Origin of the sequence: Burkholderia latens (genome assembly GCF_001718795.1) — a bacterium.
GTDB lineage: Bacteria > Pseudomonadota > Gammaproteobacteria > Burkholderiales > Burkholderiaceae > Burkholderia > Burkholderia latens_A.
Genome location: NZ_CP013435.1, coordinates 3126768 through 3242110, shown reverse-complemented (window position 1 = coordinate 3242110; position 115343 = coordinate 3126768). Strand labels below are relative to the sequence as shown.

106 protein-coding genes and 4 pseudogenes (1 of these 110 only partly in view) are annotated in these 115343 nt (G+C 67.0%); 56 read left to right on the top strand and 54 right to left on the bottom strand.

Annotated features, from left to right (window positions below):
• The first annotated feature begins 165 nt into the window (after positions 1-165).
• The 3 genes from WK25_RS15025 to WK25_RS15015 all read left to right on the top strand — a co-directional run bounded on the left by WK25_RS15025 (position 166) and on the right by WK25_RS15015 (position 2468).
• Complete coding sequence (locus WK25_RS15025) at positions 166-390, top strand: cysteine-rich CWC family protein (protein WP_040142499.1); 225 nt, start codon at positions 166-168, stop codon at positions 388-390.
• Positions 391-502: 112 nt separating this feature from the next.
• Positions 503-1912: an ATP-binding protein gene (locus WK25_RS15020; RefSeq protein WP_069241865.1), complete on the top strand. Its 1410-nt coding sequence runs from the start codon at positions 503-505 to the stop codon at positions 1910-1912.
• 13 nt (positions 1913-1925) lie between these two features.
• Complete coding sequence (locus WK25_RS15015) at positions 1926-2468, top strand: response regulator transcription factor (protein WP_006755258.1); 543 nt, start codon at positions 1926-1928, stop codon at positions 2466-2468.
• Positions 2469-2554: 86 nt separating this feature from the next.
• On the opposite strand, the gene hslU is transcribed toward WK25_RS15015, so the two are convergent.
• From hslU to dapF, 8 genes are all read right to left on the bottom strand, one after another.
• On the bottom strand, positions 2555-3898 hold the full coding sequence (gene hslU, locus WK25_RS15010; RefSeq protein ID WP_040142497.1) for an ATP-dependent protease ATPase subunit HslU: 1344 nt from the start codon (positions 3896-3898) through the stop codon (positions 2555-2557).
• Positions 3899-3908: 10 nt separating this feature from the next.
• Positions 3909-4445, bottom strand: a complete 537-nt coding sequence (hslV, locus tag WK25_RS15005; protein ID WP_006760749.1) for an ATP-dependent protease subunit HslV — start codon at positions 4443-4445, stop codon at positions 3909-3911.
• Positions 4446-4683: 238 nt separating this feature from the next.
• On the bottom strand, positions 4684-5100 hold the full coding sequence (gene dksA / locus WK25_RS15000) for an RNA polymerase-binding protein DksA (protein WP_009690247.1): 417 nt from the start codon (positions 5098-5100) through the stop codon (positions 4684-4686).
• A gap of 493 nt (positions 5101-5593) precedes the next feature.
• Positions 5594-6670 carry a CobW family GTP-binding protein gene (locus WK25_RS14995; protein WP_040142496.1) on the bottom strand — a complete coding sequence of 359 codons (1077 nt, stop codon included), beginning with the start codon at positions 6668-6670 and terminating at the stop codon, positions 5594-5596.
• Between the two features lie 211 nt (positions 6671-6881).
• Positions 6882-8096 (bottom strand): class I SAM-dependent rRNA methyltransferase, encoded by a 1215-nt coding sequence (locus WK25_RS14990; RefSeq protein ID WP_069241864.1) that lies wholly within the window; start codon positions 8094-8096, stop codon positions 6882-6884.
• A 75-nt stretch (positions 8097-8171) separates the two neighbouring features.
• Positions 8172-9092 (bottom strand): tyrosine recombinase XerC, encoded by a 921-nt coding sequence (gene xerC, locus WK25_RS14985; RefSeq protein ID WP_069241863.1) that lies wholly within the window; start codon positions 9090-9092, stop codon positions 8172-8174.
• A gap of 10 nt (positions 9093-9102) precedes the next feature.
• Complete coding sequence (locus WK25_RS14980) at positions 9103-9828, bottom strand: DUF484 family protein (RefSeq protein WP_040142493.1); 726 nt, start codon at positions 9826-9828, stop codon at positions 9103-9105.
• Positions 9829-9867: 39 nt separating this feature from the next.
• Positions 9868-10737, bottom strand: coding sequence for a diaminopimelate epimerase (gene dapF / locus WK25_RS14975; RefSeq protein WP_069241862.1), 870 nt, complete (start codon positions 10735-10737; stop codon positions 9868-9870).
• A 202-nt stretch (positions 10738-10939) separates the two neighbouring features.
• Between dapF and WK25_RS32420 the strand changes: the two are divergent.
• Positions 10940-11096: pseudogene (locus tag WK25_RS32420) on the top strand (addiction module antidote protein, HigA family); the annotation flags it as partial.
• A 21-nt stretch (positions 11097-11117) separates the two neighbouring features.
• Here WK25_RS32420 and lpxL read toward each other — a convergent pair.
• Positions 11118-12002: a lauroyl acyltransferase LpxL gene (lpxL, locus tag WK25_RS14970; RefSeq protein WP_069241861.1), complete on the bottom strand. Its 885-nt coding sequence runs from the start codon at positions 12000-12002 to the stop codon at positions 11118-11120.
• A 265-nt stretch (positions 12003-12267) separates the two neighbouring features.
• Between lpxL and metK the strand changes: the two genes are divergently transcribed.
• The gene (gene metK / locus WK25_RS14965) at positions 12268-13455 is read left to right on the top strand and encodes a methionine adenosyltransferase (RefSeq protein ID WP_011546455.1); all 1188 of its coding nucleotides are present in this window, start codon (positions 12268-12270) and stop codon (positions 13453-13455) included.
• 117 nt (positions 13456-13572) lie between these two features.
• Here metK and WK25_RS14960 read toward each other — a convergent pair whose 3' ends face one another.
• Complete coding sequence (locus WK25_RS14960; protein ID WP_069241860.1) at positions 13573-13914, bottom strand: hypothetical protein; 342 nt, start codon at positions 13912-13914, stop codon at positions 13573-13575.
• A gap of 356 nt (positions 13915-14270) precedes the next feature.
• Between WK25_RS14960 and WK25_RS14955 the strand changes: the two genes are divergently transcribed.
• Positions 14271-15044 carry a phytanoyl-CoA dioxygenase family protein gene (locus tag WK25_RS14955; RefSeq protein WP_040142488.1) on the top strand — a complete coding sequence of 258 codons (774 nt, stop codon included), beginning with the start codon at positions 14271-14273 and terminating at the stop codon, positions 15042-15044.
• Between the two features lie 124 nt (positions 15045-15168).
• Here the strand turns inward: WK25_RS14955 and WK25_RS14950 are convergent, their stop codons facing one another.
• Positions 15169-15375: a DUF3185 family protein gene (locus tag WK25_RS14950; protein WP_040142487.1), complete on the bottom strand. Its 207-nt coding sequence runs from the start codon at positions 15373-15375 to the stop codon at positions 15169-15171.
• Positions 15376-15557: 182 nt separating this feature from the next.
• On the opposite strand from WK25_RS14950, the gene mgrA reads away from it, so the two are divergent.
• The gene (mgrA, locus tag WK25_RS14945; protein ID WP_059545690.1) at positions 15558-16601 is read left to right on the top strand and encodes an L-glyceraldehyde 3-phosphate reductase; all 1044 of its coding nucleotides are present in this window, start codon (positions 15558-15560) and stop codon (positions 16599-16601) included.
• Between the two features lie 129 nt (positions 16602-16730).
• Here the strand turns inward: mgrA and WK25_RS14940 are convergent, their stop codons facing one another.
• The gene (locus tag WK25_RS14940) at positions 16731-16916 is read right to left on the bottom strand and encodes a hypothetical protein (protein WP_006482800.1); all 186 of its coding nucleotides are present in this window, start codon (positions 16914-16916) and stop codon (positions 16731-16733) included.
• A gap of 300 nt (positions 16917-17216) precedes the next feature.
• Entirely contained in the window at positions 17217-18098 is an 882-nt protein-coding gene (locus WK25_RS14935) for a DMT family transporter (protein ID WP_069242011.1), read from the bottom strand.
• A gap of 828 nt (positions 18099-18926) precedes the next feature.
• On the opposite strand from WK25_RS14935, the gene WK25_RS14930 reads away from it, so the two are divergent.
• Both WK25_RS14930 and WK25_RS14925 read left to right on the top strand, forming a co-directional pair.
• Positions 18927-19139 carry a hypothetical protein gene (locus WK25_RS14930; protein ID WP_040142485.1) on the top strand — a complete coding sequence of 71 codons (213 nt, stop codon included), beginning with the start codon at positions 18927-18929 and terminating at the stop codon, positions 19137-19139.
• Between the two features lie 49 nt (positions 19140-19188).
• Positions 19189-20220, top strand: coding sequence for a serine/threonine protein kinase (locus WK25_RS14925; protein ID WP_069241859.1), 1032 nt, complete (start codon positions 19189-19191; stop codon positions 20218-20220).
• 75 nt (positions 20221-20295) lie between these two features.
• On the opposite strand, the gene WK25_RS14920 is transcribed toward WK25_RS14925, so the two are convergent.
• Entirely contained in the window at positions 20296-21738 is a 1443-nt protein-coding gene (locus WK25_RS14920; RefSeq protein WP_040142481.1) for a coniferyl aldehyde dehydrogenase, read from the bottom strand.
• A gap of 719 nt (positions 21739-22457) precedes the next feature.
• Between WK25_RS14920 and WK25_RS14910 the strand changes: the two genes are divergently transcribed.
• Positions 22458-24098, top strand: a complete 1641-nt coding sequence (locus WK25_RS14910) for a GMC family oxidoreductase (protein ID WP_040142478.1) — start codon at positions 22458-22460, stop codon at positions 24096-24098.
• Between the two features lie 33 nt (positions 24099-24131).
• On the opposite strand, the gene WK25_RS14905 is transcribed toward WK25_RS14910, so the two are convergent.
• The 6 genes from WK25_RS14905 to fliF are packed head-to-tail and all read right to left on the bottom strand — an operon-like array spanning position 24132 to position 30975.
• Positions 24132-25517 (bottom strand): flagellar hook-length control protein FliK, encoded by a 1386-nt coding sequence (locus WK25_RS14905; protein WP_069241857.1) that lies wholly within the window; start codon positions 25515-25517, stop codon positions 24132-24134.
• Between the two features lie 31 nt (positions 25518-25548).
• Positions 25549-26007 carry a flagellar export protein FliJ gene (fliJ, locus tag WK25_RS14900; RefSeq protein ID WP_040142474.1) on the bottom strand — a complete coding sequence of 153 codons (459 nt, stop codon included), beginning with the start codon at positions 26005-26007 and terminating at the stop codon, positions 25549-25551.
• A gap of 5 nt (positions 26008-26012) precedes the next feature.
• Entirely contained in the window at positions 26013-27557 is a 1545-nt protein-coding gene (fliI, locus tag WK25_RS14895; protein WP_040142473.1) for a flagellar protein export ATPase FliI, read from the bottom strand.
• On the bottom strand, positions 27551-28234 hold the full coding sequence (gene fliH / locus WK25_RS14890; protein WP_040142471.1) for a flagellar assembly protein FliH: 684 nt from the start codon (positions 28232-28234) through the stop codon (positions 27551-27553). The genes fliI and fliH overlap by 7 nt, the downstream gene beginning before the upstream one ends.
• On the bottom strand, positions 28227-29222 hold the full coding sequence (gene fliG, locus WK25_RS14885) for a flagellar motor switch protein FliG (RefSeq protein WP_040142469.1): 996 nt from the start codon (positions 29220-29222) through the stop codon (positions 28227-28229). Before fliG ends, fliH begins: the two co-directional genes overlap by 8 nt.
• Positions 29212-30975, bottom strand: coding sequence for a flagellar basal-body MS-ring/collar protein FliF (fliF, locus tag WK25_RS14880; protein WP_040142467.1), 1764 nt, complete (start codon positions 30973-30975; stop codon positions 29212-29214). Before fliF ends, fliG begins: the two co-directional genes overlap by 11 nt.
• A 248-nt stretch (positions 30976-31223) precedes the next feature.
• On the opposite strand from fliF, the gene fliE reads away from it, so the two are divergent.
• The 6 genes from fliE to WK25_RS14850 all read left to right on the top strand — a co-directional run bounded on the left by fliE (position 31224) and on the right by WK25_RS14850 (position 35410).
• Positions 31224-31568, top strand: a complete 345-nt coding sequence (gene fliE, locus WK25_RS14875; RefSeq protein ID WP_069241856.1) for a flagellar hook-basal body complex protein FliE — start codon at positions 31224-31226, stop codon at positions 31566-31568.
• Positions 31569-31868: 300 nt separating this feature from the next.
• On the top strand, positions 31869-32303 hold the full coding sequence (gene fliS / locus WK25_RS14870) for a flagellar export chaperone FliS (RefSeq protein WP_040142464.1): 435 nt from the start codon (positions 31869-31871) through the stop codon (positions 32301-32303).
• Positions 32300-32632 carry a flagellar protein FliT gene (locus tag WK25_RS14865; protein WP_040142463.1) on the top strand — a complete coding sequence of 111 codons (333 nt, stop codon included), beginning with the start codon at positions 32300-32302 and terminating at the stop codon, positions 32630-32632. Before fliS ends, WK25_RS14865 begins: the two co-directional genes overlap by 4 nt.
• 75 nt (positions 32633-32707) lie before the next feature.
• Entirely contained in the window at positions 32708-34090 is a 1383-nt protein-coding gene (locus tag WK25_RS14860) for a flagellar hook-length control protein FliK (protein WP_069241855.1), read from the top strand.
• Positions 34087-34407 carry an EscU/YscU/HrcU family type III secretion system export apparatus switch protein gene (locus WK25_RS14855; RefSeq protein WP_040142461.1) on the top strand — a complete coding sequence of 107 codons (321 nt, stop codon included), beginning with the start codon at positions 34087-34089 and terminating at the stop codon, positions 34405-34407. The genes WK25_RS14860 and WK25_RS14855 overlap by 4 nt, the downstream gene beginning before the upstream one ends.
• Before the next feature lie 268 nt (positions 34408-34675).
• A complete protein-coding gene (locus WK25_RS14850) occupies positions 34676-35410 on the top strand; it encodes a PepSY-associated TM helix domain-containing protein (protein WP_040142460.1) in 735 nt (244 codons plus the stop codon).
• Between the two features lie 70 nt (positions 35411-35480).
• Here WK25_RS14850 and WK25_RS14845 read toward each other — a convergent pair whose 3' ends face one another.
• From WK25_RS14845 to WK25_RS32415, 8 genes and pseudogenes are all read right to left on the bottom strand, one after another.
• Positions 35481-36506, bottom strand: coding sequence for an XdhC family protein (locus WK25_RS14845; RefSeq protein WP_040142459.1), 1026 nt, complete (start codon positions 36504-36506; stop codon positions 35481-35483).
• 285 nt (positions 36507-36791) lie between these two features.
• Complete coding sequence (locus tag WK25_RS14840; RefSeq protein WP_069241854.1) at positions 36792-38198, bottom strand: amino acid permease; 1407 nt, start codon at positions 38196-38198, stop codon at positions 36792-36794.
• A gap of 220 nt (positions 38199-38418) precedes the next feature.
• Entirely contained in the window at positions 38419-39075 is a 657-nt protein-coding gene (gene rqpR, locus WK25_RS14835; RefSeq protein ID WP_040144827.1) for a response regulator transcription factor RqpR, read from the bottom strand.
• A gap of 8 nt (positions 39076-39083) precedes the next feature.
• Positions 39084-39905, bottom strand: a complete 822-nt coding sequence (rqpS, locus tag WK25_RS14830) for a quorum system sensor histidine kinase RqpS (protein ID WP_059545699.1) — start codon at positions 39903-39905, stop codon at positions 39084-39086.
• Between the two features lie 415 nt (positions 39906-40320).
• The gene (locus WK25_RS14825; RefSeq protein WP_040142456.1) at positions 40321-41091 is read right to left on the bottom strand and encodes a ferredoxin--NADP reductase; all 771 of its coding nucleotides are present in this window, start codon (positions 41089-41091) and stop codon (positions 40321-40323) included.
• A 276-nt stretch (positions 41092-41367) separates the two neighbouring features.
• Positions 41368-42198 carry an endonuclease/exonuclease/phosphatase family protein gene (locus tag WK25_RS14820; RefSeq protein ID WP_040142455.1) on the bottom strand — a complete coding sequence of 277 codons (831 nt, stop codon included), beginning with the start codon at positions 42196-42198 and terminating at the stop codon, positions 41368-41370.
• A gap of 5 nt (positions 42199-42203) precedes the next feature.
• Positions 42204-42692: a hypothetical protein gene (locus WK25_RS14815; protein WP_040142454.1), complete on the bottom strand. Its 489-nt coding sequence runs from the start codon at positions 42690-42692 to the stop codon at positions 42204-42206.
• 146 nt (positions 42693-42838) lie between these two features.
• Positions 42839-43048, bottom strand: a pseudogene (locus WK25_RS32415) (nitroreductase); the annotation flags it as partial.
• 344 nt (positions 43049-43392) lie between these two features.
• Between WK25_RS32415 and WK25_RS14805 the strand changes: the two are divergent.
• From WK25_RS14805 to WK25_RS30430, 11 genes are all read left to right on the top strand, one after another.
• Positions 43393-44373, top strand: a complete 981-nt coding sequence (locus WK25_RS14805; protein ID WP_040142452.1) for an AAA family ATPase — start codon at positions 43393-43395, stop codon at positions 44371-44373.
• Positions 44374-44476: 103 nt separating this feature from the next.
• Complete coding sequence (locus tag WK25_RS14800) at positions 44477-45586, top strand: NAD(P)/FAD-dependent oxidoreductase (protein ID WP_069241852.1); 1110 nt, start codon at positions 44477-44479, stop codon at positions 45584-45586.
• Positions 45587-45731: 145 nt separating this feature from the next.
• A complete protein-coding gene (locus WK25_RS14795) occupies positions 45732-46043 on the top strand; it encodes a high-potential iron-sulfur protein (protein WP_040142448.1) in 312 nt (103 codons plus the stop codon).
• Positions 46044-46234: 191 nt separating this feature from the next.
• Positions 46235-47542 (top strand): MFS transporter, encoded by a 1308-nt coding sequence (locus WK25_RS14790; RefSeq protein ID WP_040142446.1) that lies wholly within the window; start codon positions 46235-46237, stop codon positions 47540-47542.
• A gap of 333 nt (positions 47543-47875) precedes the next feature.
• Complete coding sequence (locus tag WK25_RS14785; RefSeq protein ID WP_040142444.1) at positions 47876-49504, top strand: ABC transporter substrate-binding protein; 1629 nt, start codon at positions 47876-47878, stop codon at positions 49502-49504.
• Between the two features lie 118 nt (positions 49505-49622).
• Positions 49623-50633: an ABC transporter permease subunit gene (locus WK25_RS14780; protein ID WP_040142442.1), complete on the top strand. Its 1011-nt coding sequence runs from the start codon at positions 49623-49625 to the stop codon at positions 50631-50633.
• A 4-nt stretch (positions 50634-50637) separates the two neighbouring features.
• Complete coding sequence (locus tag WK25_RS14775; RefSeq protein WP_040142440.1) at positions 50638-51555, top strand: ABC transporter permease subunit; 918 nt, start codon at positions 50638-50640, stop codon at positions 51553-51555.
• A gap of 2 nt (positions 51556-51557) precedes the next feature.
• Positions 51558-52556, top strand: a complete 999-nt coding sequence (locus tag WK25_RS14770) for an ABC transporter ATP-binding protein (protein WP_040142438.1) — start codon at positions 51558-51560, stop codon at positions 52554-52556.
• The gene (locus WK25_RS14765) at positions 52553-53569 is read left to right on the top strand and encodes a peptide ABC transporter ATP-binding protein (RefSeq protein WP_069241851.1); all 1017 of its coding nucleotides are present in this window, start codon (positions 52553-52555) and stop codon (positions 53567-53569) included. The genes WK25_RS14770 and WK25_RS14765 overlap by 4 nt, the downstream gene beginning before the upstream one ends.
• Positions 53562-54707, top strand: coding sequence for a TraB/GumN family protein (locus tag WK25_RS14760; RefSeq protein ID WP_069241850.1), 1146 nt, complete (start codon positions 53562-53564; stop codon positions 54705-54707). Before WK25_RS14765 ends, WK25_RS14760 begins: the two co-directional genes overlap by 8 nt.
• Positions 54708-55859: 1152 nt before the next feature.
• A complete protein-coding gene (locus tag WK25_RS30430; protein WP_083253018.1) occupies positions 55860-56567 on the top strand; it encodes a response regulator transcription factor in 708 nt (235 codons plus the stop codon).
• A 47-nt stretch (positions 56568-56614) separates the two neighbouring features.
• Here WK25_RS30430 and WK25_RS14755 read toward each other — a convergent pair.
• A pseudogene (locus WK25_RS14755) lies at positions 56615-57013 on the bottom strand (TolC family protein); the annotation flags it as partial.
• A 122-nt stretch (positions 57014-57135) separates the two neighbouring features.
• On the opposite strand from WK25_RS14755, the gene WK25_RS14745 reads away from it, so the two are divergent.
• A protein-coding gene (locus WK25_RS14745; protein ID WP_135801118.1) for an IS3 family transposase occupies positions 57136-58346 on the top strand; the annotation gives its coding sequence in 2 pieces (ribosomal slippage) (positions 57136-57451 and positions 57451-58346; 1212 coding nt in all).
• Positions 58347-58360: 14 nt separating this feature from the next.
• On the opposite strand, the gene WK25_RS30425 is transcribed toward WK25_RS14745, so the two are convergent.
• The 7 genes from WK25_RS30425 to pxpB all read right to left on the bottom strand — a co-directional run bounded on the left by WK25_RS30425 (position 58361) and on the right by pxpB (position 66697).
• Positions 58361-59392, bottom strand: a complete 1032-nt coding sequence (locus WK25_RS30425; protein WP_083252989.1) for a TolC family protein — start codon at positions 59390-59392, stop codon at positions 58361-58363.
• A 5-nt stretch (positions 59393-59397) separates the two neighbouring features.
• Positions 59398-61566 (bottom strand): peptidase domain-containing ABC transporter, encoded by a 2169-nt coding sequence (locus WK25_RS14735; RefSeq protein WP_069241847.1) that lies wholly within the window; start codon positions 61564-61566, stop codon positions 59398-59400.
• Positions 61567-61578: 12 nt separating this feature from the next.
• A complete protein-coding gene (locus tag WK25_RS14730; RefSeq protein WP_069241846.1) occupies positions 61579-62847 on the bottom strand; it encodes an HlyD family secretion protein in 1269 nt (422 codons plus the stop codon).
• Between the two features lie 113 nt (positions 62848-62960).
• Positions 62961-63254, bottom strand: coding sequence for an ABC transporter permease (locus tag WK25_RS30420; RefSeq protein WP_226209451.1), 294 nt, complete (start codon positions 63252-63254; stop codon positions 62961-62963).
• Positions 63255-64156: 902 nt separating this feature from the next.
• Entirely contained in the window at positions 64157-64921 is a 765-nt protein-coding gene (gene pxpA / locus WK25_RS14725) for a 5-oxoprolinase subunit PxpA (RefSeq protein WP_040142429.1), read from the bottom strand.
• Positions 64922-64976: 55 nt separating this feature from the next.
• Complete coding sequence (locus WK25_RS14720) at positions 64977-66044, bottom strand: biotin-dependent carboxyltransferase family protein (protein ID WP_069241845.1); 1068 nt, start codon at positions 66042-66044, stop codon at positions 64977-64979.
• Entirely contained in the window at positions 66041-66697 is a 657-nt protein-coding gene (gene pxpB, locus WK25_RS14715; protein WP_040142424.1) for a 5-oxoprolinase subunit PxpB, read from the bottom strand. The genes WK25_RS14720 and pxpB overlap by 4 nt, the downstream gene beginning before the upstream one ends.
• A gap of 148 nt (positions 66698-66845) precedes the next feature.
• Here pxpB and WK25_RS14710 point away from each other — a divergent pair, with 148 nt between their 5' ends.
• A complete protein-coding gene (locus WK25_RS14710) occupies positions 66846-67358 on the top strand; it encodes a winged helix DNA-binding protein (protein ID WP_035971582.1) in 513 nt (170 codons plus the stop codon).
• A 71-nt stretch (positions 67359-67429) separates the two neighbouring features.
• Here the strand turns inward: WK25_RS14710 and WK25_RS14705 are convergent, their stop codons facing one another.
• Complete coding sequence (locus WK25_RS14705; protein WP_069241844.1) at positions 67430-68038, bottom strand: 5-formyltetrahydrofolate cyclo-ligase; 609 nt, start codon at positions 68036-68038, stop codon at positions 67430-67432.
• Positions 68039-68046: 8 nt separating this feature from the next.
• Between WK25_RS14705 and WK25_RS14700 the strand changes: the two genes are divergently transcribed.
• From WK25_RS14700 to WK25_RS14685, 4 genes are all read left to right on the top strand, one after another.
• A complete protein-coding gene (locus tag WK25_RS14700; RefSeq protein WP_040142421.1) occupies positions 68047-69999 on the top strand; it encodes a lytic transglycosylase domain-containing protein in 1953 nt (650 codons plus the stop codon).
• 140 nt (positions 70000-70139) lie between these two features.
• A complete protein-coding gene (locus WK25_RS14695) occupies positions 70140-71099 on the top strand; it encodes a complex I NDUFA9 subunit family protein (RefSeq protein ID WP_069241843.1) in 960 nt (319 codons plus the stop codon).
• Between the two features lie 53 nt (positions 71100-71152).
• A complete protein-coding gene (locus tag WK25_RS14690; RefSeq protein WP_069241842.1) occupies positions 71153-71800 on the top strand; it encodes a glutathione S-transferase family protein in 648 nt (215 codons plus the stop codon).
• Entirely contained in the window at positions 71797-73038 is a 1242-nt protein-coding gene (locus WK25_RS14685) for a multifunctional CCA addition/repair protein (RefSeq protein ID WP_040142415.1), read from the top strand. The genes WK25_RS14690 and WK25_RS14685 overlap by 4 nt, the downstream gene beginning before the upstream one ends.
• Before the next feature lie 120 nt (positions 73039-73158).
• On the opposite strand, the gene WK25_RS14680 is transcribed toward WK25_RS14685, so the two are convergent.
• Complete coding sequence (locus tag WK25_RS14680) at positions 73159-74010, bottom strand: helix-turn-helix domain-containing protein (protein ID WP_069241841.1); 852 nt, start codon at positions 74008-74010, stop codon at positions 73159-73161.
• A 431-nt stretch (positions 74011-74441) separates the two neighbouring features.
• Here WK25_RS14680 and WK25_RS14675 point away from each other — a divergent pair, with 431 nt between their 5' ends.
• Positions 74442-76292, top strand: a complete 1851-nt coding sequence (locus tag WK25_RS14675; RefSeq protein ID WP_069242010.1) for a M24 family metallopeptidase — start codon at positions 74442-74444, stop codon at positions 76290-76292.
• Between the two features lie 95 nt (positions 76293-76387).
• Here the strand turns inward: WK25_RS14675 and WK25_RS14670 are convergent, their stop codons facing one another.
• From WK25_RS14670 to flgA, 3 genes are all read right to left on the bottom strand, one after another.
• Positions 76388-76828, bottom strand: coding sequence for a flagella synthesis protein FlgN (locus WK25_RS14670; protein ID WP_040144824.1), 441 nt, complete (start codon positions 76826-76828; stop codon positions 76388-76390).
• Positions 76829-76913: 85 nt separating this feature from the next.
• Entirely contained in the window at positions 76914-77246 is a 333-nt protein-coding gene (gene flgM / locus WK25_RS14665) for a flagellar biosynthesis anti-sigma factor FlgM (RefSeq protein ID WP_040142408.1), read from the bottom strand.
• Positions 77247-77364: 118 nt separating this feature from the next.
• Positions 77365-78669 (bottom strand): flagellar basal body P-ring formation chaperone FlgA, encoded by a 1305-nt coding sequence (flgA, locus tag WK25_RS14660; RefSeq protein WP_069241840.1) that lies wholly within the window; start codon positions 78667-78669, stop codon positions 77365-77367.
• 205 nt (positions 78670-78874) lie between these two features.
• Here flgA and flgB point away from each other — a divergent pair, with 205 nt between their 5' ends.
• The 13 genes from flgB (at position 78875) to WK25_RS14595 (ending at position 92370) form a co-directional block, all read left to right on the top strand.
• Positions 78875-79363 carry a flagellar basal body rod protein FlgB gene (flgB, locus tag WK25_RS14655; RefSeq protein WP_040142406.1) on the top strand — a complete coding sequence of 163 codons (489 nt, stop codon included), beginning with the start codon at positions 78875-78877 and terminating at the stop codon, positions 79361-79363.
• A gap of 36 nt (positions 79364-79399) precedes the next feature.
• Positions 79400-79825 (top strand): flagellar basal body rod protein FlgC, encoded by a 426-nt coding sequence (gene flgC / locus WK25_RS14650; RefSeq protein WP_040142404.1) that lies wholly within the window; start codon positions 79400-79402, stop codon positions 79823-79825.
• A gap of 61 nt (positions 79826-79886) precedes the next feature.
• Positions 79887-80630, top strand: coding sequence for a flagellar hook assembly protein FlgD (flgD, locus tag WK25_RS14645; RefSeq protein WP_040142403.1), 744 nt, complete (start codon positions 79887-79889; stop codon positions 80628-80630).
• Positions 80631-80658: 28 nt separating this feature from the next.
• The gene (gene flgE / locus WK25_RS14640) at positions 80659-81900 is read left to right on the top strand and encodes a flagellar hook protein FlgE (protein ID WP_040142401.1); all 1242 of its coding nucleotides are present in this window, start codon (positions 80659-80661) and stop codon (positions 81898-81900) included.
• Between the two features lie 20 nt (positions 81901-81920).
• Entirely contained in the window at positions 81921-82679 is a 759-nt protein-coding gene (flgF, locus tag WK25_RS14635) for a flagellar basal-body rod protein FlgF (RefSeq protein ID WP_040142399.1), read from the top strand.
• Between the two features lie 35 nt (positions 82680-82714).
• Complete coding sequence (flgG, locus tag WK25_RS14630) at positions 82715-83503, top strand: flagellar basal-body rod protein FlgG (protein ID WP_006485706.1); 789 nt, start codon at positions 82715-82717, stop codon at positions 83501-83503.
• Between the two features lie 20 nt (positions 83504-83523).
• Positions 83524-84213, top strand: coding sequence for a flagellar basal body L-ring protein FlgH (gene flgH, locus WK25_RS14625; protein WP_040142395.1), 690 nt, complete (start codon positions 83524-83526; stop codon positions 84211-84213).
• A gap of 5 nt (positions 84214-84218) precedes the next feature.
• On the top strand, positions 84219-85391 hold the full coding sequence (locus WK25_RS14620) for a flagellar basal body P-ring protein FlgI (RefSeq protein ID WP_069242009.1): 1173 nt from the start codon (positions 84219-84221) through the stop codon (positions 85389-85391).
• Positions 85392-86375, top strand: a complete 984-nt coding sequence (gene flgJ / locus WK25_RS14615) for a flagellar assembly peptidoglycan hydrolase FlgJ (protein WP_040142393.1) — start codon at positions 85392-85394, stop codon at positions 86373-86375. It abuts the gene before it with no gap.
• Between the two features lie 234 nt (positions 86376-86609).
• Positions 86610-87365: a flagellar brake protein gene (locus tag WK25_RS14610; protein ID WP_040142391.1), complete on the top strand. Its 756-nt coding sequence runs from the start codon at positions 86610-86612 to the stop codon at positions 87363-87365.
• 190 nt (positions 87366-87555) lie between these two features.
• Positions 87556-89556, top strand: coding sequence for a flagellar hook-associated protein FlgK (flgK, locus tag WK25_RS14605; protein WP_059545724.1), 2001 nt, complete (start codon positions 87556-87558; stop codon positions 89554-89556).
• A 22-nt stretch (positions 89557-89578) separates the two neighbouring features.
• Positions 89579-90820, top strand: a complete 1242-nt coding sequence (gene flgL, locus WK25_RS14600) for a flagellar hook-associated protein FlgL (protein ID WP_059545726.1) — start codon at positions 89579-89581, stop codon at positions 90818-90820.
• Between the two features lie 245 nt (positions 90821-91065).
• Positions 91066-92370, top strand: coding sequence for a solute carrier family 23 protein (locus WK25_RS14595; protein ID WP_059545728.1), 1305 nt, complete (start codon positions 91066-91068; stop codon positions 92368-92370).
• Positions 92371-92527: 157 nt separating this feature from the next.
• Here WK25_RS14595 and WK25_RS14590 read toward each other — a convergent pair whose 3' ends face one another.
• Positions 92528-93412, bottom strand: coding sequence for a transcriptional regulator GcvA (locus WK25_RS14590; RefSeq protein ID WP_040142383.1), 885 nt, complete (start codon positions 93410-93412; stop codon positions 92528-92530).
• Between the two features lie 96 nt (positions 93413-93508).
• Between WK25_RS14590 and WK25_RS14585 the strand changes: the two genes are divergently transcribed.
• Both WK25_RS14585 and WK25_RS14580 read left to right on the top strand, forming a co-directional pair.
• The gene (locus tag WK25_RS14585; RefSeq protein WP_040142380.1) at positions 93509-94120 is read left to right on the top strand and encodes a chromate transporter; all 612 of its coding nucleotides are present in this window, start codon (positions 93509-93511) and stop codon (positions 94118-94120) included.
• On the top strand, positions 94120-94647 hold the full coding sequence (locus tag WK25_RS14580) for a chromate transporter (protein WP_069241839.1): 528 nt from the start codon (positions 94120-94122) through the stop codon (positions 94645-94647). Before WK25_RS14585 ends, WK25_RS14580 begins: the two co-directional genes overlap by 1 nt.
• A 52-nt stretch (positions 94648-94699) precedes the next feature.
• On the opposite strand, the gene WK25_RS14575 is transcribed toward WK25_RS14580, so the two are convergent.
• Positions 94700-95041: a hypothetical protein gene (locus WK25_RS14575; RefSeq protein WP_069241838.1), complete on the bottom strand. Its 342-nt coding sequence runs from the start codon at positions 95039-95041 to the stop codon at positions 94700-94702.
• A 343-nt stretch (positions 95042-95384) separates the two neighbouring features.
• On the opposite strand from WK25_RS14575, the pseudogene WK25_RS31975 reads away from it, so the two are divergent.
• The 7 genes and pseudogenes from WK25_RS31975 to WK25_RS14540 form a co-directional block, all read left to right on the top strand.
• Positions 95385-96125, top strand: a pseudogene (locus WK25_RS31975) (YoaK family protein); the annotation flags it as partial.
• A 637-nt stretch (positions 96126-96762) separates the two neighbouring features.
• A complete protein-coding gene (locus tag WK25_RS14565; protein ID WP_040144820.1) occupies positions 96763-97884 on the top strand; it encodes a porin in 1122 nt (373 codons plus the stop codon).
• A gap of 373 nt (positions 97885-98257) precedes the next feature.
• Positions 98258-98482, top strand: a complete 225-nt coding sequence (locus WK25_RS14560; RefSeq protein ID WP_014895816.1) for a hypothetical protein — start codon at positions 98258-98260, stop codon at positions 98480-98482.
• Between the two features lie 244 nt (positions 98483-98726).
• Positions 98727-100082, top strand: coding sequence for a glutathione-disulfide reductase (gene gor / locus WK25_RS14555; protein ID WP_040142374.1), 1356 nt, complete (start codon positions 98727-98729; stop codon positions 100080-100082).
• Between the two features lie 459 nt (positions 100083-100541).
• Positions 100542-101213, top strand: coding sequence for a CsgG/HfaB family protein (locus WK25_RS14550; RefSeq protein WP_197416306.1), 672 nt, complete (start codon positions 100542-100544; stop codon positions 101211-101213).
• A 98-nt stretch (positions 101214-101311) separates the two neighbouring features.
• Positions 101312-101737, top strand: a complete 426-nt coding sequence (locus WK25_RS14545; protein WP_040142370.1) for a DUF4810 domain-containing protein — start codon at positions 101312-101314, stop codon at positions 101735-101737.
• 10 nt (positions 101738-101747) lie between these two features.
• A complete protein-coding gene (locus WK25_RS14540) occupies positions 101748-102413 on the top strand; it encodes a DUF799 domain-containing protein (protein WP_040142367.1) in 666 nt (221 codons plus the stop codon).
• A 167-nt stretch (positions 102414-102580) separates the two neighbouring features.
• Here WK25_RS14540 and WK25_RS14535 read toward each other — a convergent pair whose 3' ends face one another.
• From WK25_RS14535 to WK25_RS32070, 11 genes are all read right to left on the bottom strand, one after another.
• Entirely contained in the window at positions 102581-103882 is a 1302-nt protein-coding gene (locus tag WK25_RS14535; RefSeq protein WP_069241837.1) for an NAD(P)/FAD-dependent oxidoreductase, read from the bottom strand.
• 25 nt (positions 103883-103907) lie between these two features.
• Positions 103908-105212 (bottom strand): NAD(P)/FAD-dependent oxidoreductase, encoded by a 1305-nt coding sequence (locus WK25_RS14530; RefSeq protein ID WP_040142363.1) that lies wholly within the window; start codon positions 105210-105212, stop codon positions 103908-103910.
• A 112-nt stretch (positions 105213-105324) separates the two neighbouring features.
• Entirely contained in the window at positions 105325-106899 is a 1575-nt protein-coding gene (locus WK25_RS14525) for a DUF3138 family protein (RefSeq protein ID WP_040142361.1), read from the bottom strand.
• Positions 106900-107006: 107 nt separating this feature from the next.
• Positions 107007-107846 (bottom strand): ABC transporter permease subunit, encoded by an 840-nt coding sequence (locus WK25_RS14520; protein ID WP_040142359.1) that lies wholly within the window; start codon positions 107844-107846, stop codon positions 107007-107009.
• Positions 107843-108829: an ABC transporter permease subunit gene (locus tag WK25_RS14515; RefSeq protein ID WP_069242008.1), complete on the bottom strand. Its 987-nt coding sequence runs from the start codon at positions 108827-108829 to the stop codon at positions 107843-107845. Before WK25_RS14515 ends, WK25_RS14520 begins: the two co-directional genes overlap by 4 nt.
• A gap of 10 nt (positions 108830-108839) precedes the next feature.
• A complete protein-coding gene (locus WK25_RS14510; RefSeq protein WP_040144818.1) occupies positions 108840-109994 on the bottom strand; it encodes an ABC transporter ATP-binding protein in 1155 nt (384 codons plus the stop codon).
• A gap of 199 nt (positions 109995-110193) precedes the next feature.
• The gene (locus WK25_RS14505) at positions 110194-111309 is read right to left on the bottom strand and encodes a polyamine ABC transporter substrate-binding protein (protein WP_040142357.1); all 1116 of its coding nucleotides are present in this window, start codon (positions 111307-111309) and stop codon (positions 110194-110196) included.
• A gap of 62 nt (positions 111310-111371) precedes the next feature.
• Positions 111372-112799 carry an aspartate aminotransferase family protein gene (locus tag WK25_RS14500; protein WP_040142356.1) on the bottom strand — a complete coding sequence of 476 codons (1428 nt, stop codon included), beginning with the start codon at positions 112797-112799 and terminating at the stop codon, positions 111372-111374.
• A 38-nt stretch (positions 112800-112837) separates the two neighbouring features.
• Entirely contained in the window at positions 112838-114175 is a 1338-nt protein-coding gene (locus tag WK25_RS14495) for a glutamine synthetase family protein (RefSeq protein WP_069241836.1), read from the bottom strand.
• A 27-nt stretch (positions 114176-114202) separates the two neighbouring features.
• Entirely contained in the window at positions 114203-114988 is a 786-nt protein-coding gene (locus tag WK25_RS14490) for a gamma-glutamyl-gamma-aminobutyrate hydrolase family protein (protein WP_069241835.1), read from the bottom strand.
• Between the two features lie 287 nt (positions 114989-115275).
• Positions 115276-115343 carry the final stretch of a hypothetical protein gene (locus tag WK25_RS32070; protein WP_080294539.1) on the bottom strand. 157 nt of this gene lie beyond the right edge of the window, so the window shows 68 of its 225 coding nt (coding positions 158-225); its start codon lies beyond the right edge, outside the window; the stop codon is at positions 115276-115278.

Genomic DNA, 115343 nt, shown 5'->3' with positions numbered 1-115343 from the left:
CCGCGCGGGCGCTGCGCGTCGCTGCGACGGTGCGGGCGGAGCGCGCGCCGTGCGCAGGGGCACGTGTTCGCGGCAGCCATCGGCCGGACGGCCGGCGTGCAAAATCCGCGCGCCGCGCTATGCTAGTCGCGTAGGGCGATGTCCACGCCCGCTTCCGCCCGAGCCATGACCGATTCCGCCGCCGAAGCCCGTTCGACCCCGCACCGCGCGCGGTGCCCGCACTGCGGGCGCGGCTTCGACTGCGGCGCCGGCACGCAGCCGTTCGAGTGCTGGTGCGCGTCGATGCCGGCGCTGCCCGGCGAAGCGCCGCCGGCCGCCGGCGCGCGCTGCCGCTGCCCCGAATGCCTGGCCGACGAGCTCGCACGGCGCATGGCCGGCGCGGCCGGCTGACGGTGCAGATCCGTGCCGCCCGCCGCGGCGCAGCCTCACCCGGTTGCCGGTTCGTCCGGTGCGATCCGGCCCCCGGTGGAGTTGCCGGACGCTAAACGGGTAAACTGCTCGGATGCAACGAATCACCACCACCGGGCGCGTCAACCTCAGTCATCTGTTCTGGCTGCGCAATCTCGCGATCATCGGCCAGCTCGTGACGATCGGCGTCGTGCAGACCTATTTCGGCGTGCATCTGCCGTTGCCGGCGATGCTGATGGTCATCGCGCTCGAAATCGTCTTCAATGCACTGACCTGGGTGCGCGTGCTGCGCGCGCGCCCCGAGACCAATTTCGAGCTGCTCGGCCAGCTGTGGGTCGATCTCGGCGCGCTGTCGGCGCTGCTGTTCCTGTCGGGTGGCACGACTAATCCGTTCGTGTCGCTTTACCTGCCGTCGCTCGCGATCGCGGCGGCCGTGCTGCCGTGGCACCTGATGATCTGGCTCGCGGCGTTCGCGGTCGCGTGCTACGCGGCGCTCGGCTTCGATTCGGTGCCGCTCAACATGGACAACCCGGCAAACCTGTTCGACTACTACCGCACCGGGATGTGGGTGAACTTCATGGTCAGCGTCGGGCTGATCGCGTGGTTCGTCGCGCGCATGTCGAACGCGCTGCGCCAGCGCGATGCGGCGCTCGGCGAGGCGCAGGCGCATCTGCTGCGCGACGAGCGGGCGGTCGCGCTCGGCGTGCAGGCTGCGACGGTCGCACACGAGATGGGCACGCCGCTGTCGACGATCGCGATGCTCGCGGAAGAACTGCGCGACGCGGCCCGCGCCGATCCGGGCCTCGCGCGCTACGAGGCCGACCTGAAGGTGCTGGAAGAGCAGATGACGCTCTGCACGTCGGCGCTTGCGCGCCTGCGCAGCCGCGCGAGCGCACCGGCCAGCCGCCAGCCGGTGGACGACTGGCTCGACACGTTCGTCGAGCACTGGCGGCTGCGGCATCCGCACGTGGAGTTCGATCTGCTCGGCGCGCGCCCGTCGGGCGTCGCGCTCGACGACACGGTCGCGGCGGGCCAGATCCTGACGATCCTGCTCGACAACGCCGCGCGTGCAAGCCCGCACCGCGTGACGCTGGCCGCGAAGCTCGCGCACAGCGAGCGCGCGAGCGGGGGCGACCAGATCGAATTCGAAGTATGCGACGACGGCCCGGGCATTCCGGCCGCGTTGCGCGAATCGCTCGGGGCGATGCCGGTCGACAGCACGCAGGGCGGCCACGGGGTCGGCCTGTACCTTGCATTCAGCGCGGCCGTGCGCTTGGGCGGCGAGATCGAACTGTCCGATGTCGCGCCGCGCTCGGCCGCCGGCAACGGACGCACCGGCGGCGGCGCACACGGTCACGCCGCTTCGGGAGCGGCGCAGCGCACGGCCGAGCGGGCGGCAGCGCCGGACACCCGCGTGGCGACCGCGCCCGGCCGCGGCACGCGCGCGGTCCTGCGCCTGCCGGTGGCGCGCATGACGGCGCCGGCCGCCTCAACCAACACGTAGACGGAGAAACCACATGAGCGAGAACAATTTCCTGGTGATCGACGACAACGAGGTGTTCGCGGGCACGCTCGCGCGCGGCCTCGAGCGCCGCGGCTACGCGGTCCAGCAGGCGCACGACAAGGAGGCGGCACTGCGGCTCGCGGCAGGCGGCAAGTTCCAGTTCATTACCGTCGACCTGCATCTCGGCGAGGATTCGGGACTGAGCCTGATCGCGCCGTTGTGCGACCTGCAACCCGATGCGCGGATTCTGGTGCTGACCGGCTACGCAAGCATCGCGACCGCGGTGCAGGCGGTGAAGGAGGGCGCGGACAACTATCTCGCGAAGCCCGCAAACGTCGAGTCTATCCTTGCCGCGCTGCAGACCAACGCGAGCGAAGTCCAGGCCGACGAGGCGCTCGAGAATCCGGTCGTGCTGTCGGTCGACCGGCTCGAATGGGAGCACATCCAGCGCGTGCTCGCGGAGAACAACAACAACATCTCGGCCACGGCGCGCGCCCTGAACATGCACCGCCGCACGCTGCAGCGCAAGCTCGCGAAGAAGCCGGTGCGCCAGTAAGCGGCGCGGCGCCTGCCGCGCCCGCCAACGAAAACGGGCGGCCCCCGACAAAGGGGCCGCCCGTCCATGATCCGGCGCCGCGCGCGTTACAGCACGTAGCGCGACAGGTCTTCGTCCTGCGACACTTCGCCGAGCGCCCGGTCGACGTATTGCGCGTCGATCGTCACGCGCTCGCCGGCGTGGTTGCCGGCCGAGAACGACACTTCCTCCAGCAGCTTTTCGATCACCGTGTACAGGCGGCGCGCGCCGATGTTCTCGGTCTTCTCGTTGACCGCATAGGCGATCTCGGCGAGGCGGCGGATGCCGTCTTCGGCGAACTCGAGCTCCACGTCTTCGGTGGCGAGCAGCGCCTGGTACTGCTTGACGAGGCTCGCATCGGTCGCGACGAGGATCGCTTCGAAGTCGTTGACCGACAGCGAGTCGAGCTCGACGCGAATCGGGAAGCGGCCCTGCAGTTCGGGAATCAGGTCGCTCGGCTTCGCGAGGTGGAACGCGCCGCTCGCGATGAACAGGATGTGATCAGTTTTCACCATCCCGTATTTCGTGTTGACGGTCGTACCCTCGACGAGCGGCAGCAAATCGCGCTGCACGCCCTGGCGCGACACTTCGCCGCCGCTGCCTTCGTTGTTGCGCGACGTGATCTTGTCGATCTCGTCGAGGAACACGATGCCGTTCTGCTCGACGTTCTGCACGGCCTTCGTCTTCACTTCCTCTTCGTTCAGCATCTTCGCCGCTTCCTCGTCGGTCAGCAGCTTCAGCGCTTCCTTGATCTTCACCTTGCGGCGCTGCTTCTTGCCGCTGCCGAGGTTCGAGAACATCGAGCGGATCTGCTCGGTCATCTCCTCCATTCCCGGCGGCGCCATGATGTCCATGCCGACCGACGGCTGCTCGAGGTCGAGCTCGACTTCCTTGTCGTCGAGCTGGCCTTCGCGCAGGCGCTTGCGGAACGTCTGGCGCGTCGCGTTGTTGTCGTCGTTCGCGTGCTCGGCGTTGCCGCCGAAGCCCACCGCGCGCGGTTGCGGCAGCAGGATGTCGAGGATGCGGTCTTCGGCCTGGTCGGTCGCCTTGCTGCGGACCTTGCGCATCTCCGATTCGCGCGTCTGCTTGACCGAGATCTCGATCAGGTCGCGCACGATGCTGTCGACGTCGCGGCCGACGTAGCCGACTTCGGTGAACTTGGTCGCTTCGATCTTGATGAACGGCGCATCGGCGAGCTTCGCGAGGCGGCGCGCGATTTCGGTCTTGCCGACGCCCGTCGGCCCGATCATCAGGATGTTCTTCGGCGTGATTTCCTGGCGCAGCGGGTCGGCGACCTGCTGGCGGCGCCAGCGGTTGCGCAGCGCGACCGCGACCGCCTTCTTCGCCTTGGCCTGGCCGATGATGTGCTTGTCGAGTTCCGAGACGATCTCGGCAGGGGTCATGGTGCTCATGGTGCGGTCCTTACTCGATCGTTTCGATGATGCGGTTGTGGTTCGTGTAGATGCACATGTCGCCGGCGATCTCGAGCGATTTCTCGACGATCTCGCGCGGGGACAGCTCGGTGTTCTCCGCGAGCGCGCGGGCCGCGGCCTGCGCGTACGCGCCGCCCGAGCCGATTGCGCAGATGCCGCCTTCCGGATCGAGCACGTCGCCGTTGCCGGTGATCACGAGCGTGGTGGTGGCATCGGCCGTGATCAGCATCGCCTCGAGGCGGCGCAGCATCCGGTCGGTGCGCCAGTCCTTCGCGAGCTCGACGGCCGCGCGGGTCAGGTTGCCCTGGTGCTTCTCGAGCTTCGCCTCGAAGCGATCGAGCAGCGAGAACGCATCGGCGGTGCCGCCCGCGAATCCGACCAGTACCTGGTTGTTGTAGATCCGCCGCACTTTCCGCGCGCCACCCTTCATGACGATGTTGCCGAGGGTTACCTGGCCGTCGCCGCCGAGCGCGACCTTGTCGCCGCGCCGGACCGAAACGATGGTCGTGCCGTGAAATTGCTCCATCTGCGTTCCTTGAGAAAAACGGGGAAGAGTCGGGCGGCGCGACGCGCCGCCGCGTGAATCCGCAGTGCGCCGGGAAGCGGCCCGGCGCGCGTCCGTTTCATTTTAGGGCGGGCGCCGGGATATCAAGAGGAGGATGCAAATCGGCCGGCGGGCCGGGAGCCGGCGCCGGAAAAACAAAAAGCGCGCGGCAGGCCGCGCGCTTTCGGGAAGCAGCGTGTAGGAGCGGAACGCCGCTCGATCAGTCGCCGAACAGCTTCTGGCGCAGCTCGCGGCGCTCCTGCGCCTCGAGCGACAGCGTGGCCGTCGGACGCGCGAGCAGGCGCGGGATGCCGATCGGTTCGCCGGTTTCCTCGCACCAGCCGTAGTCGCCCGACTCGATGCGGGCGAGCGACTGCTGAACCTTCTTGAGGAGCTTGCGTTCGCGGTCGCGCGTGCGCAGCTCGAGCGCGTGCTCTTCCTCGATCGTCGCGCGATCGGCGGGATCGGGCACGATCACCGTCTCGCGCAGGTTCTCGGTCGTCTGGCCTGCATTCTTGAGGATGTCCGCCTGCAACTGTTCGAGCCGATTTTTGAAGAAGGCGAGCTGATCCTCATTCATGTAATCCTTGTCGCTCATCTTCAGGATTTCGGCTTCGGTCAAGAGTTTCTTCGTCATCTGCTTGCTTCTTCAATGTGCGGCAAATCAGTAGATATTGCCTGCACTTTGGGATTACCCGCAACTGCACTTGCAATCACTTGCGACTTGCCGCTGCGGGGCCGAAAGCCTCTGGAAAACCGGTTCTCAAATACCAGGATAGGCCTGGCGCGGATTTGCGCGCGCGGCGAACCGGTGCTGCGCGGCAGATCGCATCGGCCGCGGCCGGGTGGCGGATGGGCGATCCGGCGCGGTTGCGATGCCCGGGTAATGGTTCAGCAAGAACCGGGCCTGTTATTGCCGTACTCCAGCGGGCACGTATTGTAACTGAATCGCAAGCGGGCGCCGTATCGGGTCGATCCCCGTCGGCTGCGCCAATATCTAGAAAATATAACGCGCAAATCGCGAAAAAGCGATGACGGCGAAACCCTGCCCGGAAACGGCGCCGCGCCGCCGTCGGCGGCCGCCGGCGAAGGCGGCCGCGCGGCTCCCGCATGCGCGGGGGCCCGAACGCTCAGGCGAGGCAGGCGTCGAGGCCGTCGGTGATCAGATCCTGCGGCAGGTCGACGCCGATGAACACCATCTTGTTGGTCTTCTTTTCGGCCGGCAGCCATTTCGCTGCCAGGTCGCTGCCCATCATCTGGTGCACGCCCTGGAACACGACCTTGCGGTCGACGCCCTTCATGTAAAGCACGCCCTTGTAGCGCAGCATCCGTTCGCCGTAGATCTGCAGAATCCCGCCGAGGAAGTCTTCCAGCTTGTTGGGATCGAACGGGCGGTCGTTCCGGTACACGAACGACTTGATCTTGTCGTCGTGGTGCGCATGATGGTGATGATGGCCGTGCTCGTGATCGTGCGCGCATTGACCATGATCGTGGTCGCAATTCGCGTGATCGTGATCATGGTCGTGATCGTGGTGATGATGCGCGTGGTCGTCCTCGGCGAGGAAGTCCGGATCGATCTCGAGCTTCGCGTTCAGATTGAAGCCGCGCAGGTCGAAGATTTCCTTGATGTCCGCTTCCCCGAAGTTCACGACCCTGATCGTCGCCTTCGGATTCATGTGCATCAGGCGATGCTTGAGTGCCGCGACGGCCTGGTCGTCGACCAGGTCCGACTTCGTGATGAACAGGCGATCGGCGAAGCCGACCTGGCGCTGCACCACTTCGTGTTCGTCAAGCTGTGCGTTCGCGTGCTTCGCGTCGACCAGCGTGATGATCGCGTCGAGCAGGAAGTCGTCGGCGATCTCGCTGTCGATGAAGAAGGTTTGCGCGACGGGGCCCGGGTTCGCGAGGCCGGTCGTTTCGATCACGATCCGGTCGAAGTCGAGCTTGCCTTCGCGCTTCTTCGCGGCCAGATCGCCGAGGGCGCGCGCGAGGTCGCCGCGGATCGTGCAGCAGATGCAGCCGTTGCTCATCTGGATGATCTGCTCGTTCGTGTCCTGGACGAGGATCTCGTTGTCGATGTTCTCTTCGCCGAATTCGTTCTCGATCACGGCGATCTTCATGCCGTGCTGTTCGTTCAGGATGCGCTTGAGCAGCGTCGTCTTGCCGCTGCCGAGGAAGCCGGTGAGGATGGTGACGGGAGTGGCCATGTCGGTCGCCTGTGGTTCGTGAATCGGGGTCAAAACCAGGATGTGTGCGTCGCGCCGTCGGCTCGCGAGCCGGGGCGCACAACCATCCATTGAAACATACCTGTCAAGCCCGCGCCCGTCGTCCGGACGACAGGGGCGAGCGGAGGTCCGCCACGCGCGGCGCGCTTCAATGGCCGCCGGCGGACTCGGGTGTGCGTCTAGATCGGGGCGGTCAGACGATTTGCAACAGCAGACCCTTCAGATATTCGCCTTCGGGGAACGCCGCCAGCAGCGGATGGTCGACGCCCGCGCCGAGGCGCTTCAGAATCCGCGCGTCGACCTTCGCGTCGGCGGCTGCGCCGGCGACGATCTTCTGGAACAGGTCCATGTCGATCGCGCCCGAGCACGAGTACGTGAACAGCAGGCCGCCCGGGCGCAGCAGCCGGAAGCCGCTCAGGTTGATGTCCTTGTATGCGCGCGCTGCGCGGTCGACGCTGTCGCGCGTCGGCGCGAACTTCGGCGGATCGAGCACGATCAGGTCGAAACGCTCGCCTTCGTCGACGAGGCGGCGCAGCGTCTTGAACGCGTCCGCGTCGAGCCAGGTTGCACGGTCGGCGTCGAAGCCGTTCGCGACGACGTTCTGTTGCGCGAGCGCGAGCGCATCGCCCGACGAGTCGATCGACACCACGCGTTTCGCGCCGCCCTTGAGCGCCGCGAGCGAGAAGCCGCCCGTGTAGCAGAAGCAGTTGAGCACGTCGCGGCCGTCAGCGTATTGCGCGACCAGCGCGCGGTTGTCGCGCTGGTCGACGTAGAAGCCCGTCTTGTGGCCGTTCGGCACGTCGACGTGATAACGCACGCCGTTTTCGTTCGCGATCAGCGTCGCGGGCGGTGCGTCGCCGGCGAGCACGCCGGTCGTCTGCTCGAGCCCTTCCTTGTCGCGGATCGACACGTCCGAGCGTTCGTACACGTTCGGGCAGCCGGTCGCGCCGGTCAAGGCCGAGACGATCGCCTCCTTCCACGCTTCGACGCCCGCGGCCATGAACTGGCATACGAGCTGGCCGCGCGGCGCCGCACCCGGCTCCGCCGTATCCGCGACGTAGTAGTCGACGATCAACCCCGGCAGCCCGTCCGCTTCGCCGAACACGAGCCGCACCGCGCCGGTGCCCGACACCATCGTCGTCCGGTGGGCGACCGCGCGCTGCACGCGGCGCTTGAAGAATGCGTGGTCGATCGGCTCGTTCTCGTCGAAACTCCACACGCGCACGCGGATCTGCGATTGCGGACTGTACGCGCCGCGCGCGAGGAAGCGGCCGTCGTGCGCGCGTACGACCACGGTTGCGCCGGGCGCGGGCTTGCCGTCGACGCGGTCGATCGCATTCGCGTAGACCCACGGATGCCGGCGCAGCAGCGATTTGTCCTTGGACGGTTTGAGTGTGACGGTTTGCATGATCGGATCGGGTGAGCCGCGGGCGTTGCCGGCCGTGGCCGGCCGCCGCGCGCGGCGGGGAATGCGGGATGCGCGTCAGTCGCGCTTCTTCGCGCGCGGATGCGCGCTGTCGTAAATCTTCGCGAGATGCTGGAAATCGAGCGACGTGTAGATCTGCGTCGCGGCAATGCTCGCGTGGCCCAGCAGTTCCTGCACCGCGCGCAGGTCGCCGCTCGACTGCAACACGTGCGTCGCGAACGAATGGCGCAGCACGTGCGGGTGCACGTTCGCAGGGATGCCCGCGGCGAGCGCGGCGCGCTTTACGCGCTCGCGCACGACGCCCGGTGCCATCCGGTTGCCGCGCACCGACACGAACAGCGGATGCGGATCGTGCTTCACGAACTCGTTGCGCACCGCGAGCCACGCGTTCAGCGCGTCGATCGCCTTGCGCCCGACCGGCACCTTGCGTTCCTTGTTGCCCTTGCCGCGCACCGTGACTTCGGCTTCGGCGAGGTCGAGCCAGCCGGCCGAGCGGTAGCCGTCGGCCTGCGTGTACGCGACGTCGAGCCCGACCAGTTCGGCGAGGCGCAGCCCCGACGAATAGAACAGCTCGAGGATCGCGCGATCCCTGATCCCTTCGGTCGTATCGGGCAGCGGCGTATCCATCAGTGCGACCGCATCGTCGACCGACAGCGCTTTGGGCAGCGATTTCTCGCGTTTGGGCGCGCGTACCCCGGCGACGGGATTCGCGGGCATCTCGATGTGCTGTGCGAACCAGCGATAGAACGCGCGCCATGCGGAAAGCCGGTGCGAGATCGAGCGCGCGGACAGCCCGCCCGCGTGTGCGCGCACGACCGCGCCGCGCATGTCGGCGGCCGTCAGCGCTTCGAGCGGGCGGCCGGCGGCGAGCTTTTTCAGTTCGTCGAGCTCGTGCGTGTACGCGCGCAGCGTGTGTTCCGACAACTGCCTGACATGCTTCAGGTTCGACAGGTAAGCGGCGATCGGATCGTCGGTCATCGGTGCGACGTCAGTGCGGCAGCAGGCGTGTGAGCGCGGCGCTCGCGAGCGTCGCGATCTGCGCAAGGAAATCGGTCGCCATTCCGTCGTGGAAGCGGCGCGGATCGGGCGAGCCGAGCACGAGCAGCCCGAACGCGGGCGCGTCGTTGCCGGCAAGCGGCGGGCGCAGCGCAAGCAGCGCCACGGACGCGGCCGCGCCGTCGCCGGCCGGCGCGGCTTCGGCGCCTTCCGCGGCCGTCGCGGCCGACGACGCGATCGCCGGCGCGAGCCACTGGGCGGCTTCGAAACCGGTGTTCGCGCCGCAGTACGGCGTCGACAGCCCGTTCGTGAACAGCCGCACCTCCTCGCCGACCTGGCGCGCGAAATCGGCCTGCGAATAGGTGTCGGCGACATCCCAGACGCGCAGTGCCGTCTGCGGCACGTCGAACACGTCGGCGATGCCTTCGGCGATCGTGCGCGGCAGCGCGTACGGGTCGCGTTCCGCGATCACGCGCGCGGTCCAGCGGCTGAACTTCGCGGACAGGCTGTCGTTCTCGTGGCCGTACCGCACGAGCTCGGCGAGCCGGCGTTCGAGATGCTTGTTCTTGTCGCGCAGCATTTCCATCTGCCGCTCCTGCAGCGAGATCGCGGCCTTGCCGTGCGGATTCGCGAGACGGATCGTCGCGAGCAGTTCCGCGTGTTGCGCGAAGAATTCGGGATTGGCGAGCAGGTAGTCGGCGACTTCGCGATCGTTCATGAGGCTGGAGCGTTGTTCGGTTATCGGAGCGTTGAAGGGTCAGACGTTCAGGTCGATTACGCCTTCGAATACGGTCGTGGCCGGCCCGGCCATCGTCAGCGCGGCGGTTTCGTCTTGCGCGCCGTCCCAGGCGATCGTCAGCGTGCCGCCGTGCGTGTGCACGGTCACCGGCGAATCGAGCAGGCCGCGCCGGATGCCGGCGGCCACGGCCGCACACGCGCCGGTGCCGCACGCGAGGGTTTCGCCCGCGCCGCGTTCATACACGCGCAGCTTCACCTCGTTGCGCGAGACGATTTGCATGAACCCGGCGTTCACGCGCTGCGGGAAGCGCTCGTGGCGTTCGATCAGCGGGCCTTCGGCGAGCACCGGGTACGCTTCGGCGTCGTCGACTGCCTGCACCGCGTGCGGATTGCCCATCGATACCGTCGAGATCCAGCGCGTCCGGCCGCCGACGTCGAGCGGCCACAGCGTGTCGCGGCCTTCCGTGCGGCCTTCGAGCCCCGCTGCATCAAACGGCACCTGCGCCGGCGTGAACACGGGCGCGCCCATGTCGACGACGACTTCGCCGTTGTCCTGCATCGTCAGCGTGATCAGGCCCTTCATCACCTGCACGCGCACGCTGCGCTTGTCGGTCAGGCCGCGGTCGCTGACGAACTTCACGAAGCAGCGTGCGCCGTTGCCGCAGTGTTCGACCTCGCCGCCGTCGCAATTGAAGATCCGGTATTTGAAGTCGGCGCCGTCGACGGTCGGCTTCTCGACGAGCAGCAGCTGGTCGGCGCCGATCCCGAAGTGTCGGTTGGCGAGCGCGCGCACTTGCGCGTCGGTGAGCGGCGGCAACGCGCGCGAATAGCCGTCGAGCACGACGAAGTCGTTGCCCGCGCCGTGCATCTTGGTGAACGAGAGTTTCACTGGATCCGGAATTCCATGACGAACGAGGCGATCGGCACGGCGGACGCAGCGTACCGCCATTACGGGCGGCGTCGTTCGTCGTGCTGATCTCAACCGCAAATGATACATGCAGCCGACAGGGGCGTCCCGCGCGGGCGGGGCGGTGTGGCCGCGATGTGGCCGTCAAGGGCGGCGGAACGCGATGTGCATCTGTCCGGGGCGCGGCATCTCGCCGGAAATGGCGCTGCGTCTCGAAGCGTGGCCCGGTGAGGAAAACGGCGGGAACGCTGATCCGTGGCTCGCGCAGCAGTCGGCCTGCGATCTCTGGCAGGCGCGCGAAAGGCGCGAAGAAAGTGGCGAGAGCGCAGGCGCGCGCGTGACGGCGCGCCCGCGCGTTCGACTCAGTAGAGGCTCGGCTCGCCGGGCGGCCGCGTCTTGAAGCGCTTGTGGACCCAGTAATACTGCTCGGGCATCAACGGAATCTGTTCCTCAAGGAATTCGTTCATCCGCCGCGCGTCGAGATCGTCGTCGCCGGTCGGGTAGTTGTTCCACGGCTTGAACACCTTCAGCCGATAACCCTTGTAGTTCGGCAGCACCTCGCCGATGAACGGCACGACCTGCGCGCGGCCCGTTTTTGCGAGCCGGCCGACGGCCGTCAGCGTGCACGCGGGCACGCCGAAGAACGGCACGAACGTCGAATTGCGCAAACCGTAGTCCATGTCCGCGCCGAGCATCACCGGCTTGCGATCCCGCAGCCAGCGCAGCACGACTCGCGCGCTGTCCGCGCGCCCGACCATCTCGGCATCGAAACGTCCGCGCGCCTGCTTCGCCGCTTCCTCGAGCACCGCGTTCGAGAACGGCTGGTACAGCGACCCGCAGCGCCGTTGCAGCGACCGGTTCAGCCAGATCGAGCCGGCTTCGATGCCGACGAAATGCAGGCCGAGAAACAGCGTCGGGGGCAGATCGGGATCGGTGAGATCGACGGCGCTGTCGACCTGGATCAACTTCGCGAGCTTGCGCTCGGAGCCGAACCACTGAACGCTGCGTTCCACATAGCTGCGGATCGCGTGGCGGAAATGCTGGCCCGCCACTTCCTCGCGCCGGTCGTCGCTCCAGTCGGGGAAGCAGAGTTTCAGATTGATATGTACGATGCGCTTGCGCCGGCTGGGAATCTGATACAGCAGCCAGCCGAGGCCATCGCCGAACCGCGCGGTCAAACCGTACGGCAGCAGGGCGAGCAGCTTCAGCAAGCCGATGGCGAGGTGCGTGCCGAGGCGGCCTAGCATGCGGAATCTCCGTGGGGCCGGCTGGCCGGCACGTTGCGAACAGGGGGGTGGAACAGCGGACGATGCAGCACGGGCGGCGCTCTGTGACAATTCACGAAAGCCGCTATAATACGGGCTTCGCCGAGTTAACTGACAACTTGCGGGGCGAAGCCGGCTGGCGCGAAGCGCGCTGCCCGGTCCTGGTAATCCGCTAAAGCGTCGCCGCTTCAGGCCCAACGAAGCTGGCTACGTGAAACCAACCGTAACCACACAGGAGCCTGAAAAAGTGGCAAACGATTATCTCTTCACGTCCGAATCCGTCTCCGAAGGCCATCCGGACAAGGTCGCGGACCAGATCTCGGACGCGATTCTCGACGCCATCCTCGAGCAAGACAAATACTCCCGCGTTGCGGCCGAAACGCTGTGCAACACGGGTCTCGTCGTGCTGGCCGGTGAAATCACCACGACGGCCAACATCGACTACATCCAGATCGCGCGCGACACCATCAAGCGCATCGGCTACGACAACACCGACTACGGCATCGACTACAAGGGCTGCGCGGTGCTCGTCGCGTACGACAAGCAGTCGCCGGACATCGCGCAAGGCGTCGACCGTGCGCACGACGACAATCTCGATCAAGGCGCGGGCGACCAGGGCCTGATGTTCGGTTATGCGTGCGACGAAACGCCGGAACTGATGCCGCTGCCGATCTACCTGTCGCATCGTCTCGTCGAGCGCCAGGCCAGCTTGCGCCGCGACGGCCGCCTGCAGTGGCTGCGCCCGGACGCGAAGTCGCAGGTCACGGTCCGCTACGTCGACGGCAAGCCCGACTCGATCGACACCGTCGTGCTGTCCACGCAGCACGCACCGGACATCGAGCTGCCGGCGCTGCGCGAAGCCGTGATCGAAGAAATCATCAAGCCGACGCTGCCGGCCGAACTGATCAAGGGCGACATCAAGTTCCTGGTGAACCCGACCGGCCGGTTCGTGATCGGCGGCCCGCAGGGCGACTGCGGCCTGACCGGCCGCAAGATCATCGTCGATACGTACGGCGGCGCAGCACCGCACGGCGGCGGCGCGTTCTCGGGCAAGGATCCGTCGAAGGTCGACCGTTCGGCAGCGTATGCCGGCCGCTACGTCGCGAAGAACATCGTCGCCGCAGGGCTCGCGTCGCGCGCGCTGATCCAGGTGTCGTACGCGATCGGCGTCGCGGAGCCGACCTCGGTGATGGTCAACACGTTCGGCACGGGCCGCGTGTCGGATGCGGTAATCACGAAGCTCGTGCGCGAGCATTTCGACCTGCGTCCGAAGGGCATCATCAAGATGCTCGACCTGCTGCGCCCGATCTACGAGAAGACGGCCGCCTATGGCCACTTCGGCCGCGAAGAGCCGGAATTCTCGTGGGAAGCGACCGACAAGGCACTCGCGCTGGCCGAAGCGGCGGGCGTGGAGCCGACGGCGCGCGTCGCGTAAGCGCCTATCCGCTTGAAACAAAAAACCCCGGCATGCCGGGGTTTTTTCATTTCCGCCGCGCGTCGCGAGAGGACGACGGTCACGACGGCCATGGCGGGAGGGGCCGCCGGTGCGGCCTCAGCGTGCGCTGAACCCGAACCACCCGTTGCTCGCCGCGAGGCGGCGCGGGCGATTGACGCGGCGCTGCGGGCCGAGCGTTCGGCGCACCGCGAGCGCGCGCAGCGACGACGGCTTCTGCAGCAGCGAGCGCAGCCCGGCGCGGCGGGCGAATGCCTGCGCGCTCATCATCGAGAAAAACGCATGGAACCACGCGCGGATGCCGTCCAGCCGGCTGTGTGCCTGCGTGTGCTCGGCGAGCGCCCGCGTGCGTGCGCGGTGATGGCGCAGCGAGCGGGCGGGAGCGGACGGCACGACGCGCTTGGCTGCGCGGCTGAGACGGGAAGTCAGACGGAATGGCATGTGAACGATGCTTCGCTTGTATGGATGGCGCCCTTGAAGAACGCACTGGTATGAATAACGGCCTCGGATGGCGCAACGCATCTTATCGAAAGTCGTTGCGCGCCGCGCCCGCCAGAATTGACAGGCCGCGTCAGGCTACAGGGGATTCATGACGCGCAAAAGTCGCGATAAACCCTCGTGCCGCAAGCGCGTGGCCGCATACCGCCTGTCGCTGAGGCTCGCGCGGCGCCGCACAGTTCCCTTGCGCCAGATCAAATCCGCGATTGGCATGCCCCTGCGCACGACAATGGCGCTGTTCGCGGTATCGGACGCCGATTTACAATCGTCACATTCACACAATAAACGCCTGGCATCCCATGTCGTCTCCATTGCAGTTGGAATCGATCCGCGCGCAAGTCGCGGAATTGCGCGAACGCGGCTTCGTCGTCGCGCGCGGCCTTGTCGGCGAAGCGCAGTGCGCGACGCTCAAGCAGATCGCGGAGCGCCAGTTGCAGGAAGCGGCGGAGCCGATCGAATTCGAGGCGGATTTGCGCTATCCGGGCGCGCCCGAATCGAAGCATGCGCCCGGCGGGCATACGGTGCGGCGGCTGCTTGATGCGTACACACGCGATCCGGCGTTCGCCGAGCGCGCGGTCGCACCCGAAATCGGCGCGTGGATGCGTGAATACTTCGGCGAGCAGCCGGTGCTGTCGCGCGCGCATCACAACTGCATGATGACGAAACACCCGGCGTACGGGAGCCTGACCGGCTGGCATCGCGATTTTCGCTACTGGTCGTTCGAACGCGCGGACATGGTGTCGGTGTGGCTGGCGCTCGGGCCGGAAACGAACGAGAACGGCGCACTGTGGCTGGTGCCGGGCTCGCACACGGCTGAATTCGGGCCCGAAGCGTTCGACGATGCGAAGTTCTTCCGCAGCGATCTGCCGGAGAACCGGAAGCTGATCGATGCGGCGACCTGCCCGCCGCTGCAGACGGGCGACGTCGTGTTCTTTCACTGCAACACGCTGCATTCGGCCGGGCAGAACCGCTCGGACCACGTGAAGTTCTCGCTCGTCTACACGTATCACGGCGTAAGCAACCGGCCGGTGCCGGGCACGCGCTCCGCATCCAAGCCGGAAGTGCAGTTCTAGCAACGGCTGCGCGGCGTGGCATTGCCGCCGGGCGTGCGGATGAAGAAACGGGCGGCATCGGCCGCCTGTTGCGTTTTGTGCGGCCTGCGTCGCGCGATGTACGCCGCGTCGCGCGGCCGCGCGATCAGCGCTTGTTGGCCGGCATCGCGAGGCCGATCAGGCCGATCAGCAACGCGACGGCGCCGCCGGCGATCAGCAGGATCGTCTTCGTGGCGGGCGAGCCGGTGAAAAAGCGCGCCACGTTGTCGTTGATCGAATGGAACGACTGGCCGCCGAAATACAGCAGCACGACGCCGCCGACGAGCAGTGCAACCGAGATGACGCGGGACATACCAACCTCGCTGTAACGGTAATTCGAGACGCCGCAGTGTAGGCGACGCGCGCGGCCGCGTCCATGTCCGTGCGCGGTTGCGCGGCGTTCGTTACCATAGCCGTCGTACGTTTCCTTCGCCGCCGGCGCGCGATGTTCGTGCGCGGCGCGCCCCTTCCCCCACGTCCTGACGGAACCGATCCATGGCCTACGAAGCAGCTACCGAACGTTATGCCGACATGCAATACCGTACCTGCGGCAAATCCGGGCTCAAACTACCCGCCCTGTCGCTAGGCCTGTGGCACAACTTCGGCGACTCGACGCCGATCGACACGCAGCGCGACATCCTGCGCACCGCGTTCGATCTCGGCATCAATCACTTCGACCTCGCGAACAACTACGGGCCGCCGTACGGCAGCGCGGAAACCAACTTCGGCCGGCTGCTGAAGGAAGACTTCCGGCCGTACCGCGACGAGCTGCTGATCTCGACGAAGGCAGGCTGGGACATGTGGCCGGGGCCTTACGGCAGCGGCGGCGGCTCGCGCAAGTACGTGCTCGCAAGCCTCGACCAGAGCCTGCAGCGAATGGGCGTCGACTACGTCGACATCTTCTATTCGCACCGCTTCGACGCGCACACGCCGCTCGAGGAGACGGCCGGCGCGCTCGCATCGGCCGTGCAGCAGGGCAAGGCGCTGTATATCGGCATCTCGTCGTACTCGGCCGCGAAGACGCGTGAGATGGCCGCGTTGCTCGCGCAATACAAGGTGCCGCTGCTGATTCACCAGCCGTCGTACAACATGCTGAACCGCTGGATCGAGCACGAGTTGCTCGATACGCTCGACGAGATCGGCACCGGCAGCATCGCATTCACGCCGCTCGCGCAGGGGCTGCTGACGTCGAAATACCTGAACGGCGTGCCGGCCGACGCTCGCGTGAACAAGCCGGGCGGCGGCTCGCTGAAACAGGATCACCTGAGCGCGGACAACCTCGAGCACGTTCGCAAGCTCAACGGTATCGCCGAGCGGCGCGGGCAGAGCCTCGCGCAAATGGCGCTCGCGTGGGTGCTGCGCGGTGGCCGTGTGACCTCCGCACTCATCGGCGCAAGTCGCGCGGAGCAGGTGCGCGAAAACGTCGGCGCGCTGAAAAACCTCGAATTCTCGGCGGACGAAGTCGCGGAGATCGATCGCTACGCGACCGAAGGCGGCATCAATCTGTGGGAAAAGCCGTCCACCGATCAGGCGATCTGATCGGCAGCCATGACGGTCGATACGGCATGCGAACCATCGGATGCCGTATCGCGATGCGTGCATGCGAACCGTCACGCCGCTGCGGTGCAGCGACGTGGCGGACACCCGCCGGCACGCGTCGGCGCTGCGCTAGATCAGCGCGGGCAGCCCTTCTACCAGCAGCACCGCGACACCGACGCCAAGAATGACACCGAGCACGCGCAGCAGGTTGTGACGGAACTGGGTTGCGCACGGCACCGCGCCGAGGAATAGCGCTCCGGCAAGCGCCATCGGAATCAACAGGATGAAATCGCCGATCGTGAAGTAGGTCGTCATGCGTGTCTCCGTAGTCGGCCGGCGCACGCGCGTGCTCCAGCCCCATGCCGGGCATTTCTAGTATCGTGCCGACCCGTTTGCGAGCGGGAGCGGACAATTCGAGTATAGGCAACCTCGCGGCGTTTTTCGCTATCCGAACCATTAAAAGGCTGCAGGAAACCGGCGGGAAACCGCGTCGTTCGCGCAAACAAGACGAATGCCTTTCGCAAGTCTTTCCCGTTCCTTTCGTTCTGCGCGCAGACGTCGTATGCGTCCGATACAAGCCGCCGCACCCGCGCGGGCGCGGCGGCTTCCGTCCGGTTACGCGCGGTCGGGCCGCGTGCGAGCGGCCGGCGTGCGGAACACCAGCGCGAGCCCGGCCACGATCGCCGCCATGCCGGCGAGTGCGAGCGGCTCGGGCCGGTTGCCGAGCCACACGGCGTCCATCAGCGTGGTAACGACGGGCACGAGATAGAACAGGCTCGTGACGTTCACGAGATCGCCGCGCTGCATCAATCGGTAGAACAGCAGTTGCGCGATCACGGAAATCACGATGCCGAGCCACAGCAGCGGCACGACGAACGCCCAGCCGGCGTCGAGCGAAATCGGCCGGAACGGCAGGATCGCTACGCACAGCGCGAGGCCGATCGCATTCTGCAGCGGCAGCACGTCGGCCGGCGCCGTACGCACCCGTTTTTGCAGCATCGAGCCGACGGTCAGCGCCGCGAGCGCGGTGAGCGCGCACGCGGCGCCGGCGATCGACAGTCCCGTACCGCCCACGCCGCGGCACACGACGACTGCGAGGCCGGCGAGCGACAGGCCGAGGCCAGCGAGGCGCATCGGCTGCCAGCGCCGCTCGACGATCGCGAGCGTGAGGATCGGTTGCACGCCGAGGATCGTCGCGAGCACGCCCGGCGCGATTCCGCGCTCAAGGGCGAGCAGGTAGAAGATCGAATAGCCGCCCATCAGCAGCAGTCCGGTCAGCACGGCCATGCGCCGCTCGCCGCGCGGCGGCAGCCAGCGGCCGCGCACGACCGCCAGCGCGACCAGCACCAGCGATGCGAGCGCGAAACGGGCGGTGAGAAAGACGAACGCCGATGCGTGACGCAGCCCGAGTTCGGCGAAGATTGCGCCGCTGCTCCATAGCAGAACGAAGAGCGACGTGATGCCATGCGCGGCGAGCGCGCGTTTGAACGAAACCATGTGAATCCACCTGTCGTACGGATCGAAACGTTCCATGTCGCGCGCGCAGCGATATACCGCGCGTGATCACGCGCGAGCGACTGCAAACTGGCGACTGGAATGCGGAAAGCGAAGCCGGCTGATTAGCCGACGCGTGCCGCCGGCGGGGGCGGCGCGGCGCCGACGACCGGCGGTGCGACAGGAGGAGGGAGGACCGATGGATGCGCGCACGCCTGCGGCCGCGTGTCGAACTGCGGCCGGGATTTTGCGAGAGCGGACGTGAGCGGATGCATCGTGTGTCGAAATGCGCTTGAACGCGGATGAACGTTAAAGGTACAGCACGGCGGCGCTCCCGCGCAACTGCGGCGGTACGCAAGAAAGTCGGGAGAAGTCTGTATAGCCGGCGGGCGAACCGCAATGTGATGCTCGCGCGCCAGTCGCCACGCGAGCTGCATTCGAACCAGGAAGAGAGGCGTTGCGGCGCGCAGCGGGGCGCGGTTTCCGTCGCGTGCGGTCACGCGAAGTGTCCCGGCTGCCGGAGCAAAGGCCAGACGATACGCGCATTGCGCGATTCGGATGCGCATCGCGCGGCCCGCCGGATTCGGCGGTCAGTCACATTCGACAGGGTATGATGGGGGTAACCGCGCGTGCAAGCGCACGTGCGACGCAGTGGTTGATTGGAGACATTCGACGAATTCGCGGCACTTCGCCCGCTTCTTCTTCTTTTCGCGCTTCGATAAACCGTGAACAATGGGATTACGCGCCACAGCCCGGCAACGGCGGCGCGGATCGTGCATTTGCCGGCTCGCCACCGAGCCGGGTTTCAAGTTTCAAGAGTGGGGAACCATCATGCATGTCGGGTCGATCGTTTGTACTACCCATATCGCAGTGCCGAAGGGCGCGCGCGGCATCGTTCAGCGCGTTCTGGGCGACATGGCCATGGTGACCTGGTACGCGGGCGTGCCGGGCGCGTCGAAGGAACTCAACACCGAGCCGTTCTTTCTCGAGGACCTGATCGATACCGGCGAATCCGTGCTGCCCGCCGGCGCTGCGATCCACTGAGCGAGCGCGCCGCACCCGGCGCTCGTGTTTCGGCTCGGGTGACGGCACAATGCGGGGCATGAAAGACGACACTTCCGCCCCCGCCACACCCGCCGGCCCGCCGTTCGCCGGCCTCACGCCCGAGTGCGTGCTCGACGCGCTCGACAGCGTGTTGATGCCGGCCGGCCTGCGCACCGACGGGCGCCTGCTCGCGCTCAACAGTTACGAAAACCGCGTGTACCAGGTGGGCATCGAGGACGGCCCGCCCATCGTCGCGAAATTCTACCGGCCGGCGCGCTGGACGGACGACGCGATCCTCGAAGAACACGCGTTCGTCGCCGAACTCGCCGCGCGCGAGATTCCGGCGGTTCCCGCGCGCGTCATCGACGGCCGCACGCTGCACGCGTTCGAAGGCTTCCGCTTCTCGGTGTTCGAGCGGCGCGGCGGCCGCGCGCCCGATCTCGACCGCAGCGAAACGCTCGAATGGCTCGGCCGCTTCATCGGCCGCATTCATGCGGTCGGCGCGACGCAGCCGTACATGGCACGGCCGGTGCTCGATATCCGCACGTTCGGCCACGAGCCGCGCGACTACCTGCTCGCGCACGATTTCATTCCCGACGATGTACGGCCGGCTTACGCGACGGCGGTCGCGCTCGCGCTCGAAGGCGTCGAGGCCGCGTTCGAGCGCGCAGGGGACATCCGGCTGCTGCGCACGCACGGCGACTGCCATCCGAGCAACGTGCTGTGGACCGACGCGGGCCCGCATTTCGTCGATTTCGACGACAGCCGGATGGCGCCCGCGGTCCAGGATCTGTGGCTGCTGCTGCCCGGCGATCGCGACGGCGCATCGCGCGCGCTCGCGGACCTGCTCGCCGGTTATGAGGACTTCTGCGAATTCGAGCCGCGCGAGCTGCATCTGGTCGAAGCGCTGCGCACGCTGCGCTTGATCCACTACGCGGCGTGGCTCGCGCGCCGCTGGGACGATCCGGCGTTTCCGGCCGCGTTCCCGTGGTTCAACACACATCGCTATTGGGAAGCCCGCGTGCTCGAACTGCGCGAGCAGATCGGCGCAATGCAGGAAGGGCCGCTCTGGCCCGTGTAACGCGCGAACGTGCGCGGCAGCGTGGCCGCGCGGCGTCGGCGGGCGGACCGACGCGCGCGGCGCGGGCCGCGTCGCTCAGAATTTCAGCATCATCCTGATCACGGCCGCAAAGCGCTTGCCGTACGGCGGCGCGATCAGCCCGCGCGTGTTCAGGCGCGCCTGCGTGAGCACGGGCTTCATCTTCGAGAACGTCACGAAGCCGTCGTAGCCGTGATACGCGCCCATCCCGCTCGCGCCGACGCCGCCGAACGGCAGGCTGCCGCATGCAATGTGCAGAAGCGCATCGTTGACCGTCACGCCGCCCGAAATCGTTTCGCGCATCACGCGATCGATCGTGCCGGCATCCTCGTCGAACAGGTACAGCGCGAGCGGCCGCGGGCGCGCGTTCACGTAGGCGATCGCCTCGTCGAGCCGCTCGTACGGCACGAGCGGCAACAGCGGTCCGAAGATTTCCTCCTGCATCAGCTGAGAAGCGGCCGGCACGTGCGTGACCGCGCACGGCACGAACCGGCGCGATGCGGGGTCGGACTGCGCGTCCGACAGAGGATGCAATTGGGCGCCGGCCGCCTGCGCGTCCGTCGCGAGCTGCTGGAGCCGCGCGTAGTGGCGCGGCGATACGATCGTCGTGTAGTCGCCGTTGGTCGACAGATTCGGATAAAGCTTCGCGAAGCGCGCCCGCGCGCGCTCGATGAATGCGCCTTCCATTCCGCGCGGCAGCAGCACGTAGTCGGGCGCGATGCAGGTCTGCCCGGCGTTCAGCGTCTTGCCGCCGACGATCGCGTCGACGGCCGCGTCGAAGCGCGCGTTCGGGCCGATGATCGCCGGCGACTTGCCGCCGAGCTCGAGCGTAACCGGCGTGAGGTTGTCGGCCGCGGCGCGCATCACGTGTCTGCCGACCTGCGTCGAGCCGGTGAACAGCAGGTGATCGAACGGCAACGCGCTGAACGCTGCGCCGACGTCCGCATCGCCGTTGACGACTGCGACGTGGTCGCGCGAGAACGTCTTCGCGATCAGCTGCTCGAACAGCGCAGACGTGCGCGGCGTCAGTTCGGACATCTTGATGATTGCGCGATTGCCCGCGGCGAGCGCGCAGATCAGCGGGCCGGCGGCGAGCAGGACCGGATAGTTCCACGGCACGACGATCCCGACTACGCCGAGCGGTTGCGGCAGCACTTTCGCGCGCGCCGGCCGCAGCCATTTGTTCATCGGCTTGCGCATCGGCTTCATCCAGCGCTTGCCGTGCTTGAGCGCGTCGTCGATCTCTTCCTTCGCCATCCATATTTCCGACAGCAGCACTTCCTGCTTCGCGCGATGGCCGAAGTCGGCGCTGATTGCATCGGCGAGCGCATCCGCGTGATCGATCAGCATCGTGCGCAGCGCACGCAGGTGCTTCGCGCGGGTGTCCCATTCGGGGTAGGGCGCGCGAAGGTAGGCCGCGCGCTGGTCGCGCAGCAGCGAAGTCAGCGCATCGACCGACGGCAGCGCTTGCGGGGCCAGTTCGGGCAGGTCGTTTTTCATGTCGTGTCCTCCAGTTGGGCGTGGCGCGGCGGCCGGCAGTCAGGTCGCGCGTGCGCGCTCGGCGAGCGTGGCAAGTCGGTTCGGGATGGCGCGCATCGCGCGGCGCGGGGCCGGATCCGATGCGCGGTCGAAAAGCGGGTGAAGCATCCGGCGAGCGTCGCGTGCGCGCGACGGTGTCCGGATGTCGAAACGGGATCGTACGGGAGGCGGCCGCGTCTCGAAGCCGCGTGGGAACGGTGCGCGATCGCGTGCCGCGCTCCGTCGACGACGCTCCGACGCGGGCCAACCGACAGCACGCGGCGACGGCCGCTCACGCGCGATGCGCGGCGCATGCGGCACACCGTCCAAACGGCCGGCGGTGTCGTGCGCCGTTCGATTTCGGCCGATCGCGCGCATCCTGCCGCACGTGCGCGCCGGCGTTCGCGTTTGAAATGAAATGCGGGCCGTGCGCAGTGCGTCCGGACTAGCCGGTCGACACACGGCCTGCAGAACGTCGCGCTGCATCGTCGTCTCCCTGGTTGCGCGACGGCGCGGCTTCTGACGGCCGATGAATCGCGTCGCATCGATCGATACATCTTAAATTTAGTTCACGCGGCCGTTTAGAGGAATCGCTCTTGAATCGGCGTGCCGCGCACGCGACGGCCATTCCTACAATGCCCGAACATTACAAGCGGAGCCGGCCGCGCCAGGCACCGTCCATGACACGAAGGAGACGTGACATGCAATACGACTACATCATCGTCGGCGCTGGCTCGGGCGGATCGAGCGTCGCCAGCCGCCTCGCCGATGCGTGCCCCGACGCGACGATCGCGCTGATCGAAGCCGGTTCGCATACGGAGCGCAACCTGCTCGTCAACATGCCGGTCGGGATCGCGGCGCTGGTGCCGTTCAAGCTCGGCACGAACTACGGTTACGAGACGGTGCCGCAGCCGGGCCTCGGCGGCCGTCGCGGCTACCAGCCGCGCGGGCGTGGAATGGGCGGCTCGAGCGCGATCAACGCGATGATCTATACGCGCGGCCATCCGGGCGATTACGACGAGTGGGCGCAACTTGGCGCCACGGGCTGGGGCTGGCAGGACGTGCTGCCGTATTTCCGCCGCGCGGAAGGCAACGAGCGCGGCGCCGATGCCTGGCACGGCGCGGACGGTCCGCTGACGGTGTCCGATCTGCGCTTTCGCAATCCGTTCTCCGAACGATTCATCCAGGCCGCGCATGCCGCCGGCTATCCGCTGAACGACGACTTCAACGGCGCGACGCAGGAAGGCGTTGGCTTCTATCAGGTCACGCATCGTGACGGCTCGCGCTGCAGCGTCGCGCGCGCCTACATCTACGGTCGCAACCGGCCGAACCTGCACGTGATCACCGATGCGACGGTGCTGCGCGTGGGCTTCGACGGCAAGCGCGCGATCGGTGTCGTGGTGTCGCGCGACGGCCGCGTCGAGACGCTCGGCGCGCGTGCCGAAGTGATCCTGTCGGCGGGTGCGTTCAATTCGCCGCAACTGCTGATGTGCTCGGGGATAGGTCCGGCCGAACAACTGCGCCGGCACGGCATCGCGGTTGTGCACGACGCGCCGGACGTCGGCTCGAACCTGATCGACCACATCGACTTCATCATCAACACGCGCGTGAATTCGTCGGAGCTGGTCGGCATTTGCCTGCGGGGAATCGCGAAGATGGCGCCGGCGCTCGCGCGTTATTTCTCGAGCCGCACGGGAATGATGACGAGCAACGTCGCGGAAGCCGGCGGCTTCATCAAGAGCGATCCGTCACTCGATCGTCCGGACCTGCAGCTGCATTTCTGCACGGCGCTGGTCGACGACCACAACCGGAAGATGCACTGGGGTTTCGGCTATTCGCTGCACGTGTGTGCACTGCGGCCATTCAGCCGCGGCACGGTCGCGCTTGCGAGCGGCGACGCGCGCGACGCGCCGCTGATCGACCCGCGCTTCTTCAGCGACACGCGCGATCTCGACCTGCTCGTGCGCGGCGCGCACGCGATGCGCCGGATCCTGTCGCAGCCGCCGCTCGCGTCGCGGGGCGGCCGCGAACTCTATACGCGGCCGGACCAGAGCGAAGCGGAACTGCGCGCGACGATCGTCGAGCATGCGGACACGATCTATCACCCGGTCGGCACCTGCCGGATGGGCTCGGATGCGCGCGCGGTCGTCGACCCGCAACTGCGCGTGCGGGGCGTCGAAGGGCTGCGCGTGGTGGACGCGTCGGTGATGCCGACGCTGATCGGCGGGAACACGAATGCGCCGTCGGTGATGATCGGCGAACGGGCCGCAGACTTCATCACCGCGGCACGCCGCGGCGGCGTGCCGCGCGGCGAGGCCGCGGCGGCGGCGCACGGCCGCTGAGCGGCGCGCACCGGCACGCGGCGCGCGCGATGCTCAGGCGAACGTATCGACGAGGCCCGCGCGGCTCGCGGTCGCGCCGGCCGCTGCGGATTGCGCAACGTCGGCCGGTGCGTCGACGGTTGACGATCCGGCGCGCGCGCGCCGCGACGACTGGCCGCCGGCGAAACCCTGTTGCGCGTTCTGCTGTTGCGACGCGAAGCCGCCGTCGCTGACGGTCGCGCTGCCGAGCCCGAGCCCGCCCGCTTCCATCGCTTCGCGCAGCTTCGGCAGCGCGGCTTCCACCGCGTCGCGCACCTGCGCGTGCTGCGACACGAACAGCGCATGCGCGTGATTGTCCGCGACGCGCAGCACGACCTGCAGCGGACCGAGATCCGGCGGGTTCAGCGTGAGCTCGGCGCTCTGCTGGTGCGCATTCGACAGGAACACGACCTTCTGGCTCAGCGCGTCCGTCCAGTCGGCGGTGCCGACATGCGGCGTCAGCACGTGTGCGTTGGCTGCGGCGATCGAGCCGGCGGCGGGCGATGCCTGCAGGTTCGCCTGCGCGGCTGCCGCGGCCGCCGCCGTTGCAGCGGCCGAGACGGATGCGTCGGCGGCCGGGCTGGCGGCTTCTTCGGCGGCCGCGAATGCATGCTGCGCGGCCGGCTGGCCGGAAGCACCGGCCTGCGGCGCCTGAGCGGCCGCCTGCGTGGGCGACTGCTGCGTCGCGAGCGCGTCTTTCGCGTCCGCGAGCGTGCGGTCGAACGCCCCGGCCTTCGGCGTCGGCGGTGCGGCTGCACTCGATGCCGACGTGGCCGTTGCCGGTGCTGCTGCAGCGCCGGCTGCGCCGGTCGCGGGCATCGCGATCGCGCCTGAACCCCCGGTCAGCTTCGCCAGGGCCGCTTGCAGCGCATCCCGGCTCGATGCGGGCGCGCCCCGTTCGGCGGCGGCATCGTTGCCCGGCCGATTCGTCAGCGCGGCGGTCGCGTCCGGCTGGCCGGACACGGCCGTCGTTTCCGCAGCCTTGGCGGCCGTGGCGGTATTTGCGTCCGCCGGCGGCGCGTCGGTCGCGCGTGCCTGCAACTGCGCCTGCACGGCAGCTGCGGCCGCAAGCGCGGCGGCATCGGGATTGGGCGTCGCGTTCGCTTCGTCGGACGATTTGTCGTCGTCGCCCGTGCTGCCGATGCCGGACGGTTTCGCGCCGGCCGTCTGCGTCGACGCTAGCTGCTTCGATGCGGCGTCCGGCGTGTCGTCGTTCGCCGTCTCGTGCCGGGTGGCGACGCTTTGCTTCAACGTCTGTGCGAACGGCGCGGCAGCGGGCCCGTTCGCGGCATCGCTGCCGGCGGACGGGGCGGAGGCGGCCGATCCCGCGCTACGGGTGGCGGCCTTGAGTGCTGTGCCGGCGGTGTCGAGCAGTGCGCCGAGCAGGGGCAGGGGAGGCATGACGATTCTCTCGTTCGAAAGCGGTGAGCGGCTACGCCGAGCGGGCCGCGTCGGCCCTCATGCGCAGGATTTTCGCGGCGTGTTCGTCGGCGTCGCGCTGTTCGCGCTTCGCGGCGCGCTGCGCTTCCTGCGCGACGCCGCGCGCCTGCAGGATTTCGTATGAGCCGACGGTGCGTTTCTTTTGCTGCCAGTTCGGGCGCGCCTCGTCGATGCGGACTTCGGCCGCGGCCAGCACGTTGCGCTGCTGCGCGATCGCCGCGTCGAGCGTGTCGATGAACGCCTGGAAATTGCGCCAGTTGCCGGCCGGCATCCCGTGCTGCGCGGACTGCGCGAAGCGTGCGTGGTATTCGTCGCGATATCGCAGCAGCGCATCGAGCTGTTCTGCGGCCGCGGTGCGGTCGCGCTGCGCGGTGCCGAGCTGCTTCGCCGCGGTGTCGAGATCTTCCTGCGCGCGGTCGAGCAGCAGTTGAAGGGGAAAGCCGTGTGCCATCGGAATCAGCCTCCGTTTCCGTCGAACAGCGCATCGAGTGCGGCAAGGCTCGACGCGAACGGCGCGCATTCGCGAAAGCCTTGCTGCAGGAACGATTCGATGCGCGGGTAGAGCGCGATCGCGCGGTCGAGCTGCGCGTCGCGGCCCGGCGCGTACGCGCCGACCGCGATCAGGTCGCGGTTGCGCTGGTAGCGCGACAGCATCTGCTTGAACTGCCGCACGCGGTCGAGGTGCGGTTCGTCGATCAGCGCGGTCATCGCGCGGCTGATCGACGCCTCGATGTCGATCGCCGGATAGTGACCGGCCTCGGCGAGTGCGCGCGACAGCACGATGTGGCCATCGAGAATCGCCCGCGCCGAATCGGCGATCGGATCCTGCTGGTCGTCGCCTTCGGTCAGCACCGTGTAGAACGCGGTGATCGAGCCGCCGCCTTCGGGCCCGTTTCCGGTGCGTTCGACGAGCGCGGGCAGCTTCGCGAACACCGACGGCGGATAACCCTTCGTCGCGGGCGGCTCGCCGATCGCGAGCGCGATCTCGCGCTGCGCCATCGCGTAGCGCGTCAACGAATCCATCAGCAGCAGCACGTGCTTGCCCTGGTCGCGGAAATACTCGGCGAGCGACGTCGCGTACGCGGCGCCTTGCATCCGCAGCAGCGGCGACACGTCGGCCGGCGCCGCGACGACGACCGAGCGCGCGAGGCCGTCCTCGCCGAGGATCTGCTCGATGAATTCCTTCACTTCGCGGCCGCGTTCGCCGATCAACCCGATCACGATCACTTCCGCGCTGGTGTAGCGCGCCATCGTGCCAAGCAGCACCGATTTGCCGACGCCGGAACCGGCGAACAGGCCCATCCGCTGCCCGCGGCCGACGGTGAGCAGCCCGTTGATCGCGCGTACGCCGACGTCGAGCACGTGGTGGATCGGCTCGCGATCGAGCGGGTTGATCGACGGCGCCGACAGCGGCGCGTCGACCTTTGATGCGAGCGGCCCGAGCCCGTCCAGCGGGCGGCCCGACGCATCGACGACGCGCCCGAGCATCTCCCAGCCGACCGGCAGCCGCTTTGCGCCGGAGATCGCGCCGGCGAGCGGATCGGCGACCGGCGCGCTCTCCAGCGGCCACACGCGCGCGCCGGGCAACACGCCCGCGACGTCGGTGGTCGGCATCAGGAACAGGCGGTCGCCGGAGAACCCGACGACTTCCGCTTCCGCGTGCGGCAGCGTGCTGCCGGGCGGCAGTTCGATCGTGCATTCGGCGCCGACCGACAGCCGCAGCCCGATCGCTTCGAGCACGAGCCCGGCAGCGCGCGTGAGCCGCCCGCACGGGCGCAGCGGCATGGCGCGATGGCTGCGCGCGGCCAGCGCGTTCAGGTGCGTGCGCCAGTGCGCGAGATGGGGGTTGTGCGGCGCGCGCGGCGTATCGGCCGGCGCACCGGCCGGATCCGGCGCGGCGGCGTGCGCGCGTTGTTCGGGCCCGAACGATGCAAGCGCGAGTTCGCGCTCGAGCGGCGTCATGCCGTCGTGCGCAAGCGACTCGGGTGCGCGCGTCACCACGTGCTCACCTTGCCGATCGCGGCGGCGACGCGTTGCCAGCGGGTCGGCAGCGTCGCATCGACCTCACCCGTCGCGGCGTGCGCGCGGCAGCCGCCGCGCTCGATCGACGCGTCGGTGCGTACGGTCCAGCCGAGCGTGTCGAGATCGTCCTGCAAATACGCTTCGACGACGGGCAGGTCGGCCGGGTTTACCGCGAGATGCGGCGCGCCGGACAACGCCGGCTCGGCGGCGAGCACGTCGCGCACGGCGGCGACGAGCGCGGCGGGATCGTGCTTCACGTGCTGGCGCACGACCTGCTGCGCGATGTCGAGCGCGAGTTGCGCGAGCTCGGACGCGAGATCGTGCTCGGCGCTCGCCACCGCTTCGCGAAACGATGCGGCGAGCGCGGCAAGCTGCGCGGCTTGTTCGCGGGCCTCGGCCTGGCCGGCCTCGAAGCCTTGCTCGCGGCCCTGCTCGAAACCGGCCTGGTAACCGAGCGCCTGGCCTTCAACGTGCCCGGCTGCATGGCCTTCGGCATGCGCGGCGTCGCGCACGCGCTGCAATTCCTCGGCGAGCGCGGCGGCGGCCGCTGCCGCGTCGTCGGGCGGCGGCGGCGGCGGAGGCGGATCGAACGACGCCATCTCCCACCGTTGATACGCGGTGAGGGTGCCGGCGCGGTCGCGCGCGGAATCAGACATACGCATCTTCCGCCTTGCCGCCGATCACGATCTGACCGCTCTCGGCGAGGTTGCGCACGATCTGCAGGATCCGGCGCTGCTGCGTCTCGACTTCGGACACGCGCACCGGGCCGCGCGCGTCGAGATCCTCGGCGAGCAGCTCGGCCGCGCGCTGCGACATGTTCGCGAGGAACTTCTGGCGCAGCGCGGGCGGTGCGCCCTTCAGCGCGATGATCAGCGTTTCCGATTCGACTTCCTTCAGCACCATCTGGATCGCGCGATCCTCGAGGTCGAGCAGGTTCTCGAACACGAACATCTGGTCGATGATCTTCTGCGCGAGGTCGGCGTCGTACTGGCGCACGCTCTCGAGCACGCCTTCTTCATGATTGCTCGTCATGAAGTTCAGGATTTCGGCGGCGGTGCGGATGCCGCCCATCGGGCTGCGCTTCAGGTTGTCGCTGCCGGACAGCAGGCCGGTCAGCACGTCGTCGAGCTCGCGCAGCGCGGCCGGCTGGATGCCGTCGAGCGTCGCGATGCGCAGCAGCACGTCGTTGCGCAGCCGCTCGGTAAAGCACGACGCGATCTCGGACGCCTGGTCGCGGTCGAGGTGCACGAGGATCGTCGCGATGATCTGCGGATGCTCGTTCTTGATCAGTTCGGCCACCGCGCCCGAATCCATCCACTTCAGGCCCTCGATGCCGCTCGTGTCGCTGCCCTGCAGGATCCGGTCGATCAGCACGCCGGCCTTGTCCTCGCCGAGCGCCTTGGTCAGCACGGAGCGGATGTAGTCGCTGGAATCGAGCGACAGCGCGGTGTGCTGCTCGGCTTCCTTCGCGAACTCCTGCAGCACGCCCTCGACCTGCTCGCGCGTGACGTTCTTCAGCGCGGCCATCGCCGCGCCGATCTTCTGCACCTCGCGCGGTGCGAGGAACTTGAATACTTCAGCGGCCTCTTCCTCGCCGATTGACATCAGCAGCAGCGCGCTCTTGGTCAGGCCTTCAGCGTTCATCGGACACCCAGTTCTTCACGACGGTGGCGACGATCTTCGGATCCTGGCGGGCGATCGTGCGCGCATAGTCGAGGTTGCGTTCGTAACGGTTCTTTTCGTTCTCGAAGCCGAGCAGCAGCGAATCCGGCTCGTCGGCCTGCTCGGGCGCGGGCAGGCCGTCGAGCGCGATGGTTTCCTCCGGCGCCGCGAGGGATGGCGCGGCAGGCTCGGGCGGCGGGAACGCGCGGCGCATCGCCGGGCGCACGAACATGAAATAGAGCGCCGCCGCGGCCGCCGCGATGCCGAGCCACTTCGCCGCTTCCTTCGCCATCGCGATCATGTCGGGCTGACGCCACCACGGCAGGTCCGCGTACGGATCGTTCGCGGTCGAGAATGCGCTGTTCACGACATTGACCGAGTCGCCGCGCTTCTCGTCGTAGCCCATCGCGTCCTTCACGAGCTGCTCGATCTGCGCGAGCTTCGCGGGCGGCAGCGGCTGCATCGTCACGTGACCCTTCGCGTCGGCGACCGGCTGGTAGTTGACGACGACCGCGACCGACAGCCGCTTCACGTTGCCCATCGGCTGCTCGACGTGGCGGATCGTCTTGTCGAGCTCGTAGTTCGTCGTCTGGTCCTTGCGGTCGCTGACCGGCGTCGACTGCGGCCCGCTCTGGCCGTTGCCGGCGACGATCGGCGCGGAGGCCGGCTGCGGCGGCGTGTTCGACAGCGCACCCGGCACGCCCGACGCGCCGCCCTGGGCGAGCTCGGTCGCGGTGCTGGTCTGCTGGCTGCGGATCGCGGCCTGCTGCGGCGTGCCGTTCGGGCCGTAGCTTTCCGACGTCTGTTCGAGCTTCGAGAAATCGATGTCCGCGCTGACCTGCGAGCGCGCGTTGCCGGCGCCGAAGATCGGCGCGAGGATCGCGTCGATGCGCTTCTGCGTGTTGCGCTCGACCTGCTGCACGTACTTGAGCTGGCTCGCGTCGAGGCCGGATGCCGATGCGGTCTGCGTCAGCAGGTTGCCGTCCTGGTCGACGATCGTCACGTTCTTCGCCGGCATGTCGGGCACGCCGGACGACACCATCCGCGTGATGGCCTGCACCTGGCCCTCGTCGAGCACGCGGCCCGGGTAGAGGTCGACGAACACCGAGGCGCTCGGCGCTTCCTTGTCACGCACGAACACCGACGGTTTCGGGATCGCGAGATGTACGCGCGCGCCGCGCACCGCGTTGATCGACTCGATCGTGCGCTGCAGCTCACCTTCGAGCGCGCGCTGGTAGTTCACCTGTTCGGCGAACTGGCTGATGCCGAATTTCTGGTTGTCCATCAGCTCGAAGCCGACCGAGCCGCCCTTCGGCAGCCCCATCGCGGCGAGCTTCAGGCGCGTCTCGTGCACCTGGTTCGACGGCACGAGGATCGCGCCGCCGGCGTCGGCGAACTTGTAGGGAACGTTTGCCTGCTGGAGCGCGGCGATAATCGCGCCGCCGTCGCGGTCCGACAGGTTGCTGTACAGCACGCGGTAATCGGGCGTGCGGCTCCACAGCACGAGCGCGGTGATCGCGGCGATCGCGAACGCGACGGCGATCACGAACGGCAGCTTCGGGTTGCCCTTCATCCGCGAGATGCCGGGAATCCGTTCCGCGAAGCCGCCGAACCCGAAGTCCGCGCCGGCGCCGCCTGCGCCCGGCATCGCGGCGGCCGCGGTGGCGCCTGGCACCGGACTGGCGAGGCCCGTGCGAGCGTCGGGGTTGATCAGCGAGTTGGCCTGCGAATCCATGCGTGGAGTTTCTCCGGAGCGGGACGACTGAACCGCTCGGACGAGCGGACGGACAATGACACGATGCGATTATCGGGACCCGCGCGCGACTCCGATCGACCGAAAAGAGCGGGGTTTCACCCGTACTTTCACGGCTTTGGCGGGCGCCGCGCTGCTATCCTTTTTTGCGATCCGGCATGGTGCGCATCGTGCGGCGCCGGCCAGACGCCCGGCACGCCGGGTCACTTCTCTTGTGTATTGGGGACAGCATGGCTGCCAACGTCAGCGGAATCGGTTTGGTGTTGCAACAGATGCAGGCGATGGCCGCGCAGGCGAGCGGCGGCGTCGCAAGCCCGACGGCCGCGCTCGCGGGTTCGGGGGCCGCGACCGCCGGCACGTTCGCGAGCGCGATGAAGGCGTCGCTCGACAAGATCAGCGGCGACCAGCAGCACGCGCTCGGCGAAGCGCAGGCGTTCGAGGTCGGCGCGGCGAACGTGTCGCTCAACGACGTGATGGTGGACATGCAGAAGGCCAACATCGGTTTCCAGTTCGGCTTGCAGGTTCGCAACAAGTTGGTGAGCGCTTACAACGACATCATGCAGATGTCGGTTTGATGCAACGGGCATCCGGCGACGGGCATCCGGCGACGGGCATCCGGCGACGGGCATCCGGCGATGGCCGCCCGACGCGCGATCGCCCGGCGTCCGACCACCCGCCCGGCCGATCGAAGAGGGGCGGCCCGGACGCCACGGCCCTCGGCTGACGACTACCCGGCAGCCGCTGCTGCGACACGCGACCGGTAGTCCGCCCGACTAAAGCTTTTCAATTCCCTTCCGATAACTCTGGAACAAGGCCGCGCCATGCGATGCAGGGCGGCCGCCACCGCATAGCAAACGCATCACAAGGAGAAGCGCATGTTTTCCCCAGGACACGCTGGAGCCAGTGCGTACGCGCGTGTCGGCGTCGAGACCGGGGTCATGGGCGCGTCGCCGCACCGGCTGATCGCGATGCTGTACCAGGGCGCACGGCAGGCGATCGCGCTCGCGCGCATGCACTTGCAGCAGGGCAACGTGGCCGCGCGCGGCGAGGCGATCGGCAAGGCGATCGGGATCGTCGAGAGCGGGCTGCAGGCGTCGCTGAACCGCGACGCGGGCGGCGAGATCGCCGGGCGGCTCGACGCGCTGTACGCGTACATCGGCCGGCGCCTGCTGGAAGCCAACCTGCATGCGAGCGACGCAATGCTGGTCGAGGTCGACGGACTGCTCGCGACGCTCGAGGAAGCGTGGACAGGCATTGCGCCGGAAGTCGCCCGGATGGCCGCACAACAGGCGGCGGACGCGGTGCGATGAATCTGAAGGCCGAATACTTCGCTCGCTACGAGGCGCTCGCGGCCGTGTCGAGCCGGATGCTGTGCGCCGCGCGCGGGGCCGACTGGAGTGCATTGCCGGAGTTGCAGGCCGAGTTCCTGCGGCTCGTCGACGGGTTGAAGGAGGCCGATCCGGGTGTGACGCTCGACGAATCGGATCTCGGCCGCAAGCTCGCGCTGATCCGCCGGATCCTCGCCGACGACGCGGCGATCCGCGATCTGGCGAGCCCGGAAGTCGCGCGGCTGTCCGCGCTGTTCGAGGCGCGGCGCTCGACGAAGGTGTTGACCGATCTGTACCGCGCGCGCGGGTAGTGCCCGTTTGCCGGGGCGGCGGCCGCCGCGTGCCCGGATTCGCAACGAAGTGGCTGAGGTGAGCAGGCTCCGATCATGACCGGTATCGACTCCGTTGCGGCTGCCGTGCTGGCGAGCCGCCTTGACAGCCTGCTGAGCGGCACCGTGGCCGCGCCCGCCGGCGGCGGTGCGACCGCGCAGGTCGGCACGCCCGGCGCCGGCGCGTCGCCGTCGTCGTCCGCGAGCGCACCGCCGGCCGCGGCGCCGGCGTCCGCCCAGACCGCACTGTCCGACGTCGCGCTCGTGCTCGATGCGATTTCCCGCTCGGGCGGCGTCGCGACGCCGGCGGTCGCCGGACGCGCGCCGTTGCTCGCCGATCCGTCGGTGCTGCTCAGTCCGGCACCGGCCGTGGCGCCGGACCCGGCGCAGGCATCCGGGTCAGCCGTCTCGTCCTCCGCCGCTTCCGCCGCCTCACCGGCCGCAGACGTCGCCGCCGCTCGGGCCGCAGCGGCCGCGGCACCCGTCGCGGCGTTGCGCGCTGCGCTCGCGCAGGCCGTCAGCGAAAGCGGCCTCTTCTACGAATCTCATCTCGCGCAGTGGCTGGCCGGCCAGCGCCCGCTTGCCGCGCTGATGCGCGAACCGCAGGCTCAGCTTGCGACCGTGCCGGTGCAGGCTGCACCGGATGCCGCGCAACACCCTTCGGCCGACGAACTGGACGAACTGCTCGCGCAACGCCTGCCGTTGCCGGCGGCAACGGCGTCGCGAGCCGCCGTGCCACCCGGCGTACCGGAGACGCCCGGCGCGGCCCCGCATCCGTTTGCGCCGGCCCCGCAGAGCGCACCGGCTTCAGCGCGACCGGCGTCGGCTGCGGGCCTAGCCGAGCTGCCCGATCCGCTCGGCGAACATCCTGGCGCGCACTGGACGCCCGCGCGCGCCGAATTGGCCGCCGCGTCGCTGGACCCGCAGGCGCAGGCGCAGGCGCAGGCGTCGAACCCGGTGCATCCGGCCGCCGTGCCGCTCGTGCGCCAGCAGCTCGACGCGCTCGCGACCGACCAGTTCCGCTGGGCGGGCGAAGCGTGGCCCGGCGCGCGCCTCGACTGGACGATCGAGCCCGACGATTCGGGCGGCCACGCGTCGCGCGGCGGCGACGATACGGGCGACGGCATTGCGTGGCGCACGCGGCTCACGTTGACACTGCCGTCGCTCGGCACGGTCGACGCTGAACTGGTATTGAACGGCCGGCAGCTCGTCGCACGGCTGCGCGCGAATTCGGCCGGCGCCGATCGCCTCACACGCCACGAAGCCGCGCTCCGGCAGCGATTCGAGGGGGCCGGTCTGCAGCTCGGCGGGCTGTCGATCCGCGCGGTCGGCGACGAACCGGACGGCTTCGACCTGCTCGTCGCGCAGGCCGCGGCGGCCGCGTATGCGCGCAGCGCGGCCGGCGGCACGCCGGGCGCCGACGACGAGACTGCGCGATGAGCATGACCTCCCGCAAGCGCGCGGCCGCGCTCGTGTACGACCCGAAAGGCGGCGACAGCGCGCCGCGCGTGGTCGCGAAGGGCTACGGCGTGCTCGCGGAAATGATCGTCGCCCGCGCGCGCGATGCGGGGCTGTACGTGCATACGGCGCCGGAGATGGTGTCGCTGCTGATGCAGGTCGACCTCGACGACCGGATTCCGCCGCAGCTGTACCAGGCGGTCGCCGACCTGCTCGCGTGGCTGTACGCGCTCGATCGCACCGAGCCGGCGGCGGGCGACCCCGCACCGCACTTCCCGCTGCCGCCGCTGCGCCGCTGACCGGCCGCTTCGCATCGCCTTCTTGCGAATCGCTATCGCGTGCTTTCGACGCGATTTCGCAGTCATCTGCGCTCATCCGCTTGCCATTCGCACGCACGGCGCGCACATCGCCGCTTCATTCGCCGCCCTTTGTTCCGTGCCCGACGTATGCGGACCGATTGAGACCTCGCGCAGTTTATGTAATGATATTCATTCTCATCTTATGACACGGCGGGCGGTGCACGTTTCGGTGCACCGCCCGTTGCTTTGAACGAATGGAATCTTTCGCGTGAACGCACCCGAAACGATCGCCCCGCCGCCGGCGGGCACGCCTGCCGCGGGCGTCATCGTGCTGCATCCCGCCGCACGTCCGCTGAGCGATGCCGAGCGCGCCGCGCGCCGCCAGCGCTCGCGCCGTGCGACCTTCATCAAGTGGCTGCGCAAGGTGCACGGCTGGGTCGGGCTATGGGGCGCGGTGCTCGGATTGCTGTTCGGCGTGACGGGCGTGGTGCTGAATCACCGCGCACCGCCGCTGAAGATCCCGACCGGCGAGCCGCAGGTCGAGGAGCTGCAGATCGGGTTGCCGGATCCGGCGCCGAAGTCGCCGGCCGCGATGACGAAATGGTTGCAGCAGGAGCTGCACTTCGACGGCCGGCCGGGGCGCGTGCGCAAGGAACCCGCGCAGCCGGTCGCGTGGGGCGACCGGCGCGTGATGCAGCCCGAGCATTGGCAGATGGGCGTGTTCGGGCCGCACCAGAACCTGCAGGCCGAATACTGGGTCGGCAACGGCTATGTGTCGGTGAAGCGTACCGGCAACACGTTCCTGACGACGTTGAACAACCTGCATCGCGGTGTCGGCATGAATGTCGGCTGGGTGCTGCTGATGGACACGATCGCGGGGTCGCTGATCCTGCTGTCGCTGACGGGCGTGTTGTTGTGGACCGAGCTGAACAAGCGCCGCACGGTCGGCGTCGTGCTGGTGGTCGGGTCCGTGGCCGCGGCGCTCGCCGCGGGCCTGGCCTGACGGTCGACACGCGCCGGCCGGCGGCCGGCGCCCCGCGCGCCGCGGCGGCGCCCATGCGCCGCCGACGGCCTCACAGCCCGCAGGTCGCGCCGTTGTTTGCCGCGATTTCACGCGCGGCCTTCGCGCCCTCGACCTGCAGGATCGTCGGCAGCGACACGTTGTTCTTCGCCGCGGTGACTTCCGCGAGGATCGAGATGGCGATCTCGGGCGGCGTGCGGCTGCCGATATAGATGCCGGCAGGCCCGTGCAGCCGCGCGAGCTCCGCGGCGCTCAAATCGAATTCGAGCAGCCGTTCGCGCCGCGCCGCATTGTTGCGCCGCGAACCCAGCGCGCCCACGTAGAACGCGGGCGTTTTCAGCGCCTCCATCAGTGCGAGATCGTCGAGCTTCGGATCATGCGTGAGCGCGATTACCGCCGACCGTGCGTCGAGCTTCATGTCGAGCACCGTGTCGTCCGGCATCGTGTGCACGACGCGCGTGCCCGCGACGTCCCACGCATCCGTGTACTCGTCGCGCGGATCGCAGACGGTGACCTGATAGTCGAGCCCGACCGCGATCTGGCACAGATAGCGCGACAACTGCCCGGCCCCGATCACCAGCATCCGGTAGCGCGGCCCGTGGATCGTCACGAGCCGCTCGCCGTCGAACGCGAGCCCGTCGGTCGCCTGCGCCGGCGACAGCGACGCGCGACCGGTCGCGAGCGTCATCGTGCGGGTCACGAGCCGGCCGGCTTCGACTTCCGCGCACAATGCGGCGATCCCGCTGTCGCGGGTGAGCGGTTCCAGCACGAGCTGGATCGTCCCGCCGCAGGGCAGGCCGAAACGGTGCGCTTCCTCGGCCGTCACGCCGTACTTGACGGCTTCGGGGCGCGCATCGGCTGCGATCCCGCTTGCATGCACGCGGGCGATCAGGTCGTCCTCGATGCATCCGCCGGACACGGAGCCGACCACGAGCCCGTCCTCGCGCACCGCGAGCATCGCGCCCTCGGGGCGCGGCGACGAGCCCCACGTCTTCACGACCGTCACGAGCAGCACGCGACGCCCTTCGTCGAGCCAGCGCGCGCTTGATTTCAGTACATCGAGATCGACGCTTTCCATCATGTATTCCTGTTGCCGGAGGCCCGCCGGCGCGGACCGTCGTTCGATGGCGCGATTATGAACCGCCCGGCGCGCGCGTGCAGGCAGCGTGCGCGTCTGCGGCGCAAATGCGGACGATCGGGCAAGATTCCGCGACGATCGGGCAACCGGCGCGCGCGGGCGCAGCGCGCTGGCGCACGCGTTGCGGCCGGAGGTTCGACAACGAGAGGGGGGCGTGCCGCACGGGGCCGGTCGCGGCCCCGTGCGGCGGCACACCGCCGCGCGGCATGCGCGCGGCGGCGCGGGTCAGTGCGCGTCGTGCTGACCGCGCGCGAGTTTCGAGTGGTGGCGCGAGTACAGGAAGTAAATCACGAGGCCGATCACGAGCCAGATGCCGAACGCGGCCCACGTGACGGGCTGCAGGTTGAGCATCAGGAACAGGCATGCGCCGACCGCGAGGATCGGCACCACCGGCACGCCAGGGCAGCGGAATGCGCGCGGCAGTTCCGGGTGCGTGCGACGCAGCACCAGCACGGCGATCGACACCATCGAGAATGCGGCGAGCGTGCCGATGTTGATCAGTTCGGCGAGCACGTTGAGCGGCACGAGCGCGGCGATCAGCCCGAAGAACAGGCCGACGAGCCAGGTAGTCAGGAACGGCGTCGCATAGCGCGGATGCACGCGCGACAGCGTGGCCGGCAGCAGCCCGTCGCGCGACATCGCGAAGATGATCCGCGTCTGGCCGTAGCTCATCACGAGGATCACGGTCAGCATCCCGAGCACCGCGCCGAGGTCGATGAAGCCCGCAACCCACGTCTCGCCGGCGATCTGCAGCGCATACGAGATCGGGTGCGACACGTTCGCGTACTGCGCAGACGGGACGATGCCGGTCGCGACTGCCGCAACCGTCACGTACAGCACCGCGCACACCGCGAGCGACGCGATGATGCCGATCGGCAGGTCGCGCTTCGGGTTCTTCACTTCTTCGGCCGCCGACGACACCGCGTCGAAGCCGATGAACGCGAAGAACATCACGGCCGCGGCGCCGAACACGCCGTTCCAGCCGTGCGGCATGAACGGCTTCCAGTTCGCGGGCGTCACGTGAAACAGGCCGACCGCGATCACGAGCAGCACCACCGAGACCTTGATGAACACCATTACGTTGTTGATGCGGGTCGACTCGCGGATGCCGAGCGCCAGCAGCGTCGTGATCACCAGCATCACGAGGAACGCAGGCAGGTTGAACCACGTGACGACGCCGGGAATCGCGCCGGGCGCGGCCGTCAGCACGGTCGGCAGCGTGAGCCCGAAGCCCTGCAGCAGCGACTGCAGGTAGCCGGACCACCCGACCGACACGGCCGATGCCGCGAGCCCGTATTCGAGCATCAGATCCCAGCCGATGATCCACGCGACCAGCTCGCCGAGCGTCGCGTACGAGTACGTGTAGATCGACCCTGCGACCGGAATCGTCGACGCGAACTCGGCATACGACAGCGCCGCGAGGCCGCAGGCGATCGCGGCGATCACGAACGACAACATCAGCGCCGGGCCCGCCTGCACGGCGCCCGTGCCGGTCAGCACGAAGATGCCGGTGCCGATGATCGCGCCGATGCCGAGGAAGGTGAGATCGATTGCGCCGAGTGCTTTCTTGAGCCCGGCGCCGTGCGCGCCGGCGATCATGCGATCGACGTTTTTCTTGCGGAAGAGGGACATTGCGGATGTTTCTCCAGCGCGCGCGAACGCGGCGGCGCCGACTGAGTGAAAACCCGGAATTTTAGCCGATTTGGCGTGAAAGCCTCGCTGCGGCGCAGCGGTGCGTGCGGGAATCGTTCGACAAAACAAACGCTTGCACGCGATTGGGCGGCCGCGCCGGCGCCGGGCGCGGCGAATCGGGCGATGCAGGTCCGGTCCCGGCGCGATGACGCCGGGCGGATCACGCGCCCGATGCGGGCGCCATGTCGACGAGGCGGTTGCTCATCACGTAGAACGTCAGCTCGGCGTTGTTCGACAGCCGCATCTTCTCGAGCAGCCGCGAACGGTACACGCTGACCGTCTTCACCGACAGCGACAGCGTGTTCGCGATGTCGGTGAGACGCTTGCCGGACGCGAGCATGCAGAGCGTCTGGTACTCGCGGTCGGACAGCTTCTCGTGCGGCAGCGGCTCGTTCTCGAACGACACGTATTCGGCAAGCGCTTCGGCCATCGCCGGGCTCACGTACTTGCGGCCCGCCGCGACCTGCTGAATCGCGCCGATCATCTGCGCGGCATTCACCGTCTTCGACAGATAGCCGGCCGCGCCGGCCTTCAGCGCGCGCACCGCGTACTGGTCCTCGCGGTACATCGAGAACATCAGCACCGGCGTCGCGGGCAGCTTGCGCTTGATGCGCTTGAGCAACTCGATGCCGTTCGTGTCCGGCAGCGAGATGTCGAGCAGGATCACATCGAAGGTGTCGCGATCGATCGCGGCTACCGCATCGGCGCCGGTCTCCGCTTCGGTCACTTCCCGGGCCACGCCGCGGTCGATGAGCAGATGGCGGATCCCTTGCCGGACGATCGCGTGATCGTCCACGAGCAGGATGTTCAGACTCATGGCGACCCTCAGCGCGACGTGCGGCGCGCGGCGGCCGGCACCGCGAACAGCGAATTCCACGCGAAACGCGCGGTGACGCGCGTGCCCTGGCCCGAAGCCGGCGCGCGGGTGTCGAAGCTGCCGCCGAATGCCTCGCAGCGGGCGCGCATGCCCGCAAGGCCGTAGCCGGCACGCCGGCCGCGCGGGAAACCGGTCCCATCATCGGTAACGATGAGGGACAGATGTGTGCCGTTGGTGTCGATCCGTACGTCGGCGGACGCCGCGCGCGCATGCTTCGCGACATTCGACAGCGCTTCCTGCGCGACGCGGAAGATCGCGAGCGCGCCGGCGCCGCCGAGCTGCGTGAGCCGCGCATCCGCCGCGCACACGAAGCTCGTGCGCAGGCCGGTGCGCGCCGCGTGCGTGTCGACCCACGTCGACAGCGCGCCGACGAGGCCGCCGTCGAGTGCCGGCGTATCGCGCTCGTCGATCAGCCGGCGGTTCGCGTCGGTCGCGGCGTCGAGCGCCCGTTGCGCGAGTTCGAGCGCGCGCAGGCAGCCCTCCGGCGCATCGGCCGGCAGCCAGGTTTGAACGTTTGCGAGCGCGAAGCGCGCGGCGGTGAGTTCGGCGCCCAGCCCGTCATGCAGCTCGCCGGCGAGATGGCGGCGGGCCGCTTCGTCGGCGACCATCAGTTCGGTGGACAGCGCCGCGATCCGCGCCGCGGATGCGTCGCGCGTGTCGCGTTCGGGGAGGGCGCCGACCATGACGGCAGTAGCGGTGCAGCTGTGTGCGAGCTGCCTCGACGGGAACGGGGCGTGAGCGCCGGGGGGCGCGTTGAGCGACGTATCCATGACTCTCCCTGCTGTCAGAAAGCGGTTCAGACACCGGCTGGCTGCGTGAATCGACGGTCGCTTCGATGACGGCCGTCGCCAGAGAATCGCCTCATGCCGAGGTAACAAAAGTTACATTTAGTAACGTTCGAGTCCGACCCTCCGCGGCTCGTCCGATCGGCGAGCACGCGGGGCGAATAATATCCCAAAAAAACGGAAAACGTCATGCTGGGCGGCCATTTAAGGGTAAATGTGAATAATCGGAATGAAGGTGTTGTAGGAAAAACACCGACATGAAAGCACCTGCGGGGCGCCCATCAAAATGTAACTATTTGAGATGGAATGGTCGCAGTTTGTTACGAATTCGCCAAGCCCGGACGAAAAAAAACCGGAGCTTTCGCTCCGGTTCTTGATGCGGCACAAATTTGGGGATCGATCAGTCCACGAATGCGCGCTCGATCACGTAGTGACCGGGTGCGCTGTTCTTGCCTTCGACGAGACCGGCCTGCTTCAGCAGCTCGGTCGTGTCCTTCAGCATCGCGGTGCTGCCGCACAGCATCACGCGGTCGTTTTCCGGCGAGAACGGCGGCACGCCGAGATCCGTAAACAGCTTGCCCGTCGCGATCAGGTCGGTGATCCGGCCCTCGTTGTCGAACGCTTCGCGCGTGACCGTCGGGTAGTAGACGAGCTTTTCCTTGATCACGTCGCCGAGGTATTCGTGGCCCGGCAGGTCGTGCTTGATGTAGTCCATGTACGCCAGTTCGCCCTTCAGGCGGCACGTGTGCGTCAGGATCACCTTGTCGAAGCGTTCGTAGATGTCCGGGTCGCGGATGATCGACATGAACGGCGCGAGGCCCGTGCCCGTCGACAGCATCCACAGCGTCTTGCCGGGCAGCAGGTTGTCGGCGACGAGCGTGCCGGTCGGCTTCTTGCCGATCAGCACGGTGTCGCCGACTTTCAGGTGTTGCAGGCGCGACGTCAGCGGGCCGTTCTGGACCTTGATGCTGAAGAATTCGAGGTGCTCTTCGTAGTTCGGGCTGACGATCGAGTACGCGCGCGCGAGCGGCTTGCCGTCGACCTCGAGGCCGACCATCGTGAATTCGCCGTTGTTGAAGCGCAGGCTCGGCTCACGGGTGCAGGTGAAGCTGAAAAGCGTGTCGGTCCAGTGGTGGACGGATTGGACGGTGGCGGTGTCGTATTTGCTCATGGCTTTGAAAACGGACGCGCGTAGCGGACGCGTGTAACGGGCCCAAAAACGGGCAAAAAACCGAGTGCGTCGGCCCGATCGCGGATCGGCCGGCCGGCGCGTCGGACACGCGCCCTCTCGATGACAGACGATTGAATAACTCGCTATTTTACCCTGCTTGGGGCAGATGCGGGCTTGACCCGCGCGGCTGCGCGGATTTGGCACAACGCATCGTTTCAACGAGCTTTCAGCGCTCGCTCGCGCCCGGGCCGGCGAGTGCGCGCCGCACGGCCGCGGTCATGGCGCGGCGGATGGTGCGGGATCGAGGCGCAGCCGCGCGATATACGGCAGGTGGTCCGACAGCCACGCGGTTTCGCCGGACGGCGCCTGCCATTCGAGCGGCGTCAGTCCGCGCACGAACATCTTGTCGAGCGCGAGCGCCGGCGAGAATGCGGGGAACGTGCGACCCGACTGGCCGAGCAGTGTCGCGACCTCGGACAGCCCGATTTCGCCGAACAGCGCGACCGAATCGTTGCGCCAGTCGTTGAAGTCGCCGGCGAGCACGAGCGGATCGTCGCCCGCGTTGCGCACGATCCAGTGCGCGATCCAGTGCATCTGGCGCAGCCGCGCGGCGCGCGTGAGCGCGAGGTGCGCGCACAGCAGCGTGACGGGGCGCGAGCCGGCGAGCGTCGCGCGCGCGACCAGCAGCCCGCGCCGCTCGAAGCGGTGCGCGGAGATGTCCCAGCGGCCGCCGAGATCGAGCGGATGCGGCGACAGGATTGCATTGCCGTGCCGCCACGACGGCTTGAACACGTTCGGCCCGAGCGCGATCTGCCAGTCGAGCGCTTGCGCGATCTCGGTGGCCTGGCAGTGCCATACGTCATCGACCGCGTCGTCCATCGGCGCGCCGAATCCGGCGGCGAGCATCGGACGGGGCATGCGGCGCGCCATCGCTTCCTGCAGAAAATACACGTCGGCGTGCGTCGACTGCATCCAGTTGCGCATCGCGTTCCACGCGGTGAAGCCGAGCGGCGAGCGGCCCTTGTGCAGGTTCCAGCTGACCGCGGTGATTTCGTCGGGGGCGGCGTGCGGTTCGGCGAACGGCAAGGACAGGGCGTCTGCGGACATGGCGCTCAGTCCTTTGCGACGTGCGCACGCACGCGGTACACGAGATGCGGATGCTGCTCGACGAGCGTCCAGTCGGTCCACGCGTCGGCGCCGACCGCGAGGCCCGGATGGCTCGCGACGATCTGTCGCGGCGACGCGGGCACGCATGGATCGCTGCGCGTTGCGGTTTCGTCGTCGAGGGTTTCCTGCACGTCGAGCGCGAGCGACACGGTGTGTGCTGCGTCGTCGACAGCGAGCGGCGCGACAGTCACGGAGCGCGAGCGTTCGGTCGGCACGACGCGCGCGGCATTGCCGCAGCCGACGGGCACGGCGGACGGATAGCGGTGAGTGTCGGTGCGGGTCTGACCGACGGTGGTGCGCTGCTGGAACGTGTCGATCGTCTGACCGTCGCGCACCACCTGGATCTCCCACGCGACGGCCGCCGGTGCGGGGCTTTGCGCATGGGCGGCGAGCGCGACGCTCGCGAGCAGGACGGCCAGGCCGTGTTTCAGCATCGAACTTCTCCGGAAACGCGGGATAGCGGGGAACGGACGCACATCTTACGCCCGATCGATCTGGGCGGTGGTGTGACCGGAATCGTCGCGGCAGGTTCGCAGCACGATCCGGTCCTGATCGGAAGGTAGGTGCACGCCGCGCGTTTTCAAGCATAAAGGCGCGCGAACCCGGCCACGCCGGCGCGCTCGGTGACGAGGCGGTTCTCGATCGCGTCGCGGTCCGCATGGACGAGCGACATTCCGCAAACGCGCTGTTCGTTCGCGGGGATGTCGACATGCTTGGCGACGATCCGGTGAAACGGCACGAACGCGGCTCGCGGGCAGGTGTCGAGGCCGCGTGCGCGCGCGGCTTGCAGCTTCGAGGATCGCCTCGAGCGTGTCGCGCGGCACCGCGTTCGGCCGGAACGCGCGAGTCGCGCGGTGCGACCCGAGTGCGGCGTCGACGGCTGCGCCAGCGCGGGCGGCGCCGGTACCGTCGCGCGGTTCGGCAGCGGCAGCGGACATCGGCAATCCATCGAAACGAAGCGCGCCGCACCGGCCGGTGAACCGTCGATCATACGCCGCGCGGCCCGACGCTGCAGGCACGCGTTGTGTTAGCAGCAGACGCGTGCGGCTGCTTGCTTGCACGCGCGTGCGGGATCGCTACACTGAAATCGTAAGGGTCTGATGAGTGTGCAACGGCAGCAGCAGCGAGGTTGGTATGACGACGGCGATGGTGAAACAGGAACTGGCGGTGGCGTCCTTCAGCACGGTGTACGACCTGGAGCAGGTCGAAACCGCATTGAACGACCTGAACGAGAGCGCGAGCGATGCACTGCGCGCCACTTACGAGCGGATGCTCAAGACCGGCAATCTGCGCTTTTGCGTGAAGCCGAACCGGATGCCGTCGTTCGACGAACTCGACGACGCGCTGCCCAATTTCACCGAGCCGCTCGGCGACGTGCGCAAGCAGGTCGCGCTGTGCCTCGAGACGGAGGACCGGCTCGAACTGATGCCGATCCTGCTGCTCGGGCCGCCCGGGATCGGCAAGACGCATTTCGCGAAGGCGCTTGCGCAGTTGCTCGGCACCGCCTATCACTACGTGCCGATGAGTTCGCTGACGGCCGGCTGGATCCTGTCGGGTGCGTCGTCGCAGTGGAAGAACGCGAAGCCCGGCAAGGTGTTCGATGCGCTTGTCAACGGCAGCTATGCGAATCCCGTGATCGCAGTCGACGAGATCGACAAGGCCGGCAGCGACGCGCAATACGATCCGCTCGGCGCGCTGTACGCGTTGCTCGAGCATGACACCGCGCGCGCGTTCGTCGACGAATTCGCCGAAGTGCCGATCGACGCGGGCAACGTGATCTGGATCGCGACCGCGAACGATGCGCATGCGATTCCGGAGCCGCTGCTGAACCGGATGAACGTGTACGAGATCGCGCCGCCGGATGCCGCGGGCGCGCGGCGGATCGCGCGGACGATCTACGACGAGATTCGCTCGTCGCATGCGTGGGGGCGGCGCTTCCCGGACACGCTCGACGACGACGTGCTCGACGTGCTGGCCGCGACGCCGCCGCGCACGATGCGCCGCGCGTTGCTGCACGCGTTCGGCGCCGCGCGGCTCGCCGGCCGCGACGTAATCGCTCCGTCCGACATTCGCGCGGACGAGGGCGCGGCGAAACGCCGGCCGATCGGATTCTGAGCCGCGGCGCGCGTATACATGGATGCGCGTGCATCGGCAGGCGGGCGAACCGGGACGTACAATTCCAATCTCTCCCCTCGATGCGTGAGCGATACGTAACGCTATGGAGCAGACGGATTGTGTGGTGATCGGCGCGGGCGTCGTCGGTCTGGCGATCGCACGCGAACTCTCGCTGCGCGGGCGCGAGACGATCGTGCTCGATGCGGCCGACGCGATCGGCACGGGCACGAGCTCGCGCAACAGCGAGGTGATTCACGCGGGGTTGTACTATCCGCGCGGCTCGCTGAAGGCGACGTCGTGCGTGCACGGGCGCGATCTTCTGTACGAATTCTGCGACACGCACCACGTGCCGCATCGGCGCGTGGGCAAGCTGCTCGTCGCGACGAGCGCCGCGCAGGTGAAGCAGTTGAAGGCGATCGCCGCGCGCGCGGCGGAAAACGGCGTGCTGGACCTGATGCCGCTCACGCGCACCGAGGCGCAGACGCTCGAGCCGGCGCTCGAATGCGTCGAGGCTCTGTTCTCGCCGAGCACCGGCATCGTCGACAGCCACCAGTTGATGCTCGCGCTGCTCGGCGAAGCCGAGCGCCACGGCGCGATGTGTGCGCTGAAGTCCCCGGTCGAATCGATCGACGTGCTGCGCGGCGGCCGCTTCGTCGTGCGCACGGGCGGCGATGCGCCGACCGAGATCGAAGCCGCCTGCGTGATCAACAGCGCGGGTCTCGGTGCGCAGGCGCTCGCCCGCCGCACGCGCGGCCTCGACTCGCGCTGGGTACCCCCGCTCTATCTCGCGCGCGGCAACTATTTCAGTCTGTCGGGACGTGCGCCGTTCTCGCATCTGGTCTATCCGATGCCCGACCGGGCCGGGCTCGGCGTGCACCTGACGTTCGATCTCGGCGGGCAGGCGCGCTTCGGGCCGGACGTCGAATGGGTCGATGCGCTGCGTTACGAAGTCGATCCGGCGCGCGCGCCGGCGTTCTATGCATCGATCCGCGCGTATTGGCCTGCGTTGCCCGACGGCGCGCTGCAGCCGGCGTACGCCGGCATCCGGCCGAAGCTCGCAGGGCCCGGCGAGCCGCCGGCCGACTTCATCGTGCAAGGCGCCGCGCAGCACGGCGTGCGCGGGCTCGTGAACCTGTTCGGGATCGAGTCGCCGGGGCTGACCGCATCGCTCGCGCTCGCGCAGCGCGTCGGCGACATGACGTCCCGCGCGTGACGGCGTCGGCCCGCGCGTGCGGGCCCGCCGTGTGAATTCCCTTATCTCCGGCATTTCGGCGCGCACATTCGTGCGCTTGGCGGTTATTCTGTTGAGCGCCGTCGCCAGAACGGCTTTCAAACCGATAACGTTGGAGCGAGTCCCCATGAAAGCAACCCGTCGGAGTTTCCTGATCACGAGCATTGGCGCGGTGTCCGCGCTGGCGTTGTCGCGCGAAGCGCTGGCCGATGCGCCGATGCTGTCGGAAACCGATCCGACCGCCGTGGCGCTCGGCTACAAGGCCGATGCGACGAAGGTCGACAAGACGAAGTATCCGAAATACGCAGCGGGCCAGGATTGCGCGGCCTGCATGCTGTACCAGGGCAAGAAGGGCTCGGCTTCGGGCCCGTGCGGCGCGTTCCCCGGCAAGCAGGTGTCGGCGAAGGGCTGGTGCAGCGCGTTCTCGAAAATGGGCTGATGCCCGTCGCGGCATCGTGCAATGCCGCAATGTGGCGAAAACCGCACAACGCCCGCCATCGGACGATGGCGGGCGTTTTTTATGCTTGAAATCGGTTCCGTCGCTTTCTACACTCGCTGCACACCAGCGCGCCGCGGCCACTTTGCGCGCCGCACCGGCCGACACGGCGAACTTACGAGGACGAGGCACGCATGGCGACGATTGCGAACTCAACGAAAACGGTGCGGCCCGAGCGTGCGCTGAACCGGCGCGCGGTGGCGGCGGCCGTGATCGGCAACGCGCTCGAGTGGTACGACTTCACGGTGTTCGGCTTCATGACGGTCGTGATCGCCGAGCTGTTCTTTCCGACGTCCAGCGAATACTCGTCGCTGCTGCTCACCACCGCGACGTTTGGCGTCGCGTTCTTCATGCGCCCGATCGGCGGCATCGTGTTCGGCCTCTATGCGGACCGCGCGGGCCGCAAGGCCGCGCTTTCGCTCGTGATCCTGCTGATGACGGCCGGCATCTTCCTGCTCGCGATCGCACCGCCGTACGCGGCGATCGGCATCGGCGGTCCGCTGCTGATCGTGCTCGGACGCCTGCTGCAAGGCTTCTCCGCCGGCGGTGAATTCGGCAGCGCGACCGCGTTGTTGATCGAAGCCGCGCCGTTCTCGAAACGCGGCTTTTACGGCAGCTGGCAGATGGCGAGCCAGGCCGCCGCGCTGCTGATCGGCGCGCTGGTCGGCGCAGCCGTCACGCGCGGGCTGTCGCCCGACGCACTGCGCAGCTGGGGCTGGCGCGTGCCGTTCATCCTCGGGCTCGTGATCGGCCCGATCGGGTTCTACATCCGCCGTCATCTCGCGGATTCCGAAGCATTTCTCCATGCGCAGCAAAGCGGGCGGCGTGCGACGCTCGGCGAAGTGTTCACGCGCCACCCGCGCGAGGTGCTGTGCGGACTCGGCTCGGTGATTGCGTTGACGGTGACCATCTACGTGCTGATCAGCTATCTGCCGACCTTCGCGGTGAAGCAGCTGAAGCTGCCGTATGCGGAGTCGTTCTATGCGGTGATCGTCGGCAACCTGCTGCTGATGGTGCTGTCGCCGGTCGCGGGCGCATGGTCGGACCGCATCGGCCGCAAGGGGCTGTCGCTGTGGTCGCTCGTGCTGACGCTCGCGCTGATGTATCCGCTGTTCGCATGGCTCGACGCGGCGCCGAGCATCGGCCGGCTGATCGCGGTGCAGGCCATCCTGTCGGTGACGCTCGCCGGCTATTACGGGCCGTTCGGCGCGATGATCGCCGAGCTGTTTCCGGCCAACGTGCGCTCGACCGGGCTGTCGATCGCGTACAACGTCGCGGTGATGCTGTTCGGCGGCTTCGGCCAGTTCATCGTCACGTGGCTGATCAAGGCGACGGGCACGCCGCTCGCGCCGACCTATTACGTGATGGCGGGGCTCGCGCTGTCGATCGTCGCGGTCGCGTTCGTGCCGGCGCGCAGCGCGGATCTCGACGCGCCGGCCTGACCGACTGCGCTCGGTATTGCATGCGATGCATCGTTTCAGAAAACGTAACGATGCACGCGAATCCCCGGAAAATCCGCGGTCAACCCGCGTGACGCGCGTTCGCGTGCGCGCGGAAATTGTTTAGTTGTCGAAGGAAACATGCGCGGGATGAACGGAATGGCTGCGCCCGCGTCCACCCGCACCTTTTGCGTGCGCGAGACATCGGCAGAAACCCGCGTGAATGCATGTAGAAGAGTTTTTTCTCCAGCTTGTTGCAAAATCGCTAGCTCAAGTAATATCCGCGTACCCCGGCCCCCTGCGGGACCGGTTCCGATCTGGAGACCTGGAGGAAACATGGAATACAACCGTCTGTTGCACACCCTGCGTGTTACCGCCATTGCAGGCGTGGCAGCGGCATCGCTCGGCGTCGCGGGCTCTGCATTCGCACAGATTCCGAACAAAACGCTCGTCTACTGCTCAGAAGGCAGCCCGGCGGGTTTCGATTCCGCGCAATTCACGACCGGCGTCGATTTCACCGCCGCCACGTTCACCGTCTATAACCGCCTCGTCGAATTCGAGCGCGGCGGCACCAAGGTCGAACCGGGCCTCGCCGAGAAATGGGACGTATCGTCCGACGGCAAGGAGTACACGTTCCACCTGCGCCACGGCGTCAAGTTCCACACGACCGATTTCTTCAAGCCGACGCGCGAATTCAACGCGGACGACGTCGTGTTCTCGTTCGAGCGCATGCTCGACCCGAACCAGCCGTTCCGCAAGGCATACCCGGTATCGTTCCCGTACTTCACCGACATGGGCCTCGACAAGCTGATCACGAAGGTCGAGAAGGTCGATCCGTACACCGTGAAGTTCACGCTGTCCCAGCCGAACGCGCCGTTCATCCAGAACATGGCGATGGAATTCGCGTCGATCCTGTCGGCCGAATACGCGGATCAGCTGATGAAGGCCGGCAAGGCCGCCGACATCAATCAGAAGCCGGTCGGCACGGGCCCGTTCATCTTCCGCAGCTACACGAAGGACGCGACGATCCGGTTCGACGGGAATCCTGATTACTGGAAGAAGGGCGCAGTGAAGATCTCGAAGCTGATCTTCTCGATCACGCCGGATCCGGGCGTGCGCGTGCAGAAGATCAAGCGCAACGAATGCCAGGTGATGAGCTATCCGCGTCCGGCCGACATCGCGACGCTGAAGGCCGATTCGAACATCGACATGCCGTCGCAGCCGGGCTTCAACCTCGGCTACCTCGCGTACAACGTCGAGCACAAGCCGGTCGACAAGCTCGAAGTGCGCCAGGCGCTCGACATGGCGATCAACAAGAAGGCGATCCTCGAATCCGTGTATCAGGGCGCGGGCCAGGCTGCGAGCGCGCCGATGCCGCCGACCCAATGGTCGTACGACAAGAACCTGAAGATGGCCGCGTACGACACCGCGAAGGCGAAGGCGCTGCTCGCGAAGGCCGGTTATCCGAACGGTTTCGACATCACGCTGTGGGCGATGCCGGTGCAGCGCGCATACAACCCGAACGCGCGCCTGATGGCGGAGATGATCCAGGCGGACTGGGCGAAGATCGGCGTGAAGGCGAAGATCGTCACGTATGAATGGGGCGAGTACATCAAGCGCGCGCACACGGGCGAGCAGGACACGATGCTGATCGGCTGGACGGGCGACAACGGCGACCCGGACAACTGGCTCGGTACGCTGCTCGGCTGCGAGGCGATCAAGGGCAACAACTTCTCGCACTGGTGCTACAAGCCGTTCGACGATCTGGTCCAGAAGGGCCGCACGACGACGGGCCAGGACGCACGCACGAAGATCTACACGCAGGCGCAGCAGATCTTCGCGCAGCAGCTGCCGTTCTCGCCGATCGCGAACTCGACGGTCTACCAGCCGGTACGCAAGAACGTGGTCGACATGCGGATCGAACCGCTCGGCTACGCGCGTTTCGACGGTGTCAGCGTGAAGTAACCGGCCTGACCTAAGCTGTCGTCATCGAGAAGACCGGCTTGAACTCATCCGGCGGCGAGGGGCCAAAAGCTCCTCGTCGCCGGTCGCACATTTCCCACAAGAAAATACGAGACGCATCATGTTTACATTCGTGTTGCGCCGCGTGGGCATGGTGATTCCGACTTTCATCGGCATCACCATCCTGGCGTTTGCGCTGATTCACCTGATACCGGGCGATCCCATCGAAGTGATGATGGGCGAGCGCGGCGTCGATCCGGCGATGCATGCTGAGGCCATGAAACGCCTCGGGCTCGACCAGCCGCTGCCCGTGCAGTATCTGCACTACATCGGCCGGGCGCTGCATGGCGACCTCGGCATGTCGATCATCACCAACACCAGCGTCGCGGGCGAGTTCTTCGCGCGCTTCCCGGCGACCGTCGAACTGTCGCTGTGCGCACTCGTGTTCGCGCTCGTCGTAGGCCTGCCGGCCGGCGTGATCGCCGCGTTGCGGCGCGGCTCGGTCGTCGATCACGGCGTGATGGGCACCGCGCTCACCGGCTATTCGATGCCGATCTTCTGGTGGGGGCTCATTCTCATCATGGTGTTTTCGTCGTATCTCGGCTGGACGCCCGTGTCGGGCCGCATCGCCGTCGAATACGACTTCCCGCATCCGACCGGCTTCATGCTGATCGACGCGCTGCTTGCGCCGGACGAAGGCTCGTTCAAGTCCGCGGTCAGCCACCTGATCCTGCCATCGATCGTGCTCGGCACGATCCCGCTCGCGGTGATCGCGCGGATGACGCGCTCGTCGATGCTCGAAGTGCTGCGCGAGGATTACATCCGCACAGCCCGCGCGAAGGGGCTGTCGCCCGCGCGCGTGGTCGTCGTGCATGCGCTGCGCAACGCGCTGATTCCGGTCGTCACCGTGATCGGCCTGCAGATCGGCACGCTGCTTGCTGGCGCCGTGCTGACCGAGACGCTCTTTTCGTGGCCCGGCGTCGGCAAGTGGCTGATCGATGCGATCGGCCGCCGCGACTATCCGGTCGTCCAGGGCGGCATCCTGCTGATCGCGACGCTCGTGATCGTCGTGAACCTGGTCGTCGACCTGCTGTACGGCGTGCTGAATCCGCGCATCCGCCACACGAGGTAATGCCATGAGCAATCTGCAAAATACTCTGCCGACCGAATCCGCGCCGGCCGGCGGCCGTGCGCTCGCGCTGCGCGAGTTCTGGGCCAACTTCTCGCGCAACCGCGGCGCCGTCGGCGCCGGCATCGTCGTGCTGCTGCTGATCCTGGTCGCGATCTTCGCGCCGCTGATCGCGCCGCACAGCCCGGTCGAGCAGTACCGCGACTACGTGAAAATCCCGCCCGCGTGGCTCGCCGGCGGCAACTGGCAGTTCATCCTCGGCACCGACGAAGCGGGTCGCGACATCCTGTCGCGGCTGATGTTCGGCGCGCGGATGTCGTTCTGGATCGGCTTCGTGTCGGTCGTGCTCGCGCTGATCCCCGGCATCGTGCTCGGGCTGATCGCCGCGTTCTTCCAGAAGTGGGCCGACACGCCGGTGATGCGCATCATGGACGTGCTGCTCGCGCTGCCGTCGCTGCTGCTCGCAGTCGCGGTCGTCGCGATCATCGGGCCGGGCCTCACCAACACGATGTTCGCGATCGCGATCGTCGCGCTGCCGGCCTATGTGCGTCTCACGCGCGCGTCGGCGCTCGGCGAGCTGCAAAAGGAGTACGTGACGGCGTCGCGCGTGGCCGGCGCCGGCACGCTGCGCCTGATGTTCTCGCAAGTGCTGCCGAACTGCACGGCGCCGCTGATCGTGCAGGCGACGCTCGGCTTCTCGTCGGCCATTCTCGATGCGGCCGCGCTCGGCTTCCTCGGCCTCGGCGTGCAGCCGCCGACCGCCGAGTGGGGCGCGATGCTCGCGTCCGCGCGCGACTACATCGACAACGCGTGGTGGATCGTGACGATGCCCGGCCTGTCGATCCTGATTTCGGTGCTCGCGATCAACCTGCTCGGCGACGGGCTGCGCGACGCGCTGGATCCCAAACTGAAGCGGATGGCATGACCATGAGCCAAGATCTACTGACTATCCGCAATCTCGCGGTGAACTTCAACGGCCTGCCCGCAGTCGACCGGATCAACCTGTCGATCGCGCCGGGCGAGGTGGTGGGCGTCGTCGGCGAATCGGGCTCGGGCAAGAGCGTGACGATGATGGCGCTGATGGGCCTGATCGACGCACCGGGCAAGGTGACCGCCGACGAGATCACGTTCAACGGCGTGGATTTGCTGAAGGCGTCGCCGAAGGCGCGCCGCGCGATCGTCGGCAAGGACATCGCGATGGTGTTCCAGGACGCGCTGACGAGCCTGAACCCGAGCTACACGGTCGGCTACCAGATCAAGGAGGTGCTGAAGCTGCACGAAGGCCTGCGCGGCGACGCGCTGCACCGGCGCGCGCTCGAACTGCTCGACCAGGTCGGCATTCCGGATGCGAAGAATCGCATCGCGGCGTTCCCGCACCAGATGTCGGGCGGCATGAACCAGCGCGTGATGATCGCGATGGCGGTCGCATGCAATCCGAAGCTGTTGATCGCGGACGAGCCGACCACCGCGCTCGACGTGACGATCCAGGCGCAGATCATGGATCTGCTGGTAAAACTCCAGAAGGAGCGCGGGATGGCGCTCGTGCTGATCTCGCACGACCTGGCCGTGGTGTCGGAAGTCGCGCAGCGCGTCGCGGTGATGTACGCGGGCGAGGTCATCGAGACCAATCGCGTGCCGGACATCTTCCGCGAACCACATCATCCGTACACCGAAGCGCTGCTTGCCGCAATTCCCGAGCACAATAAGGGTGCGCGGCGCCTTGCCGCATTGCCGGGCATGGTGCCGGGCCGCGATGATCGCCCGTCCGGCTGCCTGTTCGCGCCGCGCTGCAAGTACGTCGTCGACGATTGCCGCAAGGCGCGTCCGGCGCTCGACACGCTGGTTGCCGGCAACGATGCGATGCGCGCGCGCTGCATCAAGCCGCTCAATGTTTCCAACCTCGACCTGACTGGAGGCGCACGATGAATGCTGTCCACGAAACGCGTGCTGCTTCGCACGACGAGGAAGCGGTGCTGGTGGCCGACCAGCTCGCGAAGCACTACACGGTCAAGCGCGGAATGTTCGGGCAGGGCACGGTGAAGGCGCTGAACGGCGTGTCGTTTACGCTCAGGCGCGGCAAGACGCTCGCCGTGGTCGGCGAGTCGGGCTGCGGGAAATCGACGCTCGCGCGCCAGCTCACGATGATCGAGACGCCGACGTCGGGGCATCTGACGATCGACGGCAAGGACGTCGCCGGCGCGAACCGCGAGACGGTCGCCGATCTGCGCCGACGCGTACAGATGGTGTTCCAGAATCCGTTCGCGTCGCTGAATCCGCGCAAGACCGTCGAGCAGACGCTGTCGGAGCCGCTCGAGATCAACGCGAACCTGAGCGCCGCGGAGCGTGCCGCGCGCATCGCGCAGATCATGCGCACGGTCGGCCTGCGGCCCGAGCATGCGAAGCGCTATCCGCACATGTTCTCGGGCGGGCAGCGCCAGCGTGTCGCGATCGCGCGCGCAATGATCCTCGATCCGCGGATCGTCGTCGCCGACGAGCCGGTGTCCGCGCTCGACGTGTCGATCCAGGCGCAGATCCTGAATCTGTTCATGGATCTGCAGGAGCAGTTCAAGACGAGCTACGTGTTCATCTCGCACAACCTGGCGGTGGTCGAGCACGTCGCGGACGACGTGATGGTGATGTATTTCGGCAGCGTCGCCGAGCTCGGCGACAAGGCGACGATTTACGCGCGGCCGCGGCATCCGTACACGCGCGCGCTGATGTCGGCGACGCCGGCGATCTTCGAGGAAGACCGCCGCGTACAGATCAAGCTGCAGGGCGAGCTGCCGTCGCCGCTCAATCCGCCGCCGGGCTGCGCGTTTCACCAGCGCTGCCCGTATGCGGTCGAGCGCTGCCGTGTCGAGGAACCGCAGCTGCGCGACGTCGACGGACGCCGCGTGGCCTGCCATCGCGCCGAGGAGGTGGGGGAGGCGAATGCCTGATGGTGTGGCGGCGCGCGCGCCTCGCGCGCGCCGCTCGGAGGCCGGCCGCGCGCACGTGATGCGCGCGTGCCGCAACGCACGTCGCTGGAGCGTGCGCACGGTCACGGGCGCGGCGCTGGCCGGCGCATGCGTGGCCGCCAGCGTGCTGGTCCCGGTCGACGCCGCGCGTGCCGAAGGGCGCGCGCCGGCGAGTTCGCCGATCCATCCGTCGCAGGTCCCGCCGCCCGGCGTGAGCCTGCCGGGGTTTCACGCGCCGTCCGGGCCGAACGGCACGGTCGCGCGCGGCACGGTGCGCGTGCAGCCTGCGCGCATGCCGTTCTATGTCGCGACGAAGGGCAAGGTCACGCTGTACGTGCTCGGCACACTGCATACGGGCGACCCGTCCGACTATCCGCCTGCCCAGCCGTTCCGGCCGCCGATTCTCGCGGCGCTCGCCGCGTCGCCGACGCTCGCGCTGGAGCTGTCGCCGGACGACCTGCTCGAATCGCAGGACGACGTGTCGAAGTACGGCGTGTGCCGGTACCCGTGCCTGCAGCGTCTGCTGCCTGAGCCGCTGTGGCAGCGGCTCGCCGCGCGGCTGCGCGGCAATCCGGCTGCGCTGACGGAGATCCGCCGGATGCGCCCGTGGCTCGCCGCGCTGGTCGTCGAGACCTACGATTCGCTGTCGGCTGGCCTGCAGACGGAGTTCGGCACCGAGGCGCAACTGCAGAACGTGTTCCTGAAGAAGAAGGGCGGCCGCGTGATCGGGCTCGAGACGCTCGCCGAGCAGATGCGCGCGTTCACGGGGCTCACGCTTGCCGAGCAGCGCGAGATGCTCGCGCAGGACATGGTGCAAACCCCTGCGCAGAACGCCGACGACATCAAGGCGCTGCACCGGCTGTGGCAAATTGGCGACGCCGACGCGATCTCCGCGTGGGCGGTTGCGAAGAGCGAGCGGCTTGCCCGTTCGAAGGCGCTGTCGGCGTCGATCGACAACAAGATCCTGCACGAGCGCAACCGGCGCTTCGTTGCACGGATGACGGCAATCGCCGCGCCGAACCGGCCGGTATTCGTGGCGATCGGCGCGCTGCATTTGGGCGGCCAGCGCGGCGTGCTCGAATTGTTGCGCCAGCAAGGATACCGCGTCGACGCGAACTGATCGCGCGCCGCCGCGCGCATCGATCCTGCCCTGTTTGACCGGCGACCTCGACGCAATGCGCCGCGCATGCGCGGCGTCGCGGGGCGATAAGGAAAACCCTTGAATCGTCAGAAAATAGCGTTTAAAACGATTGACATCCGGTTCTGGCAATCTCTATTCTTCACCCCACAAGTTGAAAAAATGAAAAGAATAGATAAGTTCTACGGGGTAGCAGAAAACAAAGCGCGGGGTTGGCGTAGCCGGCACGTATCATCGTGCCGGCCGCGGAGTGTCTGCATGCACGGCGGGGCCAAACATCGTCGGTACAACAAATGCATGCGACAGACTTGCGGCATAAGCAACGTTCCGTCGTCCGACCGGGGGAAGCAGTAATCGGGCGGCGGCGGACGTTTTTTAATCCGGAGCATCTTTCCGGTCACCGTCGACGGACGGTTTCGGGGGGCGAGAATCGACAGACGGCGAAGCCGCAGCGATCGCGCCAACGGAAAAGCGCCACGAGGGCGCTTTTTTCTTTTGTGCCTTGGGGTTACTTCGGTCGCTCACTGGTGACGACCGGCGTCGCCATGGATTCTGTTGCGCATGCGGGCGGTCACCCTGGTCAGCGCGAGCGGGTATCCGGTCCCCTGGATCATGGTCGTGGCGATGGGCAGCGCCCAGTTGACATGCTTATGACGCGCCCAGCGCATCCGTCGCTCATAGTGCGATGTCAATGTCAGTGCGGCTAGCGTTCGGTTTGCGTTCGCTGGCACCTACAATTGGGGTAATGACGATAGCGGGGGTATCTGGCTCTCCTTATGCTTCGATCGGAGCATTAAGACCTCCCGAGCGCGGTTAGACTCGCATGGTCCCACGCGTTATGGCATGAAGTAACGCGCACACTGGTGAGTTTGCCATTCGCAACAGTCCTGGACGTAGTATCCGACCACTCCTGTCCGGCTCCGCTTCAAATTCGCGTCGGCTCCTTTTTCCATGTCATCGCCAGTCCTCGCGCGGCTTCGAGTCGTTCAGCATAGGCGCATGTTCGATGATCGGGCACGTCTTTCACATTTCGATCGCAGCGACACATAGTGACTTCCCGTTGTTTTGAGATGGGTGACGTGTCACGGTTGGATCAATGTGCCGAGCCAGCCATCCTATGAGGACGCGAGAACCATGGACAACGAAACGATATGCGATCAGACACTCCCGGTTCTGCTGGTCAAATTTCAACCTATCGTCGCTCATGCAATGCAAATTAAACTGGCGATGATTGACGACCGTGTGAGATCAACCGTTTGCAATTGCGCTGAAAGTGCCACGAAGGAGCTTCGCCATAGCTGCGGATGGTTTCGGATTTTTATCGATCTCGATGGTCAAGGTGAACAAGGCATGGCGCTCGTGCGGCAATTTTGCGAGCGAGGCGCTGCAAATCGATGCGTGGCCGTGACGTCGCTCCATCGCTCTTTTTGGCTTAGCGAAGCAAAGCGACTGGGGATGGTCGGTTACATCGACAAGCTGGCGCCGATCGACGATTTCACCGCGGCGTTGCAGTCCGTGTTCGAGGGTCGACCGAGTTTTCCCGACATTCAATTGGGACCAAATGCGTTGGAGCGTTTGACAAATCGTCAGCGCGAAGTGCTATCGCTACTGTGCATCGGCTATCCAACTAAAGTCATCGCGTCTACGTTGAGGCTTGCCGAGGGAACAGTCGACAACCATATCGGCAATATCCTTCGCACGTTGAATGCGCACAATCGCGCGCATGCGATCTACAAAGCTGTCGCGCAGGGTTATCTTCCTGCAGTCGCACGGGAACGTGCTTCATCAGAGTGTGAGCAAGGGGGTGCTGACGTATCGGTTCGGAGACGTTGGATTAGCTAACCGATCGCGAACACTGAAATTCCGATGCGAAGCGTTGCTAATCTCGTTCAGTCCGACGGCCATAGTCTCAGATTGCCGAGACCGGCCGCGAGCCGGAGACGCGAAATCCTCCATTTCGACACGGCGATCACCCGTTGTTTCTCTGCATCGAAGAATGCCGTCTGCGCATTCAGCAGTTCGGTAAATGTGCCGACGCCCTCTTTGTAGCGTCCACGAGCGATGTCGAGTGAGCGAGAGGCATCGTCAACGAGTTCTCGTGCGTTCGTCAAATTGGCCGACGCAGCTTGCAGTTCGTGATAGCTCCTCCAGACTTCCGACGATACCAGTAATTCGGTGTTCCGCAAGTCGGCTTCCCGTTCGTCGGCGCGGGCCAATGCATATGCGACGCGCTGGCCGGAGTAGAGCTTTTCAAATAGCGGGATTGTCAGCTGGAGACCGACCACGCTGCTACTGAGACGAGAAACGGATGCGTATTGGAGCAGCCCCCTGAAACACCGGACATAGCCTCTCACTTAAACTAGCGGGTAGGCATAAGACTGTGTTTTTGACTAACACCAGGCAGGAAGTGATGGAAGTGTTGACGGGCCCGGAGCGTCGGCGGCGCTGGACGGCGGAGCAGAAGCTGGCGATGGTTCGCGAGAGTTTCGAACCGGGGAAGTCGGTTTCGATGGTTGCGCGCCAGCACGGCGTGAACCCGAACCAGCTGTTCCACTGGCGCAAGCTGTACCAGGACGGGAGTCTGTCGGCGGTCAAGGCTGGAGAGGAAGTGGTCCCTGCATCAGAGCTGGCCGATGCCCTCAAGCAGATTCGTGAGCTGCAGCGGATGCTCGGCAAGAAGACCATGGAGAACGAGATTCTCCGCGAAGCAGTCGAGTATGGCCGAGCAAAAAAATGGATAGCGCACTCGCCCTCGCTGCCGGAGGACGACCAGTGAAACTGGTTTGTGAAGTTCTCGGCGTGTCGCGCTCGAACGTATCGGCACGACTGTCGCGTCCGGTGACGTGGCGCGATGGCCGTCAATCGCGGCAGACGGACGATGCGAGCGTGGTCGAGGAAATCCGCCGAGTCGTCGGCGATTTGCCCAGCTATGGCTATCGCCGGGTGTGGGGCTCGCTGCGCAATGAACGCATTGCTGCCGGACAGGTGCCGTTCAATGCGAAGCGCATCTATCGCATCATGCGCACTCACGGTCTGCTGATGCAACGGCGTCCAGCCCCGCCTCGGCCGCAACGTCGGCACGATGGCAAGGTGGCCGTCGCGCGCAGCAATCAGCGATGGTGCTCGGACGGCTTCGAGTTCCGCTGCGACAACGGCGAGCCGCTTCGAGTGACATTCGCGCTTGACTGCTGCGACCGCGAAGCGATGAGCTGGGCGGCTACGACGGCAGGTCACAGCGGCGACATCGTGCGCGACGTCATGCTGGCAGCAGTGGAAAATCGGTTTGGCAACGAGCTGCATACACCGTCCGAAATCGAGTGGCTGAGTGACAACGGTTCGGGCTATACGGCCGACGATACACGCCGGTTTGCAGCGGCCATCGGCCTGAAGCCATTGACCACGCCGGTGTGCAGCCCGCAAAGTAACGGGATGGCCGAGAGCTTCGTGAAGACAATGAAGCGCGACTACGTTGCCTTCATGCCAAAGCCGGACGCAGCGACTGCTGCACGCAACTTGGCCATCGCGTTCGAGCATTACAACGAGAAGCATCCCCATAGCGCGCTGAAGTACCGCTCGCCTCGCGAGTTCCGGCGCTCAATGGATTCAGCAACCTTAGTGTGACGCTGTGTCCGGGATTACAGGGTCAACTCCACGTATTCCGAACGCTGTCCATGCAAAGGGGTGTTCACAATCCGTTTGGCGACGAGTGAAATCGTGGGTCGACCTTGAGCACGAGCAGCATCGATGTCCGCTTGCGCCGCATCGAGCATTGCGCGTGCCGCGATAAGCTTGGGGTGACGTGCTTTCGCCTCGTCGATGAGCAAGTCGACACCCGCCTGAATGACATGTTCGCTCGGCATCGCTTTGGCTGACGCAATCCTCACAGGTACGTTAGCGTCGAGCCCCATTGCAACCGACAACACACCTGCTGCCACGCGTAGACTGCCTTCGGCGGAAATGCGATCCAGTATCGCTCGGCGATAGGCCGTCCGGGCTTGCAGTTGGTCGGTTAGGAATCCTACGCCAGACTGGTGCTTCGCCTGCGCAATGACTAGGCTTCTGTGCGCAACCTCCTCGTTCAGATTCGCTGTGCGAGCGGCGGCCTGCGCGTCGCGGACGGCGTAAAAGGCATGTGCTGCGTCGAAGAAGATCGTTTGAAGCGCTTCGTCATGGTTCGCATTGGCTGCGGCTAGCAGTGCGTGAGCTTGCTGAATGCTCGCACCACGCTGACCGAAATCGAAGAGCAGCCAACCCAGATCAAGCGAGCTTTGCATAGACGATGTTGTCCGGGAATTGTCGACCGAACCGAGGCCAGAGACGCTGTAGTCGTACCTCGCCGAAACGGTGTCACGCTGAATGTGAGTGCTTGCGTTGAGCGACGGAAGATAGGCGGTCCGTGCCGATCCGACAGCAGCGGCTCGTGCGCGGATGACAGACCAAGTTTGGCGCGCGCGCGGATGTGCACAGATTGCCCGAAGAATGACATCCTCTAACTCCAGCGGAACATCAACACGCACGTCGGGACAAATCGCCGTTCCGATCAACGGAGAGGCCGGTGTGGCCGGTATGTCGGTACGGGTCCGGAAGACGTCTAGAAACGCCGCTTGGGTTGCCGACGAAGACGCGGAGATTGCAGCGAGTAGTACAAAGGACGCGCAGCGTTTCATTAGTATCAGCGCTCGGTGGACATGGGTGCGGGCCCGTGCGAGTGGTCGCACGACGATGATGCCGGATGTTCAGATGCTACCTTGCCACTAGCAAGCACAATCACACGTGACGCCGATGCAATCGTTTCTTGGCGGTGCGCAACGATAACGCGCGTTATTTGCAGTGCGCTGACGGCAGCGTTGACTTGATGTTCGCGTTGCGGATCGAGGTGGCTTGTGGCTTCGTCGAGCACGAGGATTTTCGGCCGCTTGTAAAGCGCGCGCGCGAGCAAAACTCGTTGCTTCTGACCACCAGACAGGACGGTTCCCATGTCGCCGACGAGAGTGTTGTATCCCATAGGCATTGCGACGATGTCGTCATGCACCGCAGCGATCCGCGCGCATTCAGCGATCCACCGTGGATCTGGGTTGGAATCGAAGAAGCAGATGTTGTCTGCGATGGAGCCTGAGAATAGGAGGTCATCCTGCATGACAGTTCCGATTAGCATCCGCAGTCGCTCTAATCCGAGCCGGCTGAGCTCGATGCCGCCGATCCTGATGGCGCCCCCAGTCGGCTCAAGGGAACCGAGCAGTATGTTGACGAATGTTGTCTTGCCGCATCCCGACGGACCGACGAGCGCGACCGATTCGCCGGCGCCGATCTTCAGCGATACTCCATCGAGTATGGCCGGTTCGCCATCAGCGTAGGAGAATGTGAGGCTATCAACTTCGATGCTTGCGGCGAGTCGTTCGGTTTCGTCGGGCACGAGACGCGAAGTCATGTCAGCTTCGGGAGCCGTGAATACGATGTCGGAAAGCCGCTCTCCCTGGAGCTGGAGCATTCTCAATTCAAAAAATCTGTCGATTAAGTTGCCGACCCGGCTATCGAACTGCCCCTTGTATGCGTTGAAGGCCATCAGCACGCCGACCGTAAAGTGGCCTTCCATGACCATCGTCGCGCCGAGCCAGATAATCAGCAGACCTTCGATACCGAAGAGTAGTCCGTTGAGTTGCTGGTAAAGCAATTGGAGTTTTTGGGTACGTAGGCCAGAGTTGATCTGATCGACGAATAGCGTCAGCCAAGTCGCGCGACGCTCGCTTTGGCGATTGAACAACTTGATTGTCTTGACGCCTCTGATGGTCTCGAGGAAGTGACTGTGTTGCTTGGCACCGTGCACGATTTCATCTTCGGTGGCCTGCCGAAGCGGTTGATACCAAAGCCAGCGCAACAGACCATACACTAGCATCGCACTGAGCGCGACAGTTCCCAACGTGCGGTTGTACAGGAACATCATGACCAGCGTCGCGACGGTCATGATGCCGTCGATGATCGCGCTTAGGAACGATGTGGTCAACGATTTCTGGATCGTATCGATGGTCCCGAATCTCGAGACTATATCTCCCAGATGACGGCGCTCGAAGTAGCGTACGGGGAGGTTGAGCAAGTGCGTGAACAGGTTCGCGCGCCACTGCACGTTCAATGTCGTACTGAAATGCAGCAACATCCACGCACGGATGGCATGAGTGCCTTCTTGCATGAGCAAAAGCAGGCCAAAGCCGATTGCGAGCACTGTGAGCAAGTCGCGGTCCGCGCTGACTATGACCTCATCGATCACCCATTGCAGGAAAAAGGGCGACGCCAGGGTGAAGATCTCGAGGGCTAGCGCCAGCAGTAGGATCTGTCCGATTGAGCTACCGAGTCCTGAGATCGGACCAGTTAACATGCGCAATCTGATTGAAGGAGCCGGATCAAGTCGTTTAAATCGATTCGTCGGCCACAGTTCAAGGGCTATGCCGGTAAATGACCTCGATACTTCGTCGATTGGCAACCTGCGGCGGCCATGCGCTGGATCATGAATCGTGACGTGTTTTGCACCGACGGACTGCAGAACGACGAAGTGATTGAAGTTCCAGTGAAGAATGCATGGGGCTCGAAGTTGAACGAGCTGTTCGAGTCCGAGCTTGAGTGCGCGGGTGCCGAAATCGAGTCGATGTGCAATCTCCATGATACGTGCGAGACCGACACCTTTCAGCGAGACGGTGAATTGGCGACGCAGCGTGGCGAGGTCGACGTGATGGCCATAGTGACCGGCTACCATCGCGAGACAGGCGAGTCCGCATTCGGTCGCTTCCGTTTGCAGGACGATCGGTAGCCGGCGCTGAAAAGGCAGCGAGAGGCGATGGGTAAGCAGCATGGATTGTGCGTATTAGAGTTTGCCGGTCAGGCTATAAAGTGGTTCGAGGACCCATTCGTACAGGCGCCGCCGCTCTTGCAACACATCGGCGTGAAGCGACATGCCGGCTTGGAGCTTTTGCGGTTTGCCGTATGCAGTGATGTCTTGATTTCTCAATGCAGCGGTAATGCGATAAAACGTGCCGCTCATCTCAACTGGTGCGCCACTGTTCGAGAGTTCAGCTGCGGAAAGTGCAGAACTGGCAATCGATACGATCTTTGCCGCGTACTGCCCGAATTTCTGGTAAGGATAGGCTTTGTAACGAATCAATACTGCGTCGCCGATACGAAGGAATCCTACTGCTTCGCTGGGTACGAAAAGATGGGCCTGCCAATGGGCGCCCTCTGGCACGATGGTCGCGAGCGGGCGCGATCCATCGGTCGTCTGCCCGGATTCCAGCAGGACCGCCTCCACGGCGCCCGACTCCGGAGCGGTTACCACGAATTCTCGCTTGGCTTCGTGCTCGATCATCGACAGGTCGACGTCGATCATGCTGCGTTTGATCTGCGACAATTGGTTTTGGTGTTTGAGGGGGAGTCCGGAGCGTTCGTTGATGGCATCCGTGAGTGCCTGAGCCGAGGCTGCGCGTTCACGTTGTAGGCCTTGTAATCGCGATTGTTGGTCGAACAGGCCGGCGTGGCGTTCCTGCGCCTGGTCTTTCGAGATGAAATCAGCTGCGAGCAAGCTGTCGTAGCGTGCCGCAGCATCGGCAGCAAGGGCGGTGCGCCGTTGCTGACTCGTAAGTTGAATGTCGATGCGTCCTAGTTCGGCATGCAGATTCCGGATCTTGGCTTGCAATGCGTTGAGTTCGTTCTGTTGCAGAATTTGCAGCTTGTCCATCTCCTGCTGCATCGCAACCTTGCGCTTGCGCGCTTGTGCAATGACTGCGACGTGCATTTGTCCGCCGACGGTGCTGTGCAATTCGCTTGAAACCGTGAATATCGGTTGCCCTTTTTTTACTCGCATTCCCTCCGTGATATGTCGAGTCAGGACGACGCCGGATTGTGGTGCGTAAACCTTTACCAGGCCAGTGCTCGGCATAATGACGCCTGAGACTGTCGTGCGGCGCGTATAGCTCCCGAATCCGAACAGAAGAATCACACCCATCGCCATGCAGATTGCAATACCAGTCACCGTTGCGAACGAGATGGGGCGCACAAGAACGATCGAACCGAGGGCAGGGACGTGTTGTGCGTCCTGCGCTTGTTTGCGGAAGAGGGCGGAGCGTGGGCGGGACGTCATGAAAGGATTTCGCGCACGTTCGCATTGTGCGAAGCGTTAATGCGCCAAAGGAAGAATAGAAGTAGGCCGACAAATCCGATCAGGAGTGCCGACCCGTGTGCGCTATCCATCAATTAGCGCGGATGATTCAATCCTCCTTGTACTGCACCGGCAAGGCCGCCGCTCACCATGCCGCTGATTCCCGCGATGCCGATCGGCTGACCGGTGGCGGCTGCACCGGCTGCGGTGGTGAGTCCAGTGAGCACTGAGCCTTGCAAGCCACTCAACAACATTCCTCCCCAGTTCCATGCGCCGGAGATTTCAGCGAGTTCTTCGGCCGAAAGGATGTTTAGCTCGGAGAGCTCGGAAGAGAAATTCGACGTAGAAAAATGGTTTGGAGCATTTTGAGCGATGGATGCGTAATTCATGGTTTTCTTCCTATTTTTTTGTAATAGGTGAAATAAAATAGCTCCAGAATTGTCGTAATAATTACGATGACGATCAGGAGGAGGTGGTCAACATGAAAGTGTGTCAATTTTTCAATAGATGAGTAAACTCCCATAAATATTAGGTAACCTAAGATAAATCTGAAAATCAATATTGGTGCCTTTATAAAGGCGGGATGTTTCATGGGTCTTGATACGTTTGTTTGGGATGGGTTTGCGGTGATTCTCGAGTTTGGTGTCTTGGTGGAGCTGCTATCCCCGGTGGGGTATTGAGTGATACCAGAATTTATCGATCATCTTGGCTGTTGGAAATATGTATTTCCTCATGGTTTTTATTTTGATAGTTGCGATGCATCTGAGGATGCGATGTGGTGATATGCCAATTTTTCCGGAGCTTAAGTGGCCGAACGGGAAAGTTCGAGCAGTGGAAAAGTGGTTCGAAAGCCGGAGTGCCGTAGTCAGGGGGAAAGGAGCAAAATGCGCAGTCGCCGGTGGCTCGGAGTCGGGCTGCGGTTGTATGCAAAGGGAGAGTGGCGGCGAGCGCCGCAACGCAATGTGGCCAGTCTGGCGCGCGCGAGGGGATGTGGGATATGCGGTGGTGCTGTGTCAGCTGCGCGCGACTGCGTACCGGTACGAAGGGTGCGAATTAATCGAAAGGAATGGCCGCGTCAGTCAAGTCCCTGCAATCCGGGATGGTGTATTCCACCGGTTCGCGCCGATGTCCGCGAGACCAGCCAAGGCACCAGTGGTCGTCTGACAAGACGATGCCCTGGCGTTTCGAGTTTTGATGAATTGAGTGACAGATGGTCGTGACAAGACTGGAGTGTTCTCGTCGGGCTACGGATATTGCGTTGCAGTGCTCAGCGCCAAATGCGATCGATTATTTACGCGCCTTCATCCGCCCGCACCGCACCCGGCGCCACCACCTCAACCCCCGCCGCCTCCAACGCCGCACGAATCCTTTTCGCGAACGCCAGCGCATGCGGCCCGTCGCCGTGCAGGCAGACCGTCTGCGCGTTGAGCGGCACCCATTCGCCGCTCACCGCGCGCACCTGCCGCTCGCGCACCATGTCGAGCGTGCGTGCGAGCACCGCGTCTTCGTCGTCGATCAGCGCGCCGGGCTGGTTGCGCGGCACGAGCGAGCCGTCCGCGCGGTAGCCGCGATCGGCGAACACCTCTTCCACCGCGGCAAGGCCGGCGTGGCGCGCGGCCGCGACGAACACGCTGTTCGCGAGGCCGAACACAGCGAGCGACGGATCGAAGTCGTGAATCGCCGACACGACCGCGTCGGCAATCATCGGATCGCGTGCGGCCTGGTTGTACAGCGCGCCGTGCGGCTTCACGTGCGCGATGCGGCCGCCCTCGGCCTGCGCGATCGCGGATAGCGCGCCGAGCTGGTACAACACGCCCGCGTAAATGTCGCCGGCCGGCAACTGCATTTCCTTTCGGCCGAAATTCTCCGGATCGTGAAAGCTCGGATGGGCGCCGATCGACACGCCCTTCTGCACGGCCCACCGCACGCAGTCGCGCATCGCATTGGCGCCCCCCGCATGCCAGCCGCACGCGATGTTCGCCGACGTGACGAGATCGAGCAGCGCCTCGTCCGATCCGCATCCTTCGCCGAGATCGGCGTTCAGATCGATTTCCATGATGTTCCTCGTCCACTGATCGCGTGGCGCGTCCTTCGTCCTGCTTCTGCCATTGTCACGCTGCGCGCGATTGCGCGCGAAGGCGGGTTTCCTCGCGCATCTCGATCGCGACGTCGATCTGCCGCAGATACGCGCGTTCCGCGGTGAGCGCGGCGCGCGCGGCATCGAGCGTCGTGCGCACGAAGCGGATCGGCAGGTTGAGCCGCGCCTGCGCGAGTTTCCACAGATCCGCGCGGATCACCGTGCCGATCTTCGGGTAGCCGCCGGTGGTCTGCGCGTCGTGCATCAGCACGATCGGCTGGCCGTTCGGCGGCACCTGGATCGTGCCGGGCAGCACCGCATGCGACAGCAGCTCGACCGGCCGCTCGCGCACGAGCTCCGCGCCGGCGAGCCGATAGCCCATCCGGTTGCTGTTCGCTGTGACGAGCCATTCCTCGTCCCAGAACGCCTGCTGCGAATCGGCCGCGAACGACGCGTAATCGGGGCCCGGCAGCACGCGCACGGGCATCGCCCACGGTGCATGCGCCGGCCGGTGGCGGCGCGGCGGCTCGTCGACGCGCACGAACGCGCACCACGCGGGCGCCTTCACGCCGAATTCGGGCGCATCGGCCGCGAGGCAGCCGGCGCCCGTCGGCGGCACGCCGATCGGAAGCCGGTCGCCGTCGCGCAGCGCGCGGCCGCCGAGCCCGCCGAAGCGCGACGCGAGATCGGTGCTGCGCGAGCCGAGCATCGGCAGCACGTCGATGCCGCCCGCGATGCACAGGTAGCCGCGCATCCCGCGCTTCGCGGCCGGCAGCACGAGCGTCTGCCCGGCGTCGACCGGCAGGCTCCACCATGAGTACACGGGCTGGCCGTCGAGCGTCGCGCCGAATTCGGTTCCCGTGATCGCGATGCGCGTCGCGCGCGTGAAGCGGAACGCGGCGGGCCCGATCGTGATTTCGACGGCTGCCGCGTCGGGGCGGTTGCCGACGAGGCGGTTGCCGACCTCCAGCGCGAGGCCGTCGAGCGCGCCGCCCTGCGCGACGCCGAGATGGCGCGTGCCGCGGCGGCCGAGATCCTGCAGGGTCGATAGCGGGCCGGCGCGGACGACTTCGATCGTGCCCGGTGCGGTGCTCTGGGTCATGTCGCGTCGGCTCCGGCAATGGTGAAGCGCACGCGGTCGCCCGGCAGCAGCAGTGTCGGCTGCGCGCGCGCCGGGTCGAACAGGACGTGCGACGTGCGGCCGATCAACTGCCAGCCGCCGGGCGACGTGGCCGGATAGATCCCGGTCTGTGCGCCGCCGATACCGACCGAGCCGGCCGGCACTTCCAGCCGCGGCGCTGCGCGCCGTGGCGTGTGCAGCGACGCGTCGAGGCCGCCCAGATACGCGAAGCCCGGCTGGAAGCCGACGAAGAACACGACGTATTCGCCGGCCGCGTGGCGCGCGACGACTTCATCGGCCGACAGCCCCGTGTGCGCGGCGACCGCCGCGAGGTCGGGGCCGGCTGCGCCGCCGTATTCGACGGGGATTTCGATCTCGCGGCCGTTCGCGTGGCCGACGTCGGCGGTTTCCCACGCATCGCGCAGCGCCGGCGTGAGCGACTCCGCCGTCGCGGCGAGCGCGTCGAATACGATAGTCAGATTGTTCATGCCCGGCACGACGTCGATCACGTCGGGCCACGCGCGCGCGGCCTCGGCGACGGCCCAGACGCGGCGCTGGCAATCGAGCGTGGCGGGCGGCGGCACCTCGCAGACGAGGGCGGCATCGCCGAGCGGATAAATGCGGGGTTGCGTCATCGGACTGGCACGGTTCGGACGGCAATGTTAGCGCACATTGTCAATAAAATATCGACAACTTCCCAATAAGCGTTTTCGCCTAGCTCGTATGGCAGGGCTTCTGTCGTACACTCGGCACACCCTGACATCCTGCTTGCGCTGACTTTCCATGAAGCGTCCTCCGACCAAGATCGTGTCTTCCGAACACCTCGTTTCCGAGTCGAGCGCGGAGCTGTCGGAACTCGAATACGGGCTCATCATGGCCGGCAACGCATTCAACCGATGGATGGTGCGCTGCATGTCGGCCGCAGGCGCGAAGGACATGACGGCGGTCGAGGTGTCGCTGCTGCATCACGTGAGCCATCGCGAACGCAAGAAGAAGCTCGCCGACATCTGCTTCGTGCTCAATATCGAGGATACGCACGTCGCGACCTATGCGCTGAAAAAACTGATCGCGCGCGGCTACGTGAAAAGCGAGAAGAGCGGCAAGGAAGTGTTCTTCTTCGCGACCGACGCGGGCCGCGAGCTGTGTCTGAAGTATCGGGAGGTGCGCGAGCACTGCCTGATCGAGACGCTGAAGGACAGCGGCCTCACCAACGAGCAGATCGGCGACGCGGCGCAGTTGCTGCGCCACGCATCGGGCCTCTACGACACGGCCGCGCGCGCGGCGGCTTCGCTGTAAACGGTTGCGGACGGAGCGGCGGCAAACGCGGTGACGCGCGGCATGCCGCGTGCGCGGCGTCGCGCACCGCGTCATCCCGCGGACGGATAAAGCGCGCCGTCCGTCACGATCCAGTTCATTGCGAGATCGTGCGCTTCGGCGGGCAACTCGTCCACGCGGCATGCTTCGTACGCGACGCCGACCGTCACCGGCAGCGTGTCGCCGGGCCATACCGCGAGCGTGCGATCGTAGTAGCCGCCGCCATAGCCGAGCCGATACCGCTGCAGGTCGAATCCCACGCACGGAATCAGCAGCAGATCGGGCACGACGACGATGCCCGATGCGGGCTCCGGAATCCGGTGATGGCCTTCGCGCATCGGCGTATCCGCATCCCATGCATGGAACGCGAGCGGTGTGTGCTTCTCGCCGATCACCGGCAACGCGGCGCGCCGGCCGGTGCCTGCCGCGACCCACGCGAGGATCGCGTCGCGTGCGTCGAATTCGCCCGGCAGCGGCCAGTAGAAGCCTACCGTGGACGGTGCGAGCCGTTCGAGCAACGCGCGCAGCCGCGCGTCGAGCGCGGCATTCGCCGGGGGCTGCGACGCGGCGTCGCGACGCGCGCCGGACAGCGTTTTGCGCAGTGCAACCTTCGGGTTCGGCACAGGGTTGCATGCTATGCTTTCGCTCAATTCGTGCTCCATTCAATACGATGTCGAACAGCCTTTTCCGAGTATATCGCGCGGTCGCGCTCACGCTTTCGGCCGCCGCGCTCGTCACGGGCACGGCAGCGTGCGCCGCACCGGGCGACGACACGCTCGCCGGGGACGACCAGATCTTCGTGCAGCTTCGCGAAGCCGCGCGCCGCAACGACGCCGCGAAGGCAGCGCAGCTCGCGTCGATGATCCCCAACTATCCGGTGCCGTCCTACGTCGAGTATTTCCAGATCAAGCCGCAGTTGTTCGATTCGACGGGGCGCGCGCGTGTCGACGCGCCCGACGCCCCCGTGCAGTCGTTCCTGCAGCGCTACGACGGTCAGGCGATCGCCGATCGCATGCGCAACGACTATCTGCTCGTGCTCGGCGCGCGCCACGACTGGCGCAACTTCGACGATCAGTACAAGCGCTTCGTGCTCGACGACGACACGCAGGTCAAGTGCTACGCGCTCGAATCGCGCGCGGCGCGCGGCGAGAATGTCGCCGAGGCGGCGCGCGCGCTGCTCGTGGAGCCGAAATACTACGGCGATGCCTGTGTCGACCTGATTACCGCGCTCGCGGTGAACCAGCAGTTCACGAGCGACGACGTGTGGCAGCAGGCGCGCCTCGCGTACGAGCAGAACTACACGACGCTCGGCGGCAAGATCGTCGACGCGCTCGGCCCGCGCCCCGTCGGTTTCGATCAGGCGACGAGCGCGCCGCCGCTGTACCTCGCGCGCGGCATCGGCCCCGACGCGGCATCGCACCAGCTCGCGCTGATCGCACTCGGCCGGATGGCGCGCAACGACCCTGACGCGGCAGCAGGGATGCTCACGTCGGTCGCCGGCTCGTTGACGAAGCAGGAGCAAGCGATCGCGTGGGGCGCGATCGGCTATCAGGGCGCGATCAAGCGCTCGCCGCTCGCGTCGGTGTGGTACGCGAAATCGGCGAACGCGCCGCTGTCGAATCCGGGCTACGAATGGCGCACGCGCGCCGCGCTGCTCGCCGGCAACTGGCCGATGGTGCGCTGGTCGATCGAGCAGATGCCGCCGTCGCTGCGCGACGATCCGGCGTGGATCTACTGGCATGCGCGTGCGCTGAAGCAAAGCGGCGACACGCTGCAGGCGAACCAGGAATTCGAGCAGGTCGCGGGGCAGTACAACTTCTACGGGCAGCTCGCCGGCGAGGAGCTCGGCCAGCGCACGTCGATCCCGCCGCGCACGAAGGTGAGCGACGCCGAGATCGACGCGATGAGCAAGATCCCGGGCTTCGCGCTCGCGCAGCGCTTCTACGGGTTGAACCTGCGCCTCGAAGGCAACCGCGAATGGAACTGGCCGCTGCGCGGGATGACCGACCGCCAGCTGCTCGCGGCCGCGGAATACGGCAAGCGCATCGATCTGCTCGACCGCACGGTCAATACGGCCGACCGCACGAAGGCCGAGCACGACTTCACGCTGCGCTATCCGTCGCCGTACCGCGACATCGTCGAGCGCTACGCGCAGTCGACGGGCCTCGACATCGAATGGGCGTACGGGCTGATCCGCCAGGAGTCGCGCTTCATCACGAACGCGCGTTCGTCGGTCGGCGCGGGCGGGCTGATGCAGCTGATGCCGGCCACCGCGCAACTCGTCGCGAAGAAGCTCGGGATGGGCACGATCACGCGTGCGCAGATGCACGACATCGACACCAACATCCAGCTCGGCACCTGGTATCTGGCGGACATCTACAACAACTTCGACAGCTCACCGGTGCTCGCGACCGCCGGATACAACGCAGGCCCGGGCCGGCCGCGCCAGTGGCGCCAGGTGTTGACGCAGCCGGTCGAAGGCGCGATCTTCGCGGAAACGATTCCGTTCAACGAGACGCGCGACTACGTGAAGAACGTGCTGTCGAATACCGTCTACTACGCAGCGCTCTTCGAGGGCAAACCGCAGTCGTTGAAGAAACGTCTCGGCATGATCTCGCCCTGATCCGCAAGCTTCACACTGCCGCGTGACACGCGGCAGTGTTCAAGGGCTGGTCACGCTGATGACGGGCTCGTCCCCGGACGGGAAAAAACGTCAATGCGGCTAACGTGACCAGCGCGAACAGCCGCTGAGAGGACCCGAACATGGATCGCCAGACCGTCGCGCTATTGGGCGGCACCGGCTTCATCGGCAGCCGGCTCGTCAACGCTTTGATCGACGCCGGCAAGCACGTGCGGATCGGCACGCGGCGGCGCGAGCACGCGCGCCACCTGCAGATGCTGCCGGTCGAGATCGTCGAGCTCGACGCGCTCGATGCGCGCACGCTCGCGCGATTCGTCGCCGGTGCGCATGCGGCCGTGAATCTCGTCGGCGTGCTGCATGGCGGCTACGGCACACCGTACGGGCCCGGCTTCGAGCGCGCGCACGTGGCGCTGCCGGCGGCGCTCGCCGCGGCATGCGTCGGCGCCGGCGTGCGGCGCGTGCTGCACATGAGTGCGCTCGGCGCCGATTCGAACGGCGCGAGCATGTATCTGCGCTCCAAAGGCGACGGCGAAGCCGCGCTGCATGCGGTCGCGGCAACCGATTCGCTCGCGCTGACGATCTTCCGCCCGTCGGTCGTGTTCGGCCCCGGCGACGCGTTCCTGAACACGTTCGCGAACCTGCAGCGCGCGCTGCCGGTGCTGCCGCTCGCGATGCCCGACGCGCGCTTTCAGCCGGTATTCGTCGGCGACGTCGTGCACGCGTTCGTCAACACGCTCGATCTCGCCGGCGCGCATGGCAAGACCTACGAGCTCGGCGGCCCGACCGTGTACACACTCGAGCAGCTGGTGCGGTACTGCGGCACGCTGGTGGGCCGGCAGGCACGCATCGTGCGGCTGCCCGACGCGCTCGCGCGGCTGCAGGCGCGCGCGTTCGAACTGCTGCCCGGCGAACCGGTGATCACGCGCGACAACCTCGCGTCGATGTCGGTGCCGAACGTGCTGTCGGGGCCGATGGCGCCGGAGCTCGGGATTGCGCCCGCGAGTCTCGAGAGTATCGCGCCCGCGTATCTCGGCCACACCGCGCAGCGCTCGCGCTTCGACTGGCTCCGCTCGCGCCGCTAGGCGCCGCGCGGCCGCATTCCGACTTTCACTTTCGCGCTTTCCGGAACTCCGCCATGAAACTCGTCATTGGAGACAAGAACTACTCGTCGTGGTCGATGCGGCCGTGGCTGTTGCTCACGCATTTCGGCATTCCGTTCGACGAAATCACGATCGAGCTGCGCCGCGACGACACGGCCGCGCGCATTCGCGAGTATTCGCCGAGCGGCAAGGTGCCGTGCCTCGTCGACGATCACGGCGTCGCGATCTGGGAGTCGCTTGCGATCGCCGAGACGCTCGCTGAGCGCTATCCGCAGTTTCCGATGTGGCCGGCCGATCCGCAGCAACGTGCGCATGCGCGCTGCATTTCGGCCGAGATGCACGCGGGCTTCACCGCGCTGCGCACGGAAATGGGGATGAACGTGCGCGCGTCGATGCCCGGCCGGGGCGCGACGCCCGACGCGCTCGCCGACGTCGCGCGCATCGACGCGCTATGGAATGCATGCATCGAGGCATCGGGCGGCCCGTTCCTGTTCGGCGAATTCGGCATTGCCGACGCGATGTATGCGCCGGTCGTGATGCGGTTCAACACGTACGCGCCGGCGCTGTCGCCGGTGGCGGCCGGTTACGCCGCGCGCGTGACCGCGCTGCCGGCCGTGCAGCGCTGGATCGACGCCGCGCGCCGCGAAACCAGCGTGATCGCCGAATACGAGCCGCAGCCATGAACATCTACGCGGTAGGCGGCGCGATCCGCGACGAATTGCTCGGCGTGCCGGTGCAGGACCGCGACTACGTGGTGGTCGGCGCGACACCCGAGCAGATGGCCGCGCAGGGCTTCCGGCCGGTCGGCAAGGACTTTCCGGTGTTCCTGCATCCGGACACGCAGGAGGAGTACGCGCTCGCCCGCACCGAGCGCAAGACGGCGGCCGGCTATCACGGCTTCCAGTTCTATTACGCACCGGACGTGACGCTCGAGGAGGATCTCGCGCGGCGGGATCTGACGATCAATGCGATGGCGCGCGAAGTGACGCCGGAGGGCGAACTGATCGGGCCGGTCATCGATCCGTTCGACGGCCAGGCCGACCTGCGCGCGCGCGTGTTCCGGCACGTCGGCGACGCGTTCGTCGAGGATCCGGTGCGGATCCTGCGGATTGCACGCTTTGCCGCGCGCTTCGCGGATTTCACGGTCGCGGACGACACGCTGGCGTTGATGCGGCGCATGGTCGAGGCCGGCGAAGCGGACGCGCTGGTGCCCGAGCGCGTGTGGCAGGAGATCGCGCGCGGGCTGATGGAGGCGAAGCCTTCGCGAATGTTCGCGGTGCTGCGCGAATGCGGCGCCCTCGCGCGCATCCTCCCCGAAGTCGATGCGTTGTGGGGCGTGCCGCAGCGCGCGGACTACCATCCGGAAGTCGACACCGGCGTGCACGTGATGATGGTCGTCGACTATGCGGCGAAGCAGGGTTATTCGTTGCCGGTGCGCTTCGCGGCGCTCACGCACGATCTCGGCAAGGCGACGACGCCCGCCGACGTGCTGCCCCGCCATGTCGGCCACGAAGGCCGCAGCGTCGACCTGATCAAGCCGTTGTGCGAGCGGCTGCGCGTGCCGAACGAGTGCCGCGATCTGGCGCTGGTGGTCGCGCGCGAGCACGGCAATCTGCATCGCGTGATGGAGATGGGCGCGGCCGCGCTGGTGCGGTTCTTCGAGCGCTGCGATGCGCTGCGCAAGCCGGCGCGCTTCGCGGAGATGCTGCAGGCATGCGAGTCGGATGCGCGCGGGCGGCTCGGACTCGACACGCAGCCGTATCCGCAGGCCGAGCGGCTGCGCGTGGCGCTGGTCGCGGCGCGCAGCGTCGATGCGGGCGCGATCGCGCGCGGCATCGGCAACGACGCGATGCAGATCAAGGACGCCGTGCATCGCGCACGGGTCGAGGCCGTCAAGCAGGCGCTGGCGATCGCGGAATAGTCCGGCCGAGGCTGGCGCGATCCGGGACGCCATCCGGAGCAGCGATTCGGTAGTGCGCGCGACTCCCGCGCAGCGCGGGGGCGAACCGGGCCGCGCACTGCGCGACGCGGCCGCCCGCCGTCATTTCTTCGTGCGCGCGCCGGTTCGGCGGGCCGGCGCGGCCGCGGCCCGGCGTTCGTCCGCAGCGGCGCGCGACTTTGTGGCCGTCGGTTTGGCCGACGCACGAGCCGGCGTGTCGGCGGGCGGTTGGGCGGCCGCCGCCGCATCCGGGTTCGCGTTCACCGCCACGCCCGCACGGCGTTCACGCTTAGGCGCCGCTTCGCGGCGGTTTACACGCGGCTCGCCCGCCGGCGGCGCGCCGGCATCGCGCGCGAGCAGCCGCATCTTCATCGCCTCGGATCCCAGCTCGGCGCAGTCGTCGCCGAACAGCGGCAACGTGCCGACCGCGATCAATTCCGCCGGCCCGTCGCCGACGTTCGCGACGCGATGGCGCTTTCTCGCATCGAAGTGCAGCGAGTCGCCGGGCGACAGCGGATATTCCTTCTTGCCGATCGTGTAGCAGACGCGGCCGGCCAGCACGTACACGAACTCGTCGCCGCCGTGCGCGACCCATTCCGAACGATAGCCTTCCATCATCCGGACCTTGAGCGCGTTGATCTGGCTGCCGTCGAAGGTGGTCGACAGCCGCTCGTACCACTGCGATGCGGCGTCCACCGCGTAAGGCTCGCGGCGGCCCGCATGCGAGTCGGGCTGCGCCTGGCGCGGCTGGTCGATCAACGCGCCGAGCGGCACGTCGAGCGCCTTCGCGACGTTGACCAGCGACGACAGCGAGATGCCCGTGAGATTGCGTTCGACCTGGGACAGGAAACCGACCGACAGGTGCGCTTCGGTCGCGACTTCCAGCAGCGTCTTTTTCGCCTCCCGGCGCAGGCGCCGGATGCGCTGGCCGATACGCATGATGTCTGAATCCATGAATCTCTTTGATGGCAACGAACCGGAGGGCGAGCGCGGGAGCGGGCAGCCGCCGGGGCGTTGCGGGCCGCGATCCGCACCGGGCGCGGCCGTCGGACCGACGATGCCGGCGCATTGTACCGCGCGGTGCTGCGCGGACGCCGCGAGGCCGCACACGACCGCGGCGTCGGCCGGCGCGGGATCGGTAATTTTAGCGCTACGAAAATTTTGGCTTGACCGCGATTTGCGTGTGCTCTAGATTCTGTCGCGCATCAAACAAAGTTAAGTGAGACAAAAATTTTACCGCCGGCCGCCGCTGGATCGGCCCCGCAGCCCTCGCTGCCGGCGGGGCTGCGCGTGCGCCACGCGCGGGCGGCGTGCTGCCGCAGGCGCGCGATCCGCGCGATGCCGCCGACCGCCGGCCGCCGACGACAACGAATAACGGGTTCCCGATGATCGACCGACTGAAATACAGCTTCTCCGGCCTTCCCCCGTATCACGCGCGCGTTGCCGACACCCAGGCCGGCCTGTCGCGCCTGCTCGACGCCGCGCGGCTCGACGCGGTCGTGGTCACGTCGCAGGACGAATACATCACCGAATACGTGCCGCTTCGCAACAATCCGCGCTACGCGGTGTCGGGCTTCGACGGCTCGGCCGGCTGCGGGATCTTCCTGAGCGCGGCGACCGCACACGCGCTCGGCGTGCCGCCGTTCGTGCTGTTCGTCGACGGCCGCTATCACCTGCAGGCCGAGCAGCAGTGCGACCCCGCGCGCGTGCGCATCGAGAAGCTCGGGCTGAACGTGACGATCTGGCAGGCGCTTGCCGACTGGCTGATCGCACATGCGAGCCGGCTCGCGCGGGTCGGCTACGATGCGCTGCGGATCAGCGTCGCGCAGCGCGATCGGCTGCTCGCGCAGACACGGGCCGCGACGCTCGACTGGACGAGCTTCGCGGAGCGGGAGATCGATCGCGCGATCGCGCTGCCGGGCTGGGTGGTCGAGCGGCCGATCTTCGAGCTGCCGGAAACGATGACCGGCGCGAGCGTCGCGCAGAACGTCGACGCGCTGAACCGGCGGCTCGCCGCGCACACGGGCGCGGCGCCCGGCAAGACCGCGTTCTTCACGTGCGCGTCGGACGATCTCGCGTATCTGCTGAACAGCCGCGGCTATCACATCCCGAATGCGTCGTCGCATCTGGGCTTCCTGTTCGCGATCGGCGAGCAGGTCGTGCTGTTTTTGCCGGAGGGCTGCGACCGCTGCCCGGTCGAACTCGCATCGTATCCGGCGTTGCACGTGATCCGGCGCGACGTCGCCGAACTCGAGCGCTTCCTTGCGCAGTTCGCGATCGACCACGTGTGCTACGGCTTCGAATCGGTCAACTGCGCACTCGCCGAATCGGTGAGCCGCGTGTGGCCGCACGCGCGCCACGCGGATTTCAATCCGGTCGAGGCGCTGCGCGCCGGAAAGACGCCGGCGGTGCTCGACCGGTTCCGCGACGCGTTCGCGCGCAGTTCGGCCGCGATCGCCGAGACGATGCGCTGGGCGAAGGCCGGCGAGCCGGGGCAACGCCATACCGAGTACGACCTGGCCCGCGCGATCAACGACGCGTACGGCGCGCGCTCGGCTGTCGCGCTGACGTTTCCGTCGATTGCCGCGAACGGCGCGAACAGCGCATTCGCGCACTACACGGCGGCGAGCGCCGACGTCGAGCTGACCGAAGGCGAACTTGTGCTGCTCGACAGCGGCGCGTATTACGACGCGGGTTTCGCAACGGACTGCACGCGCGTCGTGCTGCGCCGCACGCGGCCGGATACGGTCGCGCAGCCGTGGCAGCGCGAAATCTACACGGTCGCGCTGAAGGCATGCATCAAGGGGCTCGTCACGCGCTTCCCGAAAAACGCGACAGGCGGCGACGTCGATGCGACGGTGCGCCAGGTGTGCCGCGACCACGGCTACGATTTCGGCCACGGCACCGGGCACGGCGTCGGGATCCACGTGCATGAGGGCGGCGTGCGCTTCGCGCCGGGCGCAACGTACGGGCTGGTGCCGAATGCGGTGATTTCGGTCGAGCCGGGCATCTACGTGCCGGGCAAGGGCGGCGTGCGGATCGAAAACATCGTGATCGTGCGCGCGGACGACGAGGCATCGGACGCCGTCAGATTCGAGAACCTCGTCACGGTCGGCTACGACTGGGACCTGATCGACGTCGACCTGCTGGACGACGACGAGCGCGCGTATCTGCGCGACTACGAACGGCTTTGCGTGGAACGCGGCACGCAGGTCACCGCGTGTCCGCTGCTGTAGGGCGAGGAAGCGGCGCACGGCCGGCAGAGGGCCGCGCTGCGTGGGGCCGGTGCATCGGTGCGCCGGCCTTTTGACGCCATCAGAGCATCAATGCATCAGCGCATCAGCGCCGACACGCGCCCGTCGGGCCCGTAGACACCGGCCGGCGCGGGCGCGGAGCGCAGCACCGCAAGCGCGCGTTCGTTGTAATCCATCCGGATCCGGATCAGCATCCCGTTGGTCGCATTGGCCTGGCGCGCGCGCTCGGCGGCCTGCAGCAGGAGTTGCCAGCGGCCCGCGAGGCGCGCGTCGCGCTCGGCGGCCTGGTCCATCCCTTTCTTGCCGGCCGGAAAGCCGAGTGCCGACAACTGCGTGTCGCGCATGCGCTCGAGCTGCGCGAGCCGATCGATCAGCTCGGTCTTTTTCTCGACGATGCCGGGCAGCATTTCGAACGGTTCGGGTGTCGTCAGCGCCTTTTCCTCGTAGGCGAGCAGGGACGCGAACGCTTCGACCGTCGCGTGTTCGTCGTTGACCGTGGCCAGCAGCTCTTCTCTCATCGCTTCATGCTCGTCGCGCCGGCACGCGCGTGCGCATGCCGGCAAACCAGGGGACCGGTCAGGGCGTGACGGGCCCCGGGCCGGCTCAGTTGCCCGGCGAGCGCTGCTGTTGCAGCAGGTCGCGGGCGGTATTCAGTACGCCGTCGGCGATCTTGTTCACGTCGATCGTCAGTGTGCCGTTGTTCAGCGCGTCCTTGATCGACTGGACGAGGGCCGTGTCGATGTCGGCGCTGCCGGAGGCCGACGCCGAACGCAGCTGGCCGGACAGACCCGACAGGTTCACGGTCGTGTCGCCGCCGGTCGATCCTGCGTCGGCCGCCTGCGCGGACGTCGACGAAGCCGCGCCGGATTGCGCGCGGGCCGCGCCGTTGCCGGTCGGCGCGAGGGGGCTCGGGTTCGGAGTGGAATCGATCTTCACGATGGTTTTCCTGGACGGTATGACCCAGATAACGGCCGGGTCGGCCCGAACTTTAGCACCGTGCGCCCGAAACTCTCCGAATAAACAATTCTTTACAAACTTGCGGCGGGATCCGTCCCTACAGCGGAATTTCCACGGTCCCCGCGTCCTTGACGACCGCGGTGACGATCTGCCCGGCGGCCATCCTGACCCGCACCGACTGGCCGGGCGCCGCATTCGCGAGCGCGCTGCCCTCGGCCGAGATCGTGAAGCCCGGCCCGGCCGCGACGACCCGCACCGTCTGGCCGGCCGACACCGACGCGGCGCTCTTCAGCATGTCCTGCCGCAGCGGCAACCCGGCCGCGATCCTGGCCAGCGCCGTCGCGCCGACCGCCTGCGCCGGATCGGTGATGACTGCGAGCGGCAGCACCGTCAGGTCGCCGTCGCGCGCGACGAGGTCGGCGGCGGTCAGCGGCTCGCCGGGGGCGATCTGCCGCGCGGCGACGTAATACGTGGCCTGCACCGTCACCTTCGCTTGCAGGTAGACCGTCCATGGCCGCTCGCCCGCGCAGCGGATGCCGACGGTCGTGCGGCCCCATAGTCGCGCGCCGGTCGGCAGGAACGGCTCCAGCGTCGTGCACGCGGCGAGCCCGCGCGGAAATGCGGCGGCAACCGTCGCGGTCGTCTTGCCGGGCAGCCCGGCGATCTGCTGCTGGAGGAACGCGAGCGCCGTGCGCCGGATCGACTCCGGGTCTTGCTGGCCGGGTTGCGTCGGTTGCGGCGCGCGAGCGTCCGGCGTGGGTGAAACTGTGCGTGCGGCGGCCATGCGGGCGGCGAGCGCCTGCCGTGCGGGAGCCGCCGCGGGTTCGGCCGCACCGGCGCCGGCGACGACGGTTGCGACACCGGCGGGATCGACGGCGCGCGGCGCGCCGTAGCCGGCGTTCGCGATGTTCGCGCGGGCTGCCGTGGAGACGGATCGCGGCGCCGGAGCCGGTACCGACGCGGGCGCCGGAACGCTGATCACCTGCATGGATCCGGCTGGCTGCACCGGCGACCCGGCGGCCGCTCCGGTGGCACCGGCCACGCGGAAATCGGCACCCGCCGCCATCCCGGCGGCACGAGCCGTGCCGGAACCACCGCCTGCCCCAACCCCGGCCGCGCCGATCGTGCCGGAAGCACCGCCCACGGCCGCGCCGGCCGCAGCGGGCGCACCATTTCCGACCGCATCCGGAACCGCGCCCGCGTTCCCGCCGAGCCGCCCGCCGCTCGCCGCATTCGCATGCGCGAGCGCCGTCTCGGCCGTCTCGCCGCGGCCGGGAATCACGATCATCCCGTCGTCCGCGTGTGCGGCCGGCGCCGCGGCCCACAGCACCGCGGCAAGCGCGAACGCACGGCGCACGCGCATCCCGCGCCCGGCGATTTCGCGAAGTGCGCTGCGTGCCATTGCCGTGTCCTCCAAGCCGTTGATCCGAGTTGCATTCTAGGGAGCCGGGCGGTCGCGCAAACGATGAATAGAGGGGGCCTTTGCCGCGTTATTCATCCGATTGCCGGTTGCGTGCGACGCCTACCATCGCTGTCATGGAAAAAAGCCTCTTGGGTCGCCATCCGGCGCGAGGGGCGTGCAGCGCTTCATACGGAGAGACGCACACATGCTGGACAAACTCGATGCCGAATTCGCGTTCGGCCGACAGGCGCTCGATGTGCGCGCGTATCGGCAGGAACTGCTGTCGTCGAACATCGCGAACGCCGACACGCCGGGCTACCAGGCCCGCGACGTCGATTTCGCGTCGACGCTCGCGCGCTCGCTGAAGCAGACGGGCGGCGCGCTTGCGCCGAGCAACGCCGCGCAGCTGCCGATGGCGCAGCCGGCGGGCGTGACGAGCGGGATGACGATGGTGTCCACGGCGCCGGGCCACATGGCCGGCACCGTAAAGCTGATTCCGACCGGCGGCCCGGGCGACGACTACGGTCGTGCGCAGTACCGGATGCCGCTGCAGCCGTCGCTCGACGGCAACACGGTCGATCTCGACGTCGAGCGCGTGCAGTTCGCGAACAACGCGCTGCACTACGAAACCGGGATGACCGTGATGACCCAGCAGATCAAGGCGATGATCGCCGCGATCTCGACGAACTCGTAAGCGCGCGGCGCTTGCGCACCCGAACAAGGAGCCTCCATGCCCTCGTTGATGAACATCTTCGGCGTCGCCGGTTCGGCGCTGTCCGCGCAATCGCAGCGGCTGAACGTTACCGCGTCGAACCTCGCGAACGCCGACAGCGCGACCGGCCCTGACGGCAAGCCGTACAAGGCCAAGCAGGTCGTGTTCGCGACCGATCCGATCGGCGGCGCACGCACCGCGTCAGGCCAGGGCGTCGGCGGCGTGCGCGTGACGAAGGTCGTCGACGATCCGTCGCCGATGAAGTCGACTTACGACCCGGCAAACCCCGCCGCCGACGCGAACGGCTACGTGCAGATGCCGAACGTCGATCCGGTGCAGGAAATGGTGAACATGATCTCGGCGTCGCGCTCGTACCAGGCCAACGTCGAGACGCTGAACACCGCGAAGACGCTGATGTTGAAGACGCTGACGATCGGCTCGTAAGCCGCGCCGACCCACGCCACAGATCCGATAGACCCGACAGTTCCGACCCAAGGCACCCAGGATGACATCCACCAGCACGACGATCGGCAGCAACGGCACCAACGTGTCGACGCTGCCGACCGACACGATGAACACCAACAACGTGTCGACGACCGGCACGTCGGCGAGCGACCTGCAGGCAACGTTCCTGAAGCTGCTCGTCACGCAGCTGCAGAACCAGGACCCCACGAGCCCGGTCGACAGCTCGCAGATGACGTCGCAGCTCGCGCAGATCAACACGGTGAGCGGCATCGCGCAGCTGAACACGTCGCTCACGTCGCTGTCGACGCAGCTCGCGGCCGGCCAGCAGACGCAGGCCGCGCTGCTGATCGGCACCAACGTGCTCGCGCCGGGCAACAGCGTCGGCGTGAAGAGCGGCGCGGCGTCGCCGTTCGGCGTGTCGCTCTCGACCGACGTGTCGAACCTGACGATCACCGTGAAGAACAAGTCGGGCGCGGTCGTCAACACGATCAACGCGGGCAAGCAGTCGGCCGGCACGGTGCCGTTCAACTGGACGCCGACGGACGCGGCCGGCAACGCGCTGCCGGACGGCACGTACACCGTCAGCGCGCAGTACACGGGCAGCGACGGCAAGACATACGCGCCGACCGTGCTCACGGCCGCGACCGTGCAGAGCGTAATCAAGCAGGCCGACGGCACGGCGGGGCTCGTGCTGTCGAACGGCTCGACCGTGGGGCTGACCCAGGTCGCGTCGATTTTCCCGAACACCGCGTCGTCGTCCGGCGGCACGAACACCACCAACTGATCCAGCTTTCTCGAAAACGGAGACCGAAATGGGTTATCAACAAGGTCTGAGCGGCCTCGCCGGCGCATCGAACGCGCTCGACGTGATCGGCAACAACATCGCGAACGCGAACACGGTCGGCTTCAAGTCGAGTACCGCGCAGTTCTCCGACATGTATGCGAACTCGGTTGCGACGTCGGTCAACACGCAGATCGGGATCGGTACGGGGCTCGCATCGGTGCAGCAGCAGTTCGGCCAGGGCACGATCAACACGACGAACTCGTCGCTCGACGTCGCGATCAACGGCAACGGCTTCTTCCAGATGTCGAACAACGGCGTGACGACGTATTCGCGCGACGGCACGTTCCAGCGCGACAAGAACGGCTTCATCGTCGACTCGCAAGGCCGTAACCTGATGGGCTACACGGCCAACGCGGGCGGCGTGATCAACACCGCGCAGACCGTGCCGCTGCAGGCGCCGACCACCAATATCGCGCCGACCGCGACGACCAAGATCTCGGCCCAGTTCAACCTGAACTCGCAGGACACGGTGCCGACCAAGACGCCGTTCAACGCGGCCGACACCACGACGTACAACTATTCGACGTCGATCCAGGTGTACGACTCGCTCGGCGGGTCGCAGGCGGTCAACATGTACTTCGTGAAGTCCGCGGCCGGCACGTGGGAAGCGTACGCGGGGGTGCAGGGCGGCACGACGACGGACCTCGGCACGGTCACGTTCGATTCGTCGGGCGCGATCCAGAGCACGACGACGGGCACGCCGGCCACGCCGACCGCATCGCTCGGCCAGTTCCAGTTCACCGTGCCGACCACCGACGGCTCGGCGACGCCGCAGCAGCTCACGCTCGACATGACCGGCACCACGCAGTACGGCGGCAAGGACGGCGTGAACAACCTCGCGCAGGACGGCTATGCGAGCGGCACGCTGACGACGTTCTCGATCGGCGCCGACGGCAAGCTGACCGGCAACTACTCGAACGGCCAGACCGCGGTGCTCGGCCAGATCGTGCTCGCGAACTTCAACAACCCGAACGGGCTCGTCAACCTCGGCGGTAACCAGTACGCCGAATCGTCGGCGTCGGGCGTGCCGCAGATTTCGTCGCCGGGCAGCACGAACCACGGTTCGCTGCAGGGCAGCGCGCTCGAGAACTCGAACGTCGACCTGACGTCGCAGCTCGTCAACCTGATCACCGCGCAGCGCAACTACCAGGCTAACGCGCAGACGATCAAGACGCAGCAGACCGTCGACCAGACGCTCATCAACCTGTAACGCGCGGATAACCGGCAGCCATGGACCGACTGATCTACACGGCGATGACGGGCGCGTCGCAGTCGCTCGACCAGCAGGCGATCGTCGCGAACAACCTCGCGAACGCATCGACGACGGGCTTTCGTGCGCAGCTCGCGACGTACCGCGCGGTGCCGATGAATTTCGGCGACGGCAGCAACGTCGACCCGACGACGACGCGCACCTACGTGCTCGCGTCGACGCCGGGTGCGGACTATGCGCCGGGTCCGATCACGCGCACCGGCAACCCGCTCGATGTCGCGGTGCAGGGCGCCGGCTGGCTGGCGGTGCAGACGGCCGACGGCGGCGAGGCGTACACGCGCGCGGGCAATCTGCACGTCGACGAGAACGGCCAGCTCGTCAACGCGAGCAACCTGCCGGTGATCGGCAACGGCGGACCGATCTCGGTGCCGCCGAACGCGGAAGTGACGATCGGCAAGGACGGCACGGTGTCCGCGCTGATGCCGGGCGACCCGCCGACCGCGGTCGCGATCGTCGACCAGATGAAGCTCGTGAATCCCGACCCGGCCACGCTCACGCGCGGCAACGATGGGCTGTTCCGCACCGCCGACGGCAATCCTGCGGATGCCGACCCGGCCGTGGTCGTCACGCCGAACTCGCTCGAAGGCAGCAACGTGAATCCGGTGACCGCGATGGTCGCGATGATCGACAACGCACGGGCGTTCCAGCTGCAGTCGAAGCTGATCCAGACGGCCGACCAGAACGAGCAGTCGGCGAACCAGCTGCTCAACTTCAGCTGAGCGGCCCCGCCCTCGCTACCAGGAGAAGATGCAACATGAACCGATCGCTCTACATTGCCGCCACCGGCATGAATGCGCAGCAGGCGCAGATGGACGTGATCTCGAACAACCTCGCGAACACCAGCACGAACGGCTTCAAGGCGTCGCGCGCGGTGTTCGAGGATTTGCTGTACCAGACGATCCGCCAGCCGGGCGCGAACTCGACGCAGCAGACGGAGCTGCCGTCGGGCCTGCAGCTCGGCACCGGCGTGCAGCAGGTCGCGACGGAGCGCCTGTACACGCAGGGCGGCCTGACGCAAACCGGCAACTCGAAGGACGTCGCGATCAACGGCGCGGGCTTCTTCCAGGTGCTGATGCCGGATGGCACGAACGCGTATACGCGCGACGGCTCGTTTCAGACCAACGCGCAGGGGCAGCTCGTCACGTCGAGCGGCTACCAGGTTCTGCCGGCGATCACGGTGCCGCAGAACGCGCAGTCGCTGACGATCGGCAAGGACGGCGTCGTGTCGGTCACGCAGCCGGGTTCGAGCAACGCGGTGCAGATCGGCTCGCTGCAGATCGCGACCTTCATCAACCCGGCCGGCCTCGAGGCGAAGGGCGAGAACCTGTTCGCCGAGACCACGTCGTCGGGCGCGCCGAACGTGTCGCAGCCGGGCCTGAACGGCGCGGGCGTGCTCAACCAGGGCTATGTCGAGGCGTCGAACGTGAACGTCGTGCAGGAGCTCGTCAACATGATTCAGACGCAGCGCGCGTACGAGATCAACAGCAAGGCCGTGACGACGTCCGACCAGATGCTGCAGACCGTCACGCAGATGAAGAGCTAACCGGAACATCCGTCGTCGCCATGAAGCAGGTTCGCCTCCTCCCGTCAGCCTCCGTCCGCGCCGCGTGCGCGGTCGCGGTGGCCGCGCTCGCCGGTTGCGCGCAGATTCCGCGCGATCCGATCATCCAGCAGCCGATGACGGCGCAGCCGCCGATGCCGATGTCGATGCAGGCGCCCGGCTCGATCTACAACCCCGGCTACGCGGGCCGGCCGCTGTTCGAAGATCAGCGGCCGCGCAACGTCGGCGACATCCTGACGATCATGATCGCGGAAAACATCAACGCGACGAAGTCGTCGGGCGCGAACACGAACCGGCAGGGCAACACCGACTTCAACGTGCCGACGGCCGGCTTCCTCGGCGGCCTGTTCGCGAAGGCGAACCTGTCGGCGACCGGCGCGAACAAGTTCGCGGCGACCGGCGGCGCGAGCGCGGCGAACACGTTCAACGGCACGATCACGGTGACCGTCACCAACGTGCTGCCGAACGGCAACCTCGTCGTCAGCGGCGAGAAGCAGATGCTGATCAACCAAGGCAACGAATTCGTGCGCTTCTCGGGGGTCGTCAACCCGAACACGATCTCGGGCGCGAACTCCGTCTACTCGACGCAGGTCGCCGACGCGAAGATCGAATACTCGTCGAAGGGCTACATCAACGAAGCCGAGACGATGGGCTGGCTGCAGCGCTTCTTCCTCAACATCGCACCGTGGTGACGACGATGGCGCAGCCTCTTTTCCACCGCCTGCCGCTGCGCGCGTCCCGTGCGCTGGCCGCCGCGTTCGTGCTGGCCGCGTGCGTGCTCGGCGCCGCGCCCGCGCACGCGGAGCGCCTGAAGGATCTCGCGCAGATCCAGGGCGTGCGCGACAACCCGCTGATCGGCTACGGCCTTGTCGTCGGCCTCGACGGCACGGGCGACCAGACGATGCAGACGCCGTTCACGACGCAGACGCTCGCGAACATGCTCGCGAACCTCGGCATCTCGATCAACAACGGTTCGGCGAACGGCGGCCCGTCGTCGCTGAACAACATGCAGCTGAAGAACGTCGCGGCGGTGATGGTGACCGCCACGCTGCCGCCGTTCGCGCGGCCCGGCGAGGCGCTCGACGTGACGGTGTCGTCGCTCGGCAACGCGAAAAGCCTGCGCGGCGGCACGCTGCTGCTCACGCCGCTGAAGGGCGCGGACGGGCAGGTGTATGCGCTCGCGCAGGGCAACATGGCCGTAGGCGGCGCGGGCGCGAGCGCGAACGGCAGCCGCGTGCAGGTGAACCAGCTCGCGGCCGGCCGGATCGTCGGCGGCGCGATCGTCGAGCGGTCGGTGCCGAACGCGGTCGCGCAGATGAACGGCGTGCTGCAGCTGCAACTGAACGACATGGACTACGGCACCGCGCAGCGGATCGTGTCGGCGGTCAATTCGAGCTTCGGCCCCGGCACCGCGACGGCGCTCGACGGCCGCACGATCCAGCTCGCGGCGCCGGCGGATTCCGCGCAGCAGGTTGCGTTCATGGCGCGGCTGCAGAACCTCGACGTGAGTCCGGACAAGGCCGCCGCGAAGGTGATCCTGAACGCGCGCACAGGCTCGATCGTGATGAACCAGATGGTCACGCTGCAAAGCTGCGCGGTCGCGCACGGCAACCTGTCGGTGATCGTCAACACGCAGCCGGTGGTGTCGCAGCCGGGGCCGTTCTCGAACGGGCAGACGGTGGTCGCGCAGCAGTCGCAGATCCAGTTGAAGCAGGACAACGGCGCGCTGAAGATGGTGACGGCCGGCGCGAATCTCGCCGACGTCGTGAAGGCGCTGAACACGCTCGGCGCGACGCCGGCGGACCTGATGTCGATCCTGCAGGCGATGAAGGCGGCCGGCGCGCTGCGCGCCGATCTGGAGATCATCTAAATGTCAGCGAACCTTCCGAACGCAAACGACCTCACGCAGCGCTTCGCGCTCGACGTGCAGGGTTTCGATGCGCTGCGCGCGCAGGCGAAGCAGTCGCCGCAGGCCGGCGCGAAGGCGGTGGCCGGCCAGTTCGACGCGATGTTCACGCAGATGATGCTCAAGAGCATGCGCGACGCATCGCCCGACGGCGGGCTGCTCGATTCGCACACGTCGAAGATGTACACGTCGATGCTCGACCAGCAGCTCGCGCAGCAAATGTCGAAGCGCGGGATCGGCGTCGCCGACGCGCTGATGAAGCAGTTGCTGCGCAACGCGGGGCAGGGAACCGGCGCTGACACGACCGCGGACGCCGGCGCGGCCGGGCTCGGCGCGGCCGACTTCGGTGCGTCCGGCAACGAAGGCAGCCTCGCCGCGATGAACGCGATGGCGAAGGCCTACGCGAACGCGGCGAACAACGGCGCGCTCGCCGGTGCGCGCGGCTACTCGGCCGGCAGCGCGCTGACGCCGCCGGTCAAGGGTGCGAGCGGCGTGCAGGACGCCGACGCATTCGTCGATCGTCTCGCGGGCGCCGCGCAGGCGGCGAGCGCGACCACCGGGATTCCGGCGCGCTTCATCGTCGGCCAGGCCGCGCTCGAATCGGGCTGGGGCAAGCGCGAGATCCGCGCGAGCGACGGCTCGACGAGCTACAACGTGTTCGGCATCAAGGCGAACAAGGGCTGGACCGGCCGCACGGTGTCGGCATTGACGACCGAATACGTGAACGGCACGCCGCGCCGCGTCGTCGCGAAATTCCGCGCGTACGATTCGTACGAGCATGCGATGACCGACTATGCGAACCTGCTGAAGAACAACCCGCGCTACGCGGGCGTGCTCAGCGCAAGCCGCAGCGTCGAGGGTTTCGCGCACGGGCTCCAGAAAGCCGGCTACGCGACCGACCCGAATTACGCGAAGAAGCTGATCTCGATCATGCAGCAGATCGGCTGATGGGGCGGGGCCGGCAAGCGTCCCGCCGTTCGCCATTTTTTGCAGTCTTACGGACCGCGCCCGGCGTTAGCCGCGCGCGGTTTCAACGTTTGCGCGAAAAATATCCGCGATTCGATCTAAACTTTCGGTGAGCACTGCCGCTAAGTGTGTGAGACCGCAACCGGGCCCATGTTCTGGCCCGGTTTTACTGCGCACCGGTCATCCGGGCGCCCATGACCAGAAGACCGGCTAGCCATGAATATCGAAACGTCGACCGCTCCGAGCCTGGATGCCGGTCATTCCGGGCCCGACTATGCCCGCCGCAATCCGCTGGAGATCGGCGTGCAGCTGCGCAACCTCGTGAACCGCGGCGACTTCCTGACCGTCCAGTACCCGGGCGGCCAGCTCGTCACGCGCCTGCTCGAGGTCGACGTCGGCGCGCGCACGTTCACGTTCGACTGGGGCGCGCTGTCCGAACAGAACGCCGGCATCCTCGCGGCGTCGCACTGCACGTTTGCTGCCGCGCCGGAAGGCGTGCGCGTCGAATTCACCACCGGCACGCCGCGCGAGACGCGCTACGAAGGGCTGCCCGCGTTCATCGCCGATTTCCCCGACGTGCTGATGTGCATCCAGCGGCGCGAGTATTTCCGCGTCGATGCGCCGATCGTCGATCCGTTCCTGTGCCGCGGCAAGCTGCCGGACGGCGACGGCTTCGTGTTCGAAGTGCACAACCTGTCGCTCGGCGGCGTCGGGCTGCGCACGGCCGACGAACGCGTGGAGGCGCTCGAGGTCGGCACGCTGCTGCCGGAGGTCGAGCTCGAACTGAACGGGCACGGCAAGCTGTCGCTCGACCTGCGCCTCGTGTCGCAGCGGTCGACGCAGATGCCGAACGGTGCGCGGCGCTACCAGCTCGGCTTTCGGTTCATGTCGCTGCCGGGCAGCGCTGAGAACACGCTGCAGCGCCTGATCACGCAGCTCGAGATGAAGCGCCGCTCGCTCGCGCGGGCCTGACGCGCGCTTCGCGGCCGCGCCCGGGGCCGCGCGCCACCGGCGTCGGCACGGGCCGCCGGTGCGCTCGACGGGCGACGCGCGCACGCGCGCCGCACGTGCATTTTTTCCTCAATTTTTTCGATCCGCGGCCGTTATACCGGGAGTCACGCAACCCGGCGGCCGCAGCGCGGCCGGCTCATCAGGATCGCGCATGTCCAACACACTCATGAACCTCGGCGTCAGCGGCCTCAACGCCGCGCTCTGGGGCCTCACGACGACCGGCCAGAACATCAGCAACGCCGCGACGCCCGGCTATTCGGTCGAGCGTCCCGTCTACGCGGAGGCGAGCGGCCAGTACACGTCGAGCGGCTACATGCCGCAGGGCGTGAATACCGTCACCGTGCAGCGGCAGTACAGCCAGTACCTGAGCGACCAGCTGAACAGCGCGCAGTCGCAGGGCGGCGCGCTGTCGACGTGGTATTCGCTCGTCGCGCAGCTGAACAACTACGTCGGCAGCCCGACGGCGGGCATCTCGACCGCGATCACCAGCTATTTCACCGGGCTGCAGAACGTCGCGAACAATGCGTCCGATCCGTCGGTTCGGCAGACCGCGATCAGCAACGCGCAGATTCTCGGCGACCAGCTGAAGGCGGCGGGCCAGCAGTACGACGCGCTGCGCCAGAGCGTGAACACGCAGCTCACCAGCACCGTGTCGCAGATCAACACGTACACCGCGCAGATCGCGCAGCTGAACCAGCAGATCGCCGCGGCGAGCAGCCAGGGGCAGCCGCCGAACCAGCTGATGGACCAGCGCGACCTCGCGGTGTCGAACCTGTCGAGCCTCGCCGGCGTGCAGGTCGTGCGCAACGACAGCGGCTACAGCGTGTTCCTCGCGGGCGGCCAGCCGCTCGTCGTCGCCGACAAGAGCTACCAGCTCGCGACCGTCACGTCGTCGTCCGATCCGAGCGAGCTGACCGTGGTGTCGCAGGGGATCGCCGGCGCGAACCCGCCGGGCCCGAACCAGGCGCTGCCGGATACGTCGCTGTCGGGCGGCACGCTCGGCGGCCTGCTCGCGTTCCGCAACCAGACGCTCGACCCGGCGCAGGCGCAGCTCGGCGCGCTCGCGACCAGCTTCGCCGCGCAGGTCAACGCGCAAAACGCGCTCGGCGTCGACCTGTCGGGCAAGCCGGGCGGCGCATTGTTCACGGTGGCGGCCCCGGCCGTTTATTCGAACCAGGGCAATACCGGCAACGCGTCGCTTGCCGTGTCGTTCGCCAACGCATCGCAGCCGACGACGAGCGACTACACGCTGTCGTATGACGGTACGAACTACACGCTGACCGACCGCGCGAGCGGCGCGGTGGTCGACCAGAAGGCGGGGCCGATGCCGGTGTCTCTCGGCGGGCTCGACTTCTCGTTCTCGTCCGGCGCGATGAATGCCGGCGACCAGTTCACCGTGCTGCCGACGCGCGGCGCGCTGACCGGCTTTGGCCTCGCGACGACGAGCGGCTCGGCGATCGCGGCCGCGTCGCCGGTGGTGGCGGCGGCATCGAGCACCAACATCGGCACGGGCAAGATCGCGCAGGGCGCGGTGAGCGCCGGCTACCAGGTGCCGACGACGCCGACCACGCTGACTTACGACGCGGCGTCGAAGTCGCTGTCGGGCTTCCCGGCCGGCACCACGGTGACGATCGCGGGCACCCCGCCGACCTCGGTGACGATCACGAGCCCGACCGACAGCGTGCCGTACAACGCGTCGGCCGGCGCGAAGCTGACGATCAACAGCACCACGCAGCCGGCTCCGGCTGGCGTGATGAACGGCGTGACGGTCACGCTGTCCGGCGCGCCGTCGGATGGCGACACGTTCACGATCGGACCGTACGCGGGCGGCACGAGCGACGGCTCGAACGCGCTCGCGCTGTCGCAGCTCGTCACCGCGAAGGCGCTTGGCGGCGGCACGACGACGCTGACCGGCGCGTATGCGAACTACGTGAACGCGATCGGCAACACGGCGAGCCAGCTGAAGTCGTCGAGCGCCGCGCAGACGTCGCTCGTCGGCCAGATCACGAGCGCGCAGCAGTCGGTGTCGGGCGTGAACCAGAACGAGGAAGCGGCGAACCTGATGCAGTACCAGCAGCTTTACCAGGCGAACGCGAAAGTGATCCAGACGGCGGCGACGCTGTTCCAGACCGTGCTCGGCCTGTTCAACTGACCGGATTCGAGGGATAGAAGCGATGCGAATTTCCAGCGCCCAGTTCTTCCAGCTGAACGTTTCACAGATGAACGACCAGCAGGCGCAGCTCGCGCAGCTGTACCAGCAGATTTCGAGCGGCACGAGCCTGCAGACGCCGGCCGACAATCCGGTTGGCGCCGCGCAGGCCGTGCAGCTGTCGATGACGTCGGCAACGCTGTCGCAGTACGCGACCAACCAGACCGCCGCGCTCGCGTCGCTGCAGGCCGAGGACCAGGCGCTGCAGAGCGTGAGCGGCGTGCTGACCAGCGTGCAGACGCTCGTCGTGCGCGCGGGCGACGGCTCGCTCGCCGACAGCGACCGTTCGGCCCTCGCGACGCAACTGCAAGGCTATCGCGACCAGCTGATGACGCTCGCGAACTCGAACGACGGCGCCGGCAACTATCTGTTCGCCGGCCTGAACAATTCGTCCGCGCCGTTTACGAGCAGCCCGAACGGCAGCGTCAGCTACGTCGGCGACTCGGGCACGCGCCAGGTGCAGATCGCCGATTCGAGCAGCGTGTCGCAGGGCGACACCGGTTCGGCGGTGTTCATGTCGGTGCCGTCGCTCGGCAGCGCGCAGGTGCCGTCGGCCGGCGCCGCCAACGTCGGCACCGGCGCGATCTCCGCGGTGACGGTGACGGACCCGTCCGTTGCGACCAACGACCACCATTTCACGATCACGTTCGGCGGCACGCCCGCCGCGCCGACTTACACGGTGACCGACAGCTCGGCCAAGCCGCCGACCACGACGCCCGCGCAGGCATATACGTCGGGCGCGTCGATCGCGCTCGGCAGCGGGATGACGGTGGCCGTATCGGGCACGCCGAGCGCCGGCGATACGTTCGCCGTGACGCCCGGCCCGCAGGCGAGCGGCGGCGCGGACATCTTCTCGACGCTCGACTCGATGATCTCGGCGCTGAAGACGCCGGTGACCGGCAATCCTGTCGCGGCCGTGTCGCTGCAGAATGCGCTGATGACCGGCTCGATCAAGCTCGGCAACACGATGCGCAACGTGACGACGATCCAGGCATCGGTCGGCGGCCGCGAGCAGGAAGTGAAGGCGATGCAGGCGGTCAACCAGACCGCGTCGCTGCAGACGACCAGCAATCTGACCGACCTGACCAGCACCAACATGGTCACGACGATCAGCCAGTACCTGCAGGTCCAGAACGCGCTCACGGGCGCGCAAAAGGCTTACGTGCAGTTGCAGAACCTGTCGCTGTTCCAGTACATCAATCCGTGATGTCCGCGGCGGCCGCGTCGATGTGAGCGCACGCTCACGTCGCGCGATGCGCCGCGCGGCCGCCGCCGCTTGCCGGTGTGTGCGGCTGTCGCTGCCGCTCCGTGTCGTGTCGTGTCGGTTCGCCGTGCGCGGCCGTTGCCCGGGCGCGGCGCGCTTGCCAGCCCCATTTCCGCTCCGTAAACTCGCGCCAGATTCCAGACCGGCGCACCGTCCGCAGCCGGCGATCGACAGGAGCCCCTTTCCCCATGTCCGATTCCTACTTCCCGCGCTGGCGGGTGCAATCGCCCGGCGCCGCGCGCGTGGTCGGTCCCGACGAACGCCTCGCGTGGCCGCAGATGGTCGCGATGGGCGTGCAGCACGTCGTCGCGATGTTTGGCTCGACCGTGCTTGCGCCGCTGCTGATGGGCTTCGATCCGAACCTGTGCATCTTCATGTCGGGCGTCGGCACGCTGCTGTTCTTCGTGCTCGTCGGCGGCCGCGTGCCGAGCTACCTCGGCTCGAGCTTCGCGTTCATCGGCCTCGTGATCGCGGTGACGGGCTACGGCGGCAGCGGTCCGAACCCGAACATCCCCGTCGCGCTCGGCGGGATCATCGCGTGCGGCGTCGTGTACGTCGCGCTCGGCGCGCTCGTGCAGGCGATCGGCACGCGCTGGATCGAGACGCTGATGCCGCCCGTCGTCACCGGCGCGGTGGTTGCGGTGATCGGGCTGAACCTCGCGCCGATCGCGGTCAAGGGCGTGTCGGCGTCGACTTTCGATTCGGTGATGGCGCTCGTCACGGTGCTGTGCGTCGGCGGCGTCGCGGTATTCGCGCGCGGGATGGTGCAGCGCCTGCTGATCCTCGTCGGGCTCGTGATCGCGTACGCGATCTACGCGGTCGCGACCAACGGGCTGGGCCTCGGCAAGCCGATCGATTTCGCGATCGTCGCGCATGCCGCGTGGTTCGGCGTGCCGGGCTTCCGCGCGCCGGTGTTCGATCCGCACGCGATGCTGATGCTCGCGCCGATCGCGGTGATCCTGGTCGCGGAGAACCTCGGCCACATCAAGGCCGTCAGCGCGATGACGGGCACCAACCTCGACCGCTACGTCGGCCGCGCATTCATCGGCGACGGGCTCGCGACGATCGTGTCGGGCAGCGTCGGCGGCACGGGCGTGACGACCTACGCGGAGAACATCGGCGTGATGGCCGTCACGCGCATCTATTCGACGCTGGTGTTCGCGGTCGCCGCGCTGATCGCGATCGGGCTCGGCTTCTCGCCGAAATTCGGCGCGGTGATCCAGACGATTCCGGGCCCGGTGCTCGGCGGTGTGTCGATCGTCGTGTTCGGGCTGATCGCGGTGACCGGCGCGCGGATCTGGGTCGTCAACAAGGTCGACTTCTCCGACAACCGCAACCTGATCGTCGCGGCCGTCACGCTGGTGCTGGGCGCCGGCGACTTCTCGCTGAAGTTCGGCGGCTTCGGCCTCGGCGGAATCGGCACCGCGACGTTCGGCGCGATCATCCTGTACGCGCTGCTGCGCAAGGAAAAGGAACCGGGGCCGGTGGTGTGACGCGGGCTTCGCGGCACGCACGCGACAACGATTCCGCAGCGGGATCGCATGTGTCGCATGCCGATCGGTTTCATTCGGGCAACGTGCGGCGTGCAGCGAAAAGGGCGGCAGGCCGCGCATCGCGGCCGTGTCGATCAGGTGCCGGCGGCGTCGCGCGTCACGTGTGCACGTTCGATTGCGCGGCGAGCCACGCACAGAACTGGGCGACGAGCGGATCGTCGGCGCGCGCGCCCGGCGCGATCCACCAGTAGCTGCGCGTCGCGATGCGCGGCCCATCGAGCGGCATCACGAGGCGGCCGCTCGCGAGCTCGTCGTCGATCAGCGGCAGCGGGCCGAGCGCGACGCCGAGCCCGTCGACGGCGGCTTGCAGTGCCAGGTAGAAGTGGTCGAACGACTGCCGCTTGCGGCCCTTCATCGCGACACCGGCCGCCGCGAACCAGTCGCGCCAGCCTTCGGGCCGCGTATCCGAATGCAGCAGCACATGCCGCGCGAGATCGTCCGCGCGGGCAATCGGCGCGCGCTTGAGCAGCGCGGGGCTGCACACCGGAATCACGCTTTCGTCGAGGAAGTGGCCGCTCGTGCAGTTCGGCCAGTGGCCGGGGCCGCGGCGGATTGCGACGTCGAAGCCGTCGAGCGTGTCGAGCGGCGCGTTCGACGTGGACAGCTTCAGCTCGACGTTCGGCACGTCGCGCTGGAACCGCGACAGCCGCGGCAGCAGCCATTTCATCGCGAAGGTCGGCAGCGCGTTGATGCGCAGCACGCGCGCGGCACCGGTGTGGCGCAACTGTTCGGTGGCAAGCGCGATGCTGTCGAACGCGGCGCGCACGGTGTCCAGATAGCGGCGGCCTTCGTCGGTGAGCTTCACGCGCTTGCCGTACCGGTGGAACACCGGCTTGCCGAGCCACGCCTCGAAGCCGGCGATCTGCCGGCTGATGGCACCATGAGTCACATGCAGCTCGTCGCCGGCGGCGCTGAAGCTTTCGTGTCGTGCCGCTGCTTCAAAGGCCCGAAGCGCGGAAAAAGGCGGGAGGTCGCGTGCCATGCTTGTGATTCTAGATCACAAGGCGACGCCGAGAAAATCGTTTTGCCGCAATCCGCAACGGCGGTAACCTCGGGGCATCGTTTGTTGAGGATCCCCATGCAATCCGTCTCTCCGCCGTCCGCCGCATCCGCACGCCGGATCGGCCTTGCCGAGCTGTTCACCGGCTTCCTGTCGCTCGGCCTGATGTCGTTCGGCGGCGCGCTGCCGTTCGCACGGCGCACGATCGTCGAGCAGCGCAAATGGCTCACCGCCGACGAATTCACCGATCTGCTTGGCTTGTGCCAGTTCCTGCCGGGCGGCAACGTGATCAACCTGTCGGTGGCGGTCGGCATGCGCTTTCGCGGCGTCGCCGGCGCGTTCGCCGGCATTCTCGGGCTGATCGCGGGCCCGACGCTCGTCGTCGTCGCTCTGGGCGTGCTGTACGCGAAGACGCAGGGCGATCCGCGCGTGCAGCACCTGTTCGGCGGCCTCGCCGCCGCGGCGGCGGGCCTGCTCGTCGCGATGGCGGTGAAGGTCGCGAAGCCGCTGCTGCGCGCGCCGCGCACGGCGGCCGCAATCGCCGTGCTCGCGTTCGTCGCGATCGCGGGGCTGCGAATCCCGCTGCTGACGACGATGCTCGTGCTGACGCCCGTCAGCATCTGGCTTGCATCGCGGCATCGCGACCCGCGGGCGCCGCAGCGCACCGGCGCGCGCGACGGAGGCCGCTGATGAACGATACGCTGATCGCAATCGCGACGATCTTCAGCCAGCTGTCGCTGCTCGCATTCGGCGGCGGCAACACGATTCTGCCGGAGATGCAGCGGCAGGTCGTCGACGTGCATCACTGGATGAGCGCGCACGAGTTCACCGCGCTGTTCGCGCTCGCGCAGGCAGCGCCGGGGCCGAACATGATGATCGTGTCGCTGGTCGGCTGGCATGCGGCGGGCTGGTCCGGGCTGCTCGTCGCGTCTGTCGCGAAGTTCGGGCCGTCGTCGATCGTCACCGTGCTTGCGTTGCATGCGTGGGAGCGCTTTCGCGACCGGCCGTGGCGCCGCTACGTGCAGCAGGGGCTGATGCCGATCACGGCGGGGCTCGTCGCTGCCAGCGCGGTACTGATCTCGGAAGCGTCGAACCGCACCGCGATCCAGTGGGGCATCACCGCCGCCTGCGCTGTGCTTGCGTGGCGCACGCGCATCCATCCGTTGTGGCTGCTCGCGGGCGGCGCGCTGATCGGGCTCACCGGCATCGGTCAGTGAGCGGCGGCCGGCGCGCGGCCCGGCGCGGACGCCGGCCGGACGCGCGCGAACGCTATGGCGACGCCGGCCGGTCGCCGTTCACGAGGCCGAGCAGCCGGCCGCGCTCACCGCCGACATCGTCGGTCGCGGCCGGCCAGTCCACGACGTAACCGGCCTCCAGCGCGTCGCGCATGATCGCGTCGTAATCGGCCTTGGCGAGCCGGCCGCCGCCGCGCAATGCGTCGGCGACCTCGTGCTTCAGTTTCGGCGTCAACGACGGATACGCTGCCACCAGTGCCGCATACTGGCGCGCGTCGATTTCGCCCGACTCACGCTCGAACGCCCACACGGCCACCAGCGCGATCGCGACCAGCGGGATCACGGTGTAGCGCAGGAAGAACTTCGCGAGTGTCATCGGATTCGGCTTCGTGTCGAAAGGGGGCCGCGGGGTTCGGCCAAGCGTGGCGCGGGCGGCTGGCGCGCCGGTTGGCGGGGGGCCGCCGCGCAACAGGGCCGCCGAAGTCGGCCGGTATACTCGTCGGGTTTCTCGGCGCCGTTATCCGCGACGGCGTTCAATGCTCGCGCCGTGCCACAAGGGGTGCGCGCCCGACGCCGAGCATTATATTGGCGCGTCGGGCAAGACGGCCGAGTCGGGCGCATCCGACGCGCTCGCGAGTCAGCGTCGGGCGCCGCAGGAACCGATGAATCTCGCGCCACCCGCCGCGTGCGGCCGGGCGGCGCGCCATACGGGAGGATCGATGAATCTCGACGGCGCCAGCCGCAATCTCACCGTCGCCGCGCTGCTCACGCTGTCGGGCGGCTATCTCGACGCATATACGTACGTTGGCCACGGCCACGTGTTCGCGAACACGATGACCGGCAACGTTGCGCTGCTCGGCATCAACCTGTCGGCCGGCGAATGGGCGGCCGCGCTGCATCACGTGCCGCCGCTCGGCGGCTTCGTGGTCGCGGTGTTCGTTGCGCACCTGCTCGGTCTCGCCGCGCAGCGCGGCTGGATGCGTCATACGGCCTTCGTGAGCCTCATCGTCGAGATCGCGTTTCTCGGCGTCGCCGCGAGCGGGCTCGTCGGCGCATCGAGCGCGTGGCTGATTCCCGGCATCTCGTTCGTCGCGACGCTGCAGACGCTGTCGTTCACCCATCTCGAGGAACTGTCGTACACGTCCGTGATGACGACCGGCAACCTGCGGCGCGCCGCGCAAAAGCTGTTCGTCGGGCTGATTCCGCGCTATGACGCGGGGGCGCTGCACGACGCGGCGTTGCTCGCGACGATCAGTTTCTGCTTTCTGGCCGGCGCGGTGGGCGGGGGTTTCGTCACGCGGCTCGTGCCCGATGTCGCGCTGTGGGGCGCGGTGCTGTTGCTCGTCGGCGCATTTGCGGAGATCGTGCGGCGCGCGAGGCGGCGCGCGGGCGATGGTGGCGGCAGCGCGATCGGCGCCGAAAGCGCCGGCAGCAGCGGCAGCAGCGGGAGCGACGGGAGCGACGGAAGCACCGGAAGCACCGGAAGCACTGGAAGCACTGGAAGCACTGGAAGCACTGGAAGCACTGGAAGCACTGGAAGCACTGGAAGCACTGGAAGCACTGGAAGCACTGGAAGCACTGGAAGCACTGGAAGCACTGGAAGCACTGGAAGCACTGGAAGCACTGGAAGCACTGGAAGCACTGGAAGCACTGGAAGCACTGGAAGCACTGGAAGCACTGGAAGCACTGGAAGCACTGGAAGCACTGGAAGCACTGGAAGCACTGGAAGCACTGGCAGCACTGGCAGCACTGGCAACACCGATGGCACCGGCAGCACCGACGGACACCGCGACGACCGGCCGCCGCGGCCGGCCGCCTGACGCGCGGCCAGCCGGTTTTCTTGCGACGCGCTTCGTCGCCACGCCGCGCGCGATCCTTACAGCCCCGCCCCGGCCTCGACCGCGCCACCGGCGCGCGCCACGGGAAAACGTTGTTCCCGGACGACAAACGCGCGCCGCCGGGCTTTTCAATTTCTTTCAGGCTGCGCACTCGTCTTATGATTCAGCCCACATCGCGCGCGCCATGAGCGCGTCCGATCCCCACCCGGCTGCGCACGCGGCCGGCCATGAATGGAGACACCTACAAAAAGGAAAGCTCATGAAGCAGACCACCCGACTCGCAGCCATCGCAGGGGGCGCGGCGCTGGCCTTCGCCAGCCAGTACGCAGCCGCACAAAGCTCGGTCACGCTCTGGGGCGTCGCCGACGCCAGCATCCGTTATCTGACCAACGCCAACGCGAAGAACGACGGCCTGCTGTCGATGACCAACGGCGCGATCACGAACAGCCGCTTCGGCATCTACGGCACCGAAGATCTCGGCGGCGGCCTGAAGGCCGTGTTCAACCTCGAAAGCGGCGTGAACCTGCAGAACGGCGCGTTCGCCGACAGCGGCCGCCTGTTCAACCGCGCAGCGTACGTCGGCCTGCAGAGCCCGTACGGCACGGTCACGCTCGGCCGTCAGAAGACGCCGCTGTTCGACCTGCTCGCCGACACCTACGATCCGCTGACGGTCGGCAACTACCTCGAAAACGCGTGGCTGCCGGTCGCACTGGGCGGCGGCCTGTATGCGGACAACCAGATCAAGTACACGGGCAAGTTCGCGGGCCTGACCGCGAAGGCGATGTACTCGACGGGTACGAACTACGAATCGACCGGCGCGGGCGGGTTCTCGGGCCAGATTCCGGGCTCGCTCGGCAAGGGCAATGCATGGGGCGTGTCGCTGTCGTACGTGATGGGCCCGCTCAGCATCGCGGCCGGCGCGCAGCAGAACAGCGACAACTCCGCACGCAAGCAGACGATCTACCACGCGAACGTCGTGTACGCGTTCAGCAAGGCGAAGGTCTATGCGGGCTACCTGCGCTCGAAGGACGACACCGGTTTCGTCGACAGCCTGCTCGCGCAGCAGTCGATTCCGGTCGCGAAGGGCACGGGCCGCATCGACGACGGTCCGTTCGCGGGCGTGAGCTGGCAGGTCAGCACGCCGCTGACGCTGACGGGCGCGTTCTACTACGACCACATGCGCAATGCGATGACCACGAACGGCACGCTCGCGAGCGGCAACCGCTACGCGATCGTCGGGATCGCCGAATACGCACTGAGCAAGCGTACGGAAATCTACGGCACCGTCGACTTCAACAAGACGAACGGCGCGGCGAACGTCGAACTGCCGGGCCGCAGCAACCAGACCGGCATCGCGATCGGCTTGCGCAATATCTTCTGACGAAAGTCGGAACATACGCGCCGGCTGCGGCTCGGCGCGCATCGAAGAGGCTCTCGCGGGAGCCTCTTTTTTTTCGTCACGCGACGTTCATGCGCGCGCACGACTATTCAGCGATCGCTCCATCGGGACCGGCCGCGGCGTAAGCGTTCCGTCGGGATTCCAGAACATACTTTGACAGTACGCGCGAAGCGTTTCGGCTACGCTGCGTGCAGGGTTCGCCGCGTGCGGCAGCGCACCTGCGCGCGACGCTCCGCCGTACGTTTCACGTGCGGCCGGACTCGCGCGTAACTTGTGTATCCGGTGATGACAAACGCGGTTCACCGGTTTTTTTCGTGGGACGATGCGCTCACGATTTTCTTGAAAGGGGATGACGATGGGTATCCTGAACACCGTGGGTGAAATCGCTGGCGCCGTGGCCGCAGTCGAGGCAGCGGAGAAGGTCGATCCGGATGCGGGCTTGCTGACGAAGGCGGCGGCAGCCGTCGCCGGCTTCAAGGGCGCGGAGGCGATCGAAGGCATGCTCGAGAAGAAGGAAGAGCAGCCGCAGCAGGCAGACGACACGCAGGCGACGGACGGGAGCGACACGTCGCAGGCTTGAGCATGGCGGCTGGTTCCGCCGCAGGCGCGCCGTTCGCGCGCCCGGGCGGACCGGTGCCGCGCGGCCGGCAGGCCGGGCATGTGGTCGATCGGTGACGCATGGCACACCCGCCAGCCGGTTTGACCGGCGAGAGGCCACGTCTCTCGCCGTTTTTTATCGCGCACGCGTGACGCGGCGCGACATTCCGCACGAATTCCCGAATCTTGTTATCGTGCCGTCATCCGAACTGCGATGAGGGCTTGCGATGGATTTCGACTACGACCTGTTCGTCATCGGGGCCGGCTCCGGCGGCGTGAGGCTCGCCCGGATGTCGGCGTCATACGGCGCGCGCGTCGGCATAGCGGAAGAGGAACAGATCGGCGGTACCTGCGTACTGCGCGGCTGCATCCCGAAGAAGCTGCTCGTCTACGCATCGCACTACCCGCACGAGATCGACGACGCGAAGGGCTTCGGCTGGACCTTCGGCGCCGGCTCGCTCGACTGGCCCGCGCTGATCGCCGCGAAGGATCGCGAGATCAACCGGCTCAGCGGCATCTACATCAACCTGCTGCGGCAATCCGGCGTCGACATGCACGCCGGGCGGGCGACGCTCGTGGACGCGCATACGGTCGCAGTCGGCGAACGCACGATCCGCGCGCGCCACATCGCGATCGCCACCGGCTCGCGACCGGTGCTGCCGCCGCGGCCCGGCATCGAGCACGCGATCACGTCGCGCGAGGCGCTGTCGCTCGCGCAGCTGCCCGCGCGCATCGCGGTGGTCGGCGGCGGCTATATCGCGGTCGAGTTCGCGGGCATCTTCAACGGCTTCGGCAGCCACGTCGATCTGTTCTATCGCGGCGACAAAATCCTGCGCGGCTTCGACGACGACGTGCGGCAATTCCTGACCGACGAGATGACGAAGCAGGGTGTCGCGATCCACGCGCACGCGGTAGTCGAATCGATCGCGCGCGCGGACGACGGCACGCTGACCGTGCGCGTCGGCGACGCAACGCACGGCCCGTACGACGCCGTGCTCTACGCGACGGGCCGCGTGCCGAACGTCGACGGAATCGGGCTCGAACGCGCGGGCGTGCTGCTCGACGCGCGCGGCGCGATCGCGGTCGATGCGTATTCGGCGACGTCGGTGCCGTCGATTCATGCGATCGGCGACGTGACGTCGCGGCCGCAGCTCACGCCCGTCGCGACGCGCGACGGCGCACTGCTCGCACGCACGCTGTTCGGCGGGTCGCGCGTCGCGACCGATCACGCGTACGTGCCGTCGGCCGTGTTCAGCCAGCCAGAGGTCGCGACGGTCGGGCTCACCGAGGCCGACGCGCGCCGGCTGCACGACGCCGTCGACATCTACCGCACATCGTTCAAGGCGCTGCGTCACACGCTGTCGGGGCGCGACGAACGCACGCTGATGAAGCTCGTCGTCGAGCGCGACAGCCAGCGCGTGATCGGCGCGCACATGGTGGGCCGTGACGCGGGCGAGATCATCCAGGGCATCGCGATCGCGATCCGTGCGGGCGCGACGAAAGCGCAGTTCGACGACACGATCGGCATTCACCCGACGGCCGCCGAGGAGTTCGTGACGATGCGGCAGAAGGTGGGCGACTAGCGGGAGTCGGCGCGCCGGCTCGCGGGCCGGCGCGGCGTTGCGCGGACGTCGTCGTCGCACGCGACATAGCACGGGATCGGCAGCGCTGCGTAAAAGCTCGTCAATTCTTATCAGGAAATGCCCGTCTCGATAATCAGTCTTGGTATGATCGGCCAAAATCATATACGGGGCCGATCATGCGCGATCAACAGCGCAGCAAGCACAATCACGGGGTAACCGGCGCACGCGGCATTGTCCGGCGATGCGCCGCGCATCTTCACCTGGCCGCAACACGCCTGTTGCGCGCTCTTTCCTGTCGCATGCCGTCACCTCCATCGCCGTCCGGGCGATGAAGTCGCGCGCGCCGGTGTCGGCCCCGGCCGTTTCGATCACCGCAACAACCGCCGGTTCGTCAGCGAGCCTGTGCACCGGCGTGCCCGTCTCGGGCCATCTTTTCACGCAAGGAGACCAGCAGTGAACATTCAGACTCGACGCACCGTTCTCGTGGCGGCGGCGCTCGTCGCGGCGCTGTCGGGCTGCGCGACCGAATCGTCGCGCACGCTCGACGTGCCGGTCGTGAGCAGCGCGCAGAAGCCGTACGCGGGCAAGCCCGTCGCGATCGCGGTCGGCAAGTTCGACAACCGCTCGAGCTACATGCGCGGCATCTTCTCCGACGGCATCGACCGCCTCGGCGGCCAGGCGAAGACGATTCTCGTCACGCGCCTGCAGCAGAGCCGCCGCTTCAACGTGCTCGATCGCGAGAACCTCGAGGAGATCAAGCAGGAAGCCGGGTTCATGAAGAAGGCGCAGGCCGTGAAGGGCGCGAACTACGTGGTGACCGGCGACGTGACCGAGTTCGGCCGCAAGGATGTCGGCGATCACCAGCTGTTCGGGATTCTCGGCCGCGGCAAGACGCAGGTCGCATACGCGAAGGTCAACCTGAACATCGTCGACACGACGACGTCGGAAGTGATTGCGTCGAGCCAGGGCGCGGGCGAATTCAGCTTGTCGAACCGCGAGGTGATCGGCTTCGGCGGCACGGCCGGCTACGACTCGACGCTCAACGGCAAGGTGCTGGATCTCGCGATCCAGGAAGCCGTGAACCACCTCGTCGACCAGGTCGACGCCGGCGCACTGAAGGCGTCGAAGTAAGCGTCGCGGCGACCATCGCCGCATAGGCCGCAGCGCGCGCCGGGACCGGCGCCGCGCTGGACCGATTCACCACGACATCAATCAAAAGAGAACAGACCATGAAACGGGGTAACTGGCTGCCGGCAACGGCCGCCGCCTTGCTGCTCGCCGGCTGCGCGAGCTCCACGCCGCCGCTTTATCAGTGGACCGGCTATCAGCCGCAGGTGTACGAATACTTCAAGGGGCAAAAATCGCCTCAGGAGCAGATCGACGCGCTCGAAAAGGCGCTGCAGGAAATCCGTGCGAAGGGCCACAAGCCGCCGCCGGGCTTCCACGCGCATCTGGGCATGTTGTACGCGAGCGTCGGCAGCGAGCAGCAGGCCGAACAGGAACTGCAGGCCGAGAAGCAGCTGTTCCCGGAATCGTCGACTTACATGGATTTCCTGCTGAAGAAAAAGACCGGCGCGCCGAAAACCGCGGACCAGAAGGCCACGCAAGCGATCGCCGGCCAGAAGGATCCTGCTCCGACCACCGCCAAACAGTAACGCGCCCGCCATGTTCAAGACACTCTCATTCAAGCTGCTGTCCGTGCTGTCGATCGTCGCGCTGCTGAGCGCATGCGCGCAGCCGGTGAAACGACCCGACTACACGGCGTTCAAGAAGAGCCAGCCGCGCTCGATTCTCGTGCTGCCGCCGCTCAACGAGACGTCCGACGTCGCGGCAACCTACGGGATGCTGTCGCAGATGACGCTGCCGCTCGCCGAATCGGGCTACTACGTGGTGCCGGTCGCCGTGATGGACGAAACGTTCAAGCAGAACGGCCTGACCAATGCGGCCGAGATCCAGCAGACGCCGCCCGCGAAGCTGCGCGAAATCTTCGGTGCGGACGCCGCGCTGTATTCGAAGGTGTCGCAGTACGGCACCGTCTACCGGGTTCTGGCGAGCGCGACGGTCGTGTCGGCTTCGGCGAAGCTCGTCGACCTGCGTACCGGCGACGTGCTGTGGCAGGGGCGCGCGAGCGCGAGCAGCGACGAGGGCGGCAACAACGGCGGCGGCAGCCTGATCGGCATGCTCGTGGTGGCCGCGGTCAAGCAGATCGCGAACACGCTGATGGATCAGAGTCACGACGTTGCCGCGTTCACCAGCACGCGACTGCTGTCGGCCGGCCCGCCGAACGGGCTGCTGTACGGCCCGCATTCGCCGAAGTACGGGACGGACTGAGCGGGGCCGGGCGTGCGGGCGCTTCATGTGTGCGTCGCGCCCGCGTCTTGCGATCCGATCGAACGGCTGCGCCGCGTGCGCAGCCGTTTTTCGTTTGCGCGGCGGCGCGCGGCGCGCGTGGGCCGCAACCACCGGCACATCGCCACGCAGTGCCGTTCAATGCGCGTTCAATGCACGCCGAACGCATCGAGCAGCCGGTACCAGCTCATCGCAAGCACGAGTGCCGGCGTGCGCAGCGCCGCGCCGCCGGGGAAGTCGCGATGCCGAATCTTGCCGAACAGGTCGAAGCGGCTCGCCTGGCCGTCGATTGCTTCCGCGATCAGCTTGCCCGCAAGCGCGGTCGTATTCACGCCGTGCCCCGAGAAGCCCTGCGCGAAATACATCGTCGGCGCGACGCGCCCGAAGTGCGGCGCGCGATTCATCGTGATGTCGACGAAACCGCCCCACGCGTAGTCGACCTTCACGTCCGCGAGCTGCGGGAATGTCTTGAGCATGTCCGCGCGCATCGCCGCCGCGAGGTCGCGCGGCGGCCGCGTCGAATAGCTGACCTTGCCGCCCCATATGAGCCGCGTGTCGGGCGCCGGCCGGAAATAGTCGAGCACGAAGCGGCTGTCGCACACCGCCGCGTTCGCGGGCATCAGCGCGGCGGCGCGCGCTTCGCCGAGCGGCTCCGTTGCGATCACGTACGTGCCGACCGGCATGATCTTCTTCGACAAGGCGGGTGCCAGCGTGCCGACATAGGTGTTGCAGGCGAGCACGACGAAGCGCGCACGCACGTGGCCGTTCGCGGTTTCGACGACGTGGCCGCCCGCGACGTCGCGCACGCGCGTCACGCAGCTGTCCTCGTGGATTCGCACGCCCGCGCCGGTCGCCGCGCGCGCGAGCCCGAGCGTGTAGTTCAGCGGATGCAGGTGGCCGCTGTCGGGATCGTAGAGGCCGCCGCGATAGCGCTTCGACTGTACGTAGTCGCCGAGTTCGTCCGCTTCGACGAAATGAAAGCGGTCGTGGCCGAAGCGCTTCGCGGCATCGTCGCGCCAGCGCTTCAGCGCATCTGCGTCGCGCTCGGTGTTGGCGGCGGTGAGATAGCCGGGCACGAGCGCGCAGTCGATCGAATGCCGTTCGATGCGCGACTTCACGAGCGACAGCGTTTCGAGTCCCATGTCCCAGATCCGCTTCACGTCGCCTTCCGGCATGAACTGCGCGAACGTGTCGATGTCGCACGCGAAGCCGCCGATCAGCTGCCCGCCGTTGCGCCCGCTCGCCGCCCATCCGACCCGTGACGCCTCCAGCACGGTCACCGAATGGCCGCGTTCGGCAAGGTTGAGCGCGGCGGACAAGCCGGTCAGGCCTGCGCCGATCACGCACACGTCGGCGTCGGCCGCGCCGGCGAGCGGTGCATGGCGGGTCGTATCGTTGATGGTCGCCGCGTAGTACGACGCGGCGTGCGGCTGGTTGGCGAATGTCTGCATGGTCGAATGAGTGGATAACGAGGGCTCAGAACAGCTCGCGCACGCGGTGGTACAGCATCCCGAGCTCGAGTGCGGGCTGCCGCCACGCGTCGCCGCCCGGGAAGCGCCGGTGACGCAGTTGCGCGAACAGGTCGAACGCGCGCGAGTCGCCCGCGATCGCGCCGGCGATCGCGCGCCCGGCGATGCCGGTGAGCGCGACGCCGTGTCCGCTGAAGCCCTGCACGTAGAAGAAGTTCGGATCGAGCGCGCCGAAGTCCGGCGCGCGGTTGCGCGTGACGTCGACGAAGCCGCCCCACGCGTGATCGACGCGTACGTCGGCGAGCTGCGGGAACACGCCGACCATGCGCTGGCGGATCGCTTCGGCGAGCGCGTCGGGCGATGCGCCGGCGGAGTTCGCGCGGCCGCCGAACAACATCCGGTCGTCGGCAGACAGCCGGAAGTAGTCGAGGAAGAAGTTGTTGTCGCACACGGCTTCGCGCTGCGCGATCAGCGCGTCCGCGCGCGCGCGGCCGAGCGGCTCGGTCGCGATGATGTACGACGCGATCGGCGCGATGCGCGCGGCGGTCGCCGCCGGCAGGATGCCGCCGGGGCCCGCGTTGCAGCACGACACGACGAAGCGGCAGCGCACTTCGCCCGACGGCGTGCGCACGACAGGCCGAGCGCCGCGCACGACGTCGAGCGCGGGTGTGTGGGCGTACAGCGCGACGCCTTCGCGGCGCGCGGCATCGGCCAGGCCGAGGCAATACTTGAGCGGATGCAGGTGGCCGGACAGCGGATCGTAGACGCCGGCGAGATAGCGGGACGACGCGACGCGCGCACGGATGTCGCCGGTATCGAGCCACGACAGCGACGGATGGCCCCAGCGCTCGCTCGCGGCGTCCATCCATGCGCGCAGGTCGTCGACGCGGCGCGGCTTCGTCGCGACCGTCAGATAGCCGCGCGTGAAATCGCAGTCGATCCCGTAGCGTGCGATTCGCTCGGCGATCAGCGCGACGCCGTCGAGCGACAGCGACCACGCGGCGCGCGCGCCGGCGGCGCCGAGCTGCTTTTCGATGATTTCGTCTTTCGCGAAGCCGGCGATCGCCTGGCCGCCGTTGCGGCCCGACGCGCCCCAGCCGGGCCGGTGCGCATCGATCACGGCGACCGACAGCCCGCGCGCGCGACAATCGAGCGCGGTCGACAAGCCCGCGAAGCCCGCGCCGATCACGCACACGTCGACGTCGATCGCGTCGTCGAGCACGGCGTCGTCGACCATCGGGCGCGTCGCGGTTGCTTCGTAGTACGAGTCGCGCGCGAGTGCGTCGGCGCGGCGGGTGAAAGACTGCGTCATGAAACCTGCTCCATCGAAAACGGCCGGCGGCGGTGCGCGACGCACCACGCGCCGGCCGGCTGAAACGGCGCGGTGCGCCGTGCTTGCGACACGGCGCCGCGCGCGGCCTGCGTCAGAACGAATAGATGAACTGCGTCGCGAGCAGGTCGTTGGACTTGCCGTACGACCCGTCGTTGCGCAGGAACACCTTGTTGTTCGCCCAGTCGTGCCGGTATTCGACCTTCACCGTGATCTGCTGGGTCGGATAGAACAGCAGGTCGAGCGCGACGTCCTGGCGGATCGCGCCCTTGCAGTCGAAGCCGAGGCCGCCGTTCGCCTTCGACGTCGCGAGACAGTCCGCGTCGACACCGAAGCCGTTGAACGGATCCATCCCGTTGCCGTTCAGCGCGATGCCGCCGCCGCCGCCGCCGTTCTTGCTGTTCACGAGCGCATCGTAGCGCAGCGTCACGCCCATGCGGCCGACCACCGGCGCGTTGAACTTGCGATGCGCGAGCAGCGACAGCCCGTACCACTGCGCGAGCCCGCCGTTGTATGCCGCGTGCTGCTGCTGGCCGTAATCGAGTTCGGCGTTGTACTGGATGTCGGCGAGCGTGTACGTCGCGTCGACTTCGCCGAAGAAGAACGTGCCATAGCCGCTCGGCGCGGCGCCGCCCGGGCCGTAATGGACGACGCCCTGATCGTCGATCGCGCTCCCGAGCGTCTGCCGGCCGATGTTGATCGAGCCGCCGATGTCGAGCGCGCTCGACCACGTGTAGTCCGCGCGCGCGGTGAACGTCGGCACCTTGTTGCTGGTCGTGATCGGGTCGCCGAGCGCATTGGTGCCCGTCTGCGTGACCGAGCCGTACGTGCGGTACTGTTCGTTGCCTACGAAGAACTTCCACGCCCAGTTGCCCTTCGTGTAGTTCGCACCGGCGCCGACGTAGCTGCCCGGATCGGAGAAGTCGTACAGCAGGTTGTGCGTGAGCGTGAGCATCTGGTTCGACTGCTGCACTTCGTAGCCGCCGAAGCTCGGAATCAGGCCGGCCACGAGCGTCGTCGTCGCGCTGATCGGCACGTTGACGACCGCGGTATTCAGCAGGTTGTCGGTGATCGAGCCGCGCGAGTTCTGCAGCAGCGTGATGCCGTTGCCGCGGTTCGGCATCAGCGTGATCTCGGCCGACGGCGCCATCGGGCCGACGCCGAAGGTCTTCTTGATGTCGAGGTACAGGTCGCCGAACGTGCTGTTGAAATAGTTGTACGCGTTCTCGTGGTTCGCGAACAGGAACGACGACGTGCCGGCCGCGCGGTTGTAGATGTAGGTCGGGTCGATGTAGCCGGTGACCGACAGGCCCGCAAGCGGCCCGGTGTTGGCCGCGTCCGTCAGCGAGTCGACCTTCAACTGCTGGTTCGCGATCTGCTGTTTCATTTCGCTGACTTCGTCGTTTGTCAGCGTCGCCTGTGCGCGGCCGTAGTCCGGCGACGACGGATCGGCGGCCACGATGGCCGGCCGGGCCGCGCTGCCCGCGCCCGCTTGGGCGACTGCGGTGCCGCCCGGTTGCGCGGCGAGCTGCGCCTGCATGGCCTTCATCTGCTTCTGCAGCGCTGCAACCTGCGCCTGCAGCGCCTTGATTTCGGCGGATGTCGAGCTGGCCAGCGCGATGCCCGGCAACGCGCCGGCCACCAGCAGGCAGATCAGTTTCTTCTTCATTGCGGATTCTCCTAGTCGTGCGGCTGTCAAAGTGCGTTTCCGTGGGCGCGCCGCATCGCGCGGCGCGCCGGTCTCGTTATCGATCGATCGGGAGCGGGCGCGTCGTGTCAGGCCGCTGCGAACGCCGCCTTCATGTCGGCCACGCGGCGCCGCTCGCGCGCGATCATCATCTGGTTCACGACGATCACGCCGATCGTCACCGCGGTGATGAACAGCGTCGCCAGTGCGTTCATTTCCGGGTTCAGGCCGAGCCGCACGCGCGAGAACACCACGAGCGGCAACGTCGTCGAACCGGGCCCCGACAGGAACGCCGACAGCACGAGATCGTCGATCGACAGCGTGAACGACAGCAGCCAGCCGGACAGCAGCGCCTGCGAGATCAGCGGCAGCGTCACCACGAAGAACACCTTCAGCGGCGTCGCGCCGAGATCGAGCGCGGCCTCCTCGAGCGACTTGTTCATCTCCTTCACGCGCGACTGCACGATGATCGCCACGTACGACACGCAGAGCATCACGTGACCGATCCAGATCGTCACCATCCCGCGGCCCTTCGGCCAGCCGAACATCTGCTCGAGCGCGACGAACAGCAGCAGCAGCGAAATCCCCTGGATCACTTCCGGAATCACGAGCGGCGCGTTGATCATTCCGGTGTACAGCGTGAAGCCCTTGAAGCGGCCGAAGCGCGCGAGCACGAAGCCCGCCCACGTGCCGATCGCGACCGACGCGGTCGCCGTCAGCAGGCCGATCTTCAGCGACAGCCACGCGGCGGTCAGCAACTCGTCGTCGTCCAGCAGCGCCGCATACCACTTCAGCGAGAAGCCGGACCACACCGTGACCAGCTTCGATTCGTTGAACGAGTACACGACGAGGCTGATGATCGGGATGTACAGGAACAGAAAGCCGAAGGCGAGGACGCCCGTCGACAGCGGTTTGCTCGGCTTGATCATTTCGCTTCCTCCAGTTCCTTGACCTGGTAGTACTGGAACAGCGCCATCGGCACCAGCAACAGCAGCACCATCGCGACCGTCACCGCGGACGCCATCGGCCAGTCCATGTTGTTGAAGAACTCGTCCCACATCACGCGGCCGATCATCAGCGTGTCGGCGCCGCCGAGCAGCTCCGGAATCACGTACTCGCCGACCGCCGGAATGAACACCAGCAGGCTGCCGGCGATGATCCCGTTCTTCGACAGCGGCAGCGTGATGCGCGTGAACGCGACCCACGGCTTCGCGCCGAGGTCGTACGCGGCCTCGAGCAGCGTGAGGTCCATCTTCACGAGGTGCGCGTACAGCGGCATCACCATGAACGGCAGGTATGAATAGACCATCCCGATATAGACGCCCGCGTCGCTGTGATAGAGCCGCAGCGGCGTGTGGATGATGCCGAGCGCGATCAGCACATGGTTCAGGAGGCCGTCGTCCTTCAGGATCCCGATCCACGCGTACACGCGGATCAGGAACGACGTCCAGAACGGCAGCATCACGGCCATCATCAGCACGTTGCGCCGGCCCGGCTCCGAGCGCGCGATGTAGTACGCCATCGGATAGCCGATCAGCAGGCACAGCAGCGTCGACACGGCGGCCATCTTCAGCGAGCTGAGGTAGGTCGCGATGTACAGGTCGTCCCGCAGCAGGAACGCGTAGTGAGACAGCTGCAGCGCGAAGTGCACGACGCCGTCCTTGATCTCGACGAGCGACGTGTACGGCGGGATCCCCATCACCTGGTCGGCGAAGCTGATCTTGAACACCAGCACGAACGGCAGCGCGAAGAAGATCGTGAGCCACAGGAACGGCACGCCGATCGCGACGCTGCGGCCCGACGGAAGGAAGCGCGACAGCGCGGCGAAGCGGCTGCGGCGCGGTGCAGGCCGTGTCGCGACGGCGGCGCCGTTCGAAACCGGCGCGGGCGGTGTGGAAGCGGAAGTTCTGATCATGGCGTCCTCACTGCGTCAGCACGACGCCGCTTGCCGGCGACCACGACACGAACACGTCGTCGTTCCACGACGGCGCACCATCGTGCATCAGGTGCGAGCTCGGCAGGTTCGACACGACGGTCTTGCCGCTCGGCAGGCGCACGTGATACAGCGAGTAACTGCCCATGTACGCGATGTCGGTCACGACGCCGCGCGCCCAGTTGTGATGGGAGCCCGGCTTGTCGCGCGACACGTGCACGCGTTCGGGCCGCACCGAGATGCCGACCGGCATCCCGAGCGGGCCGGTTACGCCGTGGCTCACGTACATGCGCGCTTCGAGATCGTCGCTCTCGACGAAGATGTGATCCGGCTCGTCCTCGACGACGCGGCCTTCGAACAGGTTCGTCGAGCCGATGAACTCCGCCGAGAAGCGGCTGTTCGGGTATTCGTACACTTCACCGGGGGTGCCGATCTGAACGATCTTGCCCTCGCTCATCACCGCGAGGCGGCTCGCCATCGTCATCGCTTCTTCCTGGTCGTGCGTGACCATCACGCAGGTCACGTCGACCTTCTCGATGATGTTCACCAGTTCGAGCTGGGTCTTCTGGCGAATCTTCTTGTCGAGCGCGGACATCGGCTCGTCGAGCAGCAGGAGCTTCGGGCGCTTCACGAGCGAACGCGCGAGCGCGACGCGTTGCTGCTGGCCGCCGGACAATTGATGCGGCTTGCGCTTCGCGTACTTGCTCATCTGCACGAGCGCGAGCGCATCGGCCACGCGCTCCTTGATCTCGTTTTTCGGCGTCCCCTCCTGCTTCAGCCCGAACGCGACGTTCGATTCGACCGACATGTGCGGAAACAGCGCATACGACTGGAACATCATGTTCACCGGCCGGCGGTACGGCGGCAGCGACGCGAGGTCTTCGCCGTCGACGAAGATCCTGCCGGACGTGGCCGTCTCCAGCCCGGCGAGCATGCGCAAGAGCGTCGACTTGCCGCAGCCCGAGCTGCCGAGCAGCGCGAACAGTTCGTTCTTCGCGATCGTCAGATTCACGTTGTCGACGGCCGTGCTGTCGCCGAACTTCTTCACGACGTTTTCGATGCGCACGAACGCGTCGTTCTTCGAGCGGGCCACGGCGGCCGGTTGGGTCTGGCGTGCGGCAGCGGAAGAGGGTATCGATTGCATGGATTGCATGGGATTCACCATTCGTTCTTCACGGATTGCGGGCGTGAGCGTCCCCGCACGAGGCGCGCAACGCGACTCGCGGGCAACGGCTCATGCCGGATGGAACAGGGCGTGCGTGCGGACGGATGTCCGCCGATCGCGGTGGCGCGGGCGTCAGCCGAGGTTCAGCCGGTGCGTGCGCCGCCGCGTGGTTTCTTGATCAGTGGCCCGTCTTCAGCTGTGCCCACAGACGGTTCTCGAGGCGCAGGATGTCGGCCGGCATCGGCTTCATCAGCACCATCTTCTTCAGCACGTCCTCGGGCGGGTAGACGGTCGGATCCTGCGCGACGGCCGGCGTGACGAACTGGTGGGCGGCCTTGTTCGCGGTCGGGTAGAACACCGTGTTGGTGATCGCCGCGTTGACTTTCGCGTCCGACACGTAGTTGATCCATTTCAGTGCGGCCTCGGGGTGCGGCGCATCCTTCGGGATCACCATCACGTCGAACCACAGGAGGCCGCCTTCCTTCGGGTTCGAGAACTTGATGTCGTACGAACGCTTCGCTTCGGCCGAGCGGCGGTGCGCGATGCCGACGTCGCCGGACCAGCCGAGCGCGACGCACACGTCGTTGTTCGCGAGATCGTTGATGTAGCCGGACGAATTGAACTGCGTGATGTACGGGCGGACTTTCTTCAGCACTTCGAATGCGGCCTGGTAGTCGCCGGGGTTCTTGCTGTTCGGATCCCTGCCCATGTACTGCAGCGTGGCCGCGAACACGTCGACCGCCTGATCGAGGAACGACACGCCGCAGCTCTTGAGCTTTTCCATGTTGGCCGGGTCGAACACGAGCGCCCAGCTGTCCACCGGCGCCTTGTCGCCGAGCGCCTTCTTCACGGCCTGCACGTTGTAGCCGATGCCGTCGGTGCCGTATGCCCAGGGCACGCCGTACTGGTTGCCCGGGTCGGCATCCGCGATCATCTTCATCAGCAGCGGGTCGAGGTTCGCGAGGTTCGGGATCTTCGACTTGTCGAGCTTCTGGTACACGCCGGCCTGGATTTGCTTGGCCATGTAGTTCGACGTCGGCACGACGATGTCGTAGCCCGAGCTGCCCGCCAGCAGCTTCGCCTGCAGCGTGTCGTCGCTGTCGTAGTTGTCGTACTTGACGTGGATGCCCGTCTGTTTCTGGAAGTTCGGGATCGTGTCCGGCGCGATGTAATCGGACCAGTTGTAGACGTTCAGTTCGTCGGCGTGCGCCGACGGGCTGGCGACCGACGTGAACGCGGCTGCGGCGGCAAGGGCCGCGACGGAGCAGGCTTGGCGAAGAAAGCAGGCACGCATGGTGGAATTCCCCTGGGTTATGGTGGCGTGCGGCGCCCGCCGCACGCCTGTAGGCAAAGTCGTTACGAAAGGCCCAGCTGCTGGGCGGTCGCATCGACGGCCTTCTTCGCCTTCGATACGAGTTCATCGATTTCCTGACGCGAGATCACGAGCGGCGGCGACAGCAGCATCCGGTCGCCGGTCGCACGCATGATCAGGTTGCCGTTGAAGCAGAAGTCGCGGCAGATCGTGCCGACGTCGCCGCCGTTCGCGAAGCGGCGCCGTTCGGCCGGCGCTTCGGCGAGTTGCAGGCTCGCGACCATCCCGTGCCCGTGCACTTCGCCGACGATCGGATGACGCGCGAACGTTTCGCGCATCAGCGCCTGGAAGTACGGGCCCGTGTCGTTTTTCACGCGCTCGACGATCCCTTCGTCGCGCAGCAGCTTGAGGTTCGCGACCGCGACCGCCGCCGCGACCGGGTGGCCCGAATACGTGAGGCCGTGATTGAATTCGCCATGCTCGATGATCGGCCGCGCGACGCGCTCGTGGATGCCCACCGCGCCCATCGGCACGTAGCCGGACGTCAGGCCCTTGGCCATCGTGATCAGGTCCGGCTCGAAGCCGAAGTGCTGATGCGCGAACCATTCGCCGGTGCGGCCGAAGCCGCCGATCACTTCGTCGGCGACGAGCAGGATGTCGTACTTGCGGCAGATCCGCTGGATTTCCGGCCAGTACGTCGACGGCGGGAAGATCACGCCGCCCGCGCCCTGGAACGGCTCGCCGATGAATGCGGCGACGTTCTCCGCGCCGAGCTCGAGAATCTTCGCTTCGAGCTGCTGCGCGCGCGCGAGACCGAATGCTTCGGGCGTGTCGCCAGGCTGCGCTTCGCCGAAGAAATACGGCTGATCGATATGCACGATGTGCTCGACCTTCGACGGCATCTGTTCGTGCATGTAGCCCATCCCGCCGAGCGTGCCGCCGGCGATCGTGGAGCCGTGATAACCGTTCCGGCGCGAGATCACATATTTCTTCTGCGGCTTGCCCTCGACGCGCCAGTACTGGTGCACGAGTCGCAGCACCGTGTCGTTGCCTTCCGAGCCGCTGTTGCAATAGAAAAAGTGATTGAAGCCGGCGGGCGTCACTTCGGCGAGCATCGCGGACAGTTCGATGATCGGCGGATGCGTCGTCTTGAAGAACGTGTTGTAGAACGGCAGCTCCTGGATCTGCCGATACGCGGCGTCGGCCAGCTCCTTGCGGCCGTAGCCGACGTTCACGCACCAGAGCCCGGCCATCCCGTCGATGATCTTGTTGCCGTCCGAGTCCCACAGGTACACGCCGTCGGCCTTCACGATCACGCGGCTGCCCGCGCGATTGAGCGCGCCCATGTCCGAGAACGGGTGGATGTGGTGCGCGGCGTCGAGCGCGCGGTATTCGGCGGTCGAGCGCGCCTGCGTCGTGCGTGCCGCCGGTGCGGCGGGCTGGATCCACGCGGATTCGTTGCGGTAAGTCATGTTTCCTCCGTATTTCCGTAATGCGGTTGTGCGCGCGCTTACACGTGCAGCAGCAGATGGCGGCGTTCCCACGAGCTGATCACGCGGAAGAACGCTTCGTATTCGGTTTCCTTCAGCGCGAAATACGCTTTCAGGAACTTGGGTCCGAGGATTTCGCCGAGCGGCTCGCACGCGGCCATCAGCGTGAGCCCTTCCTCCAGGTTGCGCGGCAGCCCGTACGGCAGGTCGTAGCCGTCGCTGACGAGCGGCTCGGTCGGCTCGAGGCGCTGCGTCATGCCGAGATAGCCGGCCGCGAGCGTCGCCGCGAGCGCGAGGTACGGGTTGCAGTCGACCCCCGGAATCCGGTTCTCGATGCGGCGCGCGGCCGGCCCCGAGTGCGGGATGCGGAAGCCGACCGTGCGGTTGTCGTAGCCCCACTGCACGTTGATCGGCGCGGCCATGAAGCGCGACAGCCGGCGATACGAGTTGATGTACGGCGCAAAGATCGGCATCAGCGCGGGCGTGTACTTCTGCAGCCCCGCGAGGTAGTTGTAGAACAGCGACGTCGCGCCGCCCGTTTCCGGCGACGTGAACAGGTTGTGGCCCGTTTCCTCGTCGACGATGCTCTGGTGCACGTGCATCGCCGAGCCCGGCTCGCCTTCCATCGGCTTCGCCATGAACGTCGCGTACATGTTGTGGCGCAGTGCGGCCTCGCGCACCGTGCGCTTGAACAGGAACACCTGATCGGCGAGCGACAGTGCGTCGCCGTGCATGAAGTTGATCTCCATCTGCGCGGCGCCGACTTCATGGATCAGCGTGTCGATGTCGAGGTTCTGCGTTTCGCAATACTCGTAGATGTCCTCGAACAGCGGATCGAACTCGTTGACGGCTTCGATCGAATACGACTGGCGGCCGGTTTCGGGGCGGCCCGTGCGGCCGACCGGCGGGCGCAGCGGCAGGTCCGGGTCCTTGTTCATGTCGACGAGGTAGAACTCGAGCTCGGGCGCGACCACCGGCTTCCAGCCCTTCGCCTTGTACAGGTCGAGCACGCGGCGCAGCACGTAGCGCGGCGAGATCTCGACCGGCGAACCGTCGAAGTGCACGCAGTCGTGGATCACCTGCGCGGTCGGATCGACGGCCCACGGGATCAGGCGGATGGTCGACGTGTCCGGCACGCACACCATGTCGGGATCGGTGACGCCGGTGAGCGACCCGTCTTCGGGATAATCGCCGGTGACGGTCTGCACCATCACGGCCTGCGGCAGCCGCATCGATTCGCCGGACGTGAACTTGTTGCGCGGCGTGATCTTGCCGCGCGCAATGCCGGCCATGTCGGGAATGATCGCTTCGATCTCGGTGATCCGGTGCTGCTTCAGAAAGTCTTCGATGTCTTGCATGTCTGTTCTCGTTATGTGGGTCGGCGCTCAGGCGAGCGCGGCGGCGGCTGCGGCGCGGGTGCGCGCGTCGCGGCGCGCGCGGCATGCGTCGCCGAACGCGCGGAAGATCGCGCTCGACAGCGGGTCATGCGCATGCCGCCATTCCGGATGCCATTGCACCGCGAGCGCGAACGCCGGTGCATCGGCGACGCTGACGGCCTCGATCAGCCCGTCCGGCGCGACGGCCTCGACCGTGAGGCCCGAACCGAGCTGTGCGATGCCCTGCTTGTGCAGCGAATTCACGCGCACGTCGTCGCGGCCGCCGGCGAGTGCGTGCAGCACGCCGCCCGGCGTCAGGTGTACGACGTGCGCGGGGCCGTATTGCACGTCCATCGGCGCGTCGTCATCCTCGCGGTGATCGGCGAGGCCCGGCACGTCGTGCACGCGCTGATGCAGCGTGCCGCCGCACACGACGTTCAGTTCCTGGAAGCCGCGGCATACGGCGAGCACCGGCACGCCGGCCTCGATTGCCGCGCGCAGCAGCGGCAGCGTGGTCGCGTCGCGCGCGGGATCGTGCTTCGTGCCGGGCGCGCTCGGCTCGCCGCCGTACCGGTGCGGCTCGACATTCGAGTAGCTGCCGGTAAACAGCAGGCCGTCGACCGCCGCGAGCACGTCGTCGACGGACTGGCGATCGCCGAGCGCGGGCAGCACCATCGCGAACGCGCGCGCGCCGTCGACGATCGCCGCGACGTACTTGTCGCCGACCGTATGCGACGCATGTGCGCCGATCTGCGTGAAGTCGGCGGTAATGCCGACGAGAGGTTTCCTTTCCATGACGTCAATCAGTTGTCCGTAAGGCTCGGGCGTGCGCGATGGCGGCGAACCGTCAAAACGCGGGCGCGACCGAGCCCCGCAGCCTCGCGCAGTGCGCAAGGCCGCTGGTGAATGGGCACCGCGCGGGCGCGTGGGCGGCCCGTGCTGTGCACGACGGTCAGGCCGTCGTCCGTTTCGTTGCGCTGCGCGACGCAGCAATCGATGCGCGAACGCGCTCCGTCACCGCGCGGGTGGCGCGGCTGGCGAACAGCGAACTGAAACGAACGACGAAAAAAGGAGGAGAGGCGCTATGGCAGCAGCGACGCGACTTCGTCGGTATCGACGGCCACGAATGCGCGTGCGGAAACGGCGTTGT

Coding starts and splice junctions, on each gene's coding strand:
- WK25_RS15025 (WP_040142499.1), top strand. CDS start 166: ATGACCGATTCCGCCGCCGAAGCCCGTTCGACCCCGCACCGCGCGCGG.
- WK25_RS15020 (WP_069241865.1), top strand. CDS start 503: ATGCAACGAATCACCACCACCGGGCGCGTCAACCTCAGTCATCTGTTC.
- WK25_RS15015 (WP_006755258.1), top strand. CDS start 1,926: ATGAGCGAGAACAATTTCCTGGTGATCGACGACAACGAGGTGTTCGCG.
- hslU (WP_040142497.1), bottom strand. CDS start 3,898: ATGAGCACCATGACCCCTGCCGAGATCGTCTCGGAACTCGACAAGCAC.
- hslV (WP_006760749.1), bottom strand. CDS start 4,445: ATGGAGCAATTTCACGGCACGACCATCGTTTCGGTCCGGCGCGGCGAC.
- dksA (WP_009690247.1), bottom strand. CDS start 5,100: ATGACGAAGAAACTCTTGACCGAAGCCGAAATCCTGAAGATGAGCGAC.
- WK25_RS14995 (WP_040142496.1), bottom strand. CDS start 6,670: ATGGCCACTCCCGTCACCATCCTCACCGGCTTCCTCGGCAGCGGCAAG.
- WK25_RS14990 (WP_069241864.1), bottom strand. CDS start 8,096: ATGCAAACCGTCACACTCAAACCGTCCAAGGACAAATCGCTGCTGCGC.
- xerC (WP_069241863.1), bottom strand. CDS start 9,092: ATGACCGACGATCCGATCGCCGCTTACCTGTCGAACCTGAAGCATGTC.
- WK25_RS14980 (WP_040142493.1), bottom strand. CDS start 9,828: ATGAACGATCGCGAAGTCGCCGACTACCTGCTCGCCAATCCCGAATTC.
- lpxL (WP_069241861.1), bottom strand. CDS start 12,002: ATGCTAGGCCGCCTCGGCACGCACCTCGCCATCGGCTTGCTGAAGCTG.
- WK25_RS14960 (WP_069241860.1), bottom strand. CDS start 13,914: ATGCCATTCCGTCTGACTTCCCGTCTCAGCCGCGCAGCCAAGCGCGTC.
- WK25_RS14955 (WP_040142488.1), top strand. CDS start 14,271: ATGTCGTCTCCATTGCAGTTGGAATCGATCCGCGCGCAAGTCGCGGAA.
- WK25_RS14950 (WP_040142487.1), bottom strand. CDS start 15,375: ATGTCCCGCGTCATCTCGGTTGCACTGCTCGTCGGCGGCGTCGTGCTG.
- mgrA (WP_059545690.1), top strand. CDS start 15,558: ATGGCCTACGAAGCAGCTACCGAACGTTATGCCGACATGCAATACCGT.
- WK25_RS14940 (WP_006482800.1), bottom strand. CDS start 16,916: ATGACGACCTACTTCACGATCGGCGATTTCATCCTGTTGATTCCGATG.
- WK25_RS14935 (WP_069242011.1), bottom strand. CDS start 18,098: ATGGTTTCGTTCAAACGCGCGCTCGCCGCGCATGGCATCACGTCGCTC.
- WK25_RS14930 (WP_040142485.1), top strand. CDS start 18,927: ATGCATGTCGGGTCGATCGTTTGTACTACCCATATCGCAGTGCCGAAG.
- WK25_RS14925 (WP_069241859.1), top strand. CDS start 19,189: ATGCGGGGCATGAAAGACGACACTTCCGCCCCCGCCACACCCGCCGGC.
- WK25_RS14920 (WP_040142481.1), bottom strand. CDS start 21,738: ATGAAAAACGACCTGCCCGAACTGGCCCCGCAAGCGCTGCCGTCGGTC.
- WK25_RS14910 (WP_040142478.1), top strand. CDS start 22,458: ATGCAATACGACTACATCATCGTCGGCGCTGGCTCGGGCGGATCGAGC.
- WK25_RS14905 (WP_069241857.1), bottom strand. CDS start 25,517: ATGCCTCCCCTGCCCCTGCTCGGCGCACTGCTCGACACCGCCGGCACA.
- fliJ (WP_040142474.1), bottom strand. CDS start 26,007: ATGGCACACGGCTTTCCCCTTCAACTGCTGCTCGACCGCGCGCAGGAA.
- fliH (WP_040142471.1), bottom strand. CDS start 28,234: ATGTCTGATTCCGCGCGCGACCGCGCCGGCACCCTCACCGCGTATCAA.
- fliG (WP_040142469.1), bottom strand. CDS start 29,222: ATGAACGCTGAAGGCCTGACCAAGAGCGCGCTGCTGCTGATGTCAATC.
- fliF (WP_040142467.1), bottom strand. CDS start 30,975: ATGGATTCGCAGGCCAACTCGCTGATCAACCCCGACGCTCGCACGGGC.
- fliE (WP_069241856.1), top strand. CDS start 31,224: ATGGCTGCCAACGTCAGCGGAATCGGTTTGGTGTTGCAACAGATGCAG.
- fliS (WP_040142464.1), top strand. CDS start 31,869: ATGTTTTCCCCAGGACACGCTGGAGCCAGTGCGTACGCGCGTGTCGGC.
- WK25_RS14865 (WP_040142463.1), top strand. CDS start 32,300: ATGAATCTGAAGGCCGAATACTTCGCTCGCTACGAGGCGCTCGCGGCC.
- WK25_RS14860 (WP_069241855.1), top strand. CDS start 32,708: ATGACCGGTATCGACTCCGTTGCGGCTGCCGTGCTGGCGAGCCGCCTT.
- WK25_RS14855 (WP_040142461.1), top strand. CDS start 34,087: ATGAGCATGACCTCCCGCAAGCGCGCGGCCGCGCTCGTGTACGACCCG.
- WK25_RS14845 (WP_040142459.1), bottom strand. CDS start 36,506: ATGGAAAGCGTCGATCTCGATGTACTGAAATCAAGCGCGCGCTGGCTC.
- WK25_RS14840 (WP_069241854.1), bottom strand. CDS start 38,198: ATGTCCCTCTTCCGCAAGAAAAACGTCGATCGCATGATCGCCGGCGCG.
- rqpR (WP_040144827.1), bottom strand. CDS start 39,075: ATGAGTCTGAACATCCTGCTCGTGGACGATCACGCGATCGTCCGGCAA.
- rqpS (WP_059545699.1), bottom strand. CDS start 39,905: ATGGATACGTCGCTCAACGCGCCCCCCGGCGCTCACGCCCCGTTCCCG.
- WK25_RS14825 (WP_040142456.1), bottom strand. CDS start 41,091: ATGAGCAAATACGACACCGCCACCGTCCAATCCGTCCACCACTGGACC.
- WK25_RS14820 (WP_040142455.1), bottom strand. CDS start 42,198: ATGTCCGCAGACGCCCTGTCCTTGCCGTTCGCCGAACCGCACGCCGCC.
- WK25_RS14815 (WP_040142454.1), bottom strand. CDS start 42,692: ATGCTGAAACACGGCCTGGCCGTCCTGCTCGCGAGCGTCGCGCTCGCC.
- WK25_RS14805 (WP_040142452.1), top strand. CDS start 43,393: ATGACGACGGCGATGGTGAAACAGGAACTGGCGGTGGCGTCCTTCAGC.
- WK25_RS14800 (WP_069241852.1), top strand. CDS start 44,477: ATGGAGCAGACGGATTGTGTGGTGATCGGCGCGGGCGTCGTCGGTCTG.
- WK25_RS14795 (WP_040142448.1), top strand. CDS start 45,732: ATGAAAGCAACCCGTCGGAGTTTCCTGATCACGAGCATTGGCGCGGTG.
- WK25_RS14790 (WP_040142446.1), top strand. CDS start 46,235: ATGGCGACGATTGCGAACTCAACGAAAACGGTGCGGCCCGAGCGTGCG.
- WK25_RS14785 (WP_040142444.1), top strand. CDS start 47,876: ATGGAATACAACCGTCTGTTGCACACCCTGCGTGTTACCGCCATTGCA.
- WK25_RS14780 (WP_040142442.1), top strand. CDS start 49,623: ATGTTTACATTCGTGTTGCGCCGCGTGGGCATGGTGATTCCGACTTTC.
- WK25_RS14775 (WP_040142440.1), top strand. CDS start 50,638: ATGAGCAATCTGCAAAATACTCTGCCGACCGAATCCGCGCCGGCCGGC.
- WK25_RS14770 (WP_040142438.1), top strand. CDS start 51,558: ATGAGCCAAGATCTACTGACTATCCGCAATCTCGCGGTGAACTTCAAC.
- WK25_RS14765 (WP_069241851.1), top strand. CDS start 52,553: ATGAATGCTGTCCACGAAACGCGTGCTGCTTCGCACGACGAGGAAGCG.
- WK25_RS14760 (WP_069241850.1), top strand. CDS start 53,562: ATGCCTGATGGTGTGGCGGCGCGCGCGCCTCGCGCGCGCCGCTCGGAG.
- WK25_RS30430 (WP_083253018.1), top strand. CDS start 55,860: ATGGACAACGAAACGATATGCGATCAGACACTCCCGGTTCTGCTGGTC.
- WK25_RS30425 (WP_083252989.1), bottom strand. CDS start 59,392: ATGAAACGCTGCGCGTCCTTTGTACTACTCGCTGCAATCTCCGCGTCT.
- WK25_RS14735 (WP_069241847.1), bottom strand. CDS start 61,566: ATGCTGCTTACCCATCGCCTCTCGCTGCCTTTTCAGCGCCGGCTACCG.
- WK25_RS14730 (WP_069241846.1), bottom strand. CDS start 62,847: ATGACGTCCCGCCCACGCTCCGCCCTCTTCCGCAAACAAGCGCAGGAC.
- WK25_RS30420 (WP_226209451.1), bottom strand. CDS start 63,254: ATGAATTACGCATCCATCGCTCAAAATGCTCCAAACCATTTTTCTACG.
- pxpA (WP_040142429.1), bottom strand. CDS start 64,921: ATGGAAATCGATCTGAACGCCGATCTCGGCGAAGGATGCGGATCGGAC.
- WK25_RS14720 (WP_069241845.1), bottom strand. CDS start 66,044: ATGACCCAGAGCACCGCACCGGGCACGATCGAAGTCGTCCGCGCCGGC.
- pxpB (WP_040142424.1), bottom strand. CDS start 66,697: ATGACGCAACCCCGCATTTATCCGCTCGGCGATGCCGCCCTCGTCTGC.
- WK25_RS14710 (WP_035971582.1), top strand. CDS start 66,846: ATGAAGCGTCCTCCGACCAAGATCGTGTCTTCCGAACACCTCGTTTCC.
- WK25_RS14705 (WP_069241844.1), bottom strand. CDS start 68,038: ATGGAGCACGAATTGAGCGAAAGCATAGCATGCAACCCTGTGCCGAAC.
- WK25_RS14700 (WP_040142421.1), top strand. CDS start 68,047: ATGTCGAACAGCCTTTTCCGAGTATATCGCGCGGTCGCGCTCACGCTT.
- WK25_RS14695 (WP_069241843.1), top strand. CDS start 70,140: ATGGATCGCCAGACCGTCGCGCTATTGGGCGGCACCGGCTTCATCGGC.
- WK25_RS14690 (WP_069241842.1), top strand. CDS start 71,153: ATGAAACTCGTCATTGGAGACAAGAACTACTCGTCGTGGTCGATGCGG.
- WK25_RS14685 (WP_040142415.1), top strand. CDS start 71,797: ATGAACATCTACGCGGTAGGCGGCGCGATCCGCGACGAATTGCTCGGC.
- WK25_RS14680 (WP_069241841.1), bottom strand. CDS start 74,010: ATGGATTCAGACATCATGCGTATCGGCCAGCGCATCCGGCGCCTGCGC.
- WK25_RS14675 (WP_069242010.1), top strand. CDS start 74,442: ATGATCGACCGACTGAAATACAGCTTCTCCGGCCTTCCCCCGTATCAC.
- WK25_RS14670 (WP_040144824.1), bottom strand. CDS start 76,828: ATGAGAGAAGAGCTGCTGGCCACGGTCAACGACGAACACGCGACGGTC.
- flgA (WP_069241840.1), bottom strand. CDS start 78,669: ATGGCACGCAGCGCACTTCGCGAAATCGCCGGGCGCGGGATGCGCGTG.
- flgB (WP_040142406.1), top strand. CDS start 78,875: ATGCTGGACAAACTCGATGCCGAATTCGCGTTCGGCCGACAGGCGCTC.
- flgC (WP_040142404.1), top strand. CDS start 79,400: ATGCCCTCGTTGATGAACATCTTCGGCGTCGCCGGTTCGGCGCTGTCC.
- flgD (WP_040142403.1), top strand. CDS start 79,887: ATGACATCCACCAGCACGACGATCGGCAGCAACGGCACCAACGTGTCG.
- flgE (WP_040142401.1), top strand. CDS start 80,659: ATGGGTTATCAACAAGGTCTGAGCGGCCTCGCCGGCGCATCGAACGCG.
- flgF (WP_040142399.1), top strand. CDS start 81,921: ATGGACCGACTGATCTACACGGCGATGACGGGCGCGTCGCAGTCGCTC.
- flgG (WP_006485706.1), top strand. CDS start 82,715: ATGAACCGATCGCTCTACATTGCCGCCACCGGCATGAATGCGCAGCAG.
- flgH (WP_040142395.1), top strand. CDS start 83,524: ATGAAGCAGGTTCGCCTCCTCCCGTCAGCCTCCGTCCGCGCCGCGTGC.
- WK25_RS14620 (WP_069242009.1), top strand. CDS start 84,219: ATGGCGCAGCCTCTTTTCCACCGCCTGCCGCTGCGCGCGTCCCGTGCG.
- flgJ (WP_040142393.1), top strand. CDS start 85,392: ATGTCAGCGAACCTTCCGAACGCAAACGACCTCACGCAGCGCTTCGCG.
- WK25_RS14610 (WP_040142391.1), top strand. CDS start 86,610: ATGAATATCGAAACGTCGACCGCTCCGAGCCTGGATGCCGGTCATTCC.
- flgK (WP_059545724.1), top strand. CDS start 87,556: ATGTCCAACACACTCATGAACCTCGGCGTCAGCGGCCTCAACGCCGCG.
- flgL (WP_059545726.1), top strand. CDS start 89,579: ATGCGAATTTCCAGCGCCCAGTTCTTCCAGCTGAACGTTTCACAGATG.
- WK25_RS14595 (WP_059545728.1), top strand. CDS start 91,066: ATGTCCGATTCCTACTTCCCGCGCTGGCGGGTGCAATCGCCCGGCGCC.
- WK25_RS14590 (WP_040142383.1), bottom strand. CDS start 93,412: ATGGCACGCGACCTCCCGCCTTTTTCCGCGCTTCGGGCCTTTGAAGCA.
- WK25_RS14585 (WP_040142380.1), top strand. CDS start 93,509: ATGCAATCCGTCTCTCCGCCGTCCGCCGCATCCGCACGCCGGATCGGC.
- WK25_RS14580 (WP_069241839.1), top strand. CDS start 94,120: ATGAACGATACGCTGATCGCAATCGCGACGATCTTCAGCCAGCTGTCG.
- WK25_RS14575 (WP_069241838.1), bottom strand. CDS start 95,041: ATGACACTCGCGAAGTTCTTCCTGCGCTACACCGTGATCCCGCTGGTC.
- WK25_RS14565 (WP_040144820.1), top strand. CDS start 96,763: ATGAAGCAGACCACCCGACTCGCAGCCATCGCAGGGGGCGCGGCGCTG.
- WK25_RS14560 (WP_014895816.1), top strand. CDS start 98,258: ATGGGTATCCTGAACACCGTGGGTGAAATCGCTGGCGCCGTGGCCGCA.
- gor (WP_040142374.1), top strand. CDS start 98,727: ATGGATTTCGACTACGACCTGTTCGTCATCGGGGCCGGCTCCGGCGGC.
- WK25_RS14545 (WP_040142370.1), top strand. CDS start 101,312: ATGAAACGGGGTAACTGGCTGCCGGCAACGGCCGCCGCCTTGCTGCTC.
- WK25_RS14540 (WP_040142367.1), top strand. CDS start 101,748: ATGTTCAAGACACTCTCATTCAAGCTGCTGTCCGTGCTGTCGATCGTC.
- WK25_RS14535 (WP_069241837.1), bottom strand. CDS start 103,882: ATGCAGACATTCGCCAACCAGCCGCACGCCGCGTCGTACTACGCGGCG.
- WK25_RS14530 (WP_040142363.1), bottom strand. CDS start 105,212: ATGACGCAGTCTTTCACCCGCCGCGCCGACGCACTCGCGCGCGACTCG.
- WK25_RS14525 (WP_040142361.1), bottom strand. CDS start 106,899: ATGAAGAAGAAACTGATCTGCCTGCTGGTGGCCGGCGCGTTGCCGGGC.
- WK25_RS14520 (WP_040142359.1), bottom strand. CDS start 107,846: ATGATCAAGCCGAGCAAACCGCTGTCGACGGGCGTCCTCGCCTTCGGC.
- WK25_RS14510 (WP_040144818.1), bottom strand. CDS start 109,994: ATGCAATCGATACCCTCTTCCGCTGCCGCACGCCAGACCCAACCGGCC.
- WK25_RS14505 (WP_040142357.1), bottom strand. CDS start 111,309: ATGCGTGCCTGCTTTCTTCGCCAAGCCTGCTCCGTCGCGGCCCTTGCC.
- WK25_RS14500 (WP_040142356.1), bottom strand. CDS start 112,799: ATGACTTACCGCAACGAATCCGCGTGGATCCAGCCCGCCGCACCGGCG.
- WK25_RS14495 (WP_069241836.1), bottom strand. CDS start 114,175: ATGCAAGACATCGAAGACTTTCTGAAGCAGCACCGGATCACCGAGATC.
- WK25_RS14490 (WP_069241835.1), bottom strand. CDS start 114,988: ATGGAAAGGAAACCTCTCGTCGGCATTACCGCCGACTTCACGCAGATC.